Here is a 115,343-nt window from a genome sequence, read left to right as displayed (position 1 = left end):
CAGTACTAATGAGAATACTGCAAGGACAGTTAATAATAAAAACTTTTTGTTTTTATTCATGTAAATCCCCCTTATACAATTTTAAGCCTTCTATGAAGCTCTTATTTAATATACCAAAAAAATCATTGTGTACAAAATAAAAAATATTCGAATTTATATAGTATTATCTGACATTTTTGAAGATAATAACTTTTTCTGATTCACCACTTTAAATCAAGAAAGCGCTTACATGATAAAAAAATGATATTTATTTGGTCAATACATCAAAAATAGAATAAAAATAAAAAAGTGACATACTATATCGAAAATTCTTATTGTTCAGATAACGCTATTGTTATTTGAAAAATGAGTCTAAAGTCATATGTGGAATATTTAAGGAATTTGTGTAGAATTGTAGAAAATCATTGTAAAAAAGAGTGATTTAGATTCCTAGAAACGTATTTTTTGTAATTTATTTTCTCGAAGAATGAATATTTTTATCTATTAATGATATATAAGAAACTTGTTTTGTATTTATCTAAGATTAACCAGTATAAAAGAGAAGAAAGAAAAATTAGAGTAAAATGTGCCTCTCTTAAAGAATAAATATCGGGTATTTAGTAAAATATGTTTTTTTGAAATAATTTACACATTACTTGAATATACAATGTTGTATAAAATCAATGCATAGAATTAATTATATAAATGTAGGATTTTGCATGCAATAAATGGAAAAGCACGTTTATTTTTGATGTTGTTTTATGGAGAAATTCAATTGTCTTGCTTAGGAGGAAAGCTCCTACATAAAGTTACTATCCGTTATGTAGCTAGAACTTAAAGAGCAGAAATATTTGCATGGTCTATTTTACCATATATAACTAACTAAATGGTAGTCTTCCTAAAAATAAACAGTGAAGTTGCGATTAACGGTCGTTAAAGGCGAAAGCTTTCTTATGCGTATGAAGGATTATTAGCCCGTATATGAGGGGAGTCTCCTAACTATGGTAGCGTTGCACATTCGATATTAGAAATGTAGTGCATTTCGATGAAAGAAATGCTCTGCTTAAATGAATCAATTATGCCGAGGCAGCTTTTCATCTCTACGATAAGCTCACCATAGAGATAACGAGACGTATCTCCACAACATACTGAATTACGAATAAATCTAATAATTAAAGAGTTTGTCTACAGTTTGAGAGGCTAGGAAGGTACAATGAAAAATAACATTAGTAAAGCGCGAGAAATCAACATTTCTAAAATGGATTTCTCGCGCTTTTTAGGTTTTAAGCAGTTATGTCCCAGCTTCAATCTTTAGGACTGTTTTTTTAGTTGTAAAATGACAGCTTCATCTGGATCGATGTATACAGTCTTTTGTTCAAAGTAAATAACAAACCCAGGTTTAGCGCCATTTGGCTTTTTTACTTGACGTATTTCTGTGTAATCTACTGGAACAGAGGAAGAGTTTCTTGCTTTTGAAAAATAGGCAGCAAGTGTTGCAGCTTCTCGTAATGTCGTTTCGTCAGGTTCACTTGTATGGATGACAACATGTGAGCCTGGAATATCCTTCGTATGCAACCAAATATCCGTGCGTTTAGCAATTTTAAATGTAAGCATGTCATTTTGTTTGTTATTTTTACCAACCGAAATCGCTACACCTGTTGACGAGACGTAACGTTCAGGCTCAGGCTTCGCTTGTTTTTTCTTTTTTCGTGCATGACGTAATTTCAAGTAACCTTGTTCTGCTAATTCTTCGCGAATTTCTTCGATATCTCCAGGAGCAGCTTGTTGTACTTGCTGAGCAAGCATTTCGAAATAGGCAATTTCCTCTTTCGTTTTTTCTAACTGTTCTTGAACCATAATAAGGGCATTTTTTGCTTTTGTGTATTTTGTGTAATAGCTTTGAGCATTTTCAACAGGTGTTTTACGTTCACTCACTGGAATGGTGATTTTTTCATCTCCGGTGTCACTATAATAGTTAGTGACAGTTACTTCCTTTTCACCTCTTTCAAACGAATAAATATTTGCCATCAGTAATTCTCCATATAATTGGAACTGATCTAGCTTAGATGCGCGTTCGTAGTCTTTATTCAACTTTTTAGTTTTTAACATAAGTTTGTCAATTTCATTTTGTAGCCATCGCTCCAAATCACCAGCCTGCTGTTTGACACGATCACGCTCAGCTCGAGCAAAGAATACACGGTCAAGTAGCTCATGGACATTTGGATAAATCGTTACATCTCCTTGCAAATGTGTTAGCGCGATTGGTGAGAAGTACGTTTTATTATTTGTGTTTACATACATCGGCTTTGTTCCGCCATTATTAAAGGAAGCTATAAAATGTTTAAAGCAATTTACACGATCATCTGTGTCTGTTAATCGGAATAATAATTCCTCAGCATGTATAGGCGAGAAACCAATAAATTGCGAAACTACTTCCTTAGCTGTTTTTGGTTCAGAGAAAAACAGTATAAGCTGTTCGTCGGTTACTGCTAGAGGGTGCCATTTATTCTGTGCGGGCGGTGCGATATAAGGCTGACCAGGTAAAATTGTACGGAAACTATTCACGGAAGGTGGCAAATGCTTTAAGCTGTCGACTATTTTTCCCTGTTCTTTATCTATTAATAACAGATTACTATGACGGCCCATAATTTCAGCATGTAACTCCCTAACAATAGGGTCGCCTATTTCATTTTTACTTTCAATTTCTACTATTATAATTCGATCAAAATCGTGCTGTTTAATAGAAGAAATAAAACCACCCTCTAAATGTTTTCTCAACAGCATGCAAAACATTGGGGGCTCTGCTGGATTTTCTATAGATTGCTCAGTAAGGTGAACACGTGCGTAAGAAGGGTGAATCGAATAAAGTAATTTATGATTACTTCCGTTCGCACGGATATGTAGCACAACTTCCTGAGCGTTTGGTTGATGTATTTTAGTGATCCGACCTGTTACTAATTGTTGAAGGTCGGCTGTCATTGAATAAGTAAATAAGCCATCAAATGCCATATGAATTCCTCTTTCCAAAGATATAAGCATCTTGGTACTTTCGTATTTATTTTTTTAATGGTGCATTCTCATCACTCTGCTGAAGCATAAATGCACTTTATTTATGACTCATCGGCATAATGTGTGGTTGATTTCTGCGCTTTCCTGGGGGAGTCCGATGAGTCGCCAAGCCTCCACTCCAATCAACTTATATGCATGACATACGTATTAGCAAAATGTCATCCTTAAATTCCGCTGAAAAGTCATAATAGACATCATTTGTGAAACATCCGCTGAAAGAAGTTAAAGCCTCTGGCAGATGTCACGAAATCGGAAAGGACGCAATTATGCCGAGGCATAATTGATCAGGGTGTATCGTTTACCTCTTTTATCTTCACAAATTATTTAGATTGCAACTGAATTAATTTGTGAAGAAATATTGATTGATTAGAAAATATTGTTTTGAGCAATTTAAGGGTTTTTTTGTTGATATTTTGCTTAAAAGTGACAATTTTTAGCAGATGTAGTGAAGGGCTACTTGACTCCCGCGGGAAAGCGAGACAGACGAGACCCTGCACGGAGCGACGCTCGCCCGCAGGAAAGCAAGTAGCCCGTAACGGAAATCGGCTTCCCCGATGAGTCGCCTGTTCTTGACTTTAATCATCTTCTAAACATGGCATACATTTTCACAAATGTCATCTCTATACTTTGCTAATGAGTTTTTCCTTATGTTTATCATAGCATTTTTTAGGTGAATATTAAAATATAGCTTCGAATGTGGTAGAATTAGCTTTTGTTCTATTTTCATTTATTGGTTGTCTAACGACCTAGCGACAGCAACAAATGTTTTCTGTAGCGAAAGCAAAGCGACAGCTACAATTTTGCTAAGGCGAAATTGATCTAATTTTTTGCGGAGAGACATCATAAATGACAGAGCTTATGTTATAATAATGCCAGTATGCAAAGAAAGGTGTGACGAACCTTGGTGCGTAGTATGACTGGTTTTGGCAGAGGTGTCACAATAACAACAGACTTTCAATTAACCGTAGAAATGCGCTCGGTCAACCATCGATTTTTAGAAATCAATGCAAAATTCCCGAAAGAATGGCTTGAAGCAGAAATTTTTGCAAAGAAATTAATTTCGCAAGCTTTGTCACGTGGCAAAATTGATGTGATGGTTTATGTTAAGGATTTAGAGAACGTCGAGCAATCTATTGAAATTAATTGGTCATTAATTGAAGCGTATCGTAAGGCAAAAGAGCAATTAGCAAGTAAAGTACCACTAGAAGAAAAATGGACAATGCAAGAGCTATTATCGCTTGAACAAGCACTTGTACAAGAAAAGCCACAGCTTACACCTGAGGATTTACTCTTTGCTGTTGAAAAGGCTATTTCACAAGCACTTGAACAGCTCATTCAAATGCGTGAGCGTGAAGGGCAAGAATTACATGATGTTGTTGTACAATATAAAGAACAGTTAATGGAACAAGTGAACCAGATTCGTTCATGTGCATCTCTTGCTGTAGAAAAATATCGTACACGATTATCGGAACGAATTTCTCAAGTGGCGGATGGAGCGTTGTTAGAAGATCGCCTACTTGCCGAAGTAGCGATATTCGCAGAACGTGTGGACATCACTGAAGAATTGGATCGATTAGATAGTCACTTTAATCAACTGGAAGAAACATTACAAGAAATGATTTCAGTTGGTCGTAAATTAGACTTTTTAATGCAGGAAATACACCGCGAGATCAATACGATTGGTTCCAAAAATCAGTCAACAGAGGCGGCCGTTGCAGTAGTTCAGGCGAAAACAATTTTAGAAAAGATGCGTGAGCAAGTTCAAAATATCGAATAGCTTGCTTTGTATCTGTTATAAATTAAGGGAGATATAGAGAATAAATGATAAAAGAACGTGGATTATTAATTGTTCTGTCTGGCCCATCTGGTGTAGGTAAAGGGACAGTGCGAAAAGAATTATTTTCTCAGCCGAATACGAATTATGAGTATTCCATCTCGATGACAACACGAAATCCTCGCGAAGGTGAAGTAGATGGTGTAGACTATTTTTTCAAGACACGTGAAGAATTTGAAGCGTTGATTGAACAGGGTGGCTTATTGGAGCATGCTGAATTTGTAGGGAATTATTACGGAACACCGTTAGCCTACGTAAATGAAACACTAGATGCAGGACGTGATGTGTTTTTAGAAATTGAAGTGCAAGGTGCTGCACAAATCCGCAAAAAGGCACCAGATGCATTATTTATTTTCTTAGCCCCACCAAGCTTAACGGAATTAAAAGACCGTTTAGTTGGTCGAGGGACGGAAACAGCAGACGTTATTGCGAAGCGTATTGCAACTGCAAGTGAAGAGCTTGAAATGATGAGCCTTTATGATTATGTAGTTGAAAATGATGAAGTGACAAATGCTTGTGATCGTATAAACGCGATTATTAAAGCTGAGCATTGTCGTAGAGAACGTGTTGAAAAAAGATATTTGTCAATGTTGAGAGGAGAATAAACCTATGTTATACCCATCAGTAGATGCATTAAAAAAAGAAATCGATTCAAAATACTCTTTAGTAAGTCTAGCATCTAAACGTGCTCGTCAAATGCAAGAGGAACAAGACACTGAACGTTTACACAAATACGTTTCCCATAAATATGTAGGGAAAGCACTTGAAGAAGTAGCAGCAGGTGTACTTACGAAAGTATCACAGGATGAGTCAACTGTGTACGAAGACGAAATCTAACTTTGATAAGAAAGTTTTTGCTACATCGCTAAATTAATGTTAACTTCTTTCAGCATTTATATCCTGTAACGAAAGCGAAGCGTCAGCTACAGAAGTCTCCCGCCTTTATAGGTGAGATGAATGCCGATTTAAGCTACTTTTCAGCGGATGTCCAAACAACCGCTGAAATAGAGGAACTCAGTCAAGAACGCCACGTCCTGTGGCAACGACTGAGTGACCAACAATGTGCCCGGCCTAAAGCCTCCGGCGGATGTCCCGGAATCGGAAATGAGTTCATAAATCGTCGCATCCGTGCGATAACGGCTAACTGACCTGCATGTGCAGGCCAAAGCACAAAGCTGATTTTCGGACGCAATTATGCCGAGGCATAATTGATCGTCTGCAGTGGATTTTTGATTATACAGAATGTCGAGAGCTCCCGGGGAATGTTCCTTTGGGAGCTTATCATTTGAAAGGACGATTGTGCATGAATAAAAATATTTTACTTTGTGTTTCAGGGGGGATAGCAGTTTATAAGGCTGTCGCTTTAGTTAGTAAGCTATCTCAGGCAGGAGCAACTGTAAAGGTTATCATGACAGCATCAGCAAGACAATTTGTGAATCCGCTGAGTTTTCAAGTTATGTCCAAAAATGATGTTTTTTTCGATACTTTTGATGAAAAGGATTCGAGTGTGATTGCCCATATTGATTTGGCGGATTGGGCAGATTTAATTTTAGTTGCACCAGCTACTGCAAATATCATAGGGAAACTGGCGAATGGAATTGCAGACGATATGGTAACGACGACCTTGCTTGCAACAACTGCCCCAGTATGGCTTGCACCAGCGATGAATGTACATATGTATGACCATCCAGCGGTAAAACGAAATTTGGCGCAGTTACATTCTGATGGCTATCAATTTATTGAGCCTTCGGAAGGATTTTTAGCGTGCGGCTATGTTGGAAAAGGTCGTTTAGAGGAGCCAGAAAAAATAACGGCGCTTGTGCAAGCGTTTTTTTCAGAGAAGCATAAGCCGTTAGCTGGTAAAACGGTTGTAGTTACAGCTGGGGCGTTTTATGTTCCGATGGACGAGCACCATATAATTAGTACACAGTCGAATAGTAGAATTGGTCAGGCAATAGCAAAAGAGGCAAAAACACTTGGGGCAAATGTAATTCTTATAGATGAGAACGAAAGAAGCGTGCATAAGCTTTTTGAACAGCTTGAGGATTATAAAAAGCACTATCCATCTGCATTTTTTATCCATGCAGCAAATACGCCTACAATTGAAGGGGCGCCGATGCTATCCGTAGAAGGCATGACCACCATAACTTTTGGACAAAAGGTTATTGGTGAGCCAATGTTAGCAATTATGTCTGACACGTGGATTGATTTTAGTGACACGGCAGAAGTAAATGGTCAACTGTGGGATACGACAAATGCCACGCAGTTTGCGCAAGCATTTTGGACATATATACTACAGGGTGAGAAGCGATGAGTTTGTTAATTGCAGAGGTTATAGTGGATGTTTCGACATACCATGTAGATCGTCCATTTGACTATGAAGTGCCTATAGAATGGGCACATATTATCGAGATGGGCTGTCGTGTAAAAGTACCGTTCGGGCCAAGAAATGTTCTAGGCTTTGTAGTCGGATTAAAAAATGACACAGATGTACCATCTAATAAATTAAAGTCTATTGCGCAAATTTTAGATATAGAGCCTGTATTAACCGAAGAAATGTTGTTAATGGCGAAATGGTTAAAAAACGAAACGATTTGTTATGAAATTGATGCCTTACAGGTCATGCTCCCTTCAGCGCTTCGTGCAAAGTATGAAAAAATCATAACGCTATTAGCGGAGAAAGATGCTTTGCCAGATGAGGCTCAGGCTATTTTCGGTAAGCGACAACAGGCTAATTTCAAAGAATTCGAGCGTGCACAATTACTTCCTTTATTAAAACAGCTTATGACTAATAAAATTGTAAAAATTGAAAATGTTGTAAAGCAGCAAGGCAATGTGAAAGAAATACGGATGGTCAAAATATCCGATTATCAGCAAGATATAGATAAAGCAATGGAAGGTGCAGCGAGAGCAGCTAAACAACGTCAACTGATTGAATGGATGGGCAGACATCTTGGAGAGGTCCATTTGCCACAGAAAATCTATGAGGAAACAGGTGCATCTTCCGCGGTCTTACAGTCAGTTATTGACAAAGGGGCCGCCCATTTTATACAAGAAGAAGTATATCGTGATCCCTTTACAAAGGAAGTTGCCCGTACTCAATCTTTACAGTTGACGAATGAGCAGCATATTGCACTAAAGGCTATTACTAAATCGATGGAAGAACAGATGGCGCAAACCTTTTTACTACACGGCGTCACGGGAAGCGGTAAAACTGAAATATATTTGCAAGCGATACAAAAGGTGTTAGATGAAGGTAAGGAAGCCATTATGTTAGTACCTGAAATATCATTAACACCACAAATGACAGAGCGTTTTCGTAGTCGTTTTGGTGAGATGGTGGCTGTGATGCATAGTGGATTATCTGTCGGCGAAAAGTATGATGAATGGCGGAAAATTCAGCAAGGAAAAGTAAGTGTTGTTGTTGGAGCTCGTTCAGCCATTTTCGCACCTTTTACAAATTTAGGCCTCATTATTTTAGATGAAGAGCATGAATCAACCTACAAGCAAGAAGATTCACCTCGTTATCATGCTAGAGATGTAGCGATTTGGCGAAGTGAATTTTACAAATGTCCTGTTATATTAGGTAGTGCAACGCCTGCGCTTGAATCATTTGCGAGAGCAAAGAAAGGTGTATATAGTTTGCTATCCTTAAAGCAACGTGCTTTACATCAAGCGTTACCAACTGTTTATATTGCTGATATGCGTGAAGAACTTCGAAAAGGAAATCGTTCTATGTTTTCGGAGCAGCTTGTTGATGCAATACGTGTACGGCTTGAGAAAAAAGAACAGATGGTGCTATTTTTAAATCGTCGTGGCTATTCTTCTTTTGTGCTTTGCCGTGATTGTGGAACGGTTGTACAATGTCCGAACTGTGACATCTCGTTAACGTATCATCGAACAACCGAAAAATTAAAATGTCATTATTGCGGTTATGAGGAGCGTGTTCCTCAAATATGTCCTCAATGCCAGAGTGAGCATATTCGTTATTTTGGTACGGGAACACAAAAAGTCGAGGAAGAAATTTATAAGCTATTTCCGGAGGCAAGGGTTCTCCGGATGGATGTGGATACAACGAAACAAAAAGGTGCACATGAAGAAATTTTGCAGTCATTTGGGGAAGGGCAGGCAGATATTTTGCTCGGGACGCAAATGATTGCTAAAGGTCTTGATTTCCCTAATATTACGCTTGTTGGTGTACTTAGTGCTGATACATCTCTGCATTTACCCGACTATCGTGCAGCGGAGCGTACATTCCAATTATTAACGCAGGTTAGTGGTAGAGCGGGACGTCATGAAAAGCATGGTGAGGTTATTGTTCAATCGTATACACCAGAGCATTATGCAATTGAATTGGCCAAAATACAAGATTATGAGCCATTTTACGAACGTGAAATGTTTTTACGTCGCCGCTCTAGCTATCCACCGTATTATTATGTAGCACTTGTTCAACTATCTCATGAGGATGTCATGATGGCAGCAGAGTATGCTGGACGTGCAGCAGATTGGCTAAGGGAAAACTTATCAAACAAGGTAGCCATTATTGGACCGACAACGGCAAGCATTAGTCGTTTACAAAATAGATATCGTTATCAATGTTTGATAAAATATAAAATTGAACCAAATCTCATTCCTGTATTACAGCGCCTTTTAGCGATGTATCGAGCGGAATGGATTAAACAGGGTATATTAATGACGGTAGATTTAGATCCATCGACTATATAAAATGATTCATCACCAGATTAGACATGACATTTTGTTAAAATATATGCCATGCGAATAAGTTGATTGAAGTAGAGGCTGGGCGACTCCTTGGGGAGAAGTCGATTTCCGTTACGGGCCACTCGCTTTGTAGCTGCCGCTTTGCTTTCGCTACATAAAACATTTGTAGCTGCCGCTTTGCTTTCGCACAGAGCAAAGCTTCCTGCGGGCGAGCGCCGACCCGCTTCCTCCGCTTCGCTTCGTGCAGGGTCTCGTCTGTCTCGCTTTCCCGCGGGAGTCAAGTAGCCCTTCACTACAATCTGCTAAAAATGGGCACTCATAAGCAAAATATCAACAAAAATCTTTAATTGCTCAAAACAATGTTTTCTAATTAATGTATCTGATATTTTATTCAGTCACACACTAATTAATTTGAGAAGATATAATTGGTTAATCAATAAACTTGAATCAATTATGCCTCGGCATAAACGGAAATCAACCCCACACTTTGGTGATGTGCTATACAAGTGATTTCTAATAAATTGATCCATCATCGGAAGTTTGGGATGACATTTTGCTAAAAACATATGCAATGTATATAAGTTGATTGGAGTGGAGGTTGGGCGACTCCTTGGGGATCAGCGTCACAGATGAGACCCTGGAGCGAGCAACGCGAGTGAAGCGGCTCATCGGACGCCCCCAGGAAAGCGCCCAATCAGAACGGAAATCAACCTCACGTTATGGTGTTAAGGCATAATTGATATGAATTAGCTAGATTATGATGTAGCGTTACAATTAGACAAGGCAATACGCCTTAAATATAGAAATGAGGAACATAACATGGCAATTAAAAAAGTTGTAGAACATCCAGCAAAGGTATTATCAACGCCGTGCGCGGAAGTAAAAGAAATTAATGAAGAAATTATTACATTACTAGATGATTTATATGACACAATGGTTGAATACGATGGTGTTGGTATTGCTGCACCGCAAATAAATGTAGGATTACGTGTTGCCATTGTCGAGCTTGGTGAGGAACGAGATATTTTAGAAATGATTAATCCGACTGTCATTGAAACAGATGGCGCTGAAGTAGATATTGAAGGATGCTTAAGCTTCCCGGGATTATACGGTGAGGTTGAACGACCTGACTATGTGAAAATTGAAGCATGTGACCGTGAAGGACGTGTGTATGAGTTAGAAGCGGGAGGCTTTGATGCACGAGCAATTTTACATGAAATCGATCACTTAGATGGTGTGCTATTTGATTCAAAAATCAAACGTGTTGTAACTGAAGAAGAGCTTGAAGCGATGTACGCTGAAGAGGAGGAATAATATGACTTCAATAATTTTTATGGGGACACCTGATTTCTCTGCACCAATTTTGCGTATGCTACATCATGAAGGTTATGATATTAAAGCTGTAGTTACACAACCAGACCGTCCAGTTGGGCGTAAGCGTGTGCTAACACCTCCACCTGTTAAAGCAGCAGCTATGGAGTTAGGTTTACCTGTTATTCAGCCTGAAAAACTGCGCGGTTCTGAGGAATTACAGCAAATTATTGATTTACAGCCTGACCTAGTCGTAACAGCCGCTTTTGGACAAATTTTGCCGAAAGAATTACTTGATGCACCACCGCTTGGTTGCATTAACGTCCATGCGTCACTTTTACCAAAGTATCGTGGAGGAGCACCTATTCACCAAGCGATTATTGATGGTGAAAAAGAGACGGGTGTAACGATCATGTATATGGCACAAAAGCTTGATGCCGGTGACATCATATCTCAAAAGGCTATCCCTATTGAAGAGGATGATCATACAGGAGGACTATTTGATAAGCTAAGTGTTGTAGGCTGTGAATTATTAAAAGATACACTTCCTTCTATTATTAATGGAACAAATAGTCGTACAGTGCAGGATGAAGCACAAGTAACCTTTGCAAGCAATATTTCACGTGAACAGGAACGTATCGATTGGACAAAGGATGCTACAACTTTATACAATCAAGTGCGTGGTCTTCATCCGTGGCCAGTTGCCTATACAACATTTGAAGATGGAAACTTTAAAATTTGGTGGGCACAGGTTGGTAACACAAAGCATGATACTTTACCAGGTGAGGTTGTTGCGATTTCGAAGGAATATTTTGAAGTTGCAGCAGGAAATGGTACAACACTTGCCCTGTATGATGTACAACCAGCTGGTAAAAAACGCATGACAGCAGAGGAATATTTGCGTGGTACAGGTTCTAAATTACAGATCGGGGACCAATTTAAATGAGTAAAAAAAGCGTAGTAATTTGGGATGGAAATGTGCGTGATGCTGCACTTTCTATTCTGTTAGCAGTAGATAAAAATCAAGCTTATAGTAATTTGCTTTTAAATGAAACAATCAAGCGACATAAAATTGAAGCGAAGGATCGTGCGCTTTTAACAGAAATTACGTATGGTACTTTACAATATAAAATGACACTTGATTACTATTTAGAGCCATTTATTCGTGGCTCAGTGGATCATTGGGTGCGCTGGCTTTTACGTTTATCTTTATATCAAATGCATTATTTAACGCGTATCCCACCACATGCAGCGGTAAATGAGGCTGTAGAAATTGCTAAGCGTCGAGGTCACAAAGGGATAGCTTCAATGGTTAACGGTATTTTACGATCTATTTTACGTCAGGGTGTAACTTCTACTGATGACATTAAAGATCCAATTGAGCGCCTTGCTATTGAAACGAGTCATCCCGAATGGTTAGTGCAACGCTTTGTCGATAACTACGGTATTGAAGTAGCGGCTGAAATGCTACATGAAAATAATGTACCTCCAGTGCAGACTGTACGTGTAAATACGACGAAAGCAAGCGTTGAACAAGCGATTTCCAGCATAGAAGCGGAAGGTTTATCAGCGCAAAGAAGCGAGCTAATGCCTGAATGTTTATATGTAACAAATGGTCAGCCAGCTCGAACAAAGGCATTTCAAGAAGGGCTTATTACTATTCAGGATGAAAGCTCAATGATTCCAGCAAATGTTTTGCATCCATCACCTGGCATGCGCGTCTTAGATATGTGTGCAGCTCCGGGAGGAAAGACAACACATATAGCTGAGATTATGAAAAATGAAGGTTCAATTTTAGCGACTGACCTTCACCCTCATAAATTAGATTTAATCGACCATAATACGGATCGTCTAGGGATTGATATCGTAGAGACTGCTCCGATTGACGGACGAAAGGCACCGGATTTTCTACAACTAGAATCATTCGACGCTATTTTAGTCGATGCACCTTGTAGTGGCTTAGGTGTTATGCGCCGTAAGCCAGATATTAAATATACAAAGCGAGAAGAAGATTTAGCAAGCCTTCAAAAAATACAGTTGGCACTATTAGATGCTGCAACAAAAGTATTAAAAATAGATGGCAAGCTTGTGTACAGTACATGTACAGTAGATAAAAGGGAAAATGAAGGTACTGTAGAAGCCTTTTTAACAACGCATCCAGAAATGGAAGCTATACAACTAGAATCTTTACCAACAAAATTAGCGGAAAAGCAAGCAAATGGCATGCTTCAAGTCTTTCCACAAGACTTTGGCAGTGACGGTTTCTTCGTTGCCGCCTTTCGTAAAAAAGGAGGATCCAACTAATGGTGGATCAAGAGAAATTTAATGAGCGTATTAACGACTTAGTTGAAGAAGCAGAAGACAAGCCTGTTCGACGCGCAAAAAAAGAAAAACCAAATTTAAAGGAATCGGTATACTCATTACAGCCGGAACAATTAGAAGAATGGTTAAAGGAAAATGGTGAAAAACCATTCCGTGCAGCGCAAATTTTTGATTGGCTTTATAATAAACGTGTCAAAACATTTGAAGAAATGTCTAACCTTTCGAAGGGATTACGTGAAAAGCTTGAAGCAAGTTTTGCATTGACGACATTGTCAACAATTATTCAACAGGAATCCAAAGATGGTACGATCAAGTTTTTATTCCAGTTACAAGATGGCTATTCTATTGAAACTGTATTAATGCGTCATGAATATGGGAACTCTGTTTGTGTGACGACACAAGTAGGCTGCCGAATTGGCTGTACGTTTTGTGCGTCAACTTTAGGTGGATTAAAACGTCACTTATTAGCAGGGGAAATCGTGGAGCAAGTTGTCAAAGTGCAACAAACTTTAGATGAATTGGGCGAACGTGTGTCACATATCGTCATTATGGGTATTGGAGAACCTTTCGATAATTATGATGCGATGATGAACTTCTTAAAAGTCATCAACCATGAAAAAGGGTTAAATATTGGTGCTCGTCACATCACTGTATCAACATCAGGAATTGTCCCTAAAATTTACGAATTTGCTGATGAACAGCTACAAATCAACTTTGCAGTATCCTTACACGCACCAAACCAAGAGGCTCGTCAAAAGCTGATGCCAATTGCACGTGCTTACAAATTGGATGAATTAATGGAAGCCGTTCGTTACTATACGAAAAAAACTGGCCGACGTGTTACTTTTGAGTATGGTTTAATGTCTGGTGAAAATGATTCTGTTGAAATTGCAGAAGAATTATCTGCATTAATAAAAGGACTTAAATGTCACGTGAACTTAATTCCTGTAAACTACGTACCAGAACGTGATTATGTTCGCACATCCCGTAGTCAAATTTTTGCCTTTGAAAAAACATTAAAGAAGAATGGTATTAATGTAACGATCCGCCGAGAGCAAGGTTCTGATATTGCTGCTGCGTGTGGTCAATTACGTGCGCAAGAGAGATCTGAAGAGACGAGGTGACCAGTGTTGGAATACACAGTCGAAAGTGATATTGGGTTAAAACGAGCAATTAATGAAGACCGTGCGGCATTTTTCAAACGTCCAAACGGTCTTGCGCTAGCACTTGTAGCAGACGGCATGGGTGGTCATAATGCTGGCGATGTAGCGAGTGATATGGCGATGAAACAGATGGAATCCGTTTTTTTACAGGCAGAGGCACATCATTTTGCATCAACAACATCAAAAAAAGAGTGGTTACTACAAGCAGTCAAGCAATTGAATAAAAGTATATATGACTATTCTTTATCACATGAAGACTGTAAAGGAATGGGCACGACGTTTATTGCAGTGTTAATTGAAGAACATCATTGCTTTATCGCACATGTTGGTGATAGTCGTGTGTATTATTTCTTTGATGATGGTGCACAACAAATAACAAGAGATCATTCCTATGTAAATGTTCTGGTTGAAAATGGTGAAATTAGTGAAGAGGAAGCGTTGACACATCCGAAGAAAAATTTCATCTTAAAAGCTGTCGGCACAGAAGAAACGATTGAACCAGACTTTTATGAAGTTGATTTAGCATCAAAATCGTATTTACTCATTTGCTCTGACGGTTTAAGCAATAAACTTACAGTGTATGAAATGGCATCAATTATTACGTATCCTGATTCAATAGCAGAAAAAGGACGAAAGCTTGTGGAATTAGCAAATGCAAGCGGGGGAGAAGACAATATCTCCCTCGTGCTACTCACAAGGCAAGATGAGGAGGTGTAAGTATGCTTGTAGGTAAACGAATTAGTGATCGCTATAAAATTATAGGGCTAATTGGTGGCGGTGGTATGTCCAATGTTTATTTAGCACATGACATGATTTTAAACCGTGATGTAGCGATCAAAATATTACGCTATGATTTTACCAATGAGGATGAATTGCATCGCCGTTTTCAACGTGAAGCACTTTCTGCTACAAGCCTTACACATCCAAATATCGTTAGTGTTTATGATGTAGGTGATGATGGTGATTTACATTATATTGTGATGGAGTATGTCCAAGGGAAAACATTAAAGCAGTACATACAGGAATTTGCACCAATTTCTCCTGCTAGAAGTGTGCATATTATGAAGCAATTAACATCAGCAATTGCCAATGCTCATGAAAATCATATTATCCATCGTGACATTAAACCTCAAAATATTTTAATGGACGCTGAAGGCAATGTGAAAATAACTGATTTTGGCATTGCGATGACACTTAGTGCAACGTCATTTACACAAACGAACTCCGTACTTGGAACGGTGCATTATTTATCACCAGAGCAAGCTCGTGGTGGTACGGCAACAAATAAATCTGATATTTATGCACTGGGCATTGTTTTATATGAATTATTAACAGGAGAGTTGCCCTTCTCAGGCGAGTCAGCTGTTTCTATTGCGCTTAAACATTTACAATCTGAGACGCCGTCCGTTCGTGCATTCGATGCCACGATTCCACAAAGCTTAGAAAATGTTGTACTAAAAGCTACGGCAAAAGATGCTTCTCATCGTTATTCGACAGTAGAAGAAATGCAAGTAGATTTAGAAACTGTTTTATCGCCAAATCGGATGAATGAACCGAAGTTTGTCATACCGGAAGATAATGATGTGACAAAGGCTATCCCAATTATAAAAGAGCCGGTTATACGTAAAGACGAAGATTTAACGAAGACAAGAGCAATCGAACCAATTGCGCAACCAAAGCCGCCGAAACCTGAGGTTAAAAAGCCTGTTGAAAAGACAGCACCTGTGAAGAAAAAGAAAAAATGGCCAATAGTTGTTGCAGGGCTAGTAATAGCCGCTATCGCTATCTTCCTATTCTTTTTCTTTGCCACAGATTTATTTAGCCCGAAAAAGATACCTGTACCTAGTGTGGCTAATTTGACCGTTGAGGAAGCTACAAAGAAATTAGTGGCTGAAGGTTTTACTGTTGGTGAAGAACATCAGGAGCGTTATGATGAGAATGTTGAAAAAGGTAAAGTTATTGAAACAGACCCTACAGAGAGTACGGAGCGTGTAAAAGGTACGGAAATAGATTTAATTGTTAGTCTTGGAGTAGAAATGACAAAAGTGGAAGATTATAGAGGACGACAAATCAGCCAAGTTGAATCTATGTTAAAGGATAAATTTTTAGAGCCAGATATTAGCTATGTGCATTCAACAGAGCCAGAAGGGCAAATTATTGATCAAGAGCCGAAACCTCAAGAAGAAGTAATTGCTAAGGATACAACGATGAAATTTACGGTAAGCGCAGGAGTGCAAATGGTTACCGTAGGTAATGTTGTGAATTACACGAAGGCTCAAATGGATGAGTATGTAAGAAGAAATGGCTTGAAATGGAGTATTGCTCGTGAAGACTTTAATGATACAGTGGCTGCTGGAAGTGTTATTTCACAATTGACAAAAGTAGGGACTTCAGTTGAAGTAGGATCTACAATAGCGGTTGTTATAAGTAAAGGGCCAGCTGAAAAACCTAAAAAAACTATCGTTAAAACTGTGGCTGTGAAAATACCTTATGAACCAGCTGAGGAAGGTATGGAGCAAACTATTCGTATTGAAATTCAAGATAAAAACCATACAATGTCATCAGTAGCCGATACATTTACTATTACAGCTGATAAAGACTATAAAATACAGCTTGTCATTGAAGAGGGTGAAGTAGGCGCATATAGAATTATTCGTGATTCAGAAATTATTGATGAGAACAGATTCAACTTCAGCGATATTAAATAAGGGGGAATTGGATGGCGCAAGGCCAAATACGTAAAGCATTAAGCGGTTACTACTATGTATATGATGGAGAACAACTAATACAATGTCGAGGACGTGGGGTTTTTCGCAATCGCGGGGAATCTCCACTCGTTGGCGACAATGTAGAATACACTCTGGAAACAGAGGGGTCAGACGGTACGATCCAAAAAATTATGGAACGCCAAAATGAATTAGTACGTCCGCCAATAGCTAATATTGATCAAGGAATTTTAGTATTTTCTGTAAAAGAACCTAATTTTAATACAATTTTACTGGATCGTTTCTTAGTTGTTTTAGAATCATTCCATGTTCATCCGATTATTTGTTTAACAAAGATGGATTTACTAGAAGATCATGAACGCGAGGAATTGCAAAGCTATATAGAAGATTATGAAAGCATGGGGTATACAGTGCTACAAACCTATAAAGGTGAAGAAGAATTAGTTGTTCGTCTACAGCCTATTTTAAAGGGAAAAACTTCTGTATTAGCAGGGCAATCTGGAGTTGGGAAATCCACATTACTAAACACTTTAATTCCAGATTTAAATTTAAAGACTGGCATTATTTCGCAAAGTTTAGGGCGTGGAAAACATACGACTCGCCATGTCGAATTAATCGAAGTATGTGACGGCTTATTAGCAGATACTCCAGGATTTAGTTCATTTGATTTTGATGAAATAGAAAAAGAAGAATTAGGCGCATGCTTCCCTGAGATGGCCCGTATGGCAGATGATTGTAAATTTAGAGGCTGTTTACACTTAAAGGAGCCAAAATGTGCAGTAAAGGTAGCTGTTGAGGCGGGAGAAATTCGTGACTACCGTTATAAACACTACGAGCAATTTATGCAAGAAATTATGGATCGAAAGCCGAGGTATTAATGATGATACAAATAGCACCATCAATTTTAGCAGCGAACTTTGCTAAATTAGGAGAAGAAGTAAAAGAAGTAGAAAAGGCAGGGGCACAGCTTATTCATATCGATGTTATGGATGGTCATTTTGTGCCAAATATTTCTTTCGGCTCTATTGTTTTAGACGCCATTCGACCTTTAACTGATTTGCCACTAGACGTTCATTTAATGATCGAAAATCCTGATCAATATATTGAGCAATTCGCCAAAGCAGGAGCGGACTATATTACGGTGCATGTTGAAGCTTGCCGCCATTTACACCGCACGATTCAATTAATTCGCTCATATGGAGTTAAACCTGGTGTTGTATTAAACCCACATACACCACTAGAATCTATTCAACACATTTTAGAAGATATTGATATGGTGCTGTTCATGACAGTAAATCCAGGGTTTGGTGGGCAAAAATTCATTCATTCTGTTGTGCCAAAAATTGAAGCACTAGCAGCTATCATTAAAGAACGTAATCTCGATATTGCTATAGAGATTGACGGTGGTATTAATGCAGAGACTATTATTCCTTGTGCCAAAGCAGGAGCAACAATTTTTGTAGCTGGTTCCGCTATTTATAGTAAAGAAGATCGTTCGGCGGCCCTACAGGAAATTTTAGCTGCTGGTGAGGCAGCGATTCAAGGATGACAGTAGTCGTTGTTTGTGCAGGTGGGCCAAGAGCAGAACTCTGTTCATTTAGTCCGTATAAAGAACAAAGTGATGTGTTATTTATCGGAGCAGACCGAGGAGCGCTATATTTAATTGAGCAAGGAATCACACCGCATGCCATAGTAGGAGATTTTGACTCGCTATCGCAAGCGGAATACAAGCTGGTGATGGCACATACAAATGATAAACAACGATTCCAGGAAGAAAAAGATGAAACAGATACGGACTTAGCATTATTAAAAGCTTTGGCCTATGCACCGCAAGAAATTGTACTTACAGGTGTTACAGGTGGTCGTTTAGATCATTATGAGGCAGCAGTTCGTTCAATTTATCGATTACAAAAAGAGCATTCACAGGTAGTGTTGAAGATTATTAATCATGCAAATATGTTGCAATTTTTAATGCCGGGCAAGCACTTCATTGAAGCAGATGAGCAATACCGTTATTTGTCTTTCTTTGCATATGAAGAGCCGATTAAAGATGTGACATTAAGGCATGTGAAGTATGAAACAACAAATGAAGAAATCTCTCTTGGTACAACTCGCTTTACAAGTAATGAAATAATAGGGAATTCAGGGTCTATATCTTTCTCGCAAGGCATATGTTTAATGATAAGAAGCATAGATTAGCGTAAGGGGGAGAGAGTCCTGAAAGTATATACGTTCCAGCTGCCGAAATTTGTAAGTAGTATTACGCGTACATGTATCAATATTTTTAAAAAAGAAAAGAAAGTAAAAAAATCCGACTAACACTAGTCGGATTTTTTTTATAGTATTGAAAAACAAAACGGCCAAGGAATTCTTTGTGAATATTATGGTGGATGATTTCCGTTCCAGGCTACTCGCTTTCCTGTGGGCGAGCGTCAAGCCGCTTCCTCCGCTAAAGGAACGAAGGCTAAATGCGTCACATCCTGTGACAATGCCTTCGTGACCAACATCGTGTTGGCCTCAGGGTCTCGCCTGTCTCGCTTTCCCACGGGAGTCGAGTAGCCTTCCACTCCAATCAGCGGTTGCATAGAACTTTTATTAATTTTATGTATTTCAAAAGTGAACGCTATGGCTACCCACCATAATCAAACAGAAGAAACTTATTACAATAATGCTATTGTACACCTGATCTTGCTGACGCTACGTTAATTCTAGGCTTTCGCGAAAGACATGCCAGAAGATACATACTATGAGAAGTGGTTGATTGTAGTGGAGACTGGCCGACTCCTCGGGGATCACAGCGTCACAGATGAGACCCTGGAGCGAGCAACGCGAGTGAAGCGGCTCATCGGACGCCCCCAGGAAGCTTTGCTCTGTGCGAAAGCGAAGCGGCAGCAACAAATGTTTTCTGTAGCGAAAGTGAAGCGACAGCAACAATTGTTTTCTGTGCGAAAGCGAAGCGTCAGCAACACAGCGCCCAGTCGGAACGGAAATCAACCCCTCGCTTTGTTGAAGAACTATACTTTATTATATCGTAACTGCCATTCTGCATAGGTGTTTTGTTGTGCTGCTATATGTAATGAAAGCCGCTAGGAATTACTATGAGAAGTAATTTCTAGCGGCATAGTCATTTTATTATATAAATATTCACAAAGGCGGTTGGTAGTTTGCCCAGTTAATAAGACAGAAAAAAATCGATTTGCGCCAAATGCGAAATCGATTTTTTGGAAGCAACGATTAAACGCGCTCGATTTTACCTGATTTTAATGCACGTGCAGAAACCCATACACGTTTTGGTTTACCGTCTACTAAGATACGAACTTTTTGAAGGTTAGCACCCCAAGTACGTTTGTTAGCGTTCATAGCGTGGGAACGGTTGTTACCAGTACGAGCTTTACGTCCAGTGATTACACATTGTTTTGGCATGTAGTATTCCCTCCTTACTGTTGATGCTGAAAGATTATTATTTCAGTTCGGTATTTCACATACCATAATAATTTAACATACCATGACGTTCAGTGCAATAGTTTTCACATAACCTTTCAAGAAAAAAACCTTTACAGACAAAAAAATACTTGTTAAATAATGGCCGTTAATTCCTAGGTGTTACAATTGTTGGTATATATTAGCTCGATTTTAACTTGCATGCCTGATTGAAAGGGATTGACAAACAATGGAAGATTATCCTCGATCGGTGGCCAAGCTTTATTGAAACACATTTACCAGTTTGTAAGGGTATTAATATGTTCTGCAGAAACGGTAAAGCAAGCAAAACCTATACTTACTGAACCGAACTTTTAATAAATGGGCAAGCTGTTTTCATTTTCCTTCAGAAGCAAAAACTTTAGCCATTGTCATAGCTTTTTCTAATAATGGCATGGATGTCCCACCTCTCCTTCCTTCATTTTATTTTTATACCGTCTCTACGTCTAGCTACGTAGTTCCCGCACAGCCTACCCGCTGCGCTTAATGGTCTCATTTGTAAAGCTCCACAAGAAGTCGCATAGTTTTAGCGGTGTTATTATTTGTAAGAGAAAAGAAAATTAAAGTTACCTCTCTTAATTTTCGAAAATACAAAACGATCTTACTTGCTTATATTTATACTATATTGATATTAATTACTGTCATAACGTTAATGGACGTCTATTTTTTTAAACATGCGGTTCTTTATGAGGTGCTGTTTTTATTGATTTGTACTGTTTTTTCTATCTCTTTCCAGGAAACTTTTCTGATTATGTTAATAACAGGACTACCTATTTTAATAAGTGCTTATTTGAGTGTTGGGATATCAGGTGAAAGTATTAGAATATTTTTACCGATGTCCCTCATTATTCCTATAGGGCTAATTATTCAGCGTCACACTTATAAAATACAAAAACAAATTACGAAACAACAAATTTTATTACAAGTAGAAATGACAAAAACTAAAAATTTATCAAAATTATTAACTGAGAAAAGTAAAATAATGAACTATCTGAGCAAGCATTCCGGGACACATTGACAAATTTGCCCAATCGTCGAGCTTTTAATCATAAATTGACACAAATAGGGCAACAACTAAGTAAACCAAAATCTTTATCTGTCATGATGATTGATCTTGATTTCTTTAAAAAATTAAATGATTATTACGGTCATTTACAAGGTGACCAAGCTTTAATAAAAGTGGCAGCTCTATAGTGGCAGCTCTATTAGATGAAATTGCAGAAAAGTATAATGCATTTGTAGCACGTTGGGGAGGCGAAGAGTTCGTAATCGTTAGCCATCATGCGGCTAAATTTTCAGAGCATGTATGTGAGGAAATTTTAGAGGAAGTACGCCATTTAAATATACGTCATGAGCATTCAGAAGTTGCTAATATTGTAACAGTCAGCATTGGGATGTGTTATGCAAAAATCTCCAATAGCGAGCAATTGAAAATATGCTGTGAATTAGCTGATCAAGCACTATACACAGCAAAACAAAACGGTCGTAACAACTTTTACAGCAAAAGTGGAAATTTCGATGAGATGTATGTTTCCCTTTAAAATGTCAGTAAAACGTTGATACAATGCGCTTTCATGCCTTCTAAGGTTGCTTAATGCATAACGAAAGTGTTACAATATCATTTAGTCAAAAAGAGCCAAGGGGGCATTTCTATGTCAATTGAATTAAATAATGAATTCGGCCAAATTGATATTTCAACAGATGTACTTGCACAAATAGCTGGTGGCGCTGCTGTAGAATGCTACGGTATTGTTGGCATGGCATCTAAACATCAAATTCGTGATGGTCTAACTGATATTTTACGTAAAGAAAATTTTGCAAAAGGTGTTGTTATTCGAAAACAGAACGACGATTTACATATTGATATGTACATTATTGTTAGTTACGGGACAAAAATTTCGGAAGTTGCTTATCAAGTACAGTCGAAAGTGAAATATACAGTGGATAAAACATTAGGTATGAGCGTTAAATCTGTCAATATCTTTGTGCAGGGCGTTCGTGTAGCGAATGATTAAGAGGAGGAACTAATTCTAATGCAGTCTTTAGACGGAATAAAGTTTGCAGAAATGGTGCAAATGGGTGCCCATCACCTATTCCAAAATGCAAATTATGTTGATTCATTAAATGTATTTCCAGTACCAGATGGTGATACAGGAACGAATATGAACTTATCGATGACATCTGGGGCAAAGGAAACGGAGCAGTATGCGTCAGAACATATCGGCAAAACAGCTCAAGCTTTATCAAAAGGTTTACTTATGGGAGCACGCGGAAATTCAGGCGTTATTTTATCGCAGTTATTCCGTGGCTTTGGTAAATCTATCGAAAAAGAAGCGACGATTGATGCTAAGGGCTTTGCAGGTGCCTTCCAAGCAGGCGTAGAAACTGCGTATAAAGCAGTAATGAAGCCAGTTGAGGGAACGATTTTAACAGTTGCTCGTGAAGCGGCGAAAAAAGGTGTAGAAGTGGCAGAAACTGAAACCGATATCATTGCAGTGATGGAAGCATTTACTGCTGAAGCACAGGCTTCGTTACAACGTACGCCTGAACTTCTACCTGTTCTAAAAGAAGTCGGTGTTGTAGATAGTGGCGGTCAGGGTCTTCTATTTGTGTATGAAGGATTTTTAGCATCCTTAAAGGGCGAGCCATTACCAGTGAAAAATGAAGCAACTTTAGATGATTTAATTAATGCAGAACATCATAGAGCACAAGATTTCATGAATACTATGGATATTGAATTTGGTTATTGTACTGAAATCATGGTTCGTTTTGAAGAAGGAAAAGAACCATTTAGTGAAGAACAATTCCGCAATGAATTAAATCCTCTAGGTGATTCTTTACTCGTTATTTCAGATGAAGAAATTGCAAAAGTGCATATTCATTCTGAACAACCAGGCGCTGTATTAGCAATGGGTCAAAAATATGGTAGTCTTATTAAAATTAAAGTCGACAATATGCGTGAACAGCATTCTGCCATTGTTGGTGAGGATCATAAAGCACCTTCTTCCGCTAAGAAAGCAGAAAAGCATCCATATGCAATTGTAACGATTGCAATGGGCGAGGGAGTTGCTGAATTACTTCGTTCAATTGGTGCCTCTTATGTTATTGAAGGTGGTCAAACAATGAACCCTTCTACTGAAGATATTGTGAAGTCAGTACAAGAAATTGGTGCTGAAAAAGTATTGATTTTACCAAATAACAAAAATATCGTGATGGCAGCAGAACAAGCGGTAGAGCTATTAGATATAGAAGCGGCTGTAGTTCCAACGAAAACGATCCCTCAAGGTATGGCAGCGATTTTATCGTTTAATCCAGAGGCGGCAGTTGAAATGAACCAAGCAACAATGACAGAAGCCTTCGCAAATGTTAAAACAGGCCAAGTAACTTATGCAGTTCGAGATACATCTATTGATGGTGTGGAAATTCATAAAGATGATTTCATGGCTCTTGCAGAAGGAAAAATTGTATTATCGACTCCAGCATTAAAAGATGCTGCTGAGAAGGTAATTACTGATTTAGTGGATGAAGATGCAGAAATTGTAACAGTCATCTATGGTGAGGATACAACCGAAGAAAATGCTTCAGAATTAGTGAAATTCATTGAAGAGAATTATCCAGAGGTTGAAGTAGAGTTATTTAATGGTAAACAAGGATTATATCCGTATATTATTTCAGTAGAATAATTCACTCTACTTTGCGCATAAGTAGACAAAGCAGTGCACAAGCCGTGTACTGCTTTTGTTTATGGTATAGGGAGAATAGAGGATCCTACACGAGTTGAATTAGCTAAAAATAAGTGATTCGATGTATGCGTCCAATGGACAATGAACTTGGAAATATTGGAATATCAGCATTTTGAAATTATTGTCTATACGGAGTAGACAAAGGTTAATCAATATTGCCATTGTGTAAAATATAGTCGTGTAAATTTTCAGAAATTTGATAAAGAAGTGCTTTACTTTTATAGTAACTATCAAGCATGATATAAATAAAAAATCGATATTATTATATGGATAGAATAGAGGGGTGTTATTATGAAGTTTACTTCAGTATTTGATATTATTGGACCAGTAATGATTGGGCCTTCTTCTTCACATACGGCAGGAGCCGCACGAATTGGACGCGTTGCTAGAGATTTATTTGGAAGACAACCAAAATGGGCGAAAATTCACTTATATGGTTCGTTTGCTGAAACATATAAAGGACATGGAACAGATGTAGCTTTGGTAGGGGGCCTATTAAATTACGATACATTCGATGAGCGGATCAAAACAGCTTTTGCCGATGCAGAAAAGGCAGGATTAGATTATGAGTTTATCCCAGAAACAGCGAATATGGAGCATCCGAATACGGCTCGCCTTGTAATTGGCGATGATGAAGGAGAGATGTCTGTCGTTGGTATTTCTATCGGCGGCGGCAAAATTGAAGTGAGTGAGGTTAATGGCTTTAAGCTACGTTTAACAGGTGGTATGCCAGCAATCCTTGTTGTTCATGATGATCGTGCTGGCTGTATTGCCAATGTGGCAAATTGCTTAGCGATGCATGCAGTCAACATTGGACATATGGAGGTTTCGCGTATAGAACGTGGTTTAACGGCCCTTATGGTGATAGAAGTCGATCAAAACATTGAGGATAAAATATTACAACAAATTTCTTTAATACCACATATTTCAAAGGTTTCTAAAATTAATAACTAAGGAGGTGCACGAATATGGACGTATTGTTTCATAATGTTCGTGAACTAGTTGAACGAGCGGAACAAGAAGGAAAGCTAATTTCTGAAATTATGATTGAGCAAGAAATGTTAATAACTGGACGCTCAAGAGATGAAATTATACAGCAGATGGACAATAATTTAACAGTGATGGAAGAAGCTGTTGAAAGAGGTTTGAAGGGTGTAAAATCTGTAACAGGCTTAACGGGCGGTGACGCAGTATTGCTTCAAAATTATATTGCGCAAGGCAATTCACTGTCGGGGGATTTATTACTAGACGCGGTGAGTAAGGCTGTTGCAACAAACGAAGTGAATGCAGCTATGGGTACAATTTGTGCTACTCCAACTGCGGGTTCTGCTGGGGTTGTACCAGGGACGCTGTTCGCGGTAAAGAACAAGCTAAATCCGACGCGTGAGCAAATGATTCGTTATTTATTCACATCGGGTGCTTTTGGCTTCGTTGTTGCTAATAATGCTTCGATTTCAGGTGCTGCTGGTGGCTGTCAAGCAGAGGTTGGCTCAGCTGCTGGTATGGCGGCGGCAGCGATTGTAGAGATGGCTGGTGGTACGCCACAGCAATGTTCAGAAGCATTTGCCATTACACTGAAAAATATGCTAGGGCTTGTTTGTGACCCGGTGGCGGGATTAGTAGAGGTTCCTTGTGTTAAGCGAAATGCAATGGGAGCGGCAAATTCCCTTGTGGCAGCGGATATGGCACTTGCGGGGGTTACAAGTCGTATCCCGTGTGACGAAGTGATTGGTGCGATGTATCGAATTGGACAATCTATGAGTCCGAATTTAAAAGAAACTGCACGTGGAGGACTTGCTGCAACACCAACAGGTAAAGCTATTAGCAGAGCCATTTTTGATAATGGCGATTTAGAAAGTATCAAATCACTTCAAAAATAAAATTCATTAACACGTTTTTCCTTAGTGGAAGGCGTGTTTTTTGATGACCCTCTCCATACTTTTTTAGCAAGGGTTTTGGTAGCGAAAGCAACCGCTCATTATGGTGATGAGCCTAAAATAGGGGTATTACCAAGAAAATGTGTTGGGATGAAACATTCGAATATAACTAGCTATTAATCAATTATTAATGAAATGTATTGAATTGCTATCTTAGTGAAATTGAAAAGTTATATAATGATATTGACTATATAAAATTGCCGTGGCATGAATTGTCCGAAAGTGTTATACACAAGCAACAAGATGATGGAAGCTAAGAGTAAATGTAAGAAAGGGGAAAACTCATATGCTGAAAAATAGGATGGTTAAACGAATGACTGCAGGTAAAGTACTTGTGGTGAAAAACTTTGGAGGAGCTGTCGTGCAAGGTGACTGATTTAACGAATCCCGTTTCGGAATTAAAGGGAATCGGGAAAGAAACAGCAGGACATTTAGAGGCATTGGGCATCGAGACGATTGCGGATTTGCTATGGACGTTTCCGCATCGGCATGAGGATTTTCGTTTAAAGGATTTAGCACAAACACCACATAATGAACGTGTCACAGTTGAGTGTAAAGTTGAACGGGAACCGACAGTACTGTTTTTAGGGCGCAATAAATCACGATTACAAGTTACGGTGCTAGCAGGGCGACATTTAGTTAAGGTTGTTTTTTTTAATCAAGGTTATTTAAAACAAAAGCTTGTACCGGGAGCTATTATAACCGTTACGGGAAAATGGGATCGTGGCAGACAAGTAATCAATGGAACGTCTGTAACGTTTGGCCCTAAGACAGATCAAGTCGATTTTGAACCTATTTATAGTCTAAAGGGTTTGATTCCCCAAAAACGTTTTCGTAAATATATGCGACAAGCATTAGATGAGTTTGGTGCAGAAATACCAGATGCTGTTCCGCAGCATTTACAAGCCGATTATAAACTTACGACAATGCGTGAAGGGCTTGAGGGCATTCATTTTCCTGTCGATGCTGGGCATGCGAAACAGGCTAGAAGACGCTTTGCCTATGAAGAGTTACTAAACTTTCAAGTACGTATTCAAGCGTTACGTAAAATTAGAAAAGATAGTGAGCACGGTACAGTTATACAGTTTGATTTACAAAAGTTACGTGCTTTTATTGCCTCATTACCCTATGAATTAACAGGTGCGCAAAAACGCGTTGTCAATGAAATTTGTAAAGATTTGAAAGAGCCACATCGTATGAATCGCTTACTTCAAGGTGACGTAGGGTCGGGGAAAACAGTTGTTGCGGCAATATGTTTATATGCAGCAGTAACTGCTGGTTTTCAAGGGGCATTAATGGCGCCGACGGAAATTTTAGCAGAGCAGCATGCTGAAAATTTGCAGGAATGGTTTGAGCCGTTTGGCGTACGTGTAGCTTTACTATCAGGATCGACGAAAGCAAAGGAGCGTCGATTACTTTTGGAAGAACTAGCAAACGGAGACATAGATATTTTAATTGGTACACATGCGCTAATTCAGCCTGATGTCGTTTTTTACAAACTTGGTTTTGTTATAACGGACGAACAGCATCGTTTTGGTGTAGAGCAGCGTAGAATATTACGTGATAAAGGAGAAAATCCAGATGTGCTCTTTATGACCGCGACACCAATTCCGCGTACACTCGCGATTACAGCATTTGGAGAAATGGATGTTTCGATGATAGATGAAATGCCAGCGGGGCGTAAGCAAATAGAAACGCATTGGATGAAAAAAGAGCAATTTGGCTCTGTTATGTCAAAGCTAGAATTAGAGCTTGCTGCTGGTAGACAGGCTTATGCTATTTGTCCACTAATCGAGGAATCAGACAAGCTGGATGTACAAAATGCGGTAGAAATTTATGAGCAACTTGCTACGTATTTTAATGGGCGTTACAACGTCGGGCTAATGCATGGTCGCCTATCAGCGGATGAAAAAGATGCTGTTATGCGAGCCTTTAGTGAGGGAACTATTCACGTGCTCGTGTCGACAACTGTTGTTGAGGTTGGGGTGAACGTACCGAATGCAACTTTTATGATTATTTATGACGCTGAACGCTTCGGCTTAGCTCAGTTGCATCAGCTACGTGGGCGTGTTGGACGAGGCGAACATCAGTCATATTGTGTGTTGTTAGCTGATCCGAAATCCGATGAAGGCAAAGAGCGCATGCAGTCGATGACGGAAACGAATGATGGCTTCCGTCTAGCTGAAAAGGATTTGGAACTACGTGGCCCAGGTGACTTTTTTGGGCGTAAACAAAGTGGTTTGCCTGATTTTAAAGTAGCGGATTTAGTGCACGATTATCGAATACTTGAAACGGCGAGAAAAGATGCAGCGGATATGCTGGAGACTGATGCTTTTTGGCATGATGATGAGTACAAATATTTACGTGAAATGCTTGAAAATTCAGGTGTTTTACAAGGGGAACGCTTCGATTAACTGATTCTTTGATGCTCAATTAGGAATGTGAGCACTTGTTTTGAAAACAAGTCTTGCATTCTTTTTTTATACTCTATATACTGATATTAGTACCAAGTGCTAATAACAACTAAAAAGGTGGCGAATGATGTTGAGACGAACGAAAAAAGAGCGACAGCGACAATTATCCGAAACGATAGCTGATAATCCATTCGTCACAGATGAACAGCTAGCAACACAGTTTCAGGTTAGTGTCCAAACAATTCGTTTAGATCGTATGGAATTATCTATTCCGGAATTACGAGAACGAATTAAAGATGTTGCTTCGAAAACCTATGAAAATGAAGTGAAATCACTACCGATTGATGAAGTTATCGGAGAAATAATTGATATTGAATTGGATAATCGTGCATTATCTATTTTTGACGTAAAAGAAGAACATGTTTTTCAGCGCAATGGCATCGCACGTGGACATCATTTGTTTGCACAGGCAAACTCATTAGCGGTAGCAGTAATTGATGACGAACTAGCATTAACAGTACATTCTAATATTACCTTTGTGAAACCTGTTAGAGCTGGAGATCGTGTTATTACAAAAGCAATCGTTATCGGACGTGATGAAAAAAATCATCGTACAAAAGTAGAGTTAACGTCCACTGTTAACGGTGAAACAGTTTTTGTTGGTGAATTTGATATGTACCGCACGAAAGGTAAAGGTGAACAACAATGAAATTAGCGCTTGATGGAATGGGTGGAGACAACGCACCAAAATCAGTTGTTGAAGGTGCTTTATTAGCATTAGAGCAAATTCCAAATTTAGAAATTCAATTATATGGTCAGCAGCAAAAGCTTGAACCATTTTTAAAAATACATGATCGATTAACGGTAATTCAGTGTGATGAAGTTGTCGAAGGAACAGACGATCCAGCACGCGCTGTTCGTCGTAAAAAGGATTCATCCATGGCACGTATGATGGATGCAGTTGAAGAAGGAAAGGCGGATGCTTGTCTTTCAGCGGGTAATACAGGTGCTTTAATGGCAGGAGGATTATTTAAAGTAGGACGTATTGAAGGGATTGCTAGACCTGCTCTAGCCACTACACTTCCTACTTTAGACGGTAAGGGCTTTTTAATGCTCGATTTAGGGGCAAATGCGGACGCACGACCTGAGCATTTATTGCAATATGCCATTATGGGCGATATTTATGCGAAAAAGGTAGGTGGCTTACAAAAGCCACGTATCGGCTTATTAAATATCGGTACTGAGGATAAAAAAGGGAATGAATTAACGAAGGCGGCTTTTGGCTTATTAAAAGAAGCTGATTTAAATTTTATCGGTAATGTTGAAGCACGAGATTTACTTGAAGGGGTAGCGGATGTTGTTGTAACAGATGGCTTTACAGGTAATATGGTGCTGAAATCGATTGAAGGTACTGCTGGTGCGTTATTTTCAATGCTAAAAGAAGCATTTATGTCTTCAACAAAAACAAAAATTTCGGCAGCACTTATGAAAAATAATTTACGTGACCTAAAAAATAAAATGGACTACACAGAGTACGGTGGCGCAGGCTTGTTTGGTTTGCAGGCACCTGTCATTAAGGCGCATGGCTCATCAAATGCGAAAGCGATATACAGTGCAATTCGCCAAGCAAATACGATGGTTGAGCATACAGTCATCTCGACGATTACAGAAACAGTACGTCACTTAGAAATTGATTAACTTATTTAAGCAGGTGTTTTTTGTACCGAAAGCGAAACGACAGCAACACGGTTTAATCTGTGCGAAAGCGAAGCGACAACAACAACACAACAACGCACGACTGAGTGACCAACATCACGTTGGCCAAAAGCCACCGACGGATTCGCGAAATCGGAAAGGGGTTCAATGTAGGATGTTAGCTTAAAATCATCGCATCCATGCGATAACGGCTAACTGACCTGCATCGGTAAAAACGCCACGTCCTGTGGCATTACCGAAATGACCGACATCGTGTCGCCCCTCGTGTAGGCAAAAGTACAAAGTCAATTCCGGACTTTATGCCGAGGCATAATTGATTAAAAAGGGGATTAATAAAAAATGACGAAAATAGCATTTATTTTTCCAGGACAAGGATCCCAAGTAGTGGGGATGGGGCAAGAGTTTATTGAGAATGCAGCAGAAAGTAAAGCATTTTATGACCGTGCAAATCAATCGCTTGGCTTTGAGTTATCTAAACTTATGTTAGAGGGACCAGCTGAGGAACTAACATTGACTTACCATGCACAACCGGCACTGTTAACGACTGGTGTAATGGTTGCGGAAAAATTACGAGCAGCAGGTATAACGCCAAATTTTGCAGCTGGACATTCACTTGGAGAATATAGTGCATTAGTAATCGCTGGTGTGCTCTCATTTGAGGATGCAGTTTCAGTTGTGCATAAGCGTGGGCTTTATATGAATGAAGCTGTACCTGCAGGACAAGGTGCTATGGCAGCTATTTTAGGGATGGAGCTTGAGGCACTGCATGAAGTAACTGAAAAAGTATCTGCAACAGGTGATCCAGTTCAGGTAGCGAATGTTAACTGTCCAGGGCAAATCGTTATTTCTGGTACGAAGGAAGGCGTTGAAAAGGCTTCTTTAGCGGCAAAGGAAACTGGTGCAAAACGAGCAATTCCTTTAGTTGTTAGTGGTCCATTCCACTCAGAGCTAATGCGACCATCATCTGAAAAATTACGAGCAGCGTTGGCTAATATCTCATTATCAGCTCCACAAATTCCTGTAATCGGCAATGTAATGGCGAAAGTATTAGAGGATGTTCCAGCTATTCAGCAGGAGTTAGTAGAACAAGTATATAGCGCTGTACAATGGGAAGCATCTGTGCGTGAAATGATTGCACAAGGTGTGGATGTCTTTATTGAGTGTGGACCAGGCAAAGTATTAAGTGGATTAGTGAAGAAAATCGATCGATCTGTTGCGACATACTGTGTTTATGATGAAGCATCATTAGAGGCTGTACTAGAAGCGGCGAAGGAGTGGACAATTAATGCGTAAACTAGAGGGTAAAGTAGCTGTTGTAACTGGTGCTTCACGTGGAATAGGAAGAGCTATTGCATTAAAGCTTGCTGACGAAGGTGCTAAAGTTGTCGTTAACTATAGCGGTTCACAGGCAAAGGCAGAGGAAGTTGTAGCTACGATTCAAGAAAATGGCGGCGAGGCTGTAGCCGTACAAGCGAGTGTTTCAAAAACTGAGGAAGTTTCTGCGTTAATGGATGTAGCGGTGAAAACATTCGGCTCGCTTGATATTTTAGTCAATAATGCGGGTATTACGCGTGATAACTTGTTAATGCGTATGAAAGAAAATGAATGGGACGATGTGCTAGATACGAACCTAAAAGGTGTTTTCCTTTGTACGAAAGCAGTAACACGTCAAATGATGAAGCAACGTGCGGGCCGTATCATCAATATTTCATCAATTGTTGGTGTAGCTGGTAATGCAGGGCAAGCTAATTACGTAGCTGCAAAAGCAGGTGTTATTGGGCTAACGAAAACAACTGCAAAGGAATTAGCATCTCGTAATATTTTAGTGAATGCAATTGCACCAGGATTTATAGAAACTGAAATGACTGAGCAACTACCAGAAGATATAAAGCAAGGTATGCTTACGCAAATTCCTCTAGCAAAACTTGGGCAGCCGGAGGATATTGCAAAGGCAGTAGCTTTTCTAGCTTCAGATGATGCTAACTATATGACGGGTCAAACATTACATATAGATGGCGGTATGGTAATGTAATTTCAATTAGTCATAAATAATGATTTTTTGTATAATCATTGAGGGGAGGTGAATGTTTTGTCTACAGTATTAGAACGCGTAACAAAAGTAATCGTGGACCGTTTAGGTGTTGAAGAAAGTGAAGTTACACTAGAAGCTTCTTTCCGTGATGATTTAGGTGCTGACTCATTAGACGTAGTTGAGCTTGTAATGGAGCTTGAAGACGAATTCGATATGGAAATTTCTGATGAAGATGCTGAAAAGATCTCAACAGTTGGTTCTGCAATTTCATACATCGAAAGTAAATTAAACTAATTCGTTTAACTTTATATTGCTGAGATTAATCACCTCTACTGGTGCTGACATGGATGCAGTCATTATACAATAAATGTTTATGATTAAATAAAGTTAAAGCCTTTGGCAGAAATTACGTATGCTTTTCTTCTTGTGGAGCAAATACTATGCTAAGGGTATGTTTAAAAAGGGGCGAAATGGTTCGTTTAGCGAACTGTGATCGTCCCTTTTTTATCTTCATTTTTTTTGAAGGTAGTAAGAAGAATGCAAAAGTTATCCCTTTTTAGTAAGTGCGTAACACCTACTGATATAAAGGAACTCAGTCTAAGAATGCCACGTCCTGTGGTGACGACTGAGTGACCAACATCACGTTGGCCTATAGCATCTGGACGCAATTACGCCAAGGCGAAATTGACCTTTAAAAAAATAATTTCCAAAAGATTGTATTTAAGCCGAAATACTTTTGCATAAATGCCTTGAAAAAGGTACACTTAAACGGTAGAAACTATTAGGAAGGCAGATTGTTCAATGGCTATGAAAAGAAAAGGAAATATGCAGAAATCTGGCGTGCTTCCTGAAAAAGTACGCAATCAATTCGAGCTGTTACAGCATGAATTAAATATCACATTTATTAATAAAAATTTATTGTATCAAGCTTTCACACATTCATCTTATGTGAATGAGCATCGCCGTAAATTGTTTACGGATAATGAGCGTCTAGAATTTTTAGGAGACGCAGTACTTGAACTGTCTGTTTCTAAATACCTTTTTGAGAAATACCCACATATGAGTGAGGGTGAGCTGACAAAGCTACGAGCATCCATAGTATGTGAGCCGTCACTTGTTATCTTTGCAAATGAATTAGGCTTTGGTCGCTTTGTATTACTTGGAAAAGGTGAGGAATTAACAGGTGGACGGGAACGCCCAGCGTTACTTGCAGATGTATTTGAGTCATTTGTAGGTGCCCTTTATTTAGATCAAGGCTTACAAACGGTTGTGTGCTTTTTAGAACGAATCGTATTCCCGAAAGTAGAACTCGGTGCTTTTTCGCATGTGATGGATTTCAAAAGCCAATTGCAAGAAATGGTGCAACAAACAAATAATGGCCTTCTTCATTATGAAATTATTGATGAAAAGGGTCCTGCACATAACCGTACCTTTGTATCGAGCGTGCTATTAAATGGACAAGAACTTGGTATAGGTCGTGGGAAATCAAAAAAAGAAGCCGAGCAGCAAGCTGCGCAATGTGCGATGCGTTCAATGCGTGAGCAAACTGCAAAAGAGGAGGCTTAATAGATGTTCCTAAAACGACTCGAAGTGATTGGCTTTAAATCTTTTGCGGAACGCATTGGAGTTGATTTTGTACCTGGTGTTACAGCGGTGGTTGGACCAAATGGTAGTGGTAAAAGTAATGTCACTGATGCTATTCGTTGGGTACTTGGGGAGCAATCGGCAAAGTCGTTACGTGGGGCAAAGATGGAGGATGTTATTTTTGCTGGAAGTGACTCACGTAAGCCACTAAACTTTGCAGAGGTAACATTAATTTTAGATAACACAGATGAACAGTTAGCTTTTTCATATACAGAAGTTAGCGTAACAAGACGCGTATACCGTTCAGGTGATAGTGAATATTTACTAAATAACCAGCAGTGTCGCCTGAAGGATATTACGGACTTGTTTATGGACTCAGGGCTTGGGAAAGAGGCCTTCTCCATTATTTCGCAAGGCCGTGTCGATGAAATTTTAAATAGCCGACCTGATGACCGTCGTTCAATTTTTGAAGAGGCAGCTGGGGTATTAAAGTATAAACTAAGAAAGAAAAAGGCAGAGCATAAGCTTGTTGAAACAGATGAAAACTTGTATCGTGTTTTAGATATTTTACATGAGCTAGACAGTCGTCTGGAGCCGTTAGAAATTCAGGCATCAAGTGCAAGAGATTATGTGCAAATGTCAACTGAGTTAAAGGATTTTGATATTGCTATCCTTGTGCACGATTTAAATAATTGTGCACAATCTTTGCATGCTCTGAAAGCTGAGTATACGGAGCTATATGAAACGGAGCAAAAACAAGCTCAGCATATTTCTTCGATAGAAAAGCAAACTGCAAGTATTCGTAAGCTTTTAAAAGAGTTAGATGATTATCTAGATACGACTCAGGCTGAGTTTGTTAATGCAACAATGGAGGTAGAGCGTTGGGATGGTCGTAAAGCGTTAATGGCTGAAAAACGACAAAATGCTTCTAATCAACTACTTCAATTGAATACAGCATTACAGGAAGCAAAAGCTGAGGTTGAGTCTCTTATAGCCCAAGAGCAAGAGAAAAAAGAATTGTTCATTGAAAAACAGCAAGAGGTTGCAGCGCTAAAACACAGCATTAAGCAATTAGAGCAATCTTTAAATCGCTCAGTTTCTGAAATTGAAGAAGAAATTGAAGAACAAAAAAACCGCTATATCGACTCTTTAAACGAAGAAGCAACAGTTAAAAATGAATTAAAAAATATCGAGCAACAGTTAGCGCAGCAAAAAGCGATGGCGACACGAATGTTAGACCAAACGGATGAAATCGGGCAAGAGCTTGCGCAAATTCTAGCTGAAAAAGAGAAGCTAGTTGTTGCTCATACTACAACAACTAACGATTTGCAGGAAAAACTTGAGCAATATGAAGCATTGCAAATACAGCTTAAAAACGTCAATGCATCATTTAATGAAAAGCAGGATATGCTTTATAAAGCTTATCAGCATCAGCAGCAACTGAAAGCTAGAAAAGATACGCTTGCGGAGCTTGAAGCAGATTTCTCTGGGTTTTTCCATGGCGTAAAAGAAATATTACTAGCACGTGATAAAGGTGAATTAGCTGGGATTGAAGGAGCCGTTGCCGAGTTAATTCAAGTTGACGGGAAATATTCTCAGGCTATTGAAACAGCATTAGGGGCAGCCTCTCAGCATATTGTGACAACTAATGAACAATTTGCTCAACAGGCAATTCATTGGTTAAAACAAAAGAGAGCTGGACGCGCAACATTTTTACCTAAAACCGTTATCAAGTCACGAAAGATCAATCTATCTATGATTCAGCTAGCAACTGAACACCCAGCATTTGTCCAAATGGCTGATGCACTTGTAACGTTCGATGAAAACAACCGCACAATTGTTGAGAACCTCCTTGGTAATGTGATCGTTGCATCAAGTTTAGAAGGTGCAAGCCAAATTGCTCGTTTATGTGGGTTTAGGTATCGTGTTGTAACACTTGAAGGTGATATCGTTAATGCAGGCGGTTCATTAACAGGTGGTGCAATGAAGCAACAATCGTCACTCTTTACAAGAAAAGCGGAATTAGATGGTTTAATAGTAAAGCTAGAATCGTTGGATGCATCTATTTATAGTGCTGAACAGGCTGTCTCAGTTGAGAAAGAGAAGCTTGCAACATTGCGAGACACAGTAGAACAATTGAAGCTTGACGGTGAACAACTACGAAAAGATGAAATGCAACAGGCAAGTCGTATTCGTGAGCTAGAGGTTGTCGAAAAAAGCTTATCCGCAAGAGTATCTTTTGCTTCAAATGAAACACAAGATGTAAAAACACGCGAAGAAGCATTGTTAGCTCAAAAGGAAGCTTCTACGGAGCGTTTAGCGGCACTAGCGACAGAACTGCTAGAGATAAACGAAACAGTGGAGCAATTAAGCAAGGTGAAGCTACAAAGTGAATCGGAGAAAGATTTACTTCGTGAGCAGTCAGCTGAAAAACGCTCGCAGTTAGCGGTAATGCAGGAGCAAATGTCACAAGTACAAATTGCTACAGCAGAGTTAGCCCTACAATTAAACAAAGCTCGTCAAAAAGCCGAAAATATTTCTCAGGAAATAATCTGGCTTCAATCTGATGAATCGACAAAACTTTTAAGCGATGAAGAAGTGGATGAGCAAGTTGCTACGTGGAAAACGACGAGAGATTCGTTGCAAAACACTATTTCACAGAAAAAAGATGAAAAAGTAGCACAACAACAAGAGCTTACTACTTTAGAAGAACAGCTGAAGGAATTGCAACGTACGCATAAAGGCTACCTCGAAGCAATACGTGCAAATGAATTGAAGCGCAGTCGTGTAGAGTTTGAAATTAATAATTTCAATGAGCAGCTAGAAGAAAACTATCAGCTAACATATGAGGAAGCTGAAGAGTTAGCCCTGGAAATTGAAGATGAAGAGCATATGCGACGTCGAGTGAAATTACTAAAGAAATCGATAGAAGAGCTAGGTCCTGTTAATTTGAGCGCCATCGAGGAATACGATCGCGTACTTGAACGCCATTCATTTTTAACAGAGCAGCGTGAGGATTTACTTGCTGCACAGGAAACATTACATGAGGCTATTAAAGAAATGGATGAAGAAATGACGCTTCGATTTAGCGAAACCTTCTATGCCATTCGAGAGCAATTTAAACGTGTATTCCGTGAATTGTTTGGGGGAGGACAGGCGGATTTAGTGTTATTGGACCCTCAGAATCTGCTAGAAACAGGTATAGAAATTGTAGCACAACCTCCAGGTAAAAAATTACAAAATCTAAGTTTGCTTTCAGGTGGTGAGCGTGCACTAACTGCAATCGCGTTATTATTCTCCATCCTCAATATTCGACCTGTACCATTTTGTATTCTCGATGAGGTAGAGGCGGCTTTAGATGAGGCAAATGTCGTTCGCTATAGCCAATATTTGAAGAAATTTAGCCGTAATACGCAATTTATTGTGATCACCCATCGTAAAGGGACGATGGAGGGAGCGGATGTGTTGTATGGTATTACAATGCAGGAATCTGGTGTATCTAAACTTGTATCAGTAAAATTAGAAGATGAACCCGTACTTGCGGAGCAAAGGAGCGAACAAGCATGAGTTTTTTTAAACGTTTAAAAGAGAAATTGACAGGCAATCCCACCGAGGAAGAAAAAGTAGTAGCAGCAATCAATGAAGAAGAAGCTGCTGAACAGAAGCAAGACGAAGCAACAGAGCCTGCTCAAATTGAAGCAACTGTAGATGAAATGGAAAAAGTTGAAGAAGTTTCTGAAACAGAAACCTCAATTGAAACAGAAACTCCTGTAGCAATTGAAGAACAAGAGCAACAAGAAGTGCAAGAAGTCGCAATAGTGGAAGAACCTGTAAAGGAGAAAAAACCTTCTGCATGGTCTATTACACAAAAATTCAAGGCTGGTCTTGAAAAAACGCGTAATTCATTTACTTCTAAAGTAAACGATCTAGTTGCTCGTTATCGAAAAGTGGATGAAGATTTCTTTGAAGAATTAGAAGACTTATTATTACAGGCAGACGTTGGCTTTGAAACAGTAATGGAGCTAATGGACAAATTACGCTTTGAGGTTCAGCGTAAAAATATAAAAGATACGAACGGTATTCAAACGATTATTTCTGAAAAACTTGTGGAAATTTATGAGCAAGGAGAAGAGGATTTAATCGACCTTAATATGCAACCTAAAGGTGAGCTTACGGTAATTTTATTCGTAGGGGTAAACGGTGTTGGGAAAACGACGACAATCGGTAAACTTGCCCATCGTCTAAAATCGCAAGGGAAAACAGTTGTTTTAGCAGCAGGTGATACTTTCCGTGCTGGTGCCATCGATCAATTACAAGTTTGGGGAGACCGTGTAGGCTGTGAAGTGATTAAGCAATCGGAAGGTTCAGATCCAGCGGCGGTTATGTATGATGCCATTCGTGCAGCGAAAAACCGTAATGCAGATGTGTTAATTTGTGATACAGCAGGGCGCTTACAAAATAAAGTAAACTTAATGAATGAGCTTGAAAAAGTTCATCGAGTAATCTCTCGTGAGGTACCGAATGCTCCGCATGAAGTACTATTAGCATTAGATGCAACAACAGGCCAAAATGCACTAGTTCAAGCCCAAACATTTAAGGAAGCTACAAATGTAACGGGGATCGTTTTAACGAAGCTTGACGGCACTGCAAAAGGCGGTATTGTTCTTGCTATTCGTAATAAATTACACATTCCTGTGAAGTTTGTTGGTCTTGGTGAAAAAATGGATGATTTACAACCATTTGATGCAGAGCGTTATGTGTATGGCTTATTTGCCGATGGTTTAGATAAAGAATTACAAAATAATGGGGATTAGGTTTATAACAAATGTTTACTGTAGCGAAAGCGAAGCGACAGCAACAAAGCGCCCAGTCGGAACGGAAATCAACTACACGTTCTGATGATGGTAAGGATTGACATTTGAGTAAGTAAATTTGTAATTGCGCTCGTCTGTAAACAGGGGAATCGCATTGTTTAAAAGGGAAATACTGGCTATAGGTGAAAAACACCTTAAAAGCAGTTAATTAAAGCTTTTAGACAAGGAGATTACCTTGACACAGACGGGCGCTTTTCGTTATGATACAAATGACTAATAACGGGAGGAGAAACATTCGATGCTACTTGAAAAAACAACACGCATGAACTTTCTCTTCGACTTTTATCAAGCATTATTAACAGATAAGCAACGAAGTTATATGGAGCTCTATTATTTAGATGATCACTCACTTGGAGAAATCGCTGAATCGTATGGAGTTTCACGCCAAGCTGTTTATGATAATATTCGTCGAACAGAAGCGATGCTTGAAGAATATGAAGAAAAACTATGTTTACTTGAAAAATTTCAACAACGTACACAAATGCTTGCGCAGCTAACAACAGGGATTACAGAACAAAGTATGACAATTGAAGAGCAGCTAACGCTTATAGAACAGTTGAAAGAATGGGATTAGGAGGCGAAAGCAATGGCTTTTGAAGGATTAGCGGAACGACTCCAAGGAACGATCCAAAAGATTAAAGGTAAAGGTAAAGTATCGGAACAAGACGTTAAAGAAATGATGCGCGAAGTCCGATTTGCTTTAATCGAGGCGGATGTTAACTTAAAAGTAGTCAAAGAATTCGTTAAAAAGGTCAGTGAACGTGCTGTCGGTGTAGATGTTATGCAAAGCTTAACACCAGGTCAGCAAGTTATTAAAATCGTACAAGAAGAATTAACAGAATTAATGGGTGGCGAGCAAAGCCCAATTAAATTTAATACAAAGCCACCAACTGTCATTATGATGGTCGGCTTACAAGGTGCCGGTAAAACAACGACTACAGGTAAATTGGCAAATGTGTTACGTAAAAAATATAATCGTAAGCCATTACTAGTTGCTGCAGACGTTTATCGTCCAGCGGCTGTTCAGCAGTTACAAACATTAGGAAAGCAGCTATCCCTACCTGTTTTTGCATTAGGAACCGATGTATCTCCAGTAGAAATTGCTCGTCAGGCAATTGAATTGGCAAAAGAAGAACATCATGATGTCGTTATTATCGATACAGCTGGTCGCTTGCATATCGATGAAGATTTAATGCAAGAATTAAAAGATATTCGTGCGTTAAAAGAGCCGGATGAAGTATTCCTAGTTGTAGATGCTATGACAGGTCAGGATGCTGTAAACGTGGCAGAAAGCTTTAATGAAGCGGTCGGTATTACAGGCGTTGTTTTAACAAAGCTAGATGGTGATACACGTGGTGGTGCGGCGCTATCAATTCGTTCCGTTACACAGAAGCCGATTAAGTTTGTTGGTATGGGTGAGAAGATGGATGCGCTGGAACCTTTCCATCCAGAGCGTATGGCGTCCCGTATATTAGGAATGGGTGACGTTCTATCGCTTATTGAAAAAGCTCAGGCAAATGTCGACGAAGCAAAGGCTAAAGAACTAGAGGAAAAATTTAAAACTCAGTCTTTTACGTTCGATGATTTTGTTGAACAATTGCAGCAAGTAAAGAAAATGGGACCACTTGACGAAATTTTAAAAATGTTACCAGGTGCTGGAAAAATCAAAGGCTTAGACAATGTTAAAGTTGATGATAAGCAAATGGGACGTGTAGAAGCGATTATTTATTCGATGACACCTGCTGAAAAGACGAATCCAGAAATTATTAACGGTAGCCGTAAAAAGCGTATAGCGAAGGGTTCTGGGACATCAATTCAAGAGGTAAATCGTCTATTGAAGCAATTTGAAGAAATGAAAAAAATGATGAAGCAAATGACAGGCATGGCGAGTGGAAAAGGAAAGAAAAAGATGAAACTACCAGGCTTCGATTCATTGTTTAAATAATATTTTATAGGTGTTAAGAAAAAACACTTTACAAACAACCTAAACATTGATAACATACTATCTTGTGTGAAACTTATTCGGAGGTGCTATTAAAATGGCAGTTAAAATTCGCTTAAAACGTATGGGAGCTAAAAAATCTCCTTTCTATCGTATCGTAGTTGCAGACGCTCGTTCACCACGTGACGGTCGTTCAATCGAAACAGTTGGTACTTACAACCCACTAACTAAACCAGCTACTGTAAACATTGATGAAGAGAAAGCTCTTAAATGGTTATCTGACGGTGCAAAACCATCAGATACAGTGCGTAACTTGTTCTCAGAACAAGGTATCATGGAAAAATTCCATAACCAAAAATTCAGTAAATAATCGGGGGCGAGGTCTTTGAAGCAGCTGATTGAAGCAATCGTTTTACCGTTAGTCGATTATCCAGAAGAAGTTCGTATAGAGACGGATGAAAATGCAAATCGAATTGTTTATAAACTTTTTGTTCATCCAGAGGATCGAGGGAAAGTCATAGGCAAACAAGGGCGAGTAGCGAAAGCGATTCGTACAATTGTTTATTCAGCGGCGGGTAGTCACCATCAAAAAAAGACCTACGTCGATATATTGGATTGAAAGAAAAGATTTTCACGCTCTTTTATATGCAACAAGCACTGGAGAGTCCTGACAGCTATGTTTACATGCGCTTAGGAATTCGAAGTGGACTTGAGGTAAAGCGTAAAATCTGGACTTAAAAGGAAGGAGCTTGCCGGTTCCTTCCTTTTTTCATTATCTTAGTTACATTGAGAGATAATTGAACATAATGACATTGAGGAAGACTGGTCAACGTCTTAGCTAGAACACCGTCCACCAAAAGTTAAACTGCTTTTGTAGATGAAAGGTGAGAGAAATGTTACTTTTTGATCTGGCTAGCAAGTAGCTTGACGGGGACGAGCATGTTTTAGCATTTTTTATCTTCATTCAGCTTAGGACTCATGCCTCTTAAGGTTGTGGGATGAATGAGGATGTAATTCCTTTTCAGCGGATTTCAAACTCCCGCTGAATGAAGATACAGCCTCCGGCGGATGTTACGGATTTTGAAAAGAATGAAATGAAGGATGTTAGCCTAAAACCTTCGCATTTAACTGACTCGAAATCCGGACGCAATTACGCTGAGGCGAAATTGATATGAGGTGAGATTTGAATGGAATGGTTTAATGTAGGTCGTATTGTCAATACGCACGGTATTCGCGGTGAGGTGCGTGTGTTATCAACAACTGATTTTGAGGAAGAGCGCTTTGCAGTGGGAGTAAAGCTTGCGGCGTTTAAAAAAGACGATAAAAAGCCAACGTGGGTAACAATTGAATCAGTGCGTCGTCATAAAAACTTTATTTTGTTAACCTTTGAAGGAATGAATAACATCAACTTGGTTGAGCCTTTCAAAGAAGGAATGCTCAAAATTACGAAAGATCAAATGACAGATGATTTATTAGAGGAACATGAATATTTCTTCCACGAAATAATTGGCTGTACAATTGTATCTGAAGAAGGCGAAACAATTGGAGCAGTGACCGACATTCTTCAAACAGGTGCAAACGATGTATGGGTAGTTAAAGGCACTAAAAAAGAGCATTACATCCCGTATATCGAGGATATCGTCAAAGAAATTAATATTGATGAGAAGAAAATAGTGATCCATGTAATGGAAGGTCTACTATGATGAATATTCATGTGTTAAGTTTATTTCCGGATATGTTTACAGGCGTTTTTGGAGCGTCCATATTAAAGAAAGCACAGGAAAAAGGTGCTGTAAATCTGGAAGTCACTGATCTCCGTGGATTTTCGGGTAATAAGCATAATCAAGTAGACGATTATCCGTATGGTGGCGGTGCGGGAATGGTGTTAAAACCAGAGCCGATGTTTAGCGCTGTCGAGGCCATTACAGAAGGGAAAAATCCTCGTATCATTTTGATGTGCCCGCAAGGTGAGCGCTTTACTCAAAAAAAGGCAGAAGAGCTGGCGCAAGAAAAAGAGCTAGTATTTTTATGTGGTCATTACGAAGGTTATGATGAACGCATTCGTCAGCATCTTGTCACAGATGAGATTTCAATTGGAGATTTCGTATTAACTGGTGGCGAGCTAGGGGCTATGACAGTTATAGATAGCGTTGTACGACTTCTGCCGGGGGTTTTAGGACAAGAGGATTCCCACATACAAGATTCGTTCTCAACGGGTCTCCTAGAGCACCCACATTATACACGCCCTGCTGAATTTCGTGGGATGAAAGTACCTGATGTCTTACTGTCGGGCAATCACGCAAAGATTGAGCAATGGCGTATGGAAGAATCTCTGAAAAGAACATTCGAGCGTCGTCCTGATTTGCTCGAGAATTATCCATTAACAGACAAGCAAAAATTGTATCTAGAAAAACTTAAAAACAACGATAAAGATGCTTGATTGCTATCTATATTTATGATAACATCTATTCTGTACTTCTATGTGAAGTACTGAATTACGGTGTTCCGCTGTGGCATAGATTGCGTGCAAGAGCATCTGTCTAAGGAGAGAAAACAATGTCAAACATTATTACAGAGATTACAAAAGCTCAGCTTCGCACTGATCTACCAACTTTCCGTCCTGGTGATACTGTTAAGGTACACGTGAAAGTAGTAGAGGGTACTCGTGAACGTGTACAAGTATACGAAGGTGTAGTAATTAAACGTCGTGGTGGCGGTATTAGCGAAACTTTCACAGTTCGTAAAATTTCTTACGGTGTAGGTGTTGAACGTACATTCCCTGTACACACACCAAAAATCGCTAACTTAGAAGTTGTACGTCGCGGTAAAGTACGTCGTGCTAAACTTTACTACTTACGTAACCTACGTGGTAAAGCTGCTCGTATTAAAGAAATTCGATAATTATGACTTAAAAGTGAGGGGCTTGTGTAACAAGCCCCTTTTCTTTTTGCTTGTCATCTTAAATAGCTATCAACTAAAATGAGGATAGACAAGGGGGCAAATCTCGATGGAAAAACAAATAAAGGAAAAGAATGAACTATGGGAATGGACAAAGGCACTTCTAATTGCATTTGCGATTGCAGCGATTATTCGTTATTTTTTATTTACACCCATTGCAGTAGATGGCCAATCCATGATGCCAACCCTTGAAGATGGCGATCGTATGATTGTAAATAAAATTGGTTATAAAATAGGTGAACCAAAACGCTTTGATATTGTGGTATTCCATGCTCCTGAAAAGAAAAACTATATTAAACGTGTTATTGGGCTTCCAGGAGAGACATTGGAGTATAAAAATGATCAATTATACATTAATGGTGAACCGATCGATGAACCTTATTTAGATGCTTACAAATCAAAAATTACAGAAGGTACTTTAACCGAGGATTTTACATTAAAAGACATTGATGTAAACCTAAAAGATAATGTAATTCCAGAAGGCTATGTTTTCGTTATGGGAGATAATCGTCGATACAGTAAGGACAGTCGTATTATTGGAGTCGTCGATCAGAAAGAGATTATCGGGAGTACAAGTCTGATTTTCTGGCCGTTTAGTGATATTAAAATTGTAAAGTAATTCTTGAAAGGGAGAGATCAATTATGCCTTGGCATAATTGCGTCTGGAATCGGCTTTGTGCTTAGGCCTGCATGATGCAGGTCAGCTAGCCGTTATCGCATGGATGCGATGATTTTAGGCTAACATCCTATTTAAGAACACCTTTCCGATTCCATGACATCCGCCGGAGGCTTTAACTTCTTTCAGCAATTGTTTTTTGTAGCGAAAGCGAAGCGTCAGCTACAGGCGTTTGGACACCTGCTGAAAGAAGTTAAAACTCCCTTTTTCTTTTAGTTTAGGAGGTATAGATATGACTATACAATGGTTTCCTGGGCATATGGCAAAAGCCCGCAGAGAAGTTACAGAAAAATTAAAGCTAGTTGATATTATATTTGAATTAATAGATGCACGTTTACCGCTATCTTCCCGAAATCCGATGATCGACGAAGTAATTAATCAAAAACCGCGTCTCCTTATTTTAAATAAGTCAGATATGGCAGATGAGCACGAAACACGTAAATGGGTTGAATACTTCGCACAACGAGGTCATAAGGCGGTTGCAATCAATTCTCTTGAAGGCAAAGGATTACAGCAGGTGACAAAGGCTGCTCAAGAAATTTTGAAAGAAAAATTTGATCGCATGAAATCACGTGGGATGAAGCCAAGAGCCATTCGTGCAATGATTGTTGGCATTCCGAACGTAGGAAAATCGACGCTTATTAACCGCTTAGCGAAGAAAAATATCGCAAAAACAGGGAATACGCCAGGGGTCACTAAGGCTCAGCAATGGATAAAGGTTGGCAAGGAGCTAGAATTACTCGATACGCCAGGTATTTTATGGCCGAAATTCGAAGACCAAGAAGTAGGCTTTAAATTAGCGTTAACAGGTGCTATAAAGGATACTATAACGAATATGGAGGATTTAGCTGTATATGGTCTACGCTTTTTATCCGTTCATTATCCGGCACGAATGGAAGAACGCTATGGCTTCCAATTTATCCATGAAGATTTAGTGGAGACCTTCGATCATATCGGTAAACTTCGCCGTGTTTTCGGTCCTGGAGGAGAAATCGATTATGATCAAGTAGCTCAACTAGTCGTTCGCGATATCCGTGGGTTGCAATTAGGTAAACTAACATTTGACTTTGTTGACGAACAACTTGAAAAAGAAACAGAACAGTAATAAAACTGTCATACTCACCTTAAATCGTGAGTATGACAGTTTTTCTTTTAGGAATACGCCATCTTGCCGATAAATGATATAGAGCGAGAAAAAACGATAAATACTTTTGAATGGATTCGGAGCTTTTCGATATAACGTGGGAATTGATTGTAGTGAAGGCTTGCGCTTTGTGCTGTCGCTGCGCTTCGCAAAAGAGCAAAGACTCCTGAGGGCGTCCGATGAGCCGCTTTACTTGCGCTGCTCGCTGCAGGGGCTCGGGCCAACGCGTGAAAGTGAAGCGGCACCGGTGAAGGCGTATCGCAGGATGTGATAGTTTTAGCCCTTGCTCCTCAATTGCTGATGCTTAAGGAGTCGCCCGACCTCCACTACAATCAAGTAATATACACGGAATACCATTAAATGTAATACGATTCCAAACCTGTTCTTTCTAAAAAAGTATTGTTAGTATAAAAGCATGGGCGGGGAGACTCAGGCTGCAAATGTGCGGAAGGAAGAGTGCTGTGCATTCAAGTACATATTACAAAAAAGGATATATTATGAAGAACGCCAAAACGTTAGGGTGAATCCTTAGCCCATTAAAAAGTAAAATTAGCGAATAACTGTTAAGAACCAATAGGGAGTAAATATATGAAAACGATTAAAGAAATTACTACAGCATTGAAAGAAGCGGAGGAATGGCAGGACTGGATGACGGGGGTAGCAATCGATGAACGTGCAGGTGTGCAAAAGGCTTGGCAAAGTTGGCAAAGGTCCCAAGAGAAGAAGCAACAGATACTGCAGGAACATCAAGCGAAAGTTGATTTCGATCGAAGTTACGGAGGAGAGAATACCTTAATTGCAGGGGTAGATGAAGCAGGGCGTGGACCGTTAGCAGGGCCAGTAGTAACAGCAGCTGTTATTTTACCTGCGAACTGTGAGGCTCTAGTCGGATTAAATGATTCAAAGCAATTATCAAAAGATAAACGCAATGCTTATGCTGCTTTAGTAAAAGAGCATGCATTATGTTACTTTATCCATTTCCAATCAACACAACAAATTGATGAATTAAATATTTACGAAGCGACGAAGCAATCGATGAAGACAAGTGTAGAATCGTTATCTATAAAACCTAATTATGTGCTAGTTGATGCTATGACACTGCCAATCTCTATTCCGCAGGATTCAATAATTAAAGGGGATGCGAAAAGCTTAGCTATTGCAGCTGCATCCATATTGGCAAAAACAGCTCGAGATGATTATATGGATCAATTGGACGAGCAATTCCCTATGTATGGTTTTGCTCAGCATGCAGGATATGGAACAAAACAGCATTTAATGGCCCTTGAAAAGTTTGGTCCAACTATTCATCATCGCAAATCATTTGAGCCGATAAAGTCAATGCTTTAACTTATTTCAGCGATGTTTTATGTAGCGAAAGCAAAGCGACAGCTACAAGTGTTTTATGTAGCGAAAGCAAAGCGACAGCTACAAATGTTTATTGTACAAACATCTGCTGAAATAAGTTAATGTTCTGGCGGGTGTCGTTTTTAAATAAAAGGCACTTTCAAGCAGTTAGAAATGATATTTGTAAAAACGTATATCTGTGAATAAGTTGCTTAGAGCTCCGACTCAGCCCTCTAGGAAAGCGCCTGGTCGGAGCAAAAAACGTTAAAAAAGGACGCCAATTACAAGGAGTAGTTGATGAAAGGAGTACATATATGACAGCCACATCTTTTAATCCGATTCAAATGCAACAAAGTGCTTTAACCCTAAATAATCAGCCACTTACTTTAAAACAAGGGCAAGTATTTCAAGGAACAATTAAACAATTATATCCAGATCAAATGGCAGAAATACAGGTTGGCCATCAGAAGTTTATTGCTAAACTCGAAGTGCCGCTAAAAGCAGGTGATGCCCACTTCTTCCAAGTAACTGGTACAAGCCCACAAACAGAACTAAAAGTTGTTACGGGCCCTATGGGGCAAACGACTTCTCAAAGTCAACAAATCAATCAGTTACTTGACTCAATGAATTTACCCAAAACCGCTGAGATGCAGCAACTTCTAGCTCATTTTATGAAAGCGCAGCTACCGATTTCAAAAGAGCAGCTAATGCAGGCAGAAGTGTGGTTAAAGGCATTACCAGAAGGTGTTACGAAGATGGATGCCCTACAAGCCATTCAAAAAATGGTAGAGCTTAAAATGCCGATGACTAATGATGTTTTTCAAGCTCTAATAAGTGGACAAAAAACTACTGGCATGGTTTCCGTAATGGAAAGCTTTACACAGCTTTTAACGAAAGAAATAGCTTTACCAGAAAACCTTAAGCAAACTCTAATCCAACAAGTAAATGCTATTGCAAAGCCTTTTGAAGTAGAAACAGGTAGTTTAGTACTTGCCAAATCCATTCAAATATTATCAAATAATGCTGCTGCTATGAGTGAAAAGATTCAAGCCATGAATATTTTAAAAGAGGCAGGGATTCTTCCTCAGCAGGCAACCTTGCAAAACTGGTCAAGCTTTAGTGATGTAAAGTCTGTTCAGTCAAATCAGTTTCAACAGGCTGGAGAAGTTATTCAAGCAATTTTAACGACAAAATCTGACAATATCAATCATCTAGTTGACCAGCTTAAATCTTGGACAGCAAATCAAAGCTTGCTAACCAACGAACAACAGCAGTCATTAAATCAACTTATCGATCGATTTAATCAGCTACCAGCAACTAAACAAACGCTAGAGATTTTCGCAAAACAAATGCAAGAACAATTTATAAAAGCGTTTGCAGAAAATTCTTCGGAGCGTTTATTTACACAAGACGCCAATGCTCTTTCGGTAAAGGACCATTTATTATCGCTTTTAAAGCATGAGGCTACTACTCCGCTACAAAATGAAGCATTCATGCGAAATCTTATGAAAAATAGTGTTGAATCCCCGCAAGCAATGATTCAGCAAATCGTGACGCAAGCAGATGCCCATGTACAAAACTCTATGGACAGTAAAGCAATGGAACATGCACTTAAAACAGTATTAAAAAATCTAGGAGTTAGCTATGAAGCGACACTTAGTAATAAGTCAGCAGATTTACAGCAGATTGCACATCAATTAAAACCGCAGCTACATACATTATTGCAGGAAACACATATTTCTCCGCAGCTTAAGGAAGCAGCAGAAATGTTAATGGCACGCATGAACGGCATGCAGCTCGCATCAGGAGAGAATGGCCATCAGCATCAGCTTATTATGCAAGTACCATTAGAATTCTTTGGTAAGAAAATGGATGCAACATTGCAGTGGAATGGGCGCATGAAGGAAGATGGTAAAATTGATGCCAATTATGCACGTATATTATTTTATTTACAAATGGCATCTATGAAAGAAACCGTTATTGATATGCAGGTTCAAAATCGTGTAGTTTCTGTGACAGTATTTAATGAAAATGATATTATTCCGCTTGCAGAACCACTGAAATCAGCGTTGAAAATTGGCCTAGCAGAAAAAGAATATCAACTTTCAGGCGTTTTTATGAAGAAATTTGAAAAAGCCCAACCTGTAAAAACACCTGTAGTAGGACAGCAGGAGGAACATAGTGGGGTGGATTTTCGCGTATGAGTGAAGAAAAATTTACTCGAAAAGAGGCTATCGCTCTCACGTATAAGTTAGGAAGTTTTGATAGTCCAACGGTAGTAGCAAAAGGAAAAGGCAAAATAGCAGAAAATATATTAGCGCGCGCAAATGAGCACGATGTCCCTATTTATGAGGATCCTAACCTTGTTCATTTACTTGGACAATTAGATCTCAATGAGTCAATCCCAGAAGAATTGTTTGAAGCTGTCGCTGAGGTTTTTGCATTTATTTATCGATTAGACCAACAATATGCCGAAAAAATAGAAAAAATAGAGAATTCTGATTTTCATAAAACTCTGTTTTAGTACACAAAACAGAAAAAAGCGTCATATTAAAAGATAAAAAATGAATAAGAGACAAGGTATAGACTTTATCAGAATCTTTCGTTAGAATAGATTATGTTAGTAAAACAATTTTATGCAAATGTTTGATGGGAGGATGTATTATGAATATCCATGAATATCAAGGGAAAGAGATTCTTAGAAAATATGGTGTAGCTGTACCAAACGGAAAAGTAGCTTTTTCCCCTGATGAAGCAGTGAAAGTAGCGAAAGAACTTGGCTCTAATGTGACAGTAGTCAAGGCGCAAATTCATGCAGGTGGACGCGGTAAGGCGGGGGGCGTGAAAATCGCCAAAAACCTTGACGAGGTACGTGCATACGCAAAAGAATTACTAGGTAAAATTTTAGTAACTCATCAAACAGGTTCAGAGGGAAAAGAAGTAAAACGCTTATATATTGAAGAGGGTTCTGATATTCAAAAAGAATACTATTTAAGTCTAGTATTAGACCGCGCAACATCCCGTGTAACAATGATGGGGTCTGAAGAGGGTGGCATGGATATTGAAGAAGTAGCAGCATCAAATCCAGAAAAAATCTTCAAAGAAGTTGTGGATCCTGTTGTTGGTTTAACAGGTTTCCAGGCACGTCGCATGGCGTTTAATATGAATATTCCAGCCAACCTAGTAGGGAAAGCTGTTAAATTAATGTTAGGTTTGTATCAAGCATTTATCGACAAAGATGCTTCTATTGTAGAAATTAATCCACTTGTTATAACTGGACAAGGAGAAGTTTTGGCATTAGATGCTAAATTTAATTTCGATGCAAATGCGTTGTATCGTCATAAAGATATTGTCGAATTACGCGATTTTGATGAAGAAGATCCAAAGGAAATCGAAGCATCGAAATACGATCTTAGTTATATTTCTCTAGATGGCAACATTGGCTGTATGGTTAATGGAGCGGGTCTTGCAATGGCTACAATGGACACAATTAGCTATTATGGCGGAAGCCCTGCTAACTTCTTAGATGTAGGTGGCGGTGCAACGGCAGAAAAAGTAACAGAAGCTTTCAAAATTATTCTTTCTGATCCACATGTAAAAGGTATTTTCGTAAACATTTTTGGCGGAATTATGAAATGTAACATTATTGCCGAGGGTGTTGTGACAGCTGCCAAAGAAATTGGCTTAGCTGTGCCATTAGTTGTACGTTTAGAAGGTACAAATGTGGAACTTGGAAAAGAAATATTAAATGCATCTGGTTTAAACATCGTTGCAGCGGATTCAATGGCTGACGGTGCACAAAAAATTGTGGGACTAGTAGGCTAAGGAAGGCAGGGAGAACAATGGCTGTATTTATTGATAAAGATACGAAGGTAATTGTACAAGGGATTACGGGCGAAACAGCGCTTTTCCATACGAAGCAAATGCTTGATTATGGTACTAAAATTGTAGCTGGTGTAACACCAGGTAAAGGTGGTCTGGAAATCGAAGGAGTGCCTGTATTTAACACTGTAGTAGAAGCTGTAGCTGCAACAGGCGCAACAACTTCAGTTATTTATGTACCTGCTCCATTCGCGGCAGATGCTATTTTAGAGGCAGTTGATGCTGAATTAGAATTAACAATCTGTATTACTGAACATATTCCTGTCCTTGATATGGTTAAGGTTAAACGTTATATGGAAGGTAAAAAGACACGTCTAGTTGGTCCAAACTGTCCAGGTGTTATTACGGCAGATGAATGTAAGATTGGTATTATGCCAGGTTATATCCATACGAAAGGGCATGTAGGAGTTGTTTCTCGCTCTGGTACGTTAACATATGAAGCTGTACACCAATTGACACAAGCTGGTATTGGCCAAACTACAGCTGTAGGTATCGGTGGAGACCCTGTCAATGGTACGAACTTTATCGATGTTTTGGAAGCGTTTAACAACGATACGGAAACATATGCAGTTGTAATGATCGGGGAAATTGGGGGTACAGCTGAAGAAGAAGCGGCTGAGTGGATTAAAGCGAATATGACGAAACCTGTCGTTGGCTTTATCGGTGGCCAAACAGCACCTCCAGGAAAACGTATGGGTCACGCTGGTGCTATTATTTCAGGTGGTAAAGGAACAGCAGCAGAGAAAATTAAAGCAATGAATGCTGCTGGTATAGAAGTAGCAGAAACGCCATCTGTCATTGGTGAAACACTTATTAAAGTAATCAAAGAAAAAGGGCTATACGAAAAGTGTAAAACCCATTAAAATGGAAGATGTAGCACGTTGTTGCTACATCTTTTTCTTTATTTAGACACGGCTTTAAAAGATGAAATAGCTAACTCCCTACTTACTGTCTATAAAAGCTATGTCATGAAAGATGCGGTCATTTAATTTCTTCTATTAAAAGGAGGTTTTTAAATGATTTTATCAGTCGATACACAGAGATTACTAGCTTTACATTATATATACCCATTGCCACTTCAAAAACTTCAGCAATTATTGTCCCCGGTGGATATACTAAGTAATTTTGAAGAAGCGTCCCCCAACGAGATTGCCAAAGCATTGCAAATATCATCCCAAAGAGCGTTGGAAATATCCGACAGTTTTCGACGGATAATGACATTTTCGTTTCGGGAAGCTTATGAACGGGCTAATATTTCCCCTATCCCTTTTCATCATCCTTTATACCCGGCGCAATTATTTGAAATATCCAGCCCACCTACTGTATTGTATGTGAAAGGTCGGTATTCTTTATTAACGAAAGAAAAACGAGTAGCCATTATAGGCTCTAGAAAGGCTACAGCTTATACAAAGACTGCGTTGGACCTAATTGTCCCGCCTCTTGTTGAACACGAATATACTGTCGTAAGCGGGCTTGCAAGAGGGGCAGATACGATTGCTCATGAGACAACGATAAAAGTTGGCGGTTCCACAATTGCAGTGCTTGGACATGGGTTTAATTTTATATACCCTAAGGAAAACCAGTCTCTCGCTGAGCATATGGCGGAGCATCAGTTACTTGTCACAGAGTATCCCCCATATATGAAGCCTGAAAAATGGCATTTTCCAATGCGTAACCGAATAATTAGTGGATTGTCCAAAGCTTTAGTTGTAACCGAAGCAGCATTAAGAAGTGGCACACTTATTACAACAGAATATGCTTTAGAGCAAGGAAAAGATGTATTTGTTGTACCGGGTCCAATTAATGCGGAGCAATCAAAAGGGACCAATAAACTACTATTAGAAGGAGCTATTCCGGTGTGCAATGGTCACGAAATCGTTGAAACACTTACTCTCTTTTCTAACAAAAATTGAAAAAAAGTTGCATTATCTTAAAATCTGTTATACATTTTGCAACAGGTAACTTAAAAAATAGCAATAGACCTCTCTAAGGGGGAGAAAATAGATGGCGGATTATTTAGTGATTGTAGAATCACCAGCAAAAGCAAAAACAATTGAACGATATTTAGGGAAAAAATATAAAGTGAAAGCGTCAATCGGGCATGTTCGTGATCTACCACGTAGCCAAATGGGTGTTGGTCCTGAAAATGATTTTGAACCTAAATATATTACTATTCGTGGTAAAGGTCCTGTTTTACAGGAATTAAAGTCTGCGGCTAAAAAAGTGAAGAAAGTCTACCTAGCGGCCGATCCAGACCGCGAGGGAGAAGCGATTGCTTGGCACCTTGCGACTGCGTTAAATATTGATATTAATTCAGATTGTCGTGTTGTTTTTAATGAGATTACAAAGGATGCGATTGTAGAATCCTTTAAAAATCCACGTCCTATTAATATGGATTTAGTAGATGCACAGCAAACACGCCGTATTTTGGATAGGCTTGTTGGGTATAACATTAGTCCAATTCTTTGGAAAAAGGTTAAAAAGGGATTATCAGCAGGACGAGTACAATCTGTAGCACTACGCATGATTATTGATCGTGAAAATGAAATTAAAAATTTCCAACCGGAAGAATATTGGACAATTGAAGGTTCTTTTGAAAAAGGTAAGAAAACGTTCGATGCGCTTTATTATGGTGATGGCAAAGAAAAAATTAAATTAACAAATGAAGAACAAGTAAAATCTATTTTAAAAAATGTTAAAGGTACAAGTTTTGAAGTTGTCAATGTATCTAAAAAAGAACGTAAACGAAATGCAGCACCTGCCTTTACAACATCTTCTTTACAGCAAGAAGCAGCACGTAAGTTAAATTTCCGTGCTAAGAAAACGATGATGCTTGCCCAACAATTATATGAAGGTATTGATATTGGTAAAAAAGAGGGGACAGTCGGTTTAATTACTTATATGCGTACCGATTCTACACGTATTTCGGACACAGCAAAAACGGAGGCAATTGCCTACATTGAATCCAAGTACGGGAAAGAATTCATCTCCACGGAGTCGAAGCAGACTAAAAAAGCATCTAATGCACAAGATGCCCATGAGGCTATTCGTCCAACTAGCACGATCCGAACTCCAGAGGAATTAAAAGCAGTGCTTAGTCGCGACCAATTGCGCTTATATCGTTTAATTTGGGAGCGCTTTATCGCTAGTCAGATGGCGCCGGCTGTACTTGATACAGTTGCTGTTGATTTACAAAATGGGGATGTTTTATTCCGTGCAAACGGCTCACAAGTTAAATTTGCTGGCTTTATGAAGTTATATATTGAGGGTACAGATGATCAAACTGAAGAAACAACAAAGCTTCTACCTGAAATGGAAGTTGGCGATCAAGTAAAATCTCTTGAAATTGAGCCAAAGCAACATTTTACACAGCCACCACCACGCTATTCAGAGGCGCGTCTTGTAAAGACAATGGAAGAGTTAGGTATAGGGCGCCCGTCCACATATGCACCGACCCTCGATACAATACAGCGCCGTGGCTATGTCGTTTTAGATGCAAAACGATTTATGCCGACTGAGCTGGGAGAAATCGTGCACCAACTTGTACTAGAGTTTTTCCCTGATGAAATAAATATCGAATTCACAGCACAAATGGAGCAAGATTTGGATGCTATTGAAGAAGGTAGTCGTCAGTGGAAAGAAATTGTCCGTGAGTTTTATAAGGATTTTGAGGTCCATGTAAAGCATGCAGATGAGGCTATGGAAAAGGTTGTTATAAAAGATGAACCCGCTGGCGAGGATTGTGAGCTTTGTGGATCTCCAATGGTCTTTAAGCTTGGACGATATGGGAAATTTATGGCATGTTCAAACTTCCCGGATTGCCGCAATACGAAAGCTATTATGAAACCTATTGGTGTAAAATGTCCTTCCTGTGAAACTGGCGAAATTGTCGAGCGAAAGAGTAAAACAAAGCGTTTATTCTATGGTTGCAATCAGTACCCTGAGTGTGAATTTGTTTCTTGGGACAAACCAATTAGTAGACCATGCCCTAAATGTAGTGCATTATTAGTAGAGAAAAAAATTAAAAAAGGTGTGCAAATTCAGTGTACGAAATGTGACTATGAAGAGACACCTACTCAATGATAGAAAGATGGTAAGAACATGACTGAACAAGTAGTAAATGTAATAGGCGCAGGTCTTGCGGGCAGTGAGGCCGCTTGGCAAATTGCTCAACGCGGTGTGAAGGTTAAACTTTATGAAATGCGTCCGGTAAAGCAAACACCAGCTCACCATACTGATAAATTTGCAGAGCTTGTTTGTTCAAACTCATTGCGTGCAAATGGCTTAACAAATGCCGTAGGTGTAATTAAAGAGGAAATGCGTATTTTAGATTCTGTTATTATGAAGGCAGCAGATGCATGTTCAGTACCGGCAGGCGGTGCCTTAGCAGTGGATCGTCATGAGTTTGCCGGATATGTGACAGACTCGGTGAAAAATCATCCTCTTGTCGAAGTAATTCATGAAGAAGTCACTGAAATTCCAGAGGGCATTACTGTAATTGCCACAGGGCCACTAACATCGAAAGATTTAGCTGAAAAAATTCAGGGCTTAACAGGTTTAGATTATTTATATTTCTATGATGCAGCAGCACCAATTATTGAAAAAGACAGCATCGATATGGAAAAGGTTTATTTAAAATCGCGTTACGATAAAGGGGAAGCAGCTTATTTAAACTGTCCTATGACAAAGGAAGAATTTGATCGTTTCCGTCAAGCGTTAATCGAAGCAGAGGTTGTGCCATTAAAAGAATTTGAAAAGGAAATTTACTTTGAAGGCTGTATGCCTATCGAAGTAATGGCCGCTCGTGGGGAGAAAACAATGTTATTTGGACCGATGAAGCCAGTAGGTCTAGAAGATCCAAAAACAGGGAAACGACCTTATGCTGTTGTTCAATTACGTCAAGATGATGCAGCAGGAACTCTTTACAATATCGTTGGCTTCCAAACCCATTTAAAATGGGGACCGCAGAAGGAAGTACTGCAATTAATTCCGGGATTAGAGAATGTTGAAATCGTTCGTTATGGAGTTATGCATAGAAATACGTTCATTAATTCACCAAAGGTTCTAGAGAAAACGTATCAGCTTCGCGAGCGAAAAAATATTTTCTTTGCTGGTCAAATGACAGGTGTCGAAGGATATGTTGAATCTGCTGGTAGTGGTTTAATTGCTGGTATTAATGCGGCTCGTTTAGCATTAGGACAAGAACAACTTATCTTCCCATTTGAAACGGCATTAGGAAGTATGGCGCGTTATATAACAGAAGCACAATCGAAAAACTTCCAGCCAATGAACGTTAACTTTGGAATTTTCCCTGAACTACCACCAGGACGTCGTTCAAAACCAGAGCGTGCAGAGATGCATGCTACACGTGCAATAAGCACAATTCGTAATTTTGTGAATTCACAAACAATTTGATTGCAAAAAGCCTCTAAAAGTTGATATACTCTTAGAGGCTTTTTCTTTTTTGTAGGTAAAATGCTAATTTACACGTATTTTATTATTTTGTATGGAGATTTTCTCAAAATATAAACATTTCCACTTGCTATATGATGAAGATAGGTATAGTGTCAATATGTATGTTTTCTACATTAACGATACCCAACATGACAAACTAAAGAGATACACGAAATTGTACATTTTTTAATAGCAAGGTGTAAGTATTTGGGTTCATCACCAAACGTTAGGATGACGTTGAAACGTATGCTAAATATAGATATTGGATTCCGTTCCGACTGGACGCCCCCGGGAAAGCGACCAGCTTGAACAAAAAACCAATCCCACGTTATGGTAATGAGCCGTCATATACAGAAGGTTTATAATAATTCGTTGGTGGTGAATCTTTTAATGTTAGTTTCGTCCCAAGATGCACTTGAACAGTTTATGCTTTATATTCAAATTGAAAAAAACTTCTCTGTTCATACAGTGCGAGAGTATGAATCGGATCTACTAGATTTTTTAGCGTTTTTGCAGGCGGAGGGCGTAAATGATTTAGCTAGTGTTGAGTATATACATGCACGTCTTTATGTGACGAAGTTGTATGATGAAAAGAGAGCAAGATCATCGGTATCAAGGAAAATCTCCTCAATACGCTCCTTCTATCGCTTCCTAAATAGACAGTACGGATTAGATGATGGGGCATTTCGATCACTTTATCATCCAAAAAAAGAATCACGTTTACCTAGTTTTTTCTATGAAGAAGAGTTGAAGCAGCTATTTGATGCGAATGTTGGCGATGATTTGAAATCATTAAGAAATACAGCTATATTAGAGCTGTTATATGCGACAGGTATTCGTGTAAGTGAGCTTACCTCTATTCAAGTAAAAGATATTGATTTCCACTATTCAATTATTAGGGTAATGGGAAAAGGGCGAAAAGAACGTATCATTCCATTCGGGCAATTTGCGAGTTTAGCTATGCAGGATTACATAGAACAAGCTCGTCCTCGATTGATGAAAAACACAAGTCATCAGCAATTGTTTGTCAACATGCGCGGTGGGGAACTTACTCCTCGAGGTGTACGTCATATTTTAACTGAAATGATTGACAAGGCCTCGCTCCATACGAAAATATATCCACATATGCTTCGCCATACTTTTGCCACACATTTATTGAATAATGGCGCAGATTTACGTACGGTGCAGGAGTTATTAGGTCACGCTCATTTAACTTCTACACAAGTTTACACACATGTAACAAAAGAGCATCTTCGTCAGACATATATGAATGCTCATCCAAGGGCATAATAAGCTAAGGAGGAAGGCAAATGGGACAAATTCATGCGACAACGATATTTGCGGTTCATCATAATGGAGCTTGCGCAATGGCAGGTGATGGTCAAGTAACCCTAGGGAATGCGGTTGTGATGAAAGGTACAGCAAGGAAGGTCAGACGTCTGTTTAATGGGCAGGTACTTGCTGGATTTGCCGGATCGGTTGCCGATGCTTTTACACTTTTTGAAATGTTTGAAGGAAAGTTAAATGAATACAATGGCAACTTACAACGTGCAGCGGTTGAAGTAGCTAAGCAATGGCGCGGTGATAAAATGCTACGTCAATTAGAGGCGATGCTACTTGTAATGGATAAAAGTACGCTTCTTCTTGTTTCAGGTACTGGAGAAGTCATTGAACCGGATGATGGAGTGTTGGCAATTGGTTCTGGGGGTAATTATGCATTATCAGCAGGTCGTGCTTTGAAAAAATATGCGGGTGATACAATGTCTGCTCGCGAAATTGCCGAAGCGGCATTAGAAACCGCTGCTGAAATCTGTGTGTTTACGAATCATAATATTATCGTGGAGGCGCTTAACTAATGACAAAAAATAATTTAACGCCAAGACAAATTACTGAGCATTTGGATCGCTATATCGTTGGACAAAATGAAGCGAAGCGAGCGGTAGCTATTGCGTTACGTAATCGATATCGTCGCTCCTTGTTAAGTGATGAGATGAAGAATGAGGTAATTCCAAAAAATATTTTGATGATTGGACCTACAGGTGTCGGGAAAACAGAAATTGCACGAAGAATTGCAAAGCTAACGAATGCACCTTTTGTGAAGGTAGAAGCAACAAAGTTTACAGAAGTAGGGTACGTTGGACGTGACGTAGAGTCCATGGTACGTGATGTAGTAGAAGCTTCTCATCGTCTTGTAAAAGAAGAAATGATGGAGTCTGTAAAGGACCAAGCAGAGGAATTGGCAAACGAAGCCATCGTTAAGCTATTGGTTCCATCCTTACGAAAAAAACAATCTATGCAAAACCCATTTGAAATGTTATTTGGTGGGAAAGAACCACAAGCCAATGACGATTCCTCTGAAGAAACTGAAGTACGCTCCAAACGTGCGCAAATCGCTATCGATTTACGTAATGGTAAATTAGAAAATGAATGGGTTACAGTTGAAGTAACGGAACAAAATCCTTCTATTTTCGATGCGTTACAAGGAACGGGCATGGATATGTCAGCTAACAGTGGCATGCAGGATATGTTATCTAATTTGATGCCTAAAAAGCAAAAGAAACGTCGTGTACAAGTAAAAGACGCGCGTCGTATTTTAACAATCGAGGAAGCGAATAAGCTCATAGATGCAGATGAAGTTGCCCAAGAAGCTATTTCAAGAGCTGAACAGTCAGGTATTATTTTTATTGATGAGATTGATAAAATCGCTAGTAAGGATAGTAACTCCTCTGCGAATGTATCACGTGAGGGTGTGCAACGTGATATTCTGCCGATCGTTGAAGGTTCTACTGTAACGACGAAGTACGGTGCTGTAAAAACAGACTTTATGCTGTTCATTGCTGCTGGAGCATTTCATATGTCAAAACCATCAGATCTAATTCCTGAGTTGCAAGGCCGATTCCCGATTCGAGTAGAGCTTGAAAAATTAACGAAACAAGATTTTGTACGTATTTTGAAAGAGCCTGACCAATCACTTATTTTGCAATACAAGGCTTTGTTAGAAACAGAAGGTGTGGAAATAAACTTTACGGAAGACGCGATTGAACGAATTGCAGAAATTGCAACCGAGGTCAATCAAGCGACCGATAATATTGGAGCTCGACGTTTACACACAATTTTAGAGCGTTTATTGGAAGAATTATCGTTTGAAGCTGCAGAAATTGCGCCTGCAAATATTCCGATTAATGCTGCGTATGTAGATCAAAAACTTGCGGGTATAGTAAAAAACAAAGATTTGTCACAGTTTATATTGTAATATAAGGCTGAATAGTTTCATTCAGTTGTAAAAAACTTTAGAATATTAAGTAAATACTCTTCGGATTATTTATAGGAGGAACATATAATGAATTTATTAGAAAAAACGCGTAAAATTAACTCGATGCTCCAAGCATCTGCTGGTAAGCCAGTAAACTTTAAAGAAATGGCAGATACTTTAGGAGATATTATAGACAGTAATGTTTATATTGTAAGCCGTAAAGGGAAGCTATTAGGCATTTCAATTCATCAACAAATTGAAAACGAACGTATGAAAAAGATGTTCGAAGAGCGTCAATTCCCAGAAGCGTATACACATAGCTTGTTTACAATTTCTGAAACATCTTCAAACTTAGATATTAATGACGAACATACTGCTTTCCCTGTTGAAAACAAAGAGCTATTCCAAAATGCCTTAACAACGATTGTTCCGATTGTTGGTGGTGGTGAGCGTCTAGGTACATTAATTCTTGCTCGTTTATCTTCACAATTCGAGGATGATGATTTAATTTTAGCTGAGTATGGTGCAACAGTAGTTGGTATGGAAATTTTACGTGAAAAATCTGAGGAAATTGAAGAGGAAGCTCGTAGCAAAGCTGTTGTACAAATGGCCATTAATTCTCTTTCATACAGTGAGTTAGAAGCTATTGAACATATCTTTGAAGAGCTTGATGGCCATGAAGGCTTACTTGTTGCTTCAAAAATTGCAGACCGAGTTGGCATTACACGTTCAGTAATCGTAAACGCATTACGTAAACTAGAATCTGCAGGTGTAATCGAATCTCGCTCTCTAGGTATGAAAGGTACTTACATTAAAGTACTAAACGGTAAATTCTTAAACGCATTAGCTGAAATTAAAATGAAATAATAAAACGTTCTTTCGGAACGGTATCAGGCATCTGGAATGAATTTTCTAGATGCCTTTTAATTTTCTTTCAACGAATGTCTTTTGTCACGTAAGTGAAACGGCAGTTACAGAAGTCTCCTACCTCTATAGATAGTGAGGTAAATGCGGTTTTAAGTTACAGGGCCCAAATACCCGAAGTTGCGCTATGCTTCCTCTTTTGCGCAAATAAAAAAGCGGCTGTTCTGACAAGCGCTCGGCCGGGACGGAAAGTATCCCCTCGTTTTGCAAAAAGATAAAAAAATTTATTAGTAACATGAAGGCATCAGGAATAATTACGTTCCGGATGCCTTTTTGAACTTTTTCGTAATTCGACAAAGATTCGACGAAATTTTCATCCGATTTACAATGCTCTAATTAAGTCGAACTGTGATATAGTACTAAATAGGGGGGAGAAATAATCTATGTTTTAATTCTTTTTCTCATTTTCTATAGGTAAGTTTTCGACCTTTATAGACGTAATTATCATTGCTTTCTCCCTAAATTAGATTTTTTGAGTGCGCATTACTATTTGCATAAATGAAAAAAATAGATGCTCCAATTGATACTTATAAGACAGTCTAGAATAACTATTCTGAATTTTTTGTAATCTAAATGGCTTGGACTTGAATAGTAAAAAGGAACTCTAATTTAGACATTGTGTCTACCGGTGTTTTGTAAGAAAATGGAAGAAAATCAATCCTAAAACCGTAAACACTGTCGAAGTAGTGTAAATTAACTAGATATGTGTTGTGTCCCATGAAGCCTGTAGTAGCAAGGGGTGCGGAAGTATTGTCCTGGTTATTTGTGAATAAAAATAGGTCTGATTTACTATCAAAAAGGGACAAAAGACAATAGACACTAGGTATCATCTTAATTACAATTGTGTTATTGGATAAAAAAAGAAATACATAAATGAGGTGAATGTTTTGGATTTGTTTGGAGGAACTATTAGTAGCCTGGAAAACGGACTTTCTTATGCAACTTTGAATCATAAAACAATCGCTAATAACATTGCGAATGTCGATACGCCGAACTATAAGGCGAAAAGTGTAAGTTTTAAAGATATGTTGGAGAAAGAACAACAAATGTCCTTGTCGGCATATCGTACTGATAGTAGACATTATGATTTCGAGATTCGACAATCAACACCTGGTGTGAATAATATTAATGGCTTACGTTATCGGAATAACGGGAATGCCGTAGATATGGATGCTGAACAGACGAAGCTAGCGGAAAATCAAATTTACTACAACGCATTAATAGAACGTATGAACGGCAAGTTAAACACATTAAATACTGTTATTAAAGGAGGTAAGTAATAGATGTCTATTTTTCATGGAATGAATACCACTGCCTCAGCTTTAACAGCACAGCGTTTACGAATGGATGTCATTTCTTCAAATATGGCAGGCATGGATACAACGCGAGCTAAACAAGTGAATGGACAGTGGGAGCCATACCGTCGAAAGACTGTGACATTTACAGCGCAAGAGGGACAGTTTTCAAAGTTCTTTAATGCTGCACTTGGTAAAAACGCAAAAAGTGGCGTTGGTAACGGCGTAAAAGTTACACAAATAAAAGAGGATACGGAAACACCTTTCAAACTTGTGTATGATCCAACTCACCCCGATGCAAATGCAGATGGCTATGTAAATATGCCAAATGTAGATCCATTAAAAGAAATGGTAGATTTAATGTCAGCCACTCGTTCCTACGAAGCAAACGTAACTGTATTGAATGCAAATAAATCCATGCTGACAAAGGCTTTAGAGATTGGAAGATAAATAAGAAGAAAGGAAGATACATAATGACAATTTCGTCCGTTTCACAAATGACACCTACGCAGGTTGTAAATGAAACAAATAAACTTAAAACGACACCTTATGAAGCACAACAGAGCTTTGCGAACTCGTTAAAGGAAGCAATATCCAAAGTAAATGATCAACAAATTACTTCTGACAATCTTACTCAAAAGTTAATTAATGGAGGAGATGTAGAGTTGCACGAAGTGATGATTGCATCTCAAAAAGCGAGCATTACATTAAATGCAACAATTGAAGTTCGCAATAAGGTGATTGAAGCTTACCAAGAAATAATGCGAATGAGTGTCTAACTTTATTTGAACAAGTGATTACAATCACTATTAAGTAAAGAATATATCCCATAATTTATATTTATTTAAATGAATGTTTGATGTAGAGGGTTGATGACTCCTTCAGGATTACGTTACAAATAATACCCTGGAGACAGAAGTGATGAAGTTTAAAAGCATCAAGTCTTGTAATAATGCCTTCGTGACCAAATCATGATTGCCAAAAGTGGCTCATCGGACGCTCCTCGGAAAAAGACTAATCGAAACGGAAATCAATCCGTTATGGTGATGATATTGATTGAATGTTATGGGATACCACTGTTTTCGCGAATTATTAGATGGATAGGTTATTCACTATAACCGGAGGATCATAATGAATGAACGATTGACGAAAATAAAAAACGACACCAGCAAATTTTGGACAAGTCGTAGTAAAAAACAAAAAATTGTAATGATCGGTTCTTTAGTAGGGGTTGTAGCACTTGCTATAGGTATTACAATTTTTGCTACAAAAACTACATATGTACCACTTTATAAAGATTTATCGACAAGAGAAATCGGACAAGTGAAAGAAGCGCTAGACGCCAAAGGTGTAAAGTATGAAATTGAACCTGGAGGTACATCGATTTCAGTACCTGAAGAGCAAGTAGACTCATTATTAGTGTCGTTGGCATCGGAAGGATATCCACAAACGGGATCGATTGATTACTCTTTTGCAAATAGCTCTGGATTCGGTATGACAGATAATGAGTTTAATCTATTAAAAAAAGCAGCAACTGAAACAGAAATTGCAAAGCTCATTAAAAATTTAGATGGTGTAAAAGATGCAAAGGTAATGATTAACATTCCAGAAGAGGGCGTTTTCTTAAAGGATGTTAAAGAGGAAGCGACGGCATCTATTGTTTTAAATACAGACCCTGGCTATAAATTTACAGAGCAACAAATTGCCACTATGTATAATTTAGTAGCAAAAAGTGTGCCAAATTTAAAAACGGATAATATTGTTATTTCTAACCAATTTTCTGATTACTTTGATCTGAAAGCTGCGACTACTGATGGAGCTTCAACAACGACAGCAGAAGGTCAGTTACAAGCGAAGAAATTAGTTGAGCGTGACCTACAGCGTCAAGTTCAAAATATGCTAGGTACGCTTATGGGACAAGACAAAGTAGTAGTTTCTGTGACAACAGACATTGATTTCAAAAAAGAAAATCGTGAAGAAAAACTAGTAACACCTGTTGACGAAGAGAATATGGCAGGAATAGAAATTAGTGCTCAACGTATTACAGAGCAATATTCTGGAGGTGCTGCAGCTACTGGTACACCTGAAGCAGAAACGACGACAGATAATTTCACAACTTATAACGAAGGTGTAAATGGTAATGGAGAATCTGAACGTACTGAAGAAACAATTAATAGTGAAGTAAATCGGATACGTAAAGATATCCAAGAGGCACCATATAAAATTCAAGATATGGGGATCCAAGTAATTGTTGAACCTCCGACAGGGGCTGACGCGGGAACGTTACCAAATGGGGTTCAAGAGGATATCCAGAAAATTTTAAGTACTATTGTTCGTACAACGATTTCTAAAGATGTAGCAGCTGAACTTACTCAACAGCAAATCGATGAGAAAGTTGCTGTTTCAGTACAACCTTTAAATGGTAAAGCAACAGAGACAGCTAGTGAAAAATCTGTTATTCCATGGTGGGTTTGGGTAATCGGTGGCATATTGCTAGCAGTAATATTATTGCTTGCTTTCTTCATTATCCGTTCACGTAAACGTGCGCAGGAAGAAGAAGAACTTAGTATCCTAGATGAACAAGAAGAATTAATGATTGAAGATATTAATGAAGAAATTGAAACGGAAGCTACAATGCGTCGTAAGCAGCTTGAAAAAATGGCAAAAGATAAGCCAGACGATTTTGCGAAGTTACTACGTAGTTGGATTGCGGAAGACTAACTAGGAGGTTAGGCTGTGTCCAAGAAAGATAAGGAATTAACCGGAAAACAAAAGGCCGCTCTCTTGTTAATTTCATTAGGGCCTGAGGTTTCAGCCTCTGTCTATAAACATTTAACAGAAGAAGAAATTGAACGTTTAACTTTAGAGATTTCAAGTGTTAAGAAAGTAGAAGCAAATGTTAAAGAGGAAATTATTGAAGAATTCCACAATATTGCACTTGCGCAAGACTATATTACACAGGGGGGTATTGGTTACGCGAAGACAGTATTGGAAAAAGCACTTGGTGTAGAACAGGCGCAAACAATTATTAATCGCCTAACATCTTCTTTACAAGTGCGTCCATTTGACTTTGCGCGTAGAGCTGATCCAGCACAGATTTTTAACTTTATTCAAAATGAACATCCACAAACAATTGCCCTTATTCTATCTTATTTAGAAGCAGGGCAAGCGGGTGTTATTTTATCTTCATTACCACAGGAAGTACAAGCTGATATTGCTAAACGTATAGCTGTAATGGAGTCAACTTCACCAGAAGTTATTAGTGAAATCGAATCTGTTTTAGAGCGTAAATTATCATCAACTGTTACACAGGATTACACGGAAACGGGTGGCATTGACGCAGTTGTTGAAGTGTTAAATGGTGTAGACCGACAAACAGAAAAAACGATTCTCGATGCACTCGAAATTCAAGATCCAGAGCTTGCTGAAGAAATCAAAAAACGTATGTTTGTATTCGAGGATATTGTTACACTTGACAACCGTTCGATTCAACGTGTTATCCGTGATTGTGAAAATGAAGACTTATTGCTTTCAATGAAAGTTTCAAGCGAAGAAGTAAAAGATATTATTTTCCGCAATATGTCACAACGTATGGCTGAGACATTTAAAGAAGAAATGGAAATTATGGGACCTGTACGTTTGCGTGATGTAGAGGAAGCGCAATCTCGAATTGTTGCTGTCATTCGTCGCTTAGAGGATGCTGGCGAGATTATTATTGCACGTGGTGGAGGAGATGACGTCATTGTCTAGAATCATCCGTTCTGTATACACACAGTCCAATGGCGATCATGTCAAAAAAATTCAAATTCGTGACATGTTTGAGATGCAAGAGGTAGATGAAGGAGAAAATTCACTTCAAAAACAAATGACTATGGAAGAAGTGCTAGAAGAGCGCGAACGTTTATTTGCAGAGGCCAGAGCTATTTTACAGGCTGAACGTGAAGCTTTTGAACAAGAAAAGCAAATGTTCTTTCAGGAAATTGAAGTTTTAAAGCAAGGTTGGGAAGAGGAACGACCTAATCGAGTGCAAGAAGCTTATGATGAAGGATTTGGTCAAGGCTATGAGGATGGAATAAACAAAGCTACTGAAGCGATGGCACAATCTCTCCAAACGGCTAATGAAGTAATCATTCATGCGAGGGAAAATGCTCGGAAATATATTGAAGATCAAGAATCGATTATTTTAGAGCTAGGCTTAACGGCAGCAGAGCGAATTATTGACGCATCTTTAGAGCGAGACAACGAATTGTTTGTTTCAATCGTTCACAGAGGACTTAAAGAAGCGAGAGAAATGAAGGAAATAAAAATTTACGTTTCGCCAACCTACTATGCGTTAATTACTGCTAATCGGGATGAACTAGCTGAAATGTTCCCAACTGACGTACCATTTATGATTTTTGTAAATGAGGAGTTAGAAAATGAAACAGATTGTTATATTGAAACAAATCATGGCCGTATTGTTGTAAGTATTGATGAGCAATTGAATGAACTAAGATTAAAGCTACATGAAATATTAGAAAGTAAGGAATGATCTAGATGAAAACGGCTCAATTAATCGAACAAATTCCTCAAATACCAACCTTTAAAAAATTTGGTAGAGTAACTAGAGTTGTCGGCTTGATGATTGAGTCACAAGGTCCAGATAGTTCCATTGGTGATGTCTGTAAAATTCATGTGGAAACTTCTAAAAACGGCCATCAAATCATCTTAGCAGAGGTTGTAGGCTTCAAAGATGAAATTGTCGTCTTAATGCCTTTTACTTCTCTTCGGGAAATATCAATTGGCTGCCTAGTCGAAGGTACGGGGGCGCCGCTTGAGGTAAAAGTGGGCCCTGAGCTAATCGGTAAGGTACTTGATTCTATGGGGAATCCGATAGATGGAACTGTATTACCGAAAGGATTAATGACAGTTCCGACAGAGCAAGATCCACCCAATCCGCTAACGCGCCCACCTATTAATGAAAGACTTGAAGTAGGTGTTAAAGCAATTGATGGCATGCTAACAGTGGGTAATGGACAACGTGTTGGTATTTTCGCTGGTTCAGGGGTCGGGAAAAGTACATTGCTCGGTATGATTGCGCGAAATACCCAAGCAGATTTAAATGTAATTGCGCTAATTGGGGAACGTGGTCGTGAGGTTCGTGAGTTTATAGAGCGTGATTTAGGGCCAGAGGGGTTAAGTCGATCTATAGTAGTAGCTGCTACCTCTGACCAGCCTGCACTAATGCGCATAAAAGGGGCCTTTACCGCTACAGCGATTGCCGAATATTTTAGAAATCGCGGCTTAAATGTCATGCTGATGATGGACTCTGTGACTCGTGTTGCTATGGCGCAGCGTGAAATCGGTCTTGCAACAGGTGAACCACCAGCTCAAAAAGGGTATACACCATCTGTATTTGCCATTCTACCTAAACTATTAGAACGTACAGGTACTAATGAGAAAGGCTCTATTACTGCCTTTTACACAGTGTTAGTAGATGGTGATGATATGAATGAGCCGATAGCAGATACGGTGCGAGGGATTTTAGATGGTCATATAGTCCTTGATCGAAACCTTGCTAATAAAGGTCAATATCCAGCTATTAATGTATTAAAAAGTGTCAGCCGTTTGATGAATCATGTGGCAGAGCCAGAGCACAAAAAGGCTGCAGAACGATTAAGGGAGCTCTATTATACATATGACAAGTCAGAGGATTTAATTAATATCGGCGCCTATAAGACAGGAACATCAAAGGAAATCGATGAAGCTATTTACTATGAACCACTCATTACCGCTTATTTAAAGCAGGGCTATTTAGATAAGGTGACCCTAGAGGAAAGCAAGAATGAGTTAATTTCATTATCGATCGGTGGTGGAAAATAGGGTGGTAAGCTATATATATCGTTTTGAAAAAGTGTTAACCATTCGAGAGCAAGAAAAAAACGAAACAGAAATTGCCTATAAAGAATCTGTACGTTCTTTTGAAGAAATTGCAACTAAGCTATATGAATTGTTAAAAAAGAAAGAAGATTTAATAGAGTTTCAGCAGGAGCGTTTAGCTGTAGGTTCATCAATAGAAGAAGTTCATCATTATGCCCGGTTTATTGATAGCCTCGAAAAAACAATTGTTGATGTACAGCAAAAAGTTGTTCAAGCTCGTGCAAAAATGACTTGGCACGAAGAAAAATTATTAGAAAAAAACTTGGAAGTACGTAAATTTGAAAAAATGCGAGAGAAAGATTTTAAAGTGTTTCAGCAGGAACAGGATCGTATTGAAGGCATTTTTTTAGATGAGATTTCATCGCTGACGTATAACAAGAGAGAAATCAGGTGATTTCATGGCGAAAACAGACAATCGACTTAAAGCAGAATTAGTAGAACAACCGCCTAAACGTAAATCAGGAGGCTTGCGAAAGTTTTTTACGTGGTTTGTAATACCTATCATGTTTGTAGCGGCAGTTCTACTTGTTGTTGCAACCCTAATGAATACGAATGTCTTTGATCTAGGGAAGAAGGCGGTTCAAAGCTTACCATTCGTTCCTTCAGAAGAACAACAAGCAAAAGATGCTGTCGTTAATAATGATTCAAAAGTTGTAAAGTTACAGGCCGAAATACAAGAAAAAGAAGCAGAAATCGTACAGCTTCAAAAAAAGATGGATACGGCAACAACTGAAAAAGAAAAGTTAACGACAGAAAATGAACAGCTGAAATTTGAAATTGAAAAGTTAAATAGAGAGCAAAGTGATGTAAAGCGTGACTTTACTGATATTTTAAAAACATTTGATAAAATGTCTCCTAAAGCAGCAGCGCCCGTTCTTATTAAAATGAGCGATACGGAAGCACTTCGTATTTTAACAAACTTAAAACCAGATAAATTAGCTGCGATTTTAGAAAAAATGGATCCACAAAATGCAGCGAAATATACAGAAATGATGGCTAAACAATAAGAAAATCTGAAAGGAGGTGAAAAAATGGATGTAGCAATGATGCAAATGATGTCTAAGCCTATTTCAACTAAAACAGCAGCTACAAAACCTACAACATCAGGCGATTCCAATATGAAGGCTAATGGACCGTCGAACAAGTTTGGGTCTGTTTTTGGACAGATTATTTCTTCTTCAAATCAAATACAGCAGCCTACACAGTCAGCAGATACAAAAGATACCTCTGATTTGACAGCAGTTTTAAATGCTGAATCTATAGAAGATGTACTAGACTTACTGGAGATTCCACACGACGATGGCTTGTTAATGCTTCAAATTGGTGATGAAGGCAAAGCTGTTGCAATAGATGAAATGTTAAATCTGGATAACCTAATGGATGCATTGGGGATTGATGCTGAGCAGCTTCAAAAATTAGTACAACAGTTGCTAGGCGAAGATAAAGAAGCACAAGATGTTTGGGAGCTTTTAGCACTAGTAGACGCTCAGGTACCTATGCTTCAAACGCAAATCGTAGCAGCTTTACAAGGTGAAGGACAAGTGACTCTAAAGGAAGCAGCGCCATTACTTCAAGTGTTAAAATTAGCACAATTAGTTGGGCAAAAAACGGACTTAACAGCATCACAAGAAAACTTGCTAACTAACATAAAAAGTCTTTTGACAACGATTCAAACACAAGTGGAAACGACTCTATCTGAACAGCAAGTAACAACTAAAACAACAGTGACACTTCCGTTGCAGGGCTTCCAAAAAGTAGTACAACAAGTTCAGGTTACAAAGCAGACAGATACAAGTGCTAATGAAATGGTGACTTCTAATACAGTCCAAACGAAAGCAGACACGTTTCAAGTGACACTGCCAGCAGCAAAGCCAGCACAATCTGAGGCATTTTTGAAAGAGATGCAAGCAATCATTAATAGAGCCCAAATCTCTAATGCACAAGGTATTACACGTTTAACATTGAAATTGTATCCTGAAAATCTAGGAACAATACGTATCGAGCTTGTGCAAAATGACGGTGTCCTGACAGCACGACTGCTCGCTTCGACAGCTCAAGGACGTGAATTACTTGATAGTCAGGCACATCAATTAAAGCAAGCCTTTGTACAGCAAAACATTCAAGTTGATCGACTCGATATTGCTCAATCATTGCAAGACGCAGATCGCCAACAACGCGACCAAAGCTTCTTCAACAATTTCTTTAAGCAACAACAGCAAGAAGAGCAAGAGCAAAAAAACGACGATGAAGATGAAGGTAAATCATTTAGTGACTATTTAATAAATGAGGAGGTGTAAAGATGGCAGATGCAACGTCTAATACAAAACCAGTAAGTACAAATGTAACAAATGACTTTTATTATTCCAACTATAAGAAGCCAACGAAGCAAACGGGTAATAGTGACCTTGGTAAGGATGCGTTCCTAAAATTATTAATTACGCAATTACAACACCAAGATCCAACAAATCCAATGGACGACCGAGAATTCATTTCTCAAATGGCCCAATTCTCTTCGCTAGAGCAAATGCAAAATATGACAAAAGCGATGGAATCATTACTTGCCTCACAGCAGCAAACACAGCTTATGAATTATACATCATTTGTTGGTAAGGAAATAAAATGGCATGAGCTAACGGATAAGCTAGATGACAAAGGCAAACCGGTTATTAATGAAGGAACAGGCACAATTAAATCGGTGAAGTTTGTAGATGGTAATGCAGTGTTTGAACTAGCCGATGGTAAAGAATTAACGCCTGGTAATATTTCAGCTATTTTAGGCGGTTCAAGTGAATCAGAATCTCCACTTGTACAAGCTAGCAAACTAATTGGTAAAAAAGTTACGTATATGGACGGCGAGCAAGAACTACAAGGACGTATCGTTTCTGTAACGAATAAAGATGGCGTCATTCACTATGTCTTAGACAATGACAAAAAATTAACAGATAAAGAATTTACCGTAATTAGCGAATAAAGGTGGAGAACAATGATGGATAAATTTTCAATACATCGTGTACCATTGCATCCATCTATTCGCCAGACACAACCTAAGCCAATAAACGTACAGCAATCGTTTAAAGCGCATTTACAAGAAGCTACCAATCAACAAGAGTTAAAAGTGAGCAAGCATGCCCATGAACGTATTTTGGAGCGTAAAATAGCGATTTCTGAACAAGAATGGCAGGCTGTATCGGACAAGGTATTTGAAGCGCACTCAAAAGGTGTCAAACAACCATTAGTCTTGATGGATCAAGCAGCTTTAATAGTCAGTGCTAAAAACGCAACTGTCATTACAGCGATGGACCGCACGGAAGCAAAGCAGCAAATATTTACAAATATAGATGGCACTATCGTGCTATAAGGGCTGGACCTTTGAAAGGAAGCCTAGGTGTGCTGATTGATAGAGGCACACAATATAAATGAAGGGAGAACGACATTATGTTACGTTCTATGTATTCAGGTATTTCAGGTCTTAAAAACTTCCAAACAAAACTAGACGTTATTGGTAATAATATTGCTAACGTTAATACAGTTGGTTTTAAAAAGGGGCGTGTTAATTTTAAAGATTTAATGTCTCAAACACAAGCAAGCGCATCTGGATCTACTGCGACACGTGGAGGTGTAAACCCACAACAAGTAGGTTTAGGTTCACAACTAGCAGCTATCGATACTATCCACGGTGGCGGATCTTTACAGCAAACAGGACGTGGATTAGATTTAGGTATTGAAGGCGATGGCTTCTTTATGGTGGCTGATGCGAATGGCGCTCCAGACGAGACTACTGGATTTATTAATGAAGAAGGATTCAATAATACGTTATTTACACGTAATGGTATTTTCTACATGGACAACAATGGCTATTTAGTAAATGCCGATGGGAAGTATTTAGTCGGTGTAACGGCTGGTGATAGTATTGTTACTGAGAAGGAAGATAAAGGTATTAAACCGGATGAAGCACCAAAAACATCTGGAGATGATGGTGCCAACTTATTTGATGATGCAGGAGTGTTAACACCTGCTGAGGGTGAAGTAGGACCAATTCGTATCCCGACAACAGCTAAAGAGGTAAATATTGGTGCTGATGGTACGGTTACTTATCTAGATTTAAATGGTGACCTACAGTGGGCTGGACAATTGGTAATGGCTAAATTCCCGAATGCTGGCGGTCTTGCTAAAGTTGGCGGTAATTACTATCAACAAACTACAAACTCAGGTGTAGCGTATGCACAAGTAGCTACTGTGGCAGGTATGGGTAGTGTTGCTGCTGGAAAGGTAGAAATGTCTAACGTTGACTTATCTGAAGAATTTACTGAAATGATTGTGGCGCAACGTGGTTTCCAAGCCAATACACGTATTATCACAACTTCTGATGAAATTCTTCAAGAGCTTGTGAATTTAAAACGCTAAGTTTTATAAAGTAGATTTTAGTAAGAGATATATACTTCATATAGTCATACAGGTAAAGAAAATACTAGTTAGATTACAAAGTGCTCAAAACTAAAACATAATTTCATATGAGGGAGGGTCGGGCCGGCTCTCGTGCTAGACCCGGCCCTATTTCAATGATTGAACTAACACGTTTAAATGGCAAAGCATTTACATTGAATGCTTTATACATAGAAACGGTCGAATCTTTTCCGGATACGACCATTACATTAACGACTGGAACTAAAATCATTGTTTTACAGAGTGAAGATGAGGTGCGACAAAAGGTAACAGCCTTTTATAAAAATATACAAATACTATCAAACCCGCATCTACGAGGTGAAGAAGATGAAGAATAACAAAATGTTAACGATGATTATCATCGTACTAGTAGCAATCATACTTATCGGGGGTATTTGCTTTGCATTGTTTACCCAATTTAATAAGCCTGCAAAGTCTCTTGAGCCAACTATTGATGAAATCGTAGAAGCTTCTGTTGAAATTCCAGAAATTACTACAAATCTAGCGGATAACAAAGTTGTACGCTTTTCGTTAAAAATTCAAACATCAAGTAAAGATGCTGCTGCTGAATTAACGAAGCGTGATTTCCAAGTGAAAAATATTGTTATTCAAGAGCTTTCCGAGATGGAGCAAAAAGATTTAGAAGGTAAGCAAGGCAAACAAGTTTTCCAAAAATCATTAAAAACAAAAATTAATGAATTGATGCAAGAGGGAGAAGTTCAGGAAGTTTATTTTACCTCCTTCATCACCCAATAATTAAAGAAACTGCTTGAAATGGAGGTGGGCAAATGGCAGGAGATGTGTTATCTCAATCCGAGATAGATGCGCTGCTTTCCGCAATATCAACCGGGGAAATGTCAGCGGACGACATGAAAAAAGAGGACGAGGGGCGCAAGGTTAAAGTGTATGACTTTAAACGAGCACTTCGTTTCTCAAAAGATCAAATCCGAAGTTTGACCCGAATACATGAAAATTTTGCACGATTACTGACAACCTTCTTTTCTGCACAGCTAAGAAGCTATGTGCAGATTACTGTTGCATCAGTAGACCAAATACCATTTGAAGAGTTTGTACGTTCGATTCCGAACATGACACTCATTAATGTGTTTGAAGTGCCACCATTAGATGGTAATATATTGATGGAAATAAACCCGAACATCGCCTACTCGATGTTAGATCGTTTAATGGGCGGTAGTGGGGCGAGTCATAGTAATGTGGATAACTTAACAGAAATTGAAACTAAAATTATGACAAACCTTTTTGAACGTTCATTCGACAATTTACGCGAGGCATGGGAAAATGTTGCGGAAATTGATCCAATCTTAGTGGAACTTGAGGTCAACCCTCAATTTTTACAAATGATTTCACCAAATGAAACAGTTGTCGTTATTTCTTTAAATACGATTATTGGTGAGACAAGCGGTATGATTAATATTTGTATCCCGCATGTTGTATTGGAGCCAATTGTTCCAAATCTTTCTGTTCGTTACTGGATGCAGACTAATACAAAAGAGATGTCTCCAGAGCAAACAAAAATGCTTGAAACACGTGTGAAACAAGCAAAACTACCTGTTTCCGTTGAACTGGGTATTACAGACATTACCATTGAGGATTTCCTCACAATGCAAGTTGGAGATGTTATTCAATTAGAACAAAAAATTGAAGATCCACTACTGTTAAAAGTAGGCACATTACCGAAATTTACAGTTCAACCAGGAAAACAAGGCAAAAAATTAGCAATCCAGATTATCGACCCTTTGAAAGGAGGAGACGAAGATGAGTGATGAAATGCTCTCCCAAGAAGAAATTGAAGCGTTATTAAGGGGCGAAACGTTGGAAGATAAAAACAGCGGCACTGAAGCTTCTACAAATGAGGAAATTAATGATTTAAAAGTAGAGGATTACCTCGATTCGTTTGCCCAAGATGCATTAGGTGAGGTAGGAAATATATCTTTTGGTAGCTCTGCCACTGCACTTTCAGCGTTACTAGGTCAAAAAGTAGATATTACTACCCCAAGTATTTCAATGATTAACCGAAATAAATTAGAAGAGGAATTTCCTCATCCTTATGTAGCCGTACAGGTTGAATATACAATCGGGTTAACAGGTATGAATTTGCTTGTTATTAAGCAATCCGATGCAGCAATTATTGCTGATTTAATGTTAGGTGGAGATGGCTTAAATCCGAAACCAGATTTAGGTGAAATTCAGCTAAGTGCCGTGCAAGAAGCTATGAATCAAATGATGGGTTCTGCGGCTACTTCAATGTCGACAGTATTTAATAAAAAAGTGGATATTTCTCCACCTACTATTGATTTAATGAATATTTCTCAAAACGAAGGACGAGAAAATATTCCTGAAGATGATTTACTCGTAAAAGTATCGTTCAGATTGAAGATTGGTAATTTAATTGATTCGAATCTAATGCAATTATTGCCGCTGAAATTTAGCCAAAACATTGTAAAATCTCTGTTAGGAGAAACAGAATCACTCGGGGAACCTGTTGCTGCAACAATAGCACCTGAAGCGCCAGTAGCTCCTGCGCCTGTACAACAACAAGCGACTATGCAACCGCAAGCGCCAGTAGCACCACAGCCTGCGCAGCCAGTATATCAACAGCAGACAGCTCCTGTGCAGCAACCAATGTATCAAGAGCAACAGCAGATTCCTCAAGCAACAAGACCTTTGCAACCGGTCAATGTTCAACAAGCACAATTTGCTAGTTTTGATCCAAATGTTATCTCGCAATCTGAAGCTAGAAATTTAAATATGCTACTTGATATTCCGTTGCAAGTTACTGTAGAGTTAGGACGTACAAAGCGTTCTGTAAAAGAGATATTAGAACTATCTAGTGGTTCGATTATTGAACTAGATAAATTGGCTGGTGAACCAGTTGATATATTAGTAAATAGCCGTTTAATCGCTAAAGGTGAAGTCGTTGTTATTGATGAAAACTTCGGTGTCCGCATTACAGATGTTTTAAGTCAAGCAGAGCGTTTAAATAATTTAAGATAGTTTCAATTGGAGGAGTTAACCATGTCTAAAAGAATTTTGATTGTTGATGATGCCGCATTCATGCGCATGATGATCAAGGATATTTTATCGAAAAATGGATTTGAAGTTGTTGGAGAGGCTGCTGATGGCTTACAGGCAGTTGAAAAGTACAACGAATTAAAGCCAGATCTAGTAACAATGGATATTACGATGCCAGAAATGGACGGTATTGCTGCTCTTAAAGCAATTAAAGGTTCAGATCCAAATGCAACTGTCATTATGTGTTCGGCAATGGGACAACAAGCAATGGTAATCGATGCAATTCAAGCTGGTGCGAAAGACTTTATTGTGAAACCTTTCCAAGCTGATCGCGTAATTGAAGCGATTCAAAAAGCTCTAGGATGATTGAATGCAAATGTTAAAATCATTTCGTCTAACGATGATTTTCGCATTTCTTGTATCCTTCCAGTTTTTGTACCCTACAACGACTTCTGTATTTGCAGAATCTAACACGACTTCTGTGAGCGACTGCATCAAAAACAGAGATTGTGAAGAAGATAGTACTCCAGCTGCTAAGAAAGATTCAGAGTCACAAGCGGCTGGAGATGTATCTACGTGGGAATACATAAAAATGGTGTTGGCGCTTATTTTTGTTGTAGCTTTATTTTATGGATTAATGAAGTTTTTAAATAGAAGAAATTTAAACTTTCAACGTAATCAATTAGTACAAAATTTAGGCGGTTTATCGTTAGGTGCCCAAAAGTCGGTACAACTATTACAAGTAGGTAAAACACTCTATTTAGTTGGGGTCGGTGAGGATGTCCAGCTATTACGTGAAATTACTGATCCGGATGAAGTGGCAACACTTTTAGCGCTATATAATGAACGACAAGAACTTGCAGCAACATCACCGTATATTGCAGAAGTATTATCTAAGTTTAAGAAAAAAAATAATGAAAGTTCATCAGTACAGCAAAAACAAAACGCTTTTGGTGAGCTGTTCGAAAAAAAGATTTCCGAAATTAAACAGGAGCGCAGTGAAGAACTGGAGAAATGGAAGCAAAAGGAGAATGATGATAAATGAATGATGTAATCAGTGTTTTTTCCAACAGCGACCCGACAAATGTCTCGAGCGCAGTGAAGCTTCTCTTGATGTTAACAGTTCTTTCACTAGCACCTAGTATTTTAATTTTGATGACATCGTTCACACGAATAGTTATCGTATTATCGTTTGTTCGTACTGCGTTGGCGACACAGCAAATGCCACCGAACCAGGTCATTGTAGGACTTGCCTTGTTTTTAACTTTCTTTATCATGGCTCCAACATTTCAAGAGGTCAATAAAGAGGCATTACAGCCATTATTTTCTGAGGAAATTGGCATTGAAGAAGCGTATGATCGAGCCAGTGTACCGTTTAAAGAGTTTATGAGTAAGTATACAAGGCCAAAGGATCTGAATTTATTTTTAAAGTATAATCAAGCAGAAATACCAGCATCTGTAGAAGAAATTCCACTGACAATGCTAGTACCTGCTTTCGCATTGAGTGAGATTAAAACAGCATTTGAAATTGGCTTTATGATTTTTATTCCATTCCTAGTAATCGACATGATTGTCGCAAGTACGCTAATGTCGATGGGGATGATGATGTTACCACCGGTTATGATTTCATTGCCGTTTAAGATTTTATTATTTGTACTCGTTGATGGTTGGTATCTTGTGATGAAATCATTACTACAAAGTTTTTAGGGGATGATACAGTATGACAGGTGAATTGGTTATTTCCATTGCAGAGCGTGCCATTATGGTTATCCTTCTAACAAGCGGTCCGCTACTATTAGTGGCTTTAATCACTGGTTTAGCGGTAAGTATTTTTCAGGCAACTACATCGATTCAAGAGCAAACTTTAGCATTCGTGCCAAAAATCATCGCTGTATTAGCAGCCATCGTATTTTTCGGTCCTTGGATGTTATCACAAGTGACTAGCTATGCGAGAGACATTTTTGAGAATTTAACGCGTTATATAGGGTGAGTAGATGAATGAATTAATCCCGCATTTTACGGTTTTCTTATTAGTGCTTGTGCGCGTATCGGCATTTTTTGTCACGGTGCCTTTTTTCTCGTACAGAACGATTCCGCCACAAGTTAAAATAACGCTCGCATTAGTTTTAGCTTGGATGATGTATTACACAATTGACGTCGAACCATTTGTATTTAATGGTGATTACATACTTTTAGTGATGAAAGAGGCACTTATTGGACTGTTACTCGGTTTAGTAGGCTATATCATCATGTCGGCAATTCAAATTGCCGGAAGCTTTATAGATTTTCAAATGGGTTTTGCTATTGCCAATATTATTGACCCGCAAACAGGTGCACAAAGTCCATTGATAGGACAGTTTTTTAATACACTAGCATTACTTTTTCTACTAGCTATAAATGGGCATCATATGATTCTCGATGGAATTTATTATAGTTATCAATTTTTACCGATGGATCAAGGATTTCCTAATTTCGCAAATGATCATTATATAGAGTTTATCATCACAAAATTTACAGCTGTTTTTGCGATTGCCTTTCAAATGGCTGCTCCTGTTGTAGCTACTTTATTTTTAGTCGACTTGGCGCTAGGAATCACGGCGAAAACTGTACCGCAATTAAATATTTTTGTTGTTGGTTTTCCTATTAAAATTGGTGTTAGTTTTCTAGTGTTATTCACAATGATGGCTGTAATGGTTCAAGTGATACAAAAGCTTATTACAATTATGATTTATGCGATGCGTGATGTAATGGCTATTTTAGGTGGTGGGTAAAATGTTGCTACTGCTAGATTTAGATTTACAGTATTTTGCGGGAGAAAAAACGGAAAAGGCGACGCCCAAAAAACGACAAGATGCTCGGAAAAAAGGTCAGGTAATCAAGAGTCAGGATATTTCCAGTGCAATTGTCATGCTCATGGTATTTATCTTTTTATACTTCTTTGCAGGTTCACTGCTAGATGATCTTTTAGCTTTTTTTAAGCAAACTTTTATTCAGAACATACGCGTAGAAACACTAACAATTGATAGTGTGATGCGCTTATTTACAGAAACATTGGTGCAAATGGCTTTTGTTATTGGTCCAATTATGGGAATTGCATTTGTTGGAGCGTTAGCAGGTAACTTTCTACAGTTCGGTTTTCTCTTTACATTAGAACCAATGAAGTTTGATTTGAAAAAAATGGACCCGATTAAAGGGCTAAAAAAAATATTTTCTGTTAAAGCCATTATAGAGCTTATAAAGTCAGTATTAAAGATTGGCTTCATTGGTGGCGTTACGACAATTATAGTTTGGACAAATTTACCAAAAGTGTTGGCGTTATCCTTTAAAAGCCCATGGATAACTCTTATTACCGTGGGTAAGCTTGTTGGTATTATGGGGATTGCTGCTTCGCTAGTCTTACTATGTGTATCCCTTTTAGACTGGATGTATCAAAAATTTGATTACGAAAAAAATCTTAAAATGTCTAAGCAAGATATTAAAGATGAATATAAAAATAGTGAGGGGGATCCGCTGATAAAATCGAAAATTAAGCAACGCCAACGCGAAATGGCGATGCGTCGAATGATGTCAGAGATTCCAAACGCCGATGTAGTCATCACTAACCCAACTCACTATGCGATTGCCCTCAAATATGATGAGGAAAGTATGGAAGCCCCACGCATTGTTGCCAAGGGTACAGACTTTATCGCTCAAAAAATTAAAATGATTGCGAAAGAACATGATGTGATTATGGTTGAAAACAGGCCATTAGCACGAGCAATGTACGATCAAGTAGAAATCGGTGATCAAGTACCAGAAGAGTTTTTCAAAGCAATAGCCGAAGTGCTTGCTTATGTTTATCGAATTAAGCGGAAAATTTAAAGCTTTTTGTAGGAGGGACACAAATGAAAGTTCGCGATATAGGGGTTTTAGGTGCGGTTATTTTAATCGTTGCGATGCTCATCATTCCTCTTCCTCCGTGGATGTTAAGTTTCTTAATCGTCATTAATATTACATTAGGATTAATCGTACTGTTAACAGCAATGAGTATGAAGGAAGCGTTAGACTTTTCTATTTTCCCTTCAGTTATTTTATTGTTAACTTTGTTCCGACTCGGACTGAGCGTTTCTACAACACGTGCCATTTTAGCCAAAGGTGATGCTGGTGCGGTTGTTGAAACGTTTGGTGATTTTGTAGTCGGCGGGAATGTACTAGTTGGTTTAGTTGTATTCTTAATTCTTGTGTTAATTCAGTTTATCGTTATTACAAAAGGAGCGGAGCGTGTAGCTGAAGTAGCAGCACGTTTCACACTGGATGCGATGCCAGGTAAACAAATGAGTATTGATGCTGATTTAAATGCAGGAGTTATTTCTGAAAAGGAAGCACGTGAACGACGCGAAAAAGTAGCGGGTGAAGCGGACTTTTACGGAGCGATGGATGGTGCCACAAAATTCGTAAAAGGGGATGCCATTGCCTCGATGGTCATGGTTATTATCAACTTATTATTTGGTATCATCATCGGTGTTGCGCAAATGGGTCTTCCATTTGCAGATGCAGCGAATCATTTTTCTAAGTTAACAGTTGGGGATGGTATTGTCTCGCAAATTCCTGCGCTACTTATCTCTACTGCGACAGGGATTGTCGTAACACGTGCATCTTCTAAGGGAAGTCTTGGTGAAGATATTACAGGGCAGCTTTTTGCTCAAGCGAAACTGCTTTATGTAGCAGGTGGAACAATACTTTTACTTGGATTTTTCACACCTATCCCTCTATGGATAACACTTCCAATTGGTTGTTCGCTAATTGCTGGTGCTTATATGATGGATCATAAGAAACCAGAGGATGAAGAAGAATTACTTGAAATTGAGGAAGAAGTGGCAACAGACGGCATGAAGAGCCCTGAAAACGTTGTGAATTTATTAAATGTGGACCCAATCGAGTTTGAATTCGGCTATGGTTTAATACCGTTAGTAGATGCTGCTCAAGGTGGAGATTTATTAGATCGAGTCATTATGATACGTCGACAGTTAGCATTAGAATTAGGGATTGTCATTCCGGTTGTTCGTATTCGCGATAATATTCAATTACAACCAAATGAATATCGAATTAAAATAAAGGGTAATGAAATGGCACGTGGTGAACTACTACTTGATCATTATTTAGCAATGAGTCCAGGAGATGATGATTCCATCGAAGGAATTGACACAGTTGAACCGTCATTTGGTTTACCTGCAAAATGGATTACTGAGCAAGTGAAAGAAGATGCCGAAATGTTCGGCTACACAGTTGTTGACCCACCGAGCGTAGTGTCGACCCACTTAACCGAAATGATTCGAGCAAATGCTTATGAATTACTCGGTCGTCAAGAGACGAAGCAGTTAATTGATCATTTACGTGAAACACATCCAATTTTAGTCGAAGAGCTGACGCCTACACCGTTATCGACTGGAGAAATTCAAAAAGTACTGGGTAAACTCTTACGAGAAAATGTTTCAGTACGAAACTTACCAATTATTTTTGAAACGCTAGCAGACTATGCAAAGTTAACGAGCGATACCGATATATTAACGGAGTATGTACGTCAATCATTGGCACGTCAGATTACTTCTCAATACGTAGGAGACAACCCGTCATTAAAGGTGATAACTGTTTCGGGTAAAGTAGAGAAAATGATTGCTGATAGTATACAACAAACTGATCACGGAAATTATTTAGCGATGGATCCGCAAGATTCTCAAACTGTCTTGGAGATTATTGCTGCAGAAGTAGAACGCGTTTCCTTTATGGAACAATCTGCTATTATCTTATGCTCTCCAGCAGTTCGTATGTATTTACGTCAACTAACGGAGCGTTATTTCCCGCAAATTCCAGTTCTATCATACAATGAACTTGATGCTACAGTTGAAATTCAAAGTGTTGGGGTGGTGAATGTTGAATGAAAATGAAAAAATATTATGCATCCTCCATACCAGAAGCGATGAAGCTTGTACGTGCTGAACTAGGTGAGGACGCTGTCATTTTGAATTCGAAAGTAGTCGTTACAAAAAAGTTTTTTGGAATCATTAAAAAGAAAAGTTTTGAGGTTGTTGCAGGGATTGATTCAATGGAGCCAGGTAATGTGGCTCCAGCACCTGCAGCTTTACCTATAACAACAGCTAAAAAAGAAAATGTAAGGTTACAAGAGATTACGAATGCTGTGCAAGCTAAAACGCACCAAGTACAGCTACAGAATGAGGTGCCCTTGCATGAGGAAACTGGCATTTCTGAAGACTTGAGGAAGGAAATCGCAGATTTAAAATCTTTAATGCATTCTATGCATAAGAAGACTATCCAAGATCAATATCCCGATGAACTCTTACCCTTCATTGAATACTTAAGACAGCAGGAGCTAAGTGAGGAGCTCATCACAACGATTGGTGATGAGCTTTTTACGCATTTCAAAGAGGCGTCAGAAATCAATTTTTCTCAATGTAAGATGGTTACGAAAAATTTATTGCGCAAAGAGCTAGAGAATCTTCCAGTCGGGGGCTTATCCTATGACCAAAAATATATTAATGTTCTAGGTCCAACAGGTGTCGGAAAGACTACGACAATTGCTAAAATGGCAGCCAGAGCAGTTCTAGAAAAAAAGAAAAAAATAGGATTTATCACGACAGATACTTACCGTATTGCCGCAATTGAGCAATTAAAAACGTATGCTGGACTGTTACAAGCTCCTGTCGAAATTGCCTATAATGCAACAGATTTTGAACAAGCAATCCATCGTTTGTCCCATTTAGATTTAGTGTTTATAGATACAGCTGGCCGCAATTATAAAGAGGTAAAATATGTAGACGATTTACAGCGTCTCATAAAATTTGATGATCAAGCTGAGTCCTTCTTAGTACTTGCTATGACAACGAAAGAAAAGGATATGGCAAATATTGTAGAGCAATTTAAGCAACTGCCAATTGAAAAATTCATTTTTACAAAAATTGATGAAACAAATTCTATTGGCACTATGATTAATTTAATGATTAAATATAATAAAGGACTTGCTTACTACACGAATGGTCAAGAAGTACCAGAAGATATTGAGGAAGCTGACCTAGAAGCAGTACTAAATTTATTTTTTCAAGGTGAAGAAAAATGAGAGACCAAGCTGAAACATTACGCTTGAAAATGTTAAAACAGCAAGGCGAATTAGGCAGGGCAATTGCAGTTGTAAGTGGAAAAGGTGGAGTTGGTAAAAGTAACTTCACGATGAATTTTGCCATTACAATGGCCAATAAAGGGAAAAAAGTTGTCATCGTCGATATGGATATTGGTATGGGAAATATCAATATTTTAATTGGAAAAAATGCACCTTATAGTTTAAAAGATTACTTAGAAGGAAATAAGTTGCTAGATGAGGTTATTTATGAAGGTCCTTACGATTTAAAATATATTTCAGGTGGTTCTGGTATGTCGGGTGTCTTAGAATGGTCAGAGATTATGTTTGATCGACTCATTCATGCATTTGAGCAGCTTCAAAAAAGCTTTGATTACATCTTATTTGATATGGGAGCAGGAGCAACTAATTGGTCATTAGATTTACTAACTTCTATAGATGAAATCATTGTTTTATCAACAGCAGAGCCAACTTCTATAACAGATGCCTATTCCATGATGAAATATATTCATACGAGAGATGTAGACAAGCAATTTTATATACTGTGTAATCGAGCTTATAGTAAAGAAGAAGGACTGGAAACTAATGAACGACTGAAGCGTACGATGAAACGTTTTTTGGACAAAGAGGTTACGGTATTAGGCTCATTACCTGAAGATTCTGTTGTGCGTAAGGCTGTGCGTGAGCAAGTGCCTTTTTCACTTGGATATCCAGACGCGCTTATTACAAAGACGCTTCATCTTATAGTGGCACGTTTTATGGAATACCGTGTGGAGGAAGTTCATGCACATGATCAGTCAGCGGGTAATTTCTTAACTAAATTAAGAAGTATTTTTTCGAAAGGGCGTGATTAATTGGACTTTTTACATAAAAGCAAGCTATTAGTTGTTGATGATTCTGCTTTTATGAGAAAGCTAATTAGTGACTTTTTTGTTGGCAACTCGAAGGTTGAAGTAGTTGGAACAGCACGAAATGGGAAAGATGCGATAAAGAAGATTCAAGCATTGCAGCCAACAGTTGTGACAATGGATATTGAGATGCCTGAAATGAATGGGCTTGATGCTTTAAAGGAAATTATGACTATATGTCCAGTACCTGTTGTCATGCTCTCAAGTACAACTCAACAAGGAGCAGAAAATGCCTTGTCAGCAATTGAACTTGGTGCAGTAGATTTTGTCGCAAAGCCGAGCGGAACAATTTCTCTTGATTTACATAAAATCCAAACCGAGCTTGTTCACAAAGTTGAACAAGCATCATTGGTACCTATTTCAAAATTAAAAAAACCTTCTGGTAGTAAAAGACAACAAGAACATTCATTAATAGCGAGTACTGTTAGACGAGAATCTTTTAGTGAAGGCATAGTGGCTCCTCCTGTCAATGTTTTTCCGACAAGGGCAGAATTATCAAAGCCACATGTAGAATGGAATAAAGTAGGACGGAAAATTGTACTGATTGGGACTTCTACCGGCGGACCTAGAGCATTACAAGAAGTAATAACGAAAATCCCAAAATCAATTCAAGCACCAATTTTAATTGTCCAGCATATGCCAGCAGGATTTACAAAATCTCTTGCAACTCGTTTGGATCAATTGAGTGAGATTACCGTAAAGGAAGCTGAGCAAGGAGATATTCTTCAAAATGGCACGGCGTATATTGCACCTGGTGGGTATCATTTAAAACTTAGAAAAGTAGGTACCTCCTTTGGCATAGTTCTTGATAATAATGAACCACCTAGATCTGGACATCGCCCTTCTGTAGATGTCATGTTTGAAGATGTCAGCCAATTTAATGATTTTGATAAAGTGGCAGTTATTATGACAGGTATGGGCCATGACGGTTCTAACGGACTAAAAGCACTAAAAAGTACTGGAAATGTGATGGCAATCGCTGAGTCAGCTGAAACTTGCATAGTGTATGGTATGCCGAAAGCAGCAGTGGAAACGCAGCTTGTCGATGAAGTAGCAGATGTAGATGATATTGCACAAACAATAATGAAATATTTGCCTTAAAGGGGTGTCCTCTTATGGAAGTCAATCAATATTTAGAGATGTTTATTGAAGAAAGTAAAGACCATTTACAAGCGTGTAGTGAACATTTATTAGAACTAGAAAAAAATCCAGACGATTTGGCGATTGTTGGAGAAATATTCCGCTCTGCGCATACATTAAAAGGTATGTCTGCGACAATGGGCTTTGAAGATTTAGCAGATTTAACCCATAAAATGGAAAATGTGTTAGATGCGATTCGAAATGAGAAAATCCATGTTTCTCCAGAAATTTTGGATGTTGTCTTTGAGTCTGTTGACCATTTAGAAGAGATGGTGATGGACATTGCAAATGGCGGAGATGGAAAACGTGATGTATCTTCAACTGTTGCTCAATTAAAGCGTATTGAATTAGGTGAGGAAGCGATTCCTGAAGTAGTAACTGCTGAAACACCAGCTACAGCTGTTGCAAGTGTGTTAGAGTATGACGGCTTTGAACAAACAGTTATTGCTCAATCTATTGAACAAGGATTCAATGCATTTGAAATTTCAGTGCGATTACGTGAGGACTGTCTTTTAAAAGCAGCACGAGTATTTATGGTGTTTGAGATTTTAGAAAAAGATGGAGATGTTATTAAATCAAATCCATCTGTAGAAAAGCTTGAAGACGGACAGTTTGACCAACAATTTTATGTAGCTTTCGTAACGAAAGAATCTGCTGAAGCTATGCAGAAAAAGATTATGAGTGTTTCAGAAGTGGAAGAAGTGATTGTCGCAACTATTGAGACACCAACTACAGCTGTAGCAAGTGTGTTAGAGTATGACGGCTTTGAACAAACAGTTATCGCACAATCTGCTGAACAAGGTTTCAATGCATTTGAAATTTTAGTGAAATTACGTGAGGACTGTCTTTTGAAAGCAGCACGTGTATTTATGGTGTTTGAAATATTGGAAAAAGATGGAGATGTCATTAAATCAAATCCATCTGTAGATAAGCTTGAAGACGAACAATTCGACCAACAATTTTACGTAGCCTTCGTAACAAAAGAATCTGCTGAAGATATGCGGAAAAAGATTATGAAAGTTTCTGAAGTTGAAGAAGTGATTGTCGCAACGATTGAACAACAGCAACATAGCGAAAAAGAACAAGCGATTCAAGAAGTAGTGGCAACAGCAACGGTAGAAGTTGAGGCTCAACCTGCTACTGCACCTAAACCAAGTACTGCAAAACCAACACCTGCAAAAGCAGCGGCGCCTGCTAAGGCTGAAAAAAATCATGCGCCTGTTGGTAATAAAACAATTCGTGTAAATATCGAGCGACTTGATATATTAATGAACTTATTTGAAGAGCTTGTTATCGATCGAGGACGACTACAGTCTATTGCAACTGAGGTTAATCATGGAGAGTTAAATGAAACAGTGGAACGTATGAGCCGCGTCATGGGTGACTTACAAACGATTATTTTAACGATGCGTATGGTTCCGGTAGAGACAGTATTCAATCGCTTCCCGAAAATGATTCGTCAGTTATCTCGTGATCTAAACAAGAAAATTAACCTCGAAATTATCGGTGCTGAAACAGAGCTAGATCGTACCGTTATCGATGAAATTGGGGATCCTCTTGTTCATTTAATTCGTAATTCTGTTGACCACGGTATTGAAAATCCGACTGCTCGTCTTGCAAAAGGTAAACCAGAAGAAGGAACAGTCGTCCTGCGTGCTTATCATAGTGGTAACTATGTCTTTATTGAAATTGAAGATGATGGAGCAGGTATTAACCGTGAAAAAGTACTTGCGAAAGCTATTTCTAAAGGTATTGTTACACAAGAACAATCATATTCAATGTCAGATAAGCAAATCAATGAGCTTATTTTGGCTTCTGGTTTCTCAACGGCAGATGTTATTTCTGACGTATCAGGCCGAGGCGTTGGATTAGACGTTGTTAAAACAACAATAGAATCATTGGGTGGAAATATTTCAATTGAATCTACACAAGATGTAGGATCAGTATTCTCGATTCAATTACCACTGACGTTATCGATTATTTCTGTCATGCTAGTAGAAATAGAGAAAGAGATTTATGCCATTCCACTTTCATCAATTATCGAAACTTCCATTATCCGTTCATCTGAAATTATGAATGCGCATAATCAAAAAGTAATCGACTTCCGTGGCAAAGTAGTACCACTCGTATTTTTAGAAGAAATTTTTGAGGTACCTCGCAAAGAACCACAGGGTGACGAATTCCATTCAGTGGTCATCGTTCGAAAAGGTGAGAAGCTTGCTGGTTTAGTTGTAGATTCATTCATTGGCCAACAAGAAATTGTTCTGAAATCATTAGGAAACTACTTAACGAATATTTTTGCAATTTCAGGTGCAACAATTTTAGGTAACGGTAAAGTAGCCTTAATTGTGGATTGTAACGCACTTATTAAATAAGGTGAATGAATAAGAGAGGTGTAAACAATGACAAATGCAGTGGAACAAGAAAGTATTAAAGTAATTGTTTTTCAACTAGCTGATAAAGAATATGCGATTCCAGTGTCACATGTACAAGGGATTGAAAAACTAATGCATATTACGCGCGTACCGAAAACGGCGAAATATGTAAAAGGTGTTATTAACCTACGCGGTGTCGTAACACCAATTGTAGACTTACGTGAACGGTTTGAATTACCTATCTCTGAGCACGAAGAAACAACACGTATTATCATTATTTCATTAGAAGATATGGAAGTAGGTTTCGTCGTAGACTCTGCAAATGATGTGTTAGACATCCCTGCTGACTCTATTGAACCACAGCCCGAAGTAGTAGGTTCATTGGAAGAAGAGTTTATTTCAGGTGTGGCTAAAATAGATAAACGATTATTAATTTTATTGCATTTAGAAAAAGTACTAAATCCACTAAAGTAGGGATCGATAATGACATATAATCAAAAGATTACATCGCTACATTTAGATGTATTAAAGGAAATTGGTAATATAGGTGCTGCGCATGCTGCGACAGCACTTTCCAATTTACTTGGTAAAAAAATTGATATGCGGGTACCAAAGGTTGAAATGGTGTCATTTAATGACATGATGGAGCTTGCTGGTGGATCTGAAAATGTCGTAGTTGGCATCTATCTACGCATTGAAGGTGATGCTGAAGGTAGTATGTTCTTTATTCTGCCAATTGAACAAGCAAATCGTTTTATTCGTCGTCTCATATTTGATGAATCATTCGACTTTAAAAAACGACCTGTTTCAGAGTTAGGTTTATCAGCTATGCAGGAGATGGGTAATATTTTATCTGGCTCTTATTTATCGGCGTTATCTGACTTTACAAATTTAAAAATTTATCCAACTGTGCCGGGACTAAGTGTTGACATGTTTGGTGCCATTATTAGTATTGGTTTGATCGAATTATCACACGTTAGCGATAATGTTATCGTCATAAACACATCCATTTTTGAAGACGGTGTAGAGGATCAGGAAACAGTTAGAGGGCATTTCTTTTTATTACCAGATCCAGACTCATTTGATGCTATTTTTAAAGCATTAGGAGTTTCATAGATGATCCAAAACAGTAGTAATGGGCAAGTTATAAAAGTTGGAATTGCACAAATGGATGTAGTAAAGTTACCAAATACGATAAGAACATCAGGTCTTGGATCTTGTGTAGGTGTTATTTTATACGATGAATCAAAAAAAATAGCTGGTTTGATTCATGTGATGTTGCCAGATTCGAGTTTAGGTAGACAAGAGTCAATAAATGTGGCTAAATTTGCTGACACAGGCATTGCGGCAATGATTGACTTATTAAAGTTAGAAGGCGTTCAAAAATTCAAGCTAAAGGCAAAAATTGCGGGTGGTGCGCAGATGTTTCAATTTACGTCAGATAAAGATTCCATGCGCATCGGCCCGCGTAATGTTGAAGCTGTTAAGCATGAGCTAAAGCGTCATGGAATTCGTTTAGTTGCCGAAGACACGGGCGGAAATAGTGGTAGAACAATTGAATTTAATCCTGCGACTTCGACATTACATATTCGAACGGTTAACCAAGGAGTGAGCGAAATATAATGTTTGGTTCTTTTTTTTATAACCTATGGGGAGCATTAATTGCCTTTTCTATATATTTTTTTAGTACTTTTCTAAAACCTTATACGCCACTACGTATTATCATAGGGTCATTTGTGGCGGGCATAATTGTATTTTTTATCATGTATATTGTAAGATTTTTAATCGCCTATATTTTATTCACACCAGAGGATGCTGAAGACATCGTTGAAGGTGAGCAGGAAGAAGACGAATCCGGCAATCGTGAGGAAGACAATCAAGAAACACCGACGGCCAGCTCTACCGTTGAGTTTCAAGATGAAAACTCAGAAGAAATTGCGCAAGTTGTCCGCACAATGATGAATCGTGAGGATGATCCGCAATTAAATAATGCTTAAAAAATAGGAGTCGCGAGTAGCGGCTCTTTTTATAGTTATTTTAATTCTTTTGTGCATTAGTAAGTTTTGACTATATCCAAACAAAAAATGCCTGACACAAAAATGTAAAAAATCTATGATAGAGTCTGAGAAACAAATGAAATTAAAGTCGATTCTTGTTATAATATAGGAAAGAATTACATTGGTTTTTATGTTAGAGGCTGGATAGCTAGTAACGCTTTGTTACCCTCTGTAAATAACTAAAAACAGAAAACAACAAGGTAATATAAGACAGTGGCAAACAGGCGCGTAAATGCGTTTTTCTTAGAGAGGTGGATTACATGACACAACCAATTCTGAACGATGAACAAAAGCTGTGGAACCGCTGGATAAATGAACGTGATCCAGATGCTGGTGATTTACTTATAAAAAAATATATTTCTCTAGTATCTTATCATGTACAACGCATTGGATCGAGCTTACCAAAGAGTGTATCGCGAGACGATTTAACGAGCTTAGGTATGGTAGGTCTTTTTGATGCATTAAATAAATTTGATATTAATAGGGACTTAAAATTTGATACATATGCTTCTTTTAGAGTAAGAGGAGCAATTATTGATGGTTTACGTAAGGAAGATTGGTTGCCGCGTTCTGCACGTGAGAAGGCCAAAAAATTAGATGCACAGATTGAACAGTTAGAACAAAAATATATGCGTCATGTAACACCTGAGGAACTTGCGGAACATATGACTTTACCTGTTGAGGAAGTTTACCAAACTGTACAGGAGCATTTCTTTTCAAATGTTCTTTCCATTAATGAGCAGCAAGATCAAGATGAGACAGATGGAAAGTCATTTGTTATTCGTGATGATACAACAGCGACACCTGAGCAAGCTGTCGTTAAGTCTGAACTGCTTGGGGATTTAGCAGAAAATATCCAAAAGCTCAATGATAAAGAGCAGCTGGTGCTTAGTTTATTTTATACTGAAGAATTAACATTAACAGAAATTGGAGAAATGCTTGGATTATCAACATCGCGCATTTCACAGATCCACTCAAAGGCGCTATTAAAGCTACGAAAATTATTATCTAATGAAATGATTAATGCATAATATTCCTTATATACATATCGTTGAAGGAGGGAGTCACATGAGTTTAAAGGGTGTCGAATTACAAATAGCTATTCCAAAAACATTTGAAGCAGGGAAAATGGCGGATCAGGCCCAACAACAAACTTTGGCTCAGCAAGCACATGCAAATGACGCGTTAAAAAAAGAAATAGAACGCAAGCAAAAAGTTGTGAATACTTCAGAGGGTATGGATGAGATTAGTGAAGATGAAGAAGCAGGTGGAGAGTATATAAAAGGTACTCGGAAAAAGAAAAATAAGGATAACGAGAAGCGAGAAACGCAAGCGCAGCATCCGTTTAAAGGAAATTTTGTGGATTTTAGTGGATAGGAGCTTACTATGACAATCATACTAATTGCGGTTCTTTTTATTTTACAGCTACTTTCATTTTATTTCCTTATTATATTAAATACGAAGCTAGCAAAATTTAAGGACTTAGAAAAAAAACAGGAGCGCTTAATGCGTGAAATGGATGATACCATTAGTGTTTATTTAACTGAGATGAAAGATGAAAATGATCGCCTAATTCAAGAGCTACAACGAGTTTCGAAGTCTGAAACTCAAACGAATGCTGTGAAACATGAAGAACAGATTGAGAGACAAAAGGAGCAATCGCCTTCTTTAACTAAGGAGGAAAGCCCAGTAGACGGTTCTACTAGATTAGATAATGAACCGCGCTTCTATGTGCCCAAAAATATTGTAGCCAATGCTTATTCGCGTCAGCAGCAAACTGAAGCTAAAACAGAAGCTAAAGTGGTGCATTCGTCCCAGCAGCCAACTAATGCAACTAAAAAGGAAGAAACGAAGCCATTAACAATAGAACAACAAGCTGTTGAATTAGCGAAACAAGGTAAAACAGCAGAAGAAATTGCCAAGCAGCTGCAAAAAGGGAAAACAGAGATTGAGCTTTTATTGAAATTTCAGCACTAAAACAGTTGCGAATGGGATAAAGCTATGATATAGTTGCAAATGGTGTTATTAATACACACGCATTTTGATGTAGTAAGTGGTGCTCTAAGCTTAGGGTAGCTTGTTGCAAGTGATAAATGCGGAGGATAAAAACCAAACATACTAGGAGGAAATACACATGTCAGTAATTTCTATGAAACAATTACTTGAAGCTGGTGTACATTTCGGTCACCAAACTCGTCGTTGGAACCCAAAAATGAAGAAATATATCTTCGTTGAGCGTAACGGGATCTACATCATCGACTTACAAAAAACTGTTAAAAAATTAGAGGAAGCTTATGACTTCATGCGTCAAGTTGGTCAAGACGGTGGTAAAGTTCTTTTCGTTGGTACGAAAAAACAAGCACAAGAAGCGATCAAAGATGAAGCTGAACGTTCAGGCAACTACTACATCAACCAACGTTGGTTAGGTGGTACTCTTACAAACTTCGGTACTATTCAAAAACGTGTTGCACGTATGAAAGCAATCGAAAAAATGGAAGAGGATGGAACTTTCGAAGTTCTACCTAAAAAAGAAGTAATCCAACTTAAAAAAGAACACGAACGTCTAATCAAATTCTTAGGCGGTATCCGTGATATGCACGCACTTCCAGACGTAATGTTCGTGGTTGACCCACGCAAAGAGCGTATTGCTGTTGCAGAAGCTATTAAATTAAACATCCCTCTAGTAGGTATTGTTGATACAAACTGTGATCCAGATGAAATCGACTACGTAATCCCTGCTAATGATGATGCTATCCGCGCTGTTAAACTTTTAACTGCTAAAATGGCTGATGCTTTAATCGAGTCAAAACAAGGTGAAGAGGAAGCTCCAGCTGTAGAAGCTGCTGCTGAGTAATTCACGTTTACAAAAAGGTGATAAGTGGCTCAAAACCCTTATCACCTTTTTTAGAACCTATCACTAAAATTTGCACAACCAATTTGAGGAGGAAACACTAAATGGCAAACATTACTGCACAATTAGTAAAAGAATTACGCGAAAAAACTGGCGCTGGAATGATGGATTGTAAAAAAGCGTTAGTACAAACTGATGGCGATATAGATGCTGCGATCGATTTCCTACGTGAAAAAGGTCTTTCTTCAGCTGCTAAAAAAGCTGACCGTATCGCTGCAGAAGGTACAACTTACATTTTAGAAAATGGTAACGAAGCAATCATCCTAGAAGTAAATGCTGAAACTGACTTCGTTTCTAAAAACGAAAAATTCCAAGTATTAGTTGCTTCTTTAGCTGAGCAATTACTTGCTGCTAAACCTGCAACAGTTGAAGCTGCATTAGAGCTTGCAAATGCTGAAGGCGTGAAAATTGCTGACCAAATTTCAACTGCAGTTGCAACAATCGGTGAAAAAATCACGCTTCGTCGTTTCGAAGTGAAAACAAAAACTGATGCAGATGCATTCGGTTCTTACTTACACATGGGCGGCCGCATCGGTGTATTAGTTACTTTAGAAGGTTCTACAGATGCTTCAGCTGCTAAAGATGTTGCTATGCATATCGCAGCTATTAACCCTACTTATGTTTCTCGCGATGAAGTTTCTGCTGAAGAAGTTGAACGTGAGCGTAAAGTATTAACTGAACAAGCTCTTAACGAAGGTAAACCAGAAAACATCGTAGCTAAAATGGTTGAAGGTCGTCTTGGTAAATACTTCGAAGATGTTTGCTTACTTGACCAAACATTCGTTAAAAACTCAGATCAAAAAGTACGTGACTTCGTTGCTTCAACTGGCGGTTCAGTAAACGGCTTCGTACGTTACGCTGTAGGTGAAGGTATCGAAAAACGTGAAGATAACTTTGCTGAAGAAGTAATGAGCCAAGTTAAAGGTAACTAATTTACTTGCGTTTGATCCTAATCAAATAATATCTAGATTTTCTAGACAAAAAATGGGGAACACAACATAGCGTGTTCCCTATTTTTCCGAAATGAGCGAAAAAAGATATAATTGGTTCATCCACCAATATTGTGGAACGGAAATCACCACACGTTATGGTGATGAGCCATATAATTTCCTATTCTGCCTTATTCATAACTAGCAATTATTGTTATTTATACTATAATGGAAAAGGGAATAGAGATGTTTTAAATAAAGTCTGACGGAGGTTTACAATGAGTGTGCCACAATATAATCGAGTAGTTATAAAATTAAGTGGTGAAGCGTTAGCTGGGGAAGCGGGCTTCGGTTTATCACCAAAAATTATCAAGTCTGTTGCAGAACAGGTAAAAGAAGTAGTAGATCTTGATGTAGAAGTTGCTGTTGTTGTAGGTGGCGGTAATATATGGCGTGGAAAGATCGGTAGCGAAATGGGAATGGATCGTGCAGCAGCCGATTATATGGGTATGCTAGCAACGGTTATGAACTCTTTAGCGTTACAAGATGCACTAGAGAAATTAGGAATTGAAACACGTGTGCAATCTTCTATCGTCATGACACAAGTAGCCGAGCCATATATTCGCCGTAAAGCAGTTCGTCATCTAGAGAAAAAACGTGTAGTTATTTTTGCAGCAGGTACTGGTAACCCATTCTTCTCTACTGATACTACAGCTGCGTTACGTGCAGCTGAAATCGATGCAGATGCGATTTTAATGGCAAAAAATAATGTAGATGGTGTTTATTCTGCAGATCCAAAAGTAGATGCAACTGCCATTAAATATGATACACTCACTTACTTAGACGTTATCCAACAAGGCTTACAAGTAATGGATTCTACAGCTTCTACTTTATGTATGGATAACGATATTCCGTTAATTGTCTTCTCAATTACGGAACCAGGTAATATTAAACGTGCCGTACAAGGCGAAAAAATTGGAACAGTTGTTAGGAGGAATGCATAATGGCTAAACAAGTTTTAGAACAAGCTAAAGAAAAAATGAACAAAACAATTGCTGCTTTTTCACGTGAACTATCTTCAATCCGTGCAGGTCGTGCAAACGCAGCTTTATTAGATCGCATTACGGTTGATTATTATGGTGCACCAACACCGATTAATCAGCTAGGGGGTGTTTCGGTACCAGAAGCACGCTTATTAGTTATTACACCTTACGACAAAACAATTTTAGGTGAAATCGAAAAAGCAATTATGAAATCAGATATTGGTATTACACCAACAAATGATGGATCTGTTATTCGTTTAATGATTCCTGCTTTAACAGAAGATCGTCGTAAAGATCTTGTAAAGCAAGTGAAAAAAGAAGCAGAGGATGCAAAAATCGCTGTACGTAATGTTCGTCGCGATGCGAATGATGATCTAAAAAAACTTGAAAAAGCTGGCGAAATCACAGAAGATGATCTACGTGGCTACGGTGAAGATATTCAAAAATTAACAGATGAATTCATCGTTAAAGTAGATCAAGTGACGAAAGAAAAAGAAAAAGAAATTCTAGAAGTGTAAGCAACTCGTTTTGCATATCTATGATGGAACTTTTTGATGAGATGAAGGCGTCCTATATATATAAAGGACGTCTTTTCTCTTTACTGTTAAAGTATCTTCATTCAGGCAGGTATACAAATACTTACCGAGACAGAGCATCTTTAATGGTTTTAAGGGAAATATCTTTCATCTACTTTTGCTTTCATTTAAGATTAAGAAGAACTATTCTTAACGTGAACTAAAAATACATTATTATGAACAAAATAAGGGAAACAATCACCCCTTCAATAGAGTGGGCGTGATAAAAGTCTTAAAAGCCCCTCTACAAAAAAAGTTCATCACCAAAGGTTGATAAGTTGATGTTCGTTTAACTCAACATATGGTGATATCTTAAATGTGTGTAGTTCTAAAATAAGGTAGTTCATACATAGTCAATTTAGAGGGAAAAAAAAGACAAAACGCGCTTTTGTTTGTTATGATAGGTTAGTATACGTCCGATTAGTTGTAGTGGGGGAGTTAGCATGTTTAAAAAGCTATTAGGTAAACAAATAAATATAGATTCACTATCATTGGAGGAACGTGTTGCCCTTGCTAAAAACGAGCCGATTCCTGCCCATGTAGCGATTATTATGGACGGAAATGGACGTTGGGCAAAGAAACGTGCCATGCCACGTGTTGCTGGGCACCATGAAGGTATGAAGACGGTACGAAAGGTAACTAGATTTGCGTCAGATCTTGGTATTAAAGTTTTAACGGTGTACGCATTCTCTACAGAAAATTGGAAGCGACCAAAACCGGAGGTCGATTTCCTAATGCGTTTACCTGTAGAATTTTTAGGTTCCTTTTTACCTGAAATGATGGAACGCAATGTACGTGTTGAGATGATAGGAGATCCATCTTTATTACCTGCACATACGCAAAAAGCGTTGTATGAAGCGATGGAGGAGACGAAGCATAATACAGGTTTAATTCTAAATTTTGCTCTGAATTATGGAAGTCGTTCAGAAATGGTTAACGCCATGAAAACAATGCTTCAGAAGGTGCAGGATGGTCAACTAACGATGCAAGACATAACAGAGGAATGCTTGACATCTCATTTAATGACGGCTCATTTGCCTGAGCCAGATTTATTAATCCGTACAAGTGGTGAAGTGCGATTAAGCAACTTTATGTTATGGCAGCTCGCCTATACAGAATTTTGGTTTACAGATACATTGTGGCCAGATTTTAGCGAGGAAAACTTACTGGCAGCGGTGGAAAACTACCAGAAACGTAATCGCCGTTACGGTGGGTTGAAGGGAGAAGAAACAACTTGAAACAACGAATTATTACAGCAATAATTGCAGCAGCACTATTTATTCCATTCGTTATTTATGGAAAAGTGCCATTTACAATACTTGTGCTTGCAATGGCTGTTGTCGGCTTTTATGAAATACTAAAAATGAAAGGTATTTCCCTTTTTTCAGTACCTGGTTTTTTAGGGTTACTAACATTAATACTTCTTGTTATACCAACAGACTGGTCAAATAAGGTAGTAGATGCAATTGGCTATTCCTCCAATTTAATGGTTGTGTATGGTCTAATGATGCTATTACTCATATATGTAGTCCTTGTAAAAAATAAAATTACATTCGATGAAGTTGCATTTATATTATTAGGTGCGTTTTATGTCGGGTTAGGCTTCCATTACTTAATCGAAACACGAAGCTATGGTCTAGAGTTTGTCGTATATTGTTTACTTGTAGTTTGGACAACTGACTCAGGTGCATATTTTGTAGGAAGAAAACTAGGCAAAAATAAGCTATGGCCAGAAATTTCACCGAAGAAAACCGTGGAAGGTTTTATTGGGGGAATTGTCATTGCTGTAATCTTTGCTGTTGGGATGCAGGCAATTTATCCGTTTGCGAACGGCTATGTCTCACTTATTTTCATCACAATTTTTGCGTCAATTATTGGTCAAATGGGCGATTTAGTGGAATCGGCTATCAAGCGTCATTTTGACGTAAAGGATTCCGGCAATATTTTACCTGGCCATGGCGGTATTTTAGATCGCTTTGATAGTCTATTATTTGTCGTGCCTTTACTCCATTTTTTACATCTTTTTGGTAACTAGGAACAATAGCGGCTCGTTGGACTCTTCTTGGAAAGAGTCTAGTCGGAACTACAATACTTATGGTGATGAGCCATAACCATAGCATTTACCGCTAAACAGAGTGGTAATAATCGTGCTATATCATTTTTGCTGAGATAGAAAAAGGGGACAACTCGTCGTGAAAAAAATTAGTTTACTTGGTGCAACTGGTTCAATCGGTTGGCAAACCTATGATATTTTAAAAGAACAACGCGATGCCTTTCATTTAGTAGCGTTTTCTTCAGGAAAAAACATCGAAAAAACTCGTGAAATGATTGAAACTTTAAAGCCTGAGCTTGTATCTGTTCAATTAGAAGAAGATGCCATTATGCTCGCTAAAGAATATCCACAAGTATACTTTACGTTTGGTGCAAAAGGGCTTGTAGAGGTCGCTACACATCCTGATTCGACAGTGCTAGTAAACGCGGTTCTTGGAAGTGTTGGACTAGAATCGACATTAGCTGCAATTCGCATGGGCAAAACAATTGCCATTGCCAATAAAGAAACACTTGTAACCGCTGGCCATTTAGTGATGGCAGAGGCTAAGAAATATAACGCAGCAATTTTACCCGTTGATAGTGAGCATTCTGCGATTTTCCAATCGATGAATGGTGAGAATCCGAAAAATATTGAACGATTAATTATTACGGCTTCTGGTGGGAGCTTCCGTGACAAAACACGCGAGGAATTGAAGTATGTAACGGTTGCAGATGCACTAAATCACCCGAACTGGTCAATGGGTGCGAAAATTACGATAGATTCAGCTACAATGATGAATAAAGGGCTAGAAGTCATTGAAGCACATGTGTTATTTAATATGCCTTATGATAAAATTGATGTACTTTTGCATAGAGAAAGTATTATTCACTCCCTAGTTGAGTATCATGATACTAGTGTCATTGCACAGCTAGGTACGCCGGACATGCGTGTACCTATCCAATATGCATTAAGTTACCCAGATCGTATGCCGCTACATAACGGACAACGACTTAATTTAGCACAAATTGGTCAGCTACATTTTAAAGAAATGGATATGGAACGTTATCCAGCATTGCGACTAGCATATGAGGCTGGGCGCACAGGCGGTACAATTTTAACAGCGATGAATGCAGCAAATGAAGCTGCAGTTGCGGCATTTTTACAAGGGAAAATAACATTCCTTGAAATTGACGAAACGATTGAGCGTGTAATGCAAGCACATAACAACATATTAGTGCCAGATTTACAAACAATTTTGCATGTGGACAGGGAAACGAGAAAAACAGTGTTAGACATGGTAAAATAAAGAGAGAAAATATCGTTAACTATTCGCTTTTAAAGGTGGGGTTTTATGCAAACAGCTATTGCATTTATTTTAATATTTGGCCTACTTGTATTCTTCCATGAATTTGGTCACTTCTTATTCGCGAAACGAGCAGGAATTATGGTTCGGGAATTTGCAATCGGTATGGGACCAAAAATTTATGGAAAAACACATGGTGAAACAATCTATACGATACGTTTATTGCCGATCGGCGGTTATGTGCGTATGGCGGGTGAGGACATGGATGGCGCCGAATTACAGCCGGGCTATCGAGTAGGGCTTATTGTAGATGAAGATAATGTTGTAAAGAAAATTATCTTTAATCAAAATAATAAGCAATTACCGGATTTGTTATTTTTAGAAGTTGAGCATGCCGATTTAGAAAAGGATTTGTTTGTAGAAGGCTATGATGAAGAGGAAAAATTAGTTCGTTATAATGTTGCAAGAGATTGTATGCTCGTAGAAAACGGAAAAGAAACGTTAATTGCACCATACGATCGTCAATTTAACGCTAAGACAGTCGGTCAACGAGCTATGGCAATCTTTGCAGGCCCGTTATTTAACTTTATATTAGCGTTTATTATTTATATGCTGATTGGATTAATTCATGGTGTACCTACGTATGAGCCAATCATTACAGAAGTTGTAGATAATGATTCAGCTGCACAAGCAGGAATGCTTGCAGGTGATAAAGTAGTTGGCATTAATGGACAAGTAGTTAATAAATGGCAAGACCTAGCTGCTATTGTACAAGATCACCCAGGTGAAAATATTACTGTAACAGTTGATCGAAATGGTCAGCAAGTTAACCTAAATATGAAGGTAAAAGAAATAGTACAAAATGGCGATAAATATGGTCAAATAGGGGTTAAGTATGAGAGCCCACGTGAATTTAATCCATTAAAGGCTGTTGTTTATGGCGCTCAAGAAACTTATAATATGACTGCTCGAATATTTGAATTGCTCGGCATGTTAATTACTGGTAAATTCACGATAGATGCGCTATCAGGTCCAGTTGGAATTTATAAAGCGACAGAGCAAGTCGCTCAATATGGATTCATCAATTTAATGAAATGGGCTGCGATGTTAAGTATTAACCTTGGTATTATGAACTTACTGCCGCTTCCAGCACTTGACGGTGGTCGTCTATTATTCTTTGGCTTCGAAGCAGTAAGAGGTAAACCTATTGATCGTCAAAAAGAGGGTCTTGTGCATTTTGTCGGTATCGTACTATTGATGATCTTAATGGTCGTAGTTACATGGAATGATATACAACGATTTTTCTTTTAAGCACATGCCAAACATCCGCTGACATAGAGGAACTCAGTCTAAGAACGCCACGTCACATCGATGCCGCTGTCGCGTAGGCAAAAAACATGTTGCTGCGCTGCGTTAGCACTATGCTTTCGCGCAAAAAACATTTGTTGGCCTAATGCCTCTCAGTGGATGTCACCTAAAATTATTGCATCCATGCGATAACGGCTGACTGACCTGCATCACGGCTAAAGCACAAAGCTGATTCCGGAAGCTATTATGCAGAGGTATAATTGAGCTAAATAAATGAAGTTAAGTTAAGTTTTTCAAGTGAAATATAGTTAGAAGATGCCAAGGCAAGCATGCTAAGGTGAAAATGGATTGAAAAAACATAGCTTTGAGCGCAATTTTTTTGAAACATTGCGTTCAAAGCTAAATTTGTTTATGCTAATTAGAGTATAAAACTTATCTATTAAAAAGGTGGAACACTGAATGAAGCAAAGTAAAACATTTATCCCAACGCTACGTGAAATACCTGCTGATGCAGAGGTAAAATCACATAAGCAATTACTACGTGCAGGGTTTATTCGTCAAAATACAAGTGGGGTATACTCGTATTTACCGCTTGCAAAACGTGTGTTAACAAAAATAGAAAATATTATTCGTGAAGAGATGGAAGCGATCAATTCTATTGAGCTTTTAATGCCTTCATTACAATCTGCGGAACTTTGGCAGGAATCAGGCCGCTGGGAAAAATACGGTCCAGAATTAATGCGTTTAAAGGACCGTCATGATCGTGATTTCGCATTAGGGCCAACTCATGAAGAAGTGATCACAACTTTAGTACGCGATGAAATTAAATCGTATAAAAAATTACCGCTAACACTTTATCAAATTCAAACTAAATTCCGTGATGAAAAACGTCCTCGCTTTGGTTTACTACGAGGCAGAGAGTTTATTATGAAAGATGCATACTCTTTCCATGCATCACGTGAAAGTTTGGATGAAACATATGATGATATGTATCGTGCTTATTCAAATATTTTCTCTCGTCTAGGTTTAAACTATCGTGCAGTTATTGCAGATTCAGGCTCGATTGGTGGGAAAGGTACGCATGAATTTATGGTGCTTTCTGAAATTGGGGAAGATACAATTGCATACTCTGACACGTCTAATTATGCTGCAAACATCGAAATGGCAGAAGTTCTTGTAGACTATCAACCATCAGATGAAGCATTAAAAGAGCTTGAAAAAGTGGCAACACCAGACCAAAAAACAATCGAAGAAGTATCAGCTTTCTTAAATGTTGAGCCTTCAAATGTCATTAAATCATTAGTATTTGATGTTGACGGTGAATTAGTTGTTGTCCTTGCTCGTGGAGATCACGAAATTAATGATATTAAGCTGAAAAATGCGCTTGATGCTGGTTCTGTTGAACTTGCTAGTGAAGCGGCAATCCTTGATTTATTAGGCTGTGGAGTTGGTTCTATCGGTCCTGTTAAATTACCAGTAGACGTCAAAGTAGTGGCTGACAATGCTATTAAATCTATACGTAACGGTGTAGCTGGTGCAAATGAAGATGGTTTCCATTTAGTTAATGCTAATCCAGAGCGTGATTTTGCAGTGAATGAATACTTAGATATTCGTTTTATTCAAGAGGGTGATCCATCTCCAGATGGACAAGGATTAATCAAATTTGCAGAAGGTATCGAGGTTGGTCATATTTTCAAATTAGGAACGACTTACTCTGCAAAAATGAATGGTACATTCTTAGACGAACAAGGTAAATCACAACCGTTTATCATGGGATGCTATGGTATTGGTGTATCACGTATTTTAGCTGCTGTTGCAGAGCATTTCCAAGATGAAAATGGTTTTGTTTGGCCAACACAATTAGCGCCATATGATATCCATGTTGTCCCTGTTAATACCAAGGATGAAACACAGGTTGCCTTAGCTGATGAGCTATATGGCTTATTAAAATCATACCGTTATGATGTGCTATTAGATGATCGTGCTGAGCGCGCTGGGGTTAAATTCGCAGATGCTGACTTAATTGGCTTACCGGTCCGAGTAACAGTAGGTAAAAAAGCAACAGAAGGTATTGTTGAGGTTAAATTCCGTCAAACAGGTGAAACGTTCGAATGGAAAAAAGAAGAGGTCATTGATCGCTTAAATGAATTTTTCCGCAAAAATTAACTCCTTTTAGCTGAAGTCTCACACCTCAACGGTGGTGAGATAAATGCGGGTTTGAACTACTTTTCAGTGGGTGTCCTAGCGCCCGCTGAAATAGAGGAACTCAGTCTAAGAACGCCACATCCTGTTGCAACGACTGAGTGTCCAACTTCGTGATGGCCTAAAGCATGGAATCGGAAAGGAGCTAAGGTTGCTAGCCTAAATTCATCGATTTCGATAACGGCTACTGACCTGCATATGCAGATCTAAGTGCCAAGCCGATTCCGGAATAATTGATTTTCCTTTAGATATGCTTGTCCCAAAAAGGATGAAATGGCATTAAATAGATAAACAATTCGCGCCACTTCTCGGGGACAGCGAGCCAAGCATGAATTCATAGATGTTTAGGATTTGTGAGGCTTGACAGTCGCCCGCGGAAAGGGAGCGAATTTTTTCTTTGGTTCGTAAACGTTGGTGAGGAAATAAAACAAGGGGCTTTTAAGACTGCCTCTTTCTGAAAGTAGGTGTCAATAGATTGGAACAGCAACAAGAAGCAAGAACGAAGTTTCAAATGCTCTTGCAACAACTAGAGTTAACAGATGATGTGTATATGTCCTTTTTTGAAGAAGGTGAATTATCACGCCTAACTGTAAACAAAAAGAACAGGCTATGGAATTTTACCATTAAATTACGAGACGTACTTCCTTTTCCGCTATACCAACTATTTCGTACTCGGTTGACTGAAAAATTTTCAGCTATCGCTCAAATCCACACAACTTTTGATACGGTAGAGAAAAATGTTACCGAAGAACTTGTCCAACAATATTGGTTAACAGTAGTAGAACAAATAGATGAGATGGCGCCACCCTTAAAACATTGTCTAGCATCGCAAATGCCTATGTGGAATGGGCAAAAAATCACTTTATCTTGCATGCAAGAAATGGAATTTATGATGCTGAAAACAAAGTATGCAGAAAAGCTTTCCGAAAGCTATAGTCAATTTGGCTTTCCACACATTGTGATAGATTTTATGCTTCAAGATCAAACGGAAGAAATGATCGCGGCACAGGAAGCTTTCATGGAACAGAGGCGTTTAGAGGAAGCAGCTTTAGCCCAACAAGCGATACAAGATTACCAAAAACGTGAGCAGGACAAGAAAGACAATCCAGCTATTGCGAACCTTGGTGACCGCCCATTCCAGCTTGGTATGTTAATTAAAGATGATGAAACAATGGAAATTAAACGCATTGTTGAGGAAGAACGCCGTGTTATCATAGAAGGTTTTGTTTTTGATACGGAAATTAGGGAGCTGAAAAGTGGTCGCTCTTTATTACAAATTAAAATCACTGATTATACGGATTCTATCGTAGTAAAAATGTTCTCACGTGATAATGATGATGCAGAACTAATGAAGCATTTGAAAAAAGGCATGTGGGTAAAAGTCCGAGGCTCTGTACAAACTGACACATTCATTCGTGATTTAATCGTTATGGCAAATGATATCAATGAAATCAAAAAAGAAACACGACAGGATACGGCGCCAGAGGGAGAAAAACGAGTTGAATTACATTTGCATACACCAATGAGTCAAATGGACGCCGTGACACCAGTTGAAAGACTCGTTGCGCAGGCGGCAAAGTGGGGTCATCCGGCCGTGGCTATTACTGACCATGCTGTTGTGCAATCCTTCCCAGAGGCTTATTCAGCAGGGAAAAAGCATGGTATAAAAGTTATATATGGCTTGGAGGCTAATTTAGTAGATGACGGTGTACCGATTGCTTATGCACCTGAGAATCGATTATTAGCTGATACTACTTATGTCGTGTTTGACGTAGAGACGACAGGTTTATCTACTGCTTACGATACTATTATTGAGCTAGCTGCAGTTAAAATTCAAGATGGAAATGTTATAGACAAATACGAAAGCTTTGCCAATCCACATCATCCACTTTCAGCAACGACCATTGAGCTGACAGGTATTACAGATGATATGGTACGTAACGCGCCAGAAGTAGAACAAGTCATTAAGGAGTTCCATGAATTTATCGGAGATAGCATAGTCGTAGCCCATAATGCATCGTTTGATATGGGCTTTTTATACACAGGCTATAAAAAATATGGGCTAGAGGGAACGGTTCACCCAGTTATTGATACGTTGGAGCTTGCGAGAATGCTGTATCCAACGATGAAAAACCATCGTTTAAATACGCTTTGTAAAAAATTCAATATTGAATTAACCCAGCATCACCGAGCTATTTATGATACAGAGGCAACGGGTTATTTACTTTTACAGCTGCTAAAAGATGCAACCGAATTAGATATTAAATACCACGACGACTTTAATAAGCATGTTGGTGGTGGAGATGCATATAAAAAGGGACGACCAATGCATTGCACAATATTAGCGGTAGATAATGCTGGATTAAAAAATTTATTTAAAATAGTCAGCCACTCCCATACAAAAACTTTCTATCGTGTACCTCGTGTAACACGAGCGGTTCTTGAGCAATATAGAGAAGGTTTATTAGTCGGATCAGGTTGTAGTAATGGCGAATTATTCGAGACGATGATGAATAAATCCCCAGAGGAAGCAGAGCAAGTTGCAAGATTTTATGATTATATTGAAGTTCAACCAAAAGCAGTGTATGCACCGTTAATTGAGCGCAATGTCATCCGTGATGAATGGACACTTGAAGATATTATTCGCAAGCTTGTAAAGCTCGGGAAGAAAATGGATAAACCGGTTGTAGCTACCGGTAATGTCCATTACTTAGATCCGACAGATGGGATGTTTAGACAAATACTAATTGGCTCTCAAGGTGGTGCCAACATCTTAAATAGATCAAAGCTACCTGAAGTTCATTTTAGAACGACTAATGAAATGCTTGAAGAATTTGATTTTTTAGGGCCGGATCTTGCGAAGGAAGTCGTTGTCACCAATTCTCAAAAAGTCGCAAATATGATTGGTGATGTTAAGCCGATTAAAGATGATTTATATACACCAAAAATTGAAGGCTCCGATGATGAGGTTACAAATTTAACCTATGAAATGGCACATCTTATATATGGAGAAGAACTACCAGAAATCGTGAAGGCCCGAATTGAAAAGGAATTAAAGTCAATTTTAGGCCATGGTTTCGGCGTAATTTATTTAATTTCAGCGAAGCTTGTGAAAAAATCATTAGCGGATGGCTATTTAGTAGGTTCTCGTGGATCTGTTGGATCTTCGTTAGTAGCGACCTTTATGGAGATTACTGAAGTAAATCCACTTCCACCTCATTATATTTGTCCAAATTGTAAGCATTCCGAGTTTTTTAATGATGGTTCAGTAAGCTCAGGCTTTGACTTACCAAATAAAGATTGTACGGAATGTGGAACACCGTATAAAAAAGATGGGCAGGATATCCCATTCGAAACGTTCCTTGGCTTTAAAGGAGATAAGGTACCTGATATCGATTTGAGTGCGACACGTTGTTAACTGAAAAGGTTAACCACCTTAATTGGTAGAACTGCTATTTCAAAGTGTGGAATGAGAGAGTAACGTCTTGAAACACACTCGCTAAAGCTACGACAAGCGTGGACGGTATTGCAAACACCAAAACGTTTGAAGCTCGTTAAAGTAGGCTGAAGTTCACCCAAACAGTTCGGCTGTGGAAAAAGGGATAGAAATCTCTTGTGAATGATAGGTCTGGCGTCTATAAAATTCCTATGGTTAGAAGCGGTAGAATAACCGAGACGAACCCTTGACTGACTTTTCGTGAATGTCACGTAGTAGAAATGCTACGGGGTCCAGTTAGGACTTCTAGGTGTGGATGAGTAAGTGTTAGGTTATGAAAATCCATATTGTGTTACAGGCACAATCTTTGCCTAGCGGAATTTAGAGGGAACCTACGGGAATTATGTACAGATAGAAATAGTGGAACGTGTGAAGCTCCTAACGTAAGAGAAGGTTGCACTTCAATGACGACGGTGTATGGAAAGGCAAATCGCTATAACATACTTTAAAGGAGTGGCAGTAGTGCCGTAGTACCGACGAAGAAATGCTGTTGATGACTGAATAACCAATAAGTCGGAGGGAAAAACATTTCAGAGGGAAGGGCACAAGTCGTTAACGTTGAAACAAAAGTAGGAAATCCAAAGCTTAGTTTATAAATTTCAACAAAGTTAACGATGGAACGCCGTATGACGCCGAAAGGGTCACGTACGGTGTGGGACGGGGGAAAAGCTGGAGATCATATCAAATGCTTACCTATCGTCATACTTTTCTGGTGAATATCAACCACAAGCTCATAACTATACGAAGGTACTATTCGGTGAGGATTATGTATATCGTGCTGGAACAATCGGAACAGTTGCGGAAAAAACAGCGTATGGCTATGTAAAGGGCTATGCTAGTGATAACAACTTACATTTCCGCGGTGCAGAGGTAGATCGCTTAGTGCAAGGCTGTACAGGTGTAAAACGTACAACAGGACAACACCCTGGGGGGATTATCGTAGTACCAGATTATATGGATATTTATGACTTCTCACCAGTACAATTCCCTGCAGATGCACAGGATGCAGAATGGCGTACGACGCATTTTGATTTCCATTCCATTCACGATAATATTTTAAAGCTTGATATTCTTGGACACGATGACCCGACTGTAATTCGGATGTTGCAGGATCTATCAGGGATAGATCCAAAAACGATTCCAACAGATGATCCAGTCGTTATGAAAATCTTTAGTACTCCAGAATCTTTAGGTGTAACAGAAAAACAAATCGGCTGTAAGACCGGGACACTCGGTATTCCTGAGTTCGGTACTCGTTTTGTTCGTCAAATGCTTGAAGATACGAAGCCATCAACATTCTCAGAGCTTGTGCAAATTTCAGGACTTTCACACGGAACAGACGTATGGCTTGGTAACGCGCAGGAGTTAATTCAAAACGGTACATGTGTGCTGAAAGAAGTAATTGGCTGTCGTGATGATATTATGGTGTATTTAATTTACCAAGGGCTAGAACCTTCGCTGGCATTTAAAATTATGGAGTCCGTACGTAAAGGGAAAGGTTTATCTGAAGAGTTTGAGGCAGAAATGCTAGCAAATAAAGTACCAGGTTGGTATATCGATTCATGTAAAAAGATAAAATATATGTTCCCGAAAGCCCATGCAGCAGCTTATGTGTTAATGGCTGTTCGTATTGCATGGTTTAAAGTACATTTCCCGATTCTTTATTATGCAGCATATTTCACAGTCCGTGCAGATGATTTTGATTTAATTGCCATGGTACAGGGCTCGCAAATGATTCGTGCAAAAATTGATGAAATCAATATAAAAGGCTTAGATGCTTCAACAAAAGAAAAAAACCTATTAACTGTGATGGAACTAGCACTTGAAATGTGTGAGCGTGGTATGAGCTTCCAGAAGGTAGACTTATATCGTTCGCAGGCTAGTGAATTTATCATTGATGGGAACTCTTTAATTCCACCATTCGATGCGATTCCTGGACTTGGTACAAACGTTGCTAAACAAATTGTGGCAGCACGTGAGGACGGAGAATTTTTATCGAAGGAAGATTTACAACAACGAGGTCGAGTATCCAAGACATTGATTGAATACATGGATCAATTGGGTTGTTTAGAAGGAATGCCTGATGCAAATCAATTATCACTTTTCTAAAAGCTTTAAGAAAAGTGGCACTTATGCGGATGAAATTAGTAACCATTTCTGATTTACAGGATAAAAAGCTTTATCACCTTCTAAAACGGAAGGACCTGCACCCCTAAAGTTTGATATGCTCCCCATTTAGTAAACAGATTAAAAAATAAAATCTGTTTATCAAATGGGGAGTTTTTATGAGGAAGTATTCCTTTTCTAAAGAAGAGAGGTTAGAATTTTTAAGCTGTATCACGAAGGTCCACTTACATTAAAGCGGCCTTGAGTGTTAGAAGTTTCGGAGCGACGGAAACGCTGATAAAAATAAAGCTGTGCATTCAAATAAATTGCCATATTAGGTGTTCCGATCGTAAACAGCAGCCCTGCAATGGCTGAACCGGTCATGAATGCCAGAATCAAGTAAGTCTCGAAGTGAGTTAAAACATTCAATTGGTATAAACCAATGGTAATGCCTCCATCGAATCATTTCATTCCCCGCTAAAGTCTGAAAAATCTTGATAAGTTTAGAAGAGCTTAAGAAGGTTATCGAAGTTCAAACTATCGAAAATAGTTTTCCTATACGTGTATTCGAGCGAAACTAAACAGCCGACACCGCTCAAATCCCGGCAATTGGCTGTTTTAAATATCTATAGGTTCCTAATTGAAAACAGGGGGCAGTCCACCGGTCAATGCTCTTTTTATTTCTACTCTCCATTGGGGAACTTAGGCTGTGGATTCACTTAATTATAGATAATCTAGAGTGTTAAAAATTAATATTAACCCAACAATGCACATTATCCAAGATAATGCAGAATTCGAAGTGTTAGATAGTTTATGATGAAGATTAGCTAATTTAGAATTTATCCAACTTCCAAATAATTTATATCCTAAAAAGATGAGTAATGCTGGTAAAACCATAATAATGTTATACGTGGCGATAATTGGCAACCATTGAGAAGACGGTATATTATTTGTTGTTAACAAACCAATAGCAGCAAAGTACGGAAAAGCTGCACTTGCCTCAATTAAAAAAGTTGTAATACCAATAAATATAATTGAGGATATACTTTGAGTTTTAGGTTTGGGAATATTATTTTTTTTATTTGTCGGGATAAAGAAGCTACCCACAAATAAAATAACCCCTACTATAAAAATAATCCAACTGAATATTTTATTTTGAAATATGTTAGAGAAGGTTTCAATAATATAATGTAACCCTAACATCATTGCTACACCTAATGAGAAATACAATAGTGCAACTGTAAATAAATATAAAAATAATCTTGAAGTTAGATTTCTTTTATTTGTTAAAATAAGGTATAGTGTAACACCAACTATTGTAGGACTTAAAGTGTCTAATAGCGCTAAGCCACCTATATAAACCAAAATATCTGTTTCCATATATTCCTCCACATCGATAGATTATGATAAAAAACTATGACTTCTTAGCGGTGTAATGAATATAAGCTTTTTCCATAAAATCGAGGACCTCTTGATCAATAGGATAAAGGTTATGTTTTTTTGACTCCTCAGGTGACATTCTAATTTTCCAAAGGGTATCTAAAAAAACATCTTCGTCATCAAAATCTTCACTTTTTTTGACATCCATCCTTTTAATAATATTTTGTATGCGTGTAGCACTATAACCAAGGTGCATATGTTTTTTTAATTGACCAAGTAGAGCAATCCACTCTAAAGAATCAGGATCACTACTTGACATATTCGGAAGTCTATATAGTACTTCAGCATTTTTAATATTTAATTCATCATTATTATGAGTTAGAATATCTTTTGAATCTCTAGTATATAAACTCATAATTTTTTGAATTCTAAATTCCTCTCCTTCAATTGCTATCCCATTTATTAGTTCTCTTAAATTAAATTCTATATTTGAGAGTCGGTCCTTTTCATTTATTACATAAGATAGTTGTTTCATTAGACTAATGGACCAGTCCCATTCTTTAGACTCTAACATAATTTTGATTTCACTTAATTGAAAGCCTATCGTTTTTAAAAATTGTATTTGCTGTAATTTTTTTAACTCTGTATTTGAGTATAATCTGTGACCTCCTTGAGTTTTTGATGCAGGTTTTAGTAGTTCTATCTGGTCATAATATCTTAAGGTTCTAACGGACACACCACTTATCTTTTTCACTTCATTAATATGTAACAATGTTTATTCCTACTTCCTTATTCTTTATTCGTCGTATTGAAAAATAGAGATTTAAATAAGTAACCTATTCCCAGGCCAATAAGCACTCCAATAATAGCATTACCAAATTGAAAAGCTATACCTGCGCCAATAATAACGCAAGCATAAATAATAATATCTTCTTTTTTCAAAGGGAATTTCCTCCTTCTGTTGATAATGATGTAAAAGGTGTAGTTTCAGTATAAAAGATGACGCGAGGTCACTTTCAACTAATTTCAACATTATTCTGCGTAAAGATTGAAAATGACCTTACGTCATTTTATATAATTGGCTAAAGGAGGAAATTTTATGGTAAAAAAATCTGCTTTAATTTTGTTTTTAGTAGTAATCATTCTTGCAGGATGTTCATCAGGGGAAAAAGAGGTAAGTGTTAAAAAAGAGTCGATAGAAGATGTTGAAGAAATCGTTATAAATTTTGCAAGTACCGATGTTAATGTCCGGCCAAGCGAAAAAAGTGAATTAGAAACCTATCTAACGGCTTATGATAACGGACCAGGTGTAACATTGGATAAGTCATCAAGACGGTTATCAATTAATCTAGGTAATGATATTAGACGCTTAATCAATTTCAAAAAAAAACCTACTTTAGAGGTGAGAATCCCTCATCAATTTAAGGGGAAAATAATTTTGGATGGATCTTCTGGCAATGTTTCTGGACAGGATCTCGTTCAAAATAATATTGACATACGATCTAGTAGTGGCGATATTAAACTCCACTTTAAAGAATTAAATGATGACGTTGAACTTTCAACTACAAGTGGTAATGCCTCAGTAACTTTTGATGAAAAGCAACCTAATCTAAATTTAGAAATCGTTACAAATAGCGGGAGACAATCCATAAACCTGTCCTTAAGCGAAAAAACACAAACAAAAAAAGGTTTAAAAGGTTCCTCAGGTAATGGAGAAAATAAAATGAAAATTGAAACTAAATCAGGAAATGTAAATTTGAACTGAAAATTAGCTTAAAAAAAGTGTCTCTGCCAAATTTCAAGTAGGGTTCACATGATGTCCAATATTGTGTGCTTTGTATTACAAGATATGAAAATGAACTAATTACAAAAAATCAACGGTCCGGTCAATGTTAGGGAAAAAATGAAGATCTCGGAATTATCATTAATTATTTTCTATGAGAGATAATAACCTCTCAATAGGAGGTACATTAGAAATAGTGATATTCCTGTAGGAAGGGGTTAGCAAGTTCCTCTGCAGACTTAGTTGCAGTGTCAACGGCAATTGAATGAGCTTATGAAATATAGAACTAACAGACGGAGTAATGTATTCACCTATTGTTTCTTATTATTATCGAGAAGAAGTTTATATTACCTATTAACAATCATTCGCACGATGAAGAGGGAGAAATTAATACTATTGACTTTAATAGAAAAGATATACAAAGATATATATAGCAACGAGGTCGTGTTTCTTAAAACATTAATCATAGATCAGCTAGGCTGCTTAGAGGGGATGACTGATACTACTCAGCTGACACTTTTCTAATATCAATTGTAGGATTAAATTAAGGTATCAGATATAATGTTCATGCAAATAATACGGATAAAGTGAATTCTTTATGACTAAATAAAGTGTCTATTCAAATTTCAGACATAACAATGGCTTAGACAATTGTTGTCTAGTTGAAGGAAATTTGCATTGTGCTGTAAACTATGCTATCCTTATGGTAATAATTTGTTGATATTTTTCCAGCAAAAGAGTGGGACCTTCCCGCTCTTTTCTGTTGTTATACCGTAGCAAAACAAATTTTTGACTAACAGCAGGTAAGACCGTTAAATTTCACCAAAGCTACTGGTGGAATTTCTGTTTTATTACGCCAGAATTTGATAGATACAGGAGGAAATAATGAGCAAAGTACCATCTTTAATTGAAGAGCTCGCCAAACCGATTGTTGAAGAGTTAAATCTTGAGCTAGTAGATGTCGAGTTCGTAAAAGAAGGACGTAACTGGTTTTTACGTGTTTATGTGGATACACCTCAAGGTGGAATTGACATTGAACAATGTGCTCAAGTTAGTGAACGACTAAGTTTGCTATTGGATGAAAATGATCCAATTACACAAAACTATTATTTAGAAGTTTCTTCACCTGGAGCAGAACGTCCATTAAAAAAAGATACTGATTTTGAAAATGCGATTGGCAAATTTATTTATGTTAAAACCTATGAGCCCATTAAGGACATGAAGGAATTCCAAGGCTACTTAACGTCATACGATGAACATACATTAGTGATGGAAGTACGCATTAAAACGCGTAAAATTACAGTAACAATTGAACAAGAAAAAATCGCATTGGCGCGACTAGCCATCGATTTCTAAGCATAATGCATATTTAGGAGTGAAAACAAAAATGAGTAGTGATTTGTTAGATGCGCTAAATGCGCTAGAAGAACAAAAAGGAATTTCAAGAGATGTGTTAATTGAAGCAATAGAAGCGGCATTAGTTACAGCTTACAAACGCAACTTCAATCAAGCACAAAATGTTCGTGTTGATTTAAATTTAGATAAGGGCTCTATTCGTGTCTTTTCACGCAAAGATGTTGTTGAAGAAGTAGAAGATGACCGTTTACAAATTTCTGAAGAAGATGCTAAGGCTATCAATCCTGCATACCAGTTGGAAGATGTGGTTGAGCAGGAAGTAACACCTCGAAACTTTGGTCGTATTGCTGCACAGACAGCGAAACAAGTTGTAACACAACGTGTTCGCGAAGCAGAACGCGGCTTAATTTACGAGCAATATGTGGACCGTGAAGATGATATCGTGACGGGTGTAGTTGAGCGTCTAGATGCTCGTAATATTTACGTAGGTCTTGGAAAAGTAGAGGCTGCATTACCACAAAACGAACAAATTCAAGGTGAAACATACCATCCACACGATCGCATCAAAGTTTATATTACAAAGGTTGAACGTACAACGCGCGGACCACAAGTTATTGTTTCACGTACACATCCTGGTTTATTACGCCGCTTATTTGAAATGGAAGTACCTGAAATTTATGAAGGTATTGTAGAAATTAAATCTATTGCTCGTGAAGCAGGAGATCGTTCTAAAATTTCTGTTTATGCACATAACGAAGAGGTAGATCCAGTAGGTTCATGTGTAGGAGCAAAAGGCGCTCGTGTGCAAACAATTGTAAATGAATTAAACGGCGAAAAAATCGATATCGTTGAATGGTCAGAAGACCCAGTTGTATTTGTAGCAAATGCGCTTAGCCCATCTAAAGTTTTAGATGTTCAAGTCAATGAAGAAGAAAAATCTACTACTGTTGTTGTGCCAGACTATCAACTATCACTAGCTATTGGTAAACGTGGTCAAAATGCTCGTTTAGCAGCTAAGCTAACTGGCTGGAAAATTGATATTAAGAGTGAGACAGATGCTCGTGAGCTAGGCATTTATCCATCTGCAACAAGCACTTTCATACCTGCTGAGGATGAAGAAAGTGATTTTGATGATGTGACAGTTGACTTATATCAAGACGACGAAGAATAAGTAAGAAAGCCCGTGTGACTAGTTAGCTGCCATTATTCAGTGGGCGTTGGGCTGCGTCGACTGAATATTGGCAGAGCCTACATTGAAAATATATTAAAATGTAGTGCATGGCTAGTCCACCTCTTACGACAAGCTTCAGAGAGGAAAGGTGATTCTTATGGCTATTAATAAAAAAGTACCTCTTCGAAAATGCGTAGCAACCGGAGAAATGCTACCAAAGAAAGAAATGATCCGTGTCGTTCGTTCGAAAGAGGGCGAGGTAAGTGTGGATATCTCCGGAAAAAAACCCGGACGTGGTGCCTATGTCTCTAAATCGGAAAAAGCGATTGAAATCGCCCGTAAGAAAAATGTTTTAGGACACCAACTTGATGTAAAAATTCCTGAAGAAATCTACGATGAGCTTATTTTGTTGATTCGTAGGGAGTCTATTATATGATTAATAATCAAGCGGTGTATAATTTGCTTGGGATAGCAGCAAGAGCCCGTAAAGTAACTTCAGGAGAAGAGTTAGTAGTAAAGGAAGTCCGCAATGGTAATGCTAAGCTAGTACTGCTTGCAAACGATGCTTCTAAAAACTCTAGCAAAAAAATTCAAGATAAATGCACGTATTACAACGTTGAGTATCATGTAATTGGTGATCGTTATGATCTAGGACATGCTACAGGTAAGGAGGCCCGAGTGGCTTTAGCTATTACCGATAAAGGTTTTGCAAGCAAATTGTCTAGTCTACTCAACGAAAAATAATCGGGGGTGAGCAGATGACCAAAATCAGAGTTCATGAATATGCGAAACAAGTGAATAAAACGAGTAAAGAGGTTATTGAAGCACTAAATAATTTAAATGTTAGCGTAACAAACCATATGTCAATGTTAGAAAAAGACGTAGTGTCAAAGTTAAACCAAACATTTAAAACGAAAACAGACGCGAAGCAACCTACTCAAAATGTTTCGCAAAAATCACAGCAATCGGTGAAAAAGCAAGATGGGCAAAAGCAGCAATCTGCTACTTCCAAGCCTAAGGCCAATAATCAGCAACAAACGCATCAAAACTCAAATTCGTCTAACGAAAAATCTAAGAATACAAAAGGTAGTCAAAATCGAAATATGACAAATAATAATAATAACAATAATAATAATAATCGTAGAGGTGGCGGAGGTTACAACCAACGTCCAAAACCAGGAATTCATGGCGGGAAACGTCGCCATCCAAAAACACATCAGCCAAGTCAACCAGTGAAACAAAAGGAATTACCAGAAAAAATTACGTTTGTTGAATCACTTTCTGTAGCGGAATTAGCTAAAAAATTACACCGTGAGCCATCAGAAATTATTAAAAAATTATTTATGCTTGGTGTAATGGCAACAATTAACCAAGAATTAGATAAGGATGCAATTGAATTAATTTGCGCAGACTATGGTGTAGAAGTTGAAGAAGAAATTCGTGTAGATATTACGGATTTAGAAACACACTTCGAACAAACAGAAGAAGTAAACGAAGCGGACTTATCAGAACGTCCTCCTGTAGTAACAATTATGGGTCACGTTGACCATGGTAAAACTACATTGTTAGACTCTATTCGCAATACTAAGGTTACAGCTGGTGAGGCTGGAGGTATTACTCAGCATATCGGTGCTTATCAAGTAACTGAAGGCGACAAAAAGATTTCGTTCCTAGATACACCAGGACACGCTGCTTTTACAACGATGCGTGCGCGCGGTGCTAAAGTAACGGACTTAACGATTTTAGTAGTAGCTGCGGATGATGGCGTAATGCCACAAACTGTAGAAGCGATTAACCACGCAAAAGCGGCGGAAGTACCTATTATTGTTGCAGTCAATAAAATGGATAAACCTTCAGCTAATCCAGACCGTGTAATGCAAGAGTTAACAGAGCATGGCCTAGTTCCTGAAGCTTGGGGTGGCGAAACAATTTTCGTACCAATCTCTGCATTAAAAGGTGAAGGTATCGACACATTACTTGAAATGATTTTACTTGTTGCTGAAGTGGGAGAATTAAAAGCAAACCCTAATCGTCTAGCACTTGGTACAGTAATTGAAGCACAGCTAGATAAAGGTCGAGGCTCTGTTGCAACACTTTTAGTACAAGATGGAACATTAAAAGTTGGGGATCCAATTGTTGTCGGCCATACTTTTGGGCGAGTACGTGCTATGGTAAACGATAAAGGACGTCGTGTGAAAGAAGCTGGACCATCAACGCCAGTAGAAATCACAGGTTTAAATGAAGTACCACAAGCTGGCGACCGTTTCGTTGTCTTTGAAGACGAAAAAACAGCACGCCAAGTTGGTGAAACTCGTGCAATGTCAGCGATTCAAGCACAACGCTCAGAAAAACAACGTGTAACGCTTGATAACCTATTCGAACAAATGAGTCAAGGTGAAATGAAAGAGCTTAACTTAATTGTAAAAGCTGACGTTCAAGGTACTGTAGAAGCTATGGCTGCATCATTAATGAAAATTGATGTAGAAGGCGTAAACGTGAAAATTATTCACACTGGCGCTGGAGCGATTACAGAATCAGATATTTCTCTTGCAGCAGCTTCAAATGCAATTGTTATTGGCTTCAATGTTCGTCCAGATATCAATGCAAAACGAGCAGCAGAAGAAGAAGGCGTAGATATTCGTCTACACCGCATTATCTATAAAGTGATTGAGGAAATTGAACAAGCAATGAAAGGTATGCTTGATCCAGAATTCGTAGAAAAAATTATTGGTCAAGCAGAAGTTCGCCAAACAATTAAAGTATCAAAAGTTGGTACAATTGCTGGTTCATACGTAACAGAAGGTAAAGTAACTCGTGATTCTGGCGTACGTGTAATCCGCGACAATGTAGTAATTTTTGAAGGTGAATTAGATACACTTAAACGTTTCAAAGATGAAGTAAAAGAAGTTGCCAAAGGTTACGAATGTGGTATTACAATTACAAACTTCAACGATATTAAAGAAGGC

The 115,343-nt window shown here is 38.4% G+C and carries 108 protein-coding genes and 3 pseudogenes (2 of these 111 only partly in view); 104 read left to right on the top strand and 7 right to left on the bottom strand.

The annotated features are described in order from the left end of the window. Positions 1-60, bottom strand: the 5' end (the start) of a protein-coding gene (locus tag ACIQ7N_RS04035) for a peptide ABC transporter substrate-binding protein (RefSeq protein ID WP_402930403.1). The gene continues 1,590 nt to the left of window position 1, outside the view; 60 of the gene's 1,650 nt are visible here — the first part of the coding sequence; it begins with the start codon at positions 58-60; the stop codon falls past the left edge of the window. A 1,230-nt stretch (positions 61-1,290) separates the two neighbouring features. Then, positions 1,291-2,988, bottom strand: a complete 1,698-nt coding sequence (locus ACIQ7N_RS04030; protein ID WP_402930402.1) for an Rqc2 family fibronectin-binding protein — start codon at positions 2,986-2,988, stop codon at positions 1,291-1,293. Between the two features lie 961 nt (positions 2,989-3,949). Here ACIQ7N_RS04030 and ACIQ7N_RS04025 point away from each other — a divergent pair. From ACIQ7N_RS04025 to spoVM, 15 genes are all read left to right on the top strand, one after another. After that, positions 3,950-4,825, top strand: a complete 876-nt coding sequence (locus tag ACIQ7N_RS04025) for a YicC/YloC family endoribonuclease (RefSeq protein WP_402930401.1) — start codon at positions 3,950-3,952, stop codon at positions 4,823-4,825. Between the two features lie 44 nt (positions 4,826-4,869). Further along, on the top strand, positions 4,870-5,487 hold the full coding sequence (gene gmk / locus ACIQ7N_RS04020) for a guanylate kinase (RefSeq protein ID WP_132357484.1): 618 nt from the start codon (positions 4,870-4,872) through the stop codon (positions 5,485-5,487). A 4-nt stretch (positions 5,488-5,491) separates the two neighbouring features. After that, positions 5,492-5,719 carry a DNA-directed RNA polymerase subunit omega gene (gene rpoZ / locus ACIQ7N_RS04015; protein ID WP_004227380.1) on the top strand — a complete coding sequence of 76 codons (228 nt, stop codon included), beginning with the start codon at positions 5,492-5,494 and terminating at the stop codon, positions 5,717-5,719. A gap of 466 nt (positions 5,720-6,185) precedes the next feature. Beyond that, positions 6,186-7,196, top strand: a complete 1,011-nt coding sequence (coaBC, locus tag ACIQ7N_RS04010) for a bifunctional phosphopantothenoylcysteine decarboxylase/phosphopantothenate--cysteine ligase CoaBC (RefSeq protein ID WP_402930400.1) — start codon at positions 6,186-6,188, stop codon at positions 7,194-7,196. Beyond that, positions 7,193-9,607, top strand: a complete 2,415-nt coding sequence (gene priA / locus ACIQ7N_RS04005; protein ID WP_402930398.1) for a primosomal protein N' — start codon at positions 7,193-7,195, stop codon at positions 9,605-9,607. Before coaBC ends, priA begins: the two co-directional genes overlap by 4 nt. Before the next feature lie 816 nt (positions 9,608-10,423). Continuing rightward, complete coding sequence (def, locus tag ACIQ7N_RS04000) at positions 10,424-10,918, top strand: peptide deformylase (protein ID WP_402930396.1); 495 nt, start codon at positions 10,424-10,426, stop codon at positions 10,916-10,918. A 1-nt stretch (position 10,919) separates the two neighbouring features. Then, complete coding sequence (gene fmt, locus ACIQ7N_RS03995; protein WP_402930395.1) at positions 10,920-11,861, top strand: methionyl-tRNA formyltransferase; 942 nt, start codon at positions 10,920-10,922, stop codon at positions 11,859-11,861. After that, entirely contained in the window at positions 11,858-13,219 is a 1,362-nt protein-coding gene (gene rsmB, locus ACIQ7N_RS03990; RefSeq protein ID WP_402930394.1) for a 16S rRNA (cytosine(967)-C(5))-methyltransferase RsmB, read from the top strand. Before fmt ends, rsmB begins: the two co-directional genes overlap by 4 nt. Further along, a complete protein-coding gene (gene rlmN, locus ACIQ7N_RS03985; protein WP_132357479.1) occupies positions 13,219-14,361 on the top strand; it encodes a dual-specificity RNA methyltransferase RlmN in 1,143 nt (380 codons plus the stop codon). Before rsmB ends, rlmN begins: the two co-directional genes overlap by 1 nt. A 6-nt stretch (positions 14,362-14,367) precedes the next feature. Further along, on the top strand, positions 14,368-15,117 hold the full coding sequence (locus ACIQ7N_RS03980) for a Stp1/IreP family PP2C-type Ser/Thr phosphatase (protein ID WP_132357888.1): 750 nt from the start codon (positions 14,368-14,370) through the stop codon (positions 15,115-15,117). Positions 15,118-15,119: 2 nt separating this feature from the next. Beyond that, on the top strand, positions 15,120-17,108 hold the full coding sequence (gene pknB, locus ACIQ7N_RS03975) for a Stk1 family PASTA domain-containing Ser/Thr kinase (RefSeq protein WP_402930393.1): 1,989 nt from the start codon (positions 15,120-15,122) through the stop codon (positions 17,106-17,108). Positions 17,109-17,119: 11 nt separating this feature from the next. Then, the gene (gene rsgA, locus ACIQ7N_RS03970; RefSeq protein WP_402930392.1) at positions 17,120-18,004 is read left to right on the top strand and encodes a ribosome small subunit-dependent GTPase A; all 885 of its coding nucleotides are present in this window, start codon (positions 17,120-17,122) and stop codon (positions 18,002-18,004) included. 2 nt (positions 18,005-18,006) lie between these two features. Beyond that, positions 18,007-18,675 carry a ribulose-phosphate 3-epimerase gene (rpe, locus tag ACIQ7N_RS03965; protein WP_402930428.1) on the top strand — a complete coding sequence of 223 codons (669 nt, stop codon included), beginning with the start codon at positions 18,007-18,009 and terminating at the stop codon, positions 18,673-18,675. Next, positions 18,672-19,325 carry a thiamine diphosphokinase gene (locus ACIQ7N_RS03960; RefSeq protein WP_402930391.1) on the top strand — a complete coding sequence of 218 codons (654 nt, stop codon included), beginning with the start codon at positions 18,672-18,674 and terminating at the stop codon, positions 19,323-19,325. Before rpe ends, ACIQ7N_RS03960 begins: the two co-directional genes overlap by 4 nt. A gap of 18 nt (positions 19,326-19,343) precedes the next feature. Next, positions 19,344-19,445, top strand: coding sequence for a stage V sporulation protein SpoVM (spoVM, locus tag ACIQ7N_RS03955; RefSeq protein WP_100544041.1), 102 nt, complete (start codon positions 19,344-19,346; stop codon positions 19,443-19,445). Between the two features lie 915 nt (positions 19,446-20,360). On the opposite strand, the gene rpmB is transcribed toward spoVM, so the two are convergent. After that, complete coding sequence (gene rpmB / locus ACIQ7N_RS03950; protein WP_004227417.1) at positions 20,361-20,549, bottom strand: 50S ribosomal protein L28; 189 nt, start codon at positions 20,547-20,549, stop codon at positions 20,361-20,363. An 808-nt stretch (positions 20,550-21,357) separates the two neighbouring features. On the opposite strand from rpmB, the gene ACIQ7N_RS03945 reads away from it, so the two are divergent. The 83 genes and pseudogenes from ACIQ7N_RS03945 to ACIQ7N_RS03535 form a co-directional block, all read left to right on the top strand. Continuing rightward, a complete protein-coding gene (locus ACIQ7N_RS03945; RefSeq protein WP_402930390.1) occupies positions 21,358-21,624 on the top strand; it encodes a hypothetical protein in 267 nt (88 codons plus the stop codon). Between the two features lie 5 nt (positions 21,625-21,629). Continuing rightward, the gene (locus ACIQ7N_RS03940; RefSeq protein WP_402930389.1) at positions 21,630-21,800 is read left to right on the top strand and encodes a diguanylate cyclase domain-containing protein; all 171 of its coding nucleotides are present in this window, start codon (positions 21,630-21,632) and stop codon (positions 21,798-21,800) included. Next, entirely contained in the window at positions 21,800-22,147 is a 348-nt protein-coding gene (locus ACIQ7N_RS03935) for a diguanylate cyclase domain-containing protein (protein WP_402930387.1), read from the top strand. Before ACIQ7N_RS03940 ends, ACIQ7N_RS03935 begins: the two co-directional genes overlap by 1 nt. Positions 22,148-22,258: 111 nt before the next feature. Next, positions 22,259-22,621, top strand: coding sequence for an Asp23/Gls24 family envelope stress response protein (locus tag ACIQ7N_RS03930; protein ID WP_132357473.1), 363 nt, complete (start codon positions 22,259-22,261; stop codon positions 22,619-22,621). Positions 22,622-22,639: 18 nt separating this feature from the next. Next, positions 22,640-24,289, top strand: a complete 1,650-nt coding sequence (locus ACIQ7N_RS03925) for a DAK2 domain-containing protein (protein ID WP_402930386.1) — start codon at positions 22,640-22,642, stop codon at positions 24,287-24,289. A gap of 351 nt (positions 24,290-24,640) precedes the next feature. Next, positions 24,641-25,303, top strand: a complete 663-nt coding sequence (gene sdaAB / locus ACIQ7N_RS03920; RefSeq protein WP_049668406.1) for an L-serine ammonia-lyase, iron-sulfur-dependent subunit beta — start codon at positions 24,641-24,643, stop codon at positions 25,301-25,303. A gap of 14 nt (positions 25,304-25,317) precedes the next feature. Next, a complete protein-coding gene (sdaAA, locus tag ACIQ7N_RS03915; RefSeq protein WP_132357471.1) occupies positions 25,318-26,229 on the top strand; it encodes an L-serine ammonia-lyase, iron-sulfur-dependent, subunit alpha in 912 nt (303 codons plus the stop codon). A gap of 425 nt (positions 26,230-26,654) precedes the next feature. Beyond that, positions 26,655-28,700 (top strand): ATP-dependent DNA helicase RecG, encoded by a 2,046-nt coding sequence (recG, locus tag ACIQ7N_RS03910; protein ID WP_402930385.1) that lies wholly within the window; start codon positions 26,655-26,657, stop codon positions 28,698-28,700. A 130-nt stretch (positions 28,701-28,830) separates the two neighbouring features. Beyond that, positions 28,831-29,409 carry a transcription factor FapR gene (gene fapR, locus ACIQ7N_RS03905; RefSeq protein ID WP_132357884.1) on the top strand — a complete coding sequence of 193 codons (579 nt, stop codon included), beginning with the start codon at positions 28,831-28,833 and terminating at the stop codon, positions 29,407-29,409. Next, complete coding sequence (plsX, locus tag ACIQ7N_RS03900; protein ID WP_132357469.1) at positions 29,406-30,398, top strand: phosphate acyltransferase PlsX; 993 nt, start codon at positions 29,406-29,408, stop codon at positions 30,396-30,398. The genes fapR and plsX overlap by 4 nt, the downstream gene beginning before the upstream one ends. A 357-nt stretch (positions 30,399-30,755) precedes the next feature. Continuing rightward, a complete protein-coding gene (gene fabD / locus ACIQ7N_RS03895) occupies positions 30,756-31,709 on the top strand; it encodes an ACP S-malonyltransferase (protein WP_402930383.1) in 954 nt (317 codons plus the stop codon). Beyond that, positions 31,702-32,448 carry a 3-oxoacyl-[acyl-carrier-protein] reductase gene (gene fabG, locus ACIQ7N_RS03890; protein ID WP_402930382.1) on the top strand — a complete coding sequence of 249 codons (747 nt, stop codon included), beginning with the start codon at positions 31,702-31,704 and terminating at the stop codon, positions 32,446-32,448. The genes fabD and fabG overlap by 8 nt, the downstream gene beginning before the upstream one ends. Before the next feature lie 57 nt (positions 32,449-32,505). Further along, complete coding sequence (gene acpP, locus ACIQ7N_RS03885; protein ID WP_036124798.1) at positions 32,506-32,742, top strand: acyl carrier protein; 237 nt, start codon at positions 32,506-32,508, stop codon at positions 32,740-32,742. A 507-nt stretch (positions 32,743-33,249) separates the two neighbouring features. Further along, positions 33,250-34,014: a ribonuclease III gene (gene rnc, locus ACIQ7N_RS03880; RefSeq protein WP_132357466.1), complete on the top strand. Its 765-nt coding sequence runs from the start codon at positions 33,250-33,252 to the stop codon at positions 34,012-34,014. A 3-nt stretch (positions 34,015-34,017) separates the two neighbouring features. Next, a complete protein-coding gene (smc, locus tag ACIQ7N_RS03875; protein WP_402930380.1) occupies positions 34,018-37,599 on the top strand; it encodes a chromosome segregation protein SMC in 3,582 nt (1,193 codons plus the stop codon). Continuing rightward, positions 37,596-38,846, top strand: coding sequence for a signal recognition particle-docking protein FtsY (ftsY, locus tag ACIQ7N_RS03870; protein WP_402930379.1), 1,251 nt, complete (start codon positions 37,596-37,598; stop codon positions 38,844-38,846). The genes smc and ftsY overlap by 4 nt, the downstream gene beginning before the upstream one ends. Before the next feature lie 298 nt (positions 38,847-39,144). After that, positions 39,145-39,480: a putative DNA-binding protein gene (locus tag ACIQ7N_RS03865; protein ID WP_132357463.1), complete on the top strand. Its 336-nt coding sequence runs from the start codon at positions 39,145-39,147 to the stop codon at positions 39,478-39,480. Between the two features lie 12 nt (positions 39,481-39,492). Beyond that, positions 39,493-40,851, top strand: a complete 1,359-nt coding sequence (gene ffh, locus ACIQ7N_RS03860) for a signal recognition particle protein (RefSeq protein ID WP_248718149.1) — start codon at positions 39,493-39,495, stop codon at positions 40,849-40,851. Between the two features lie 94 nt (positions 40,852-40,945). Continuing rightward, entirely contained in the window at positions 40,946-41,218 is a 273-nt protein-coding gene (gene rpsP / locus ACIQ7N_RS03855) for a 30S ribosomal protein S16 (protein ID WP_132357461.1), read from the top strand. Between the two features lie 15 nt (positions 41,219-41,233). After that, a complete protein-coding gene (locus ACIQ7N_RS03850) occupies positions 41,234-41,467 on the top strand; it encodes a KH domain-containing protein (RefSeq protein ID WP_004269410.1) in 234 nt (77 codons plus the stop codon). Between the two features lie 568 nt (positions 41,468-42,035). Next, entirely contained in the window at positions 42,036-42,551 is a 516-nt protein-coding gene (gene rimM, locus ACIQ7N_RS03845; protein ID WP_132357460.1) for a ribosome maturation factor RimM, read from the top strand. Further along, a complete protein-coding gene (trmD, locus tag ACIQ7N_RS03840; protein WP_132357881.1) occupies positions 42,551-43,288 on the top strand; it encodes a tRNA (guanosine(37)-N1)-methyltransferase TrmD in 738 nt (245 codons plus the stop codon). The genes rimM and trmD overlap by 1 nt, the downstream gene beginning before the upstream one ends. A gap of 116 nt (positions 43,289-43,404) precedes the next feature. Then, entirely contained in the window at positions 43,405-43,749 is a 345-nt protein-coding gene (rplS, locus tag ACIQ7N_RS03835) for a 50S ribosomal protein L19 (protein ID WP_049668419.1), read from the top strand. A 106-nt stretch (positions 43,750-43,855) separates the two neighbouring features. After that, positions 43,856-44,425 (top strand): signal peptidase I, encoded by a 570-nt coding sequence (gene lepB, locus ACIQ7N_RS03830; RefSeq protein ID WP_132357459.1) that lies wholly within the window; start codon positions 43,856-43,858, stop codon positions 44,423-44,425. 289 nt (positions 44,426-44,714) lie between these two features. Beyond that, entirely contained in the window at positions 44,715-45,587 is an 873-nt protein-coding gene (ylqF, locus tag ACIQ7N_RS03825) for a ribosome biogenesis GTPase YlqF (RefSeq protein WP_132357458.1), read from the top strand. A 627-nt stretch (positions 45,588-46,214) separates the two neighbouring features. Beyond that, positions 46,215-46,973 (top strand): ribonuclease HII, encoded by a 759-nt coding sequence (locus ACIQ7N_RS03820; RefSeq protein WP_402930378.1) that lies wholly within the window; start codon positions 46,215-46,217, stop codon positions 46,971-46,973. Between the two features lie 311 nt (positions 46,974-47,284). Continuing rightward, positions 47,285-49,174 carry a hypothetical protein gene (locus ACIQ7N_RS03815; RefSeq protein WP_402930377.1) on the top strand — a complete coding sequence of 630 codons (1,890 nt, stop codon included), beginning with the start codon at positions 47,285-47,287 and terminating at the stop codon, positions 49,172-49,174. Further along, positions 49,171-49,494 carry an EscU/YscU/HrcU family type III secretion system export apparatus switch protein gene (locus ACIQ7N_RS03810; RefSeq protein WP_274066594.1) on the top strand — a complete coding sequence of 108 codons (324 nt, stop codon included), beginning with the start codon at positions 49,171-49,173 and terminating at the stop codon, positions 49,492-49,494. The genes ACIQ7N_RS03815 and ACIQ7N_RS03810 overlap by 4 nt, the downstream gene beginning before the upstream one ends. 140 nt (positions 49,495-49,634) lie before the next feature. Beyond that, entirely contained in the window at positions 49,635-50,795 is a 1,161-nt protein-coding gene (gene sucC / locus ACIQ7N_RS03805) for an ADP-forming succinate--CoA ligase subunit beta (RefSeq protein ID WP_402930376.1), read from the top strand. Positions 50,796-50,812: 17 nt separating this feature from the next. Continuing rightward, on the top strand, positions 50,813-51,715 hold the full coding sequence (gene sucD, locus ACIQ7N_RS03800; RefSeq protein WP_132357453.1) for a succinate--CoA ligase subunit alpha: 903 nt from the start codon (positions 50,813-50,815) through the stop codon (positions 51,713-51,715). A 153-nt stretch (positions 51,716-51,868) separates the two neighbouring features. Beyond that, entirely contained in the window at positions 51,869-52,765 is an 897-nt protein-coding gene (dprA, locus tag ACIQ7N_RS03795) for a DNA-processing protein DprA (RefSeq protein ID WP_402930375.1), read from the top strand. 91 nt (positions 52,766-52,856) lie between these two features. Then, positions 52,857-54,935, top strand: a complete 2,079-nt coding sequence (topA, locus tag ACIQ7N_RS03790) for a type I DNA topoisomerase (RefSeq protein WP_402930374.1) — start codon at positions 52,857-52,859, stop codon at positions 54,933-54,935. 18 nt (positions 54,936-54,953) lie between these two features. Then, entirely contained in the window at positions 54,954-56,267 is a 1,314-nt protein-coding gene (trmFO, locus tag ACIQ7N_RS03785; RefSeq protein WP_132357450.1) for an FADH(2)-oxidizing methylenetetrahydrofolate--tRNA-(uracil(54)-C(5))-methyltransferase TrmFO, read from the top strand. Between the two features lie 429 nt (positions 56,268-56,696). After that, the gene (gene xerC / locus ACIQ7N_RS03780) at positions 56,697-57,596 is read left to right on the top strand and encodes a tyrosine recombinase XerC (RefSeq protein ID WP_132357449.1); all 900 of its coding nucleotides are present in this window, start codon (positions 56,697-56,699) and stop codon (positions 57,594-57,596) included. A gap of 20 nt (positions 57,597-57,616) precedes the next feature. Beyond that, positions 57,617-58,162, top strand: coding sequence for an ATP-dependent protease subunit HslV (gene hslV, locus ACIQ7N_RS03775; protein WP_132357448.1), 546 nt, complete (start codon positions 57,617-57,619; stop codon positions 58,160-58,162). Continuing rightward, positions 58,162-59,559 (top strand): ATP-dependent protease ATPase subunit HslU, encoded by a 1,398-nt coding sequence (gene hslU, locus ACIQ7N_RS03770; RefSeq protein WP_132357447.1) that lies wholly within the window; start codon positions 58,162-58,164, stop codon positions 59,557-59,559. Before hslV ends, hslU begins: the two co-directional genes overlap by 1 nt. A gap of 87 nt (positions 59,560-59,646) precedes the next feature. Next, on the top strand, positions 59,647-60,426 hold the full coding sequence (gene codY / locus ACIQ7N_RS03765; RefSeq protein ID WP_132357446.1) for a GTP-sensing pleiotropic transcriptional regulator CodY: 780 nt from the start codon (positions 59,647-59,649) through the stop codon (positions 60,424-60,426). Between the two features lie 944 nt (positions 60,427-61,370). Further along, positions 61,371-61,763: a flagellar basal body rod protein FlgB gene (gene flgB, locus ACIQ7N_RS03760; RefSeq protein ID WP_132357445.1), complete on the top strand. Its 393-nt coding sequence runs from the start codon at positions 61,371-61,373 to the stop codon at positions 61,761-61,763. A 3-nt stretch (positions 61,764-61,766) separates the two neighbouring features. After that, positions 61,767-62,228 (top strand): flagellar basal body rod protein FlgC, encoded by a 462-nt coding sequence (gene flgC, locus ACIQ7N_RS03755; RefSeq protein WP_132357444.1) that lies wholly within the window; start codon positions 61,767-61,769, stop codon positions 62,226-62,228. A gap of 23 nt (positions 62,229-62,251) precedes the next feature. After that, a complete protein-coding gene (fliE, locus tag ACIQ7N_RS03750; RefSeq protein WP_132357443.1) occupies positions 62,252-62,557 on the top strand; it encodes a flagellar hook-basal body complex protein FliE in 306 nt (101 codons plus the stop codon). A 352-nt stretch (positions 62,558-62,909) separates the two neighbouring features. After that, positions 62,910-64,499 (top strand): flagellar basal-body MS-ring/collar protein FliF, encoded by a 1,590-nt coding sequence (gene fliF / locus ACIQ7N_RS03745; RefSeq protein WP_402930372.1) that lies wholly within the window; start codon positions 62,910-62,912, stop codon positions 64,497-64,499. A gap of 15 nt (positions 64,500-64,514) precedes the next feature. Further along, the gene (gene fliG, locus ACIQ7N_RS03740) at positions 64,515-65,528 is read left to right on the top strand and encodes a flagellar motor switch protein FliG (RefSeq protein WP_053594207.1); all 1,014 of its coding nucleotides are present in this window, start codon (positions 64,515-64,517) and stop codon (positions 65,526-65,528) included. Beyond that, positions 65,521-66,309, top strand: coding sequence for a flagellar assembly protein FliH (gene fliH / locus ACIQ7N_RS03735; protein WP_132357441.1), 789 nt, complete (start codon positions 65,521-65,523; stop codon positions 66,307-66,309). Before fliG ends, fliH begins: the two co-directional genes overlap by 8 nt. A 5-nt stretch (positions 66,310-66,314) precedes the next feature. Then, a complete protein-coding gene (gene fliI, locus ACIQ7N_RS03730) occupies positions 66,315-67,640 on the top strand; it encodes a flagellar protein export ATPase FliI (protein ID WP_132357440.1) in 1,326 nt (441 codons plus the stop codon). Between the two features lies 1 nt (position 67,641). Continuing rightward, positions 67,642-68,091: a flagellar export protein FliJ gene (gene fliJ / locus ACIQ7N_RS03725; RefSeq protein WP_132357439.1), complete on the top strand. Its 450-nt coding sequence runs from the start codon at positions 67,642-67,644 to the stop codon at positions 68,089-68,091. 4 nt (positions 68,092-68,095) lie between these two features. Continuing rightward, positions 68,096-68,704: a MotE family protein gene (locus tag ACIQ7N_RS03720; protein ID WP_323652765.1), complete on the top strand. Its 609-nt coding sequence runs from the start codon at positions 68,096-68,098 to the stop codon at positions 68,702-68,704. A 24-nt stretch (positions 68,705-68,728) separates the two neighbouring features. After that, a complete protein-coding gene (locus ACIQ7N_RS03715) occupies positions 68,729-69,994 on the top strand; it encodes a flagellar hook-length control protein FliK (RefSeq protein ID WP_402930371.1) in 1,266 nt (421 codons plus the stop codon). A 2-nt stretch (positions 69,995-69,996) separates the two neighbouring features. Further along, entirely contained in the window at positions 69,997-70,668 is a 672-nt protein-coding gene (gene flgD, locus ACIQ7N_RS03710) for a flagellar hook assembly protein FlgD (RefSeq protein ID WP_402930370.1), read from the top strand. A gap of 15 nt (positions 70,669-70,683) precedes the next feature. Next, the gene (locus ACIQ7N_RS03705; protein WP_402930427.1) at positions 70,684-71,055 is read left to right on the top strand and encodes a TIGR02530 family flagellar biosynthesis protein; all 372 of its coding nucleotides are present in this window, start codon (positions 70,684-70,686) and stop codon (positions 71,053-71,055) included. Positions 71,056-71,132: 77 nt separating this feature from the next. Next, positions 71,133-72,101: a flagellar basal body rod protein FlgG gene (gene flgG, locus ACIQ7N_RS03700; protein WP_402930369.1), complete on the top strand. Its 969-nt coding sequence runs from the start codon at positions 71,133-71,135 to the stop codon at positions 72,099-72,101. A 155-nt stretch (positions 72,102-72,256) separates the two neighbouring features. Further along, on the top strand, positions 72,257-72,478 hold the full coding sequence (locus ACIQ7N_RS03695; protein ID WP_049668748.1) for a flagellar FlbD family protein: 222 nt from the start codon (positions 72,257-72,259) through the stop codon (positions 72,476-72,478). Continuing rightward, entirely contained in the window at positions 72,468-72,896 is a 429-nt protein-coding gene (gene fliL, locus ACIQ7N_RS03690) for a flagellar basal body-associated protein FliL (protein ID WP_132357434.1), read from the top strand. The genes ACIQ7N_RS03695 and fliL overlap by 11 nt, the downstream gene beginning before the upstream one ends. A gap of 32 nt (positions 72,897-72,928) precedes the next feature. Beyond that, positions 72,929-73,924, top strand: a complete 996-nt coding sequence (fliM, locus tag ACIQ7N_RS03685; protein WP_132357433.1) for a flagellar motor switch protein FliM — start codon at positions 72,929-72,931, stop codon at positions 73,922-73,924. Next, on the top strand, positions 73,917-75,155 hold the full coding sequence (gene fliY / locus ACIQ7N_RS03680) for a flagellar motor switch phosphatase FliY (RefSeq protein WP_402930367.1): 1,239 nt from the start codon (positions 73,917-73,919) through the stop codon (positions 75,153-75,155). The genes fliM and fliY overlap by 8 nt, the downstream gene beginning before the upstream one ends. Before the next feature lie 21 nt (positions 75,156-75,176). Further along, positions 75,177-75,539 carry a response regulator gene (locus ACIQ7N_RS03675; protein WP_049668450.1) on the top strand — a complete coding sequence of 121 codons (363 nt, stop codon included), beginning with the start codon at positions 75,177-75,179 and terminating at the stop codon, positions 75,537-75,539. A gap of 10 nt (positions 75,540-75,549) precedes the next feature. Continuing rightward, positions 75,550-76,218, top strand: coding sequence for a flagellar biosynthetic protein FliO (locus tag ACIQ7N_RS03670; RefSeq protein WP_402930365.1), 669 nt, complete (start codon positions 75,550-75,552; stop codon positions 76,216-76,218). Beyond that, on the top strand, positions 76,215-76,880 hold the full coding sequence (gene fliP / locus ACIQ7N_RS03665; protein ID WP_402930364.1) for a flagellar type III secretion system pore protein FliP: 666 nt from the start codon (positions 76,215-76,217) through the stop codon (positions 76,878-76,880). Before ACIQ7N_RS03670 ends, fliP begins: the two co-directional genes overlap by 4 nt. A 13-nt stretch (positions 76,881-76,893) precedes the next feature. Continuing rightward, a complete protein-coding gene (gene fliQ / locus ACIQ7N_RS03660) occupies positions 76,894-77,163 on the top strand; it encodes a flagellar biosynthesis protein FliQ (RefSeq protein WP_132357429.1) in 270 nt (89 codons plus the stop codon). Between the two features lie 4 nt (positions 77,164-77,167). Further along, positions 77,168-77,944: a flagellar biosynthetic protein FliR gene (gene fliR, locus ACIQ7N_RS03655; protein ID WP_132357428.1), complete on the top strand. Its 777-nt coding sequence runs from the start codon at positions 77,168-77,170 to the stop codon at positions 77,942-77,944. A gap of 1 nt (position 77,945) precedes the next feature. Then, positions 77,946-79,034: a flagellar biosynthesis protein FlhB gene (gene flhB, locus ACIQ7N_RS03650; RefSeq protein ID WP_248719145.1), complete on the top strand. Its 1,089-nt coding sequence runs from the start codon at positions 77,946-77,948 to the stop codon at positions 79,032-79,034. Between the two features lie 23 nt (positions 79,035-79,057). Next, the gene (flhA, locus tag ACIQ7N_RS03645) at positions 79,058-81,091 is read left to right on the top strand and encodes a flagellar biosynthesis protein FlhA (protein ID WP_248718164.1); all 2,034 of its coding nucleotides are present in this window, start codon (positions 79,058-79,060) and stop codon (positions 81,089-81,091) included. Continuing rightward, entirely contained in the window at positions 81,088-82,284 is a 1,197-nt protein-coding gene (gene flhF / locus ACIQ7N_RS03640) for a flagellar biosynthesis GTPase FlhF (protein ID WP_402930362.1), read from the top strand. The genes flhA and flhF overlap by 4 nt, the downstream gene beginning before the upstream one ends. Next, positions 82,281-83,156 (top strand): MinD/ParA family protein, encoded by an 876-nt coding sequence (locus ACIQ7N_RS03635; RefSeq protein WP_402930361.1) that lies wholly within the window; start codon positions 82,281-82,283, stop codon positions 83,154-83,156. Before flhF ends, ACIQ7N_RS03635 begins: the two co-directional genes overlap by 4 nt. Further along, a complete protein-coding gene (locus tag ACIQ7N_RS03630; RefSeq protein ID WP_402930360.1) occupies positions 83,157-84,311 on the top strand; it encodes a protein-glutamate methylesterase/protein-glutamine glutaminase in 1,155 nt (384 codons plus the stop codon). 14 nt (positions 84,312-84,325) lie between these two features. Then, complete coding sequence (locus ACIQ7N_RS03625) at positions 84,326-86,725, top strand: chemotaxis protein CheW (RefSeq protein WP_402930358.1); 2,400 nt, start codon at positions 84,326-84,328, stop codon at positions 86,723-86,725. A 27-nt stretch (positions 86,726-86,752) separates the two neighbouring features. Then, complete coding sequence (locus tag ACIQ7N_RS03620; RefSeq protein WP_132357422.1) at positions 86,753-87,199, top strand: chemotaxis protein CheW; 447 nt, start codon at positions 86,753-86,755, stop codon at positions 87,197-87,199. A 9-nt stretch (positions 87,200-87,208) separates the two neighbouring features. Next, positions 87,209-87,841: a chemotaxis protein CheC gene (locus ACIQ7N_RS03615; RefSeq protein WP_132357421.1), complete on the top strand. Its 633-nt coding sequence runs from the start codon at positions 87,209-87,211 to the stop codon at positions 87,839-87,841. Further along, a complete protein-coding gene (locus tag ACIQ7N_RS03610) occupies positions 87,842-88,348 on the top strand; it encodes a chemotaxis protein CheD (protein WP_248718169.1) in 507 nt (168 codons plus the stop codon). It begins immediately after the preceding gene. After that, positions 88,348-88,722: a hypothetical protein gene (locus tag ACIQ7N_RS03605; protein WP_402930357.1), complete on the top strand. Its 375-nt coding sequence runs from the start codon at positions 88,348-88,350 to the stop codon at positions 88,720-88,722. The genes ACIQ7N_RS03610 and ACIQ7N_RS03605 overlap by 1 nt, the downstream gene beginning before the upstream one ends. Before the next feature lie 320 nt (positions 88,723-89,042). Further along, positions 89,043-89,813 (top strand): FliA/WhiG family RNA polymerase sigma factor, encoded by a 771-nt coding sequence (locus ACIQ7N_RS03600; RefSeq protein WP_402930356.1) that lies wholly within the window; start codon positions 89,043-89,045, stop codon positions 89,811-89,813. 37 nt (positions 89,814-89,850) lie between these two features. Further along, complete coding sequence (locus ACIQ7N_RS03595; protein ID WP_132357417.1) at positions 89,851-90,159, top strand: RNA polymerase subunit sigma; 309 nt, start codon at positions 89,851-89,853, stop codon at positions 90,157-90,159. Between the two features lie 9 nt (positions 90,160-90,168). Beyond that, on the top strand, positions 90,169-90,759 hold the full coding sequence (locus ACIQ7N_RS03590) for a hypothetical protein (protein WP_402930354.1): 591 nt from the start codon (positions 90,169-90,171) through the stop codon (positions 90,757-90,759). Positions 90,760-90,916: 157 nt separating this feature from the next. Continuing rightward, positions 90,917-91,636, top strand: a complete 720-nt coding sequence (rpsB, locus tag ACIQ7N_RS03585) for a 30S ribosomal protein S2 (RefSeq protein WP_049668466.1) — start codon at positions 90,917-90,919, stop codon at positions 91,634-91,636. A 101-nt stretch (positions 91,637-91,737) separates the two neighbouring features. Beyond that, a complete protein-coding gene (gene tsf / locus ACIQ7N_RS03580) occupies positions 91,738-92,625 on the top strand; it encodes a translation elongation factor Ts (RefSeq protein WP_402930353.1) in 888 nt (295 codons plus the stop codon). A 275-nt stretch (positions 92,626-92,900) separates the two neighbouring features. After that, positions 92,901-93,626 carry a UMP kinase gene (gene pyrH, locus ACIQ7N_RS03575; RefSeq protein ID WP_132357413.1) on the top strand — a complete coding sequence of 242 codons (726 nt, stop codon included), beginning with the start codon at positions 92,901-92,903 and terminating at the stop codon, positions 93,624-93,626. Then, a complete protein-coding gene (frr, locus tag ACIQ7N_RS03570; protein ID WP_248718172.1) occupies positions 93,626-94,183 on the top strand; it encodes a ribosome recycling factor in 558 nt (185 codons plus the stop codon). The genes pyrH and frr overlap by 1 nt, the downstream gene beginning before the upstream one ends. A 500-nt stretch (positions 94,184-94,683) precedes the next feature. Then, entirely contained in the window at positions 94,684-95,478 is a 795-nt protein-coding gene (locus tag ACIQ7N_RS03565) for an undecaprenyl pyrophosphate synthase (RefSeq protein WP_323652740.1), read from the top strand. Continuing rightward, on the top strand, positions 95,475-96,275 hold the full coding sequence (locus tag ACIQ7N_RS03560) for a phosphatidate cytidylyltransferase (RefSeq protein ID WP_402930352.1): 801 nt from the start codon (positions 95,475-95,477) through the stop codon (positions 96,273-96,275). Before ACIQ7N_RS03565 ends, ACIQ7N_RS03560 begins: the two co-directional genes overlap by 4 nt. 157 nt (positions 96,276-96,432) lie before the next feature. Further along, on the top strand, positions 96,433-97,578 hold the full coding sequence (dxr, locus tag ACIQ7N_RS03555) for a 1-deoxy-D-xylulose-5-phosphate reductoisomerase (RefSeq protein WP_402930351.1): 1,146 nt from the start codon (positions 96,433-96,435) through the stop codon (positions 97,576-97,578). 45 nt (positions 97,579-97,623) lie between these two features. After that, positions 97,624-98,886, top strand: coding sequence for an RIP metalloprotease RseP (rseP, locus tag ACIQ7N_RS03550; RefSeq protein ID WP_402930350.1), 1,263 nt, complete (start codon positions 97,624-97,626; stop codon positions 98,884-98,886). Positions 98,887-99,342: 456 nt separating this feature from the next. Further along, entirely contained in the window at positions 99,343-101,049 is a 1,707-nt protein-coding gene (locus ACIQ7N_RS03545) for a proline--tRNA ligase (protein ID WP_402930349.1), read from the top strand. Between the two features lie 511 nt (positions 101,050-101,560). Continuing rightward, positions 101,561-104,488, top strand: a pseudogene (locus ACIQ7N_RS03540) (PolC-type DNA polymerase III); the annotation flags it as partial. A gap of 798 nt (positions 104,489-105,286) precedes the next feature. Beyond that, a pseudogene (locus tag ACIQ7N_RS03535) lies at positions 105,287-106,690 on the top strand (PolC-type DNA polymerase III); the annotation flags it as partial. Positions 106,691-106,979: 289 nt separating this feature from the next. Here ACIQ7N_RS03535 and ACIQ7N_RS03530 read toward each other — a convergent pair. The 4 genes and pseudogenes from ACIQ7N_RS03530 to ACIQ7N_RS03515 form a co-directional block, all read right to left on the bottom strand. Beyond that, positions 106,980-107,108 (bottom strand): annotated as a pseudogene (locus ACIQ7N_RS03530) (MFS transporter); the annotation flags it as partial. Positions 107,109-107,410: 302 nt separating this feature from the next. Next, entirely contained in the window at positions 107,411-108,067 is a 657-nt protein-coding gene (locus tag ACIQ7N_RS03525) for a GAP family protein (RefSeq protein WP_402930348.1), read from the bottom strand. Between the two features lie 34 nt (positions 108,068-108,101). Beyond that, complete coding sequence (locus ACIQ7N_RS03520) at positions 108,102-108,839, bottom strand: MerR family transcriptional regulator (protein ID WP_402930346.1); 738 nt, start codon at positions 108,837-108,839, stop codon at positions 108,102-108,104. Between the two features lie 17 nt (positions 108,840-108,856). Further along, positions 108,857-109,009: a hypothetical protein gene (locus ACIQ7N_RS03515; protein WP_402930345.1), complete on the bottom strand. Its 153-nt coding sequence runs from the start codon at positions 109,007-109,009 to the stop codon at positions 108,857-108,859. Between the two features lie 157 nt (positions 109,010-109,166). Between ACIQ7N_RS03515 and ACIQ7N_RS03510 the strand changes: the two genes are divergently transcribed. The 6 genes from ACIQ7N_RS03510 to infB form a co-directional block, all read left to right on the top strand. Then, the gene (locus ACIQ7N_RS03510) at positions 109,167-109,832 is read left to right on the top strand and encodes a DUF4097 family beta strand repeat-containing protein (RefSeq protein WP_402930344.1); all 666 of its coding nucleotides are present in this window, start codon (positions 109,167-109,169) and stop codon (positions 109,830-109,832) included. 903 nt (positions 109,833-110,735) lie between these two features. Next, complete coding sequence (rimP, locus tag ACIQ7N_RS03505; protein ID WP_132357403.1) at positions 110,736-111,206, top strand: ribosome maturation factor RimP; 471 nt, start codon at positions 110,736-110,738, stop codon at positions 111,204-111,206. A gap of 31 nt (positions 111,207-111,237) precedes the next feature. Continuing rightward, on the top strand, positions 111,238-112,377 hold the full coding sequence (gene nusA / locus ACIQ7N_RS03500; protein WP_132357402.1) for a transcription termination factor NusA: 1,140 nt from the start codon (positions 111,238-111,240) through the stop codon (positions 112,375-112,377). Positions 112,378-112,534: 157 nt separating this feature from the next. Next, the gene (gene rnpM, locus ACIQ7N_RS03495) at positions 112,535-112,813 is read left to right on the top strand and encodes an RNase P modulator RnpM (protein ID WP_053594244.1); all 279 of its coding nucleotides are present in this window, start codon (positions 112,535-112,537) and stop codon (positions 112,811-112,813) included. Continuing rightward, entirely contained in the window at positions 112,810-113,121 is a 312-nt protein-coding gene (locus ACIQ7N_RS03490) for a YlxQ family RNA-binding protein (protein WP_371873301.1), read from the top strand. Before rnpM ends, ACIQ7N_RS03490 begins: the two co-directional genes overlap by 4 nt. Positions 113,122-113,135: 14 nt before the next feature. Beyond that, positions 113,136-115,343, top strand: the 5' portion of a protein-coding gene (infB, locus tag ACIQ7N_RS03485) for a translation initiation factor IF-2 (protein WP_132357401.1). 45 nt of this gene lie beyond the right edge of the window; 2,208 of the gene's 2,253 nt are visible here — the first part of the coding sequence; its start codon is at positions 113,136-113,138; its stop codon lies beyond the right edge, outside the window.

Source organism: Lysinibacillus sp. NPDC095746, from assembly GCF_044763535.1.
Classification (GTDB): domain Bacteria; phylum Bacillota; class Bacilli; order Bacillales_A; family Planococcaceae; genus Lysinibacillus.
This window is presented reverse-complemented; position numbering and strand designations above follow the sequence as displayed.

Bases quoted from the DNA above. Each gene is read 5' to 3' on its own strand.
- ACIQ7N_RS04030 (WP_402930402.1), bottom strand. From the start codon at position 2,988: ATGGCATTTGATGGCTTATTTACTTATTCAATGACAGCCGACCTTCAA.
- gmk (WP_132357484.1), top strand. From the start codon at position 4,870: ATGATAAAAGAACGTGGATTATTAATTGTTCTGTCTGGCCCATCTGGT.
- rpoZ (WP_004227380.1), top strand. From the start codon at position 5,492: ATGTTATACCCATCAGTAGATGCATTAAAAAAAGAAATCGATTCAAAA.
- coaBC (WP_402930400.1), top strand. From the start codon at position 6,186: ATGAATAAAAATATTTTACTTTGTGTTTCAGGGGGGATAGCAGTTTAT.
- priA (WP_402930398.1), top strand. From the start codon at position 7,193: ATGAGTTTGTTAATTGCAGAGGTTATAGTGGATGTTTCGACATACCAT.
- def (WP_402930396.1), top strand. From the start codon at position 10,424: ATGGCAATTAAAAAAGTTGTAGAACATCCAGCAAAGGTATTATCAACG.
- fmt (WP_402930395.1), top strand. From the start codon at position 10,920: ATGACTTCAATAATTTTTATGGGGACACCTGATTTCTCTGCACCAATT.
- rsmB (WP_402930394.1), top strand. From the start codon at position 11,858: ATGAGTAAAAAAAGCGTAGTAATTTGGGATGGAAATGTGCGTGATGCT.
- rlmN (WP_132357479.1), top strand. From the start codon at position 13,219: ATGGTGGATCAAGAGAAATTTAATGAGCGTATTAACGACTTAGTTGAA.
- pknB (WP_402930393.1), top strand. From the start codon at position 15,120: ATGCTTGTAGGTAAACGAATTAGTGATCGCTATAAAATTATAGGGCTA.
- rsgA (WP_402930392.1), top strand. From the start codon at position 17,120: ATGGCGCAAGGCCAAATACGTAAAGCATTAAGCGGTTACTACTATGTA.
- rpe (WP_402930428.1), top strand. From the start codon at position 18,007: ATGATACAAATAGCACCATCAATTTTAGCAGCGAACTTTGCTAAATTA.
- ACIQ7N_RS03960 (WP_402930391.1), top strand. From the start codon at position 18,672: ATGACAGTAGTCGTTGTTTGTGCAGGTGGGCCAAGAGCAGAACTCTGT.
- rpmB (WP_004227417.1), bottom strand. From the start codon at position 20,549: ATGCCAAAACAATGTGTAATCACTGGACGTAAAGCTCGTACTGGTAAC.
- ACIQ7N_RS03945 (WP_402930390.1), top strand. From the start codon at position 21,358: ATGTTAATAACAGGACTACCTATTTTAATAAGTGCTTATTTGAGTGTT.
- ACIQ7N_RS03930 (WP_132357473.1), top strand. From the start codon at position 22,259: ATGTCAATTGAATTAAATAATGAATTCGGCCAAATTGATATTTCAACA.
- ACIQ7N_RS03925 (WP_402930386.1), top strand. From the start codon at position 22,640: ATGCAGTCTTTAGACGGAATAAAGTTTGCAGAAATGGTGCAAATGGGT.
- sdaAB (WP_049668406.1), top strand. From the start codon at position 24,641: ATGAAGTTTACTTCAGTATTTGATATTATTGGACCAGTAATGATTGGG.
- sdaAA (WP_132357471.1), top strand. From the start codon at position 25,318: ATGGACGTATTGTTTCATAATGTTCGTGAACTAGTTGAACGAGCGGAA.
- plsX (WP_132357469.1), top strand. From the start codon at position 29,406: ATGAAATTAGCGCTTGATGGAATGGGTGGAGACAACGCACCAAAATCA.
- fabD (WP_402930383.1), top strand. From the start codon at position 30,756: ATGACGAAAATAGCATTTATTTTTCCAGGACAAGGATCCCAAGTAGTG.
- fabG (WP_402930382.1), top strand. From the start codon at position 31,702: ATGCGTAAACTAGAGGGTAAAGTAGCTGTTGTAACTGGTGCTTCACGT.
- rnc (WP_132357466.1), top strand. From the start codon at position 33,250: ATGGCTATGAAAAGAAAAGGAAATATGCAGAAATCTGGCGTGCTTCCT.
- smc (WP_402930380.1), top strand. From the start codon at position 34,018: ATGTTCCTAAAACGACTCGAAGTGATTGGCTTTAAATCTTTTGCGGAA.
- ftsY (WP_402930379.1), top strand. From the start codon at position 37,596: ATGAGTTTTTTTAAACGTTTAAAAGAGAAATTGACAGGCAATCCCACC.
- ACIQ7N_RS03865 (WP_132357463.1), top strand. From the start codon at position 39,145: ATGCTACTTGAAAAAACAACACGCATGAACTTTCTCTTCGACTTTTAT.
- ffh (WP_248718149.1), top strand. From the start codon at position 39,493: ATGGCTTTTGAAGGATTAGCGGAACGACTCCAAGGAACGATCCAAAAG.
- rpsP (WP_132357461.1), top strand. From the start codon at position 40,946: ATGGCAGTTAAAATTCGCTTAAAACGTATGGGAGCTAAAAAATCTCCT.
- rimM (WP_132357460.1), top strand. From the start codon at position 42,036: ATGGAATGGTTTAATGTAGGTCGTATTGTCAATACGCACGGTATTCGC.
- trmD (WP_132357881.1), top strand. From the start codon at position 42,551: ATGAATATTCATGTGTTAAGTTTATTTCCGGATATGTTTACAGGCGTT.
- rplS (WP_049668419.1), top strand. From the start codon at position 43,405: ATGTCAAACATTATTACAGAGATTACAAAAGCTCAGCTTCGCACTGAT.
- lepB (WP_132357459.1), top strand. From the start codon at position 43,856: ATGGAAAAACAAATAAAGGAAAAGAATGAACTATGGGAATGGACAAAG.
- ylqF (WP_132357458.1), top strand. From the start codon at position 44,715: ATGACTATACAATGGTTTCCTGGGCATATGGCAAAAGCCCGCAGAGAA.
- ACIQ7N_RS03820 (WP_402930378.1), top strand. From the start codon at position 46,215: ATGAAAACGATTAAAGAAATTACTACAGCATTGAAAGAAGCGGAGGAA.
- ACIQ7N_RS03815 (WP_402930377.1), top strand. From the start codon at position 47,285: ATGACAGCCACATCTTTTAATCCGATTCAAATGCAACAAAGTGCTTTA.
- ACIQ7N_RS03810 (WP_274066594.1), top strand. From the start codon at position 49,171: ATGAGTGAAGAAAAATTTACTCGAAAAGAGGCTATCGCTCTCACGTAT.
- sucC (WP_402930376.1), top strand. From the start codon at position 49,635: ATGAATATCCATGAATATCAAGGGAAAGAGATTCTTAGAAAATATGGT.
- sucD (WP_132357453.1), top strand. From the start codon at position 50,813: ATGGCTGTATTTATTGATAAAGATACGAAGGTAATTGTACAAGGGATT.
- dprA (WP_402930375.1), top strand. From the start codon at position 51,869: ATGATTTTATCAGTCGATACACAGAGATTACTAGCTTTACATTATATA.
- topA (WP_402930374.1), top strand. From the start codon at position 52,857: ATGGCGGATTATTTAGTGATTGTAGAATCACCAGCAAAAGCAAAAACA.
- trmFO (WP_132357450.1), top strand. From the start codon at position 54,954: ATGACTGAACAAGTAGTAAATGTAATAGGCGCAGGTCTTGCGGGCAGT.
- xerC (WP_132357449.1), top strand. From the start codon at position 56,697: ATGTTAGTTTCGTCCCAAGATGCACTTGAACAGTTTATGCTTTATATT.
- hslV (WP_132357448.1), top strand. From the start codon at position 57,617: ATGGGACAAATTCATGCGACAACGATATTTGCGGTTCATCATAATGGA.
- hslU (WP_132357447.1), top strand. From the start codon at position 58,162: ATGACAAAAAATAATTTAACGCCAAGACAAATTACTGAGCATTTGGAT.
- codY (WP_132357446.1), top strand. From the start codon at position 59,647: ATGAATTTATTAGAAAAAACGCGTAAAATTAACTCGATGCTCCAAGCA.
- flgC (WP_132357444.1), top strand. From the start codon at position 61,767: ATGTCTATTTTTCATGGAATGAATACCACTGCCTCAGCTTTAACAGCA.
- fliE (WP_132357443.1), top strand. From the start codon at position 62,252: ATGACAATTTCGTCCGTTTCACAAATGACACCTACGCAGGTTGTAAAT.
- fliF (WP_402930372.1), top strand. From the start codon at position 62,910: ATGAATGAACGATTGACGAAAATAAAAAACGACACCAGCAAATTTTGG.
- fliI (WP_132357440.1), top strand. From the start codon at position 66,315: ATGAAAACGGCTCAATTAATCGAACAAATTCCTCAAATACCAACCTTT.
- ACIQ7N_RS03720 (WP_323652765.1), top strand. From the start codon at position 68,096: ATGGCGAAAACAGACAATCGACTTAAAGCAGAATTAGTAGAACAACCG.
- ACIQ7N_RS03715 (WP_402930371.1), top strand. From the start codon at position 68,729: ATGGATGTAGCAATGATGCAAATGATGTCTAAGCCTATTTCAACTAAA.
- flgD (WP_402930370.1), top strand. From the start codon at position 69,997: ATGGCAGATGCAACGTCTAATACAAAACCAGTAAGTACAAATGTAACA.
- ACIQ7N_RS03705 (WP_402930427.1), top strand. From the start codon at position 70,684: ATGGATAAATTTTCAATACATCGTGTACCATTGCATCCATCTATTCGC.
- flgG (WP_402930369.1), top strand. From the start codon at position 71,133: ATGTTACGTTCTATGTATTCAGGTATTTCAGGTCTTAAAAACTTCCAA.
- ACIQ7N_RS03695 (WP_049668748.1), top strand. From the start codon at position 72,257: ATGATTGAACTAACACGTTTAAATGGCAAAGCATTTACATTGAATGCT.
- fliL (WP_132357434.1), top strand. From the start codon at position 72,468: ATGAAGAATAACAAAATGTTAACGATGATTATCATCGTACTAGTAGCA.
- fliM (WP_132357433.1), top strand. From the start codon at position 72,929: ATGGCAGGAGATGTGTTATCTCAATCCGAGATAGATGCGCTGCTTTCC.
- fliY (WP_402930367.1), top strand. From the start codon at position 73,917: ATGAGTGATGAAATGCTCTCCCAAGAAGAAATTGAAGCGTTATTAAGG.
- ACIQ7N_RS03675 (WP_049668450.1), top strand. From the start codon at position 75,177: ATGTCTAAAAGAATTTTGATTGTTGATGATGCCGCATTCATGCGCATG.
- ACIQ7N_RS03670 (WP_402930365.1), top strand. From the start codon at position 75,550: ATGTTAAAATCATTTCGTCTAACGATGATTTTCGCATTTCTTGTATCC.
- fliP (WP_402930364.1), top strand. From the start codon at position 76,215: ATGAATGATGTAATCAGTGTTTTTTCCAACAGCGACCCGACAAATGTC.
- fliQ (WP_132357429.1), top strand. From the start codon at position 76,894: ATGACAGGTGAATTGGTTATTTCCATTGCAGAGCGTGCCATTATGGTT.
- fliR (WP_132357428.1), top strand. From the start codon at position 77,168: ATGAATGAATTAATCCCGCATTTTACGGTTTTCTTATTAGTGCTTGTG.
- flhB (WP_248719145.1), top strand. From the start codon at position 77,946: ATGTTGCTACTGCTAGATTTAGATTTACAGTATTTTGCGGGAGAAAAA.
- flhA (WP_248718164.1), top strand. From the start codon at position 79,058: ATGAAAGTTCGCGATATAGGGGTTTTAGGTGCGGTTATTTTAATCGTT.
- flhF (WP_402930362.1), top strand. From the start codon at position 81,088: ATGAAAATGAAAAAATATTATGCATCCTCCATACCAGAAGCGATGAAG.
- ACIQ7N_RS03635 (WP_402930361.1), top strand. From the start codon at position 82,281: ATGAGAGACCAAGCTGAAACATTACGCTTGAAAATGTTAAAACAGCAA.
- ACIQ7N_RS03625 (WP_402930358.1), top strand. From the start codon at position 84,326: ATGGAAGTCAATCAATATTTAGAGATGTTTATTGAAGAAAGTAAAGAC.
- ACIQ7N_RS03620 (WP_132357422.1), top strand. From the start codon at position 86,753: ATGACAAATGCAGTGGAACAAGAAAGTATTAAAGTAATTGTTTTTCAA.
- ACIQ7N_RS03615 (WP_132357421.1), top strand. From the start codon at position 87,209: ATGACATATAATCAAAAGATTACATCGCTACATTTAGATGTATTAAAG.
- ACIQ7N_RS03610 (WP_248718169.1), top strand. From the start codon at position 87,842: ATGATCCAAAACAGTAGTAATGGGCAAGTTATAAAAGTTGGAATTGCA.
- ACIQ7N_RS03605 (WP_402930357.1), top strand. From the start codon at position 88,348: ATGTTTGGTTCTTTTTTTTATAACCTATGGGGAGCATTAATTGCCTTT.
- ACIQ7N_RS03600 (WP_402930356.1), top strand. From the start codon at position 89,043: ATGACACAACCAATTCTGAACGATGAACAAAAGCTGTGGAACCGCTGG.
- ACIQ7N_RS03595 (WP_132357417.1), top strand. From the start codon at position 89,851: ATGAGTTTAAAGGGTGTCGAATTACAAATAGCTATTCCAAAAACATTT.
- ACIQ7N_RS03590 (WP_402930354.1), top strand. From the start codon at position 90,169: ATGACAATCATACTAATTGCGGTTCTTTTTATTTTACAGCTACTTTCA.
- rpsB (WP_049668466.1), top strand. From the start codon at position 90,917: ATGTCAGTAATTTCTATGAAACAATTACTTGAAGCTGGTGTACATTTC.
- tsf (WP_402930353.1), top strand. From the start codon at position 91,738: ATGGCAAACATTACTGCACAATTAGTAAAAGAATTACGCGAAAAAACT.
- pyrH (WP_132357413.1), top strand. From the start codon at position 92,901: ATGAGTGTGCCACAATATAATCGAGTAGTTATAAAATTAAGTGGTGAA.
- frr (WP_248718172.1), top strand. From the start codon at position 93,626: ATGGCTAAACAAGTTTTAGAACAAGCTAAAGAAAAAATGAACAAAACA.
- ACIQ7N_RS03565 (WP_323652740.1), top strand. From the start codon at position 94,684: ATGTTTAAAAAGCTATTAGGTAAACAAATAAATATAGATTCACTATCA.
- rseP (WP_402930350.1), top strand. From the start codon at position 97,624: ATGCAAACAGCTATTGCATTTATTTTAATATTTGGCCTACTTGTATTC.
- ACIQ7N_RS03545 (WP_402930349.1), top strand. From the start codon at position 99,343: ATGAAGCAAAGTAAAACATTTATCCCAACGCTACGTGAAATACCTGCT.
- ACIQ7N_RS03525 (WP_402930348.1), bottom strand. From the start codon at position 108,067: ATGGAAACAGATATTTTGGTTTATATAGGTGGCTTAGCGCTATTAGAC.
- ACIQ7N_RS03510 (WP_402930344.1), top strand. From the start codon at position 109,167: ATGGTAAAAAAATCTGCTTTAATTTTGTTTTTAGTAGTAATCATTCTT.
- rimP (WP_132357403.1), top strand. From the start codon at position 110,736: ATGAGCAAAGTACCATCTTTAATTGAAGAGCTCGCCAAACCGATTGTT.
- nusA (WP_132357402.1), top strand. From the start codon at position 111,238: ATGAGTAGTGATTTGTTAGATGCGCTAAATGCGCTAGAAGAACAAAAA.
- rnpM (WP_053594244.1), top strand. From the start codon at position 112,535: ATGGCTATTAATAAAAAAGTACCTCTTCGAAAATGCGTAGCAACCGGA.
- ACIQ7N_RS03490 (WP_371873301.1), top strand. From the start codon at position 112,810: ATGATTAATAATCAAGCGGTGTATAATTTGCTTGGGATAGCAGCAAGA.